This window comes from Streptomyces sp. HUAS CB01, from assembly GCF_030406905.1.
Taxonomy (GTDB): domain Bacteria; phylum Actinomycetota; class Actinomycetes; order Streptomycetales; family Streptomycetaceae; genus Streptomyces; species Streptomyces chengbuensis.
In genome coordinates, this window is sequence record NZ_CP129137.1 from 626,188 (window position 1) to 741,019 (window position 114,832).

Consider the following 114,832-nt stretch of genomic DNA (forward strand, 5'->3'; position numbering starts at 1 on the left):
ATCCTGCAGCCCGCCGCCGACAAGGCAGCGCGGGGCGCCGGGGTCGACTTCATCTCCGTACTGAGCAGGGACGGTGTCCGGTACACCGACCCCGAACCGCAGTTGATCGGCGATCGGGTGGAGGGGGACATCTCCCGGGCGGCCGCGGGCGAGGCGTTCACCGAGACCTTCGAGGGCGAGCCGCACGGAGCGGTCCGCGCCGTCGTCCCCGTGCTGGACGGCAGCCGGAGGGTGGTCGGCCTGGTGACCGCCGGCATCCAGGTCGCGAACGTCGGCGAACTGCTCGACCGCCAGATGCCGATACTGCTGGGCTCGGCCGCCGGCGCGCTCGTCCTCGCCACCGGTGGGGCGGCCCTGGTCAGCCGGCGGCTGCGGCGCCAGACCCATGGACTCGGCCCCGCCGAGATGACCCGGATGTACGAACACCACGACGCCGTCCTGCACGCGGTCCGCGAGGGCGTACTGATCGTCAGCGGGGACGGCCGGCTGCTGCTCGCCAACGACGAGGCCAGACGCCTGCTCGACCTGCCGCCCGACGCCGACCGCCGGCCCGTGAGCGAGCTGAGACTCGGCCCCGGCATCAGCCGGCTGCTGGTGTCGGGCAAGGAGGTCTCCGACGAGGTGTTCCTGTCCGGCGACCGGCTGCTGGCCGTGAACACACGGCCCACCGCACCGTACGGCGGGGTGACGGGCCTGGTCGCCAGCCTCCGCGACACCACCGAGCTGCGCGCCCTGTCGGGCCGGGCGGAGGTGGCCCGGGAGCGGCTGACACTGCTCTACGAGGCCGGGGTCCGGATCGGGACCACGCTGGACGTGCGCCGAACGGCCCGGGAGCTGGCGGAGGTGGCGGTGCCCCGGTTCGCGGACTTCGTCACGGTGGAACTGCTCGATCCCGTGCTGCGCGGCGACGAACCCACCGGCCTCGGCGCGATGCGCCGCACGGCGCTGAGCGGCATCCGCGACGACCATCCGCTGCAGCCGGTCGGCGACGCCATCCGGATCAACATCACCCCGATGAGCACCGCGCTGGCGAGCGGCCGGGCGCTGCTGGAACCCGATCTCGCCGCGTCCAGGACCTGGGGCAGCGAGGACCCGGAGGGGCGGCGGCAGGCACTCGCGTACGGCATCCGTTCGCTGATCACGGTCCCGCTGCGGGCGCGCGGCGTCGTCCTCGGCCTGGTCAACTACTGGCGCTCCGACGACGCGCCGCGGTTCGACGAGGACGACACCTCGTTCGCGGAGGAACTCGCGGCCCGCGCGGCCGTGGCCATCGACAACGCCCGTCGGTACACCCGCGAGCACGCGATGGCCGTGACGCTGCAGCGGAGTCTGCTGCCGCGCGACCTTCCGGAACAGGACGCGCTCGGCGTCGCCTGGCGGTACCTGCCCGCGCAGGCGGGCGTGGGCGGCGACTGGTTCGACGTCATTCCGCTGCCGGGGTTCCGGGTCGCCGTGGTGGTCGGGGACGTGGTCGGGCACGGGATGCACGCCGCGGCCACGATGGGGCGGCTGCGCACGGCCGTGCTGAACTTCTCGTCCCTGGACCTGCCGCCCGCCGATCTGCTGGCCCGCCTGGACGACCTCGTCCTCCGCATCGACGCGGACCAGCCCCCGGGAGCCGACAGTGAACGAGCCCAGGTGACGGGGGCGACCTGTCTGTACGCGGTCTACGACCCGGTGGGCGGGCGCTGCACCATCGCCCATGCGGGCCATCTCCCTCCGGCGGTCGTCGACCCCGAGGGCCGGGTGGTCTTTCCGGAGCTGCCCGTGTCGCCTCCGCTCGGTGTGGGGGGCCATCCGTTCGAGGAGACGGAGCTGGACCTGGCCGAGGGCAGCCGCCTCGTTCTCTTCACCGACGGACTGGTCGAGGACCGGCAGCGGGACATCGACGAAGGGCTGGCGATGCTCCGCGACGCCCTCGCACGGCCCGGGCTGACGCCCGAGGAGACCTGTGTCGCCGTGATGAGCGCCCTCCTGCCCGACCAGCCCGGCGACGACATCGCCCTCCTCGTGGGCCGCACACGGCTGCTCGACCGCTCCCGGACGGCGCAGTGGGACGTGCCCCTCGACGTCTCGGCCGTCTCCCGGATCCGGGCGGAGACGGGCCGGCAACTCGCCGACTGGGGCCTGGAGGACTCCTCCTTCGTCACCGAGCTGGTCCTGAGCGAACTGCTCACCAATGCCATCCGGTACGGCACGGAGCCGGTACGGGTGCGGCTGCTGTACGGCAGGACGCTGGTCGTCGAGGTGTCCGACGGCAGCAGCACCTCTCCGCACCTGCAACGCGCGGCCGCCACCGACGAGGGCGGCCGGGGGCTCTTCCTCGTCGCTCAGTTCTCGCAGCGCTGGGGGACGCGTTACGTCAGCCCCGGCAAGATCATCTGGGCGGAACTGGCTCTGGGCGCGGAGCTCCCGGCGGAGCCGGTGACGGTGTTCGACGAAGAACCGGCCTGGTGAGCGGCACCGCACGCCCTTCCGGGCCAACGATCCCGCTGGTACGACGCGACCCCGGCCGTCGGCGTGCAGGAGCGATCGCGACCGGGGCAAGGCAGGGGCGGCCCTGCCCGGCGTGCCCGTGTCCAGGGGGCACGGGCACGCCGGCCACGGGGCCGTGTCAGGGCTGGACCACGGGCCTGGCCTCGACGCCGGACGCGGGCTGCTGGTGCCCGCCGCTGGCGATCATCCGCACCTCGCCGCGGTCGCTGATCTCCGCCTGCACGATGCCGGTGTCGTCGGCGTAGATCGGATGCCCGCCCGGCCCTTTGCGCTCGGTGCGGTGGACGACCACCGCGTCCTCGCCGTCGGTCGCCGAGGCAACGCCTCCTGTGAATACCAGTTCGAAATCCGCATCCCGACCCATGAGGCCTCCTCTGCGACACCGCACCTCGCGTCCGGCTTAAGCACCGAATGGCAATTATGCGACTTTTATTCTATTTGCTCATGGTGAAGCCGGGGGCGCGTTCCCTGCCACGCGAGTCAGGTCGTGTGCTCAGGCCGCCTCGTCACGCGAAGCCGAAGCGGCAGTCCTCGCGCCGATCACGTACCGCCCGCGCTTCGACTCCGGGAAACGGGTCAGCATCGCGCGCAGCTCCCCGGATCCGACGTAGGCGCCGAACGGCTCGGTACCCGGTTCGAGCCGAACCCCCTCGGCGAGGGGACCTGCCACGACGGGATCGAAACCGAAATCGGTGACGAGGCGGGCCACCGTGGCGAGGTCGTCCGGGGCGTCGCCGGCGATCGCGATCGCCTTGCGTCCCGCCGATCCCGCAGGCCGACCGCCGTCCTCGAGATCGTGGTAGCCCATGTGGTTGAACGCCTTGACCACCCGGGATCCGGACAGATGCGCCTGCACGATCTCGCTCGAGGACGTGAGCGGGTCGGTGAGGTCGTCGCGGATGCCGTCGACCTCCCACCAGTAGTTCATGGCATCGATGACGAGCTTGCCCCGCAGCGCCTCGGCCGGAGTCGTGCGGTACTTGCCGAGCGGGAGCGCCAGGATGACGACGTCCGCCTCGGCCGCCGCCGCCGCGGCGACCGGGACGGCGCCGGGGGTGAGGACTTCGACGGTGAGCGCGATCCCGGCCGGGTCGCCCGATCCGGCGATGAGCACGCGATAGCCGGCCGCCAGGGCCAGACGGGCCAGCACGGTGCCGACCTTTCCCGCGCCCAGGATGCCGACCGTCCGCACGGCAGAGGGGGTGGTGGCGGTGATGTCCATGTCCGCTCCTTTCATCGACGTCAGCCCGCGAGGATGTCGCGGACCATCGGGAGCACCTTGGTGCCGTACAGCTCGACCGCGCGCAGGCGAGCGCTGATCGGCTGCGCCCCGGCGGTGTAGATGAGGTCGAAACGGCCGACACCGAGCGCCGTGATGGCGCGGGCCATCTTGCGGGCGACCGTCTCGGGTGAGCCGATGTAGAGCGAGCCGTACTCGATCTCGGCGTCGTACTCCTCCTTCCGGAGCGGCGGCCAGCCCCGCAGCGCGCCGATGCGGTCCCGGATGACCTTGTAGTGCGGCCAGTGCAGCTCCCGTGCCTCCTCGTCCGTGTCGGCGATGAAACCCGGTGAGTGCATTCCGACCGGGTGATCGGTCGTGCCGAACGTGTCGGCGGCTCGGCGGTAGAGGTCGACGTAGGGCGCGAAGCGCTCCGGTCTGCCGCCGATGACGGCGATCATGAGAGGGAACCCGTAGCGCGCGGCGCGGATGACCGACTGGGGTGAGCCGCCGACACCGACCCAGGTGCCGAGGTGCCCGGACTCGGTCTTGGGGAAGACGTCGGCGTTGTCGAGGGGAGCCCGTGTGGTGCCGCTCCAGGTGACGGGCTTCTCCTCCAGCAGCCTGGCGAAGATCTCGATCTTCTCCTCGAACAGCACGTCGTAGTCGCTCAGGTCGTATCCGAAGAGGGGGAACGACTCGGTGAAGGAGCCGCGCCCGAGGATGACCTCGGCCCGGCCGTTCGAGAGCGCGTCCACCGTGGAGAACCGCTGGAACACGCGCACCGGGTCGTCCGAGCTCAGCACGGTCACGCCGGACGACAGACGGATGCGGCTGGTGCGTGTGGCGATGCCGGCGAGCACGGTCTCCGGCGCGGAGATCGCGTACTCCGGGCGGTGGTGCTCACCGAGCGCGATCACGTCGACGCCGATCTCCTCCGCGAGGACGGCCTCGTCGAGGACCTGCCGGATGGCACGCGCGTCGGACACCGGGCTGCCTGAGTCGTCCTCCGGCACATCACCGAACGTGTCCAGTCCGAAGTCGGGATCAGACATGACCGGGCTCCTTCGTGAGCAGATGCCTCACCCGAGGGGCGACCTCGCGGCCCAGCAGCTCGATCGTGCGGGCCCGGGCTTCGCGCGGAAGGTGCATCACGTCGTACTTGAGGTCGAAACGGCCGAGGCGCAGCTCACGTACCGCCGTGGCGATCTTGCGCGCCACGGTTTCCGGGGAGCCGACGAAGAGCGCGCCCTCGCCCACTTCCGACAGATAGCGCTCGCGGGTCGGAGGGTAGAACCCGCGCTCGTCCGCCACTTCGGCGACGACCGGCTGCCAGTACCGCCACCAGGTCTCGATCGCCTCCTCGTCGGTGTCGGCGACAAGTCCCAGCGAGTGCATGGCGACGGGTTGCCTGGCGTGCCCGAGCTGTTCGAGCGTCCGGTGGTAGAGCTCGACGTGGCCCGCGAAGCGCCGGGGACGTCCACCGACGACGGCCAGCATGAGCGGCAGGCCGTAACGTGCCGCTCGGACCACGGAGTTCGGGCTGCCGCCCACACCGATCCAGGTGGGAATGCCGCCCAGCGGCATCCGGGGCCGCAGTCTCTGCTCCACGAGCGGCGGCCGGAACCGGCCCGACCAGGTCACCGTCTCCTCGCGCTGGAGGCGCATGAACAGGTCGAGCTTCTCCTCGAACAACTCCTCGTAGTCGGCCAGGTCGTGGCCGAACAGCGGGAACGACTCGGTGGCCGACGCCCGCCCCAGTACGAGTTGGGCACGGCCGTTCGAGGCGGCGTCCAGCGTGGAGAAGTCGTGGTAGAGCCGCACGGGGTCGTTGGTGCTCAGTACGGTCACCGAGGTGCCGAGCCTGATGCGTTGTGTCGCGGTGGCGATCGCGGCGAGCAGGACGGGGGTGGCGCTGTCGTTGTGTCCAGCGCGGTAGTGCTCGCCGACGCTGAACACGTCCAGCCCCGCGGCTTCGGCGAGCTCGGCCTCCTCGATCAGCAGGCGAACGGTCTCGGCATCGCTCAGCGGACGATCGCCGGCGGTGGCGACCTCCCCGAACGAGTTCAGCCCCAATTGGAGCGCTGCGGCCGTCATGGACTCCTCCTCGTGGCTCCCGGGACATGCCGTGTCGCGGGGCACCACACTTGTTGACGCGTCAATCATTGCCCTGATTTAATTGACATGTCAAGCAAAAAGGATCGGACGGGCGGCGACCCCGGCGGGGCACCCACCCGATCCGGGCGCATGCCCCGAGGGCGACACCCCTCCTTGCGAATGCTTGATCCGTCAAGTAAAATGCGCACGGTTGTCTTGCCGAGGAGATAGGTGCGGGTCATGCCCCCGGATGAGCAGTCACCTCCGCGGCCTCTCGATCCGACCGAAGAAGCCTTCGTGCGGGCGTTGGGCCAGGTCATGATGGGGCTTCCGCGCGCGGTCGACGCGGACATGGTGCGCGACGGAGGTCTGCCGCTCTCCGAGTACACCCCTCTCATGCTCTTGTCCGAGGCCCCCCTGCGCCGGATGCGGATGAGCGAGCTCGCCGACGCCTGCAACCTCACACTCGGCGGGATGACCCGCGTCGTCGCCCGACTCGAGAAGCAGGGCTTCGTCCAGCGGGTGCAGTGCGCCGAGGACCTGCGCGGCTGGAACGCCGTCCTCACCGATGACGGGCTGGCCCGTCTGCGGGAGGCGTGGCCGGCCCATCTCGCCAGTGTGCGCAGGCACATGCTGGACGACCTCGCCGACCATGACCTGGCCCGACTGGCGGACGCGCTCCGCCGCATCGCCCGGAAGCCCTGAGACCGCGGGCGCTCTCCTGCGAGACGGACAAGGGCGGCCGGAGCGTCCGTGCCCGGCGGCGCGACCCCTGCCGGCGTCGACGGGTCCGGTACACCGGGCAGCCGGGTTCCCCCGTCGACGTCCGGCAGTTGGCCTCCCGCCGGCGCCGCCGCCGGCGCCGCGGTTCACGGGGGCCGACCGCATCGGCCCGACAGGGCCTTCCGGCGTCAGCGGAGTTCGTAGGCTCGGGCCAGGACCGTTCCTAATCAGTGAGCAGGAGTGAGTCTTGGACCTATTCCTGGTCACTGCGGACATCCCGAACGGTTTTGGATGTCCTGGTTGCCCGCGTGCTCGCCGCGTCCGGCGGCACGGATCGTGTCCGTGGTCCGGGGGTGCGGGGGCGGGGTCCCTCACGCCCCAGGGCACGCCGGTCGGCCTGGACGGTCCGATGCCCGTGCACATCGCTCTGGTGTGCACGGGGCGGTGTCGTCCGTCGCCGGATCGGGTGTCCCTGGGCGCGTCGCCCGATCGCGATGCTCGCCGCATCGTGCCGGGTGGTCTTACGGGTGGGGCCGGCCATCGGCTGTTGCCAGTGCTGGGCGCCCCACTTGCTGGTGTAGGCCGGGTCCACGGCGATGATCGCGATACCGGTGGCGTCGGCCATGGAGGTCAGCCGGGCGCGGAGCTTGCCGGTCGGCATGCCGGAGATGAGCTGCCGGAATCGGCGCTTGCGCCCGTGCTTCTCTCTGGTTTTCTCGGCCTGGAAGTCGAGGTCCTCGACCGCGATGGCCTTGACGCCGCAGGTCTTGGCCCAGTTGAGCATTCGGGTGAGGGCGTGGCGGACCTGGGCGTCGCGGTGCTGGGCGGTACCGGACAGGTCGTAGAAGAACCGGCGCGGTTTCCCGGTCGGGTTGCCGTGGGTGTCCAGGCGCCAGGCGGCGAGGTGGTCGGCGTTGGTGTCGACGCCGATCACACCGTGCGCGAGGGCGGCGGCCATCGGGATGGTCCGGGAGACCGGGATCTGCCAGGACGCGGTCACATACCAGCGGCCCCGTGCCACGTCGTAGTGGATGCGGTAGGCCACCGCGCGGTTCGCCTCCACTCGGTCTGCCCACTCCGGCCCGCGGTGCGCGAAGCCGACCCGGCAGCCGAGTGCGTACCGGCCGTGCGGGGCGTTGGCCAAGTCGGCGAGCGGAGCCGGGAGGTTGATGCTGACCTCGCCGTCCGGGCTGATCCGGATCGTCTCGTTGCCGTAGCGTTTGCCGGATTCACCGTCGGCCTGCAGGAACCGGCGTGAGGCTTCCCACCGCCGGCGCCACTGGTCCTCGGTGAGCTGCGCGGTGTCGAGGTGGTGGCGGGTGCCGAGCAGACGTTTGCCGCCACGCACGACATGCACACGGCCCGCTTCCCGGTCGGCCCGAACCTTCTGGAGCCGGTCCTCCATCACATGCAGCCGTCGCGTCTTGTGGAACCACTCGTGAGCGCAGCGGTAGCCGCCCGGAGTCCGCTTGGTGCCCTTCTGGCCGACCGGCAGCGACAGCCGGTGCCGAATCGTCGTGATACCGGTTTCGAGGGACTGCACGTGCCCGGCCTGGCCGCGCCGGGCGAGCGCCCACTGGTCATGCGTGGCCTTCGTGATTGACCCGGCCCACCTGGACGACGACTCGGCCGTCAGGCCCCGCTTACGGGCCGCCCATGACCCGGCGGAGTGTTCCAGGCCGTCCGTGCAACGCGCTTTGAGGTCCTTCGAGGCGAGCGAGCCCAGGTGGGCCCCCACCAAGCGCAGAACCTTCTCGTCCTCGGGCGTGAGGTCCTTCAGCCGGGTACGTACCGCCACACCGGACGGGCCGAGGGCGACGAACGGTGCGGCGACCGGGCGCAGGTCAGCCATGTTCGGCGGCCTCCAGTGCCTTGCGGGCGCGGTTCTTCGCCGACCTGCGCCCGTACAGGCGGGCGCAGAACGAGGTCAGCACCTCCACCATGTCCCGCACCAGGTCGTCTTCGACCTCGCCGTCGTCCAGCACGAGCAGACGACGGCCCGTCGCGGACAAGGCGGCCTCGACAAGCTCGACGTTCATCCCGCCGAGCCGGTCCTTGTGCTCCACCACCACGCAGGTCACCTGCGAGTCGGCCAGCAGACGCCGGGCCTTGGAACGGCAGCCGTTCACCCCGGAAGCGATCTCCGCCTCAACACGAACGACTCGGTGACCGGCCTTCGCCGCCCACGCCGACAGCCGAGCGACCTGGCGTTCCAGATCGGTCTTCTGATCGTGCGAGCAGACGCGGGCATACAAGCCCAGACCGCCGATGGCCCCGGGCCCGGTATTCGCGTCGATGTTCACCAGGATCGTGCGTGGCCCGACCCTCCCCCAGACTCCGTCCGGGGGTACCCCCAGCCGGTACCGGCAACGTCCCCTCACGGAACCAGCGATACGCAGTCTGCGGATGCACGCCCTGCGTCTTCGCCCGTTCCGTCAGATGCACACTCTGACAACGACACCCACTCATATATGGTTGCGCTCACTTACCCGACTTCGAAGACCAGCAGGTGAAGACCCCGGAGAGCACCGAACAGGAGTCCTGCTGTGCCACCGACCGACCTCGTCCGCCTGCCCGCGGTGATCGAGCTTCGCCAGTACACCCTGCGCCCCGGTCGGCGCGACGAGCTCATCGAGCTGTTCGACCGGGAGTTCGTCGAATCCCAGGAAGAAGCGGGGATGATCGTGCTCGGACAGTTCCGGGACCTCGACGACCCGGACCGCTTCGTCTGGTTGCGCGGTTTCCGTGACATGGCGACGCGCCATCGCGGACTCACGGACTTCTACGACGGCCCCGTCTGGGCCAGGTACGGTCCCGCGGCGAACGACACGATGACCGACTCCGACGATGTGCTCCTGCTGCGCCCTGAGCCGGCCGGCAGCGGACTCGCCGTCTCCCCCGGCAGGCGTCCCCCGGTGGGAGGTCCTGCGCCGAGCCGGTTCGTCGCCGCCACCGTGTGGTCCTTCCCTCCGGGACGGCACGACGGGATCGCCCTGATCCGCGACGGGCTCCTGCCCGTGCTCCTGGAGACGGGGCCCGCGCCGCTCGCCCTCCTGACCACCGAGCACGCGCACAACACCTTCGCCAGGCTGCCGGTCCGCTCCGGCGAGAACGTCGCCGTGCTCATCACCTCGTACCCCGACGAGAGCGCGCACCGTCGACACGCGACCGGCCTGCAGGCCCATCCCCGGACACGGGCCGAGATCCTGCCGGCCATCGAACGGGAACAAACGGCGGCGCCCCGGAAGCTCCGTCTGGCGCCCACCGGCCGCTCGCTCATGTCCTGACTCCTGAGCCGGCGACCCGGGAGGATGCGCACCTGGTCGGGCAACGGCGCCCGCCCCACGCGGGAGGCGGCATTCGACAGAACATCGGTGCCGCACCCACCGTCCCGCCGGACACCGGCACACCGCCGAGCGCGAAGGTTCCCGCGCGCTCACCGACCCCTCTCCAACGGCAAGCCGGAGGGCGGTGGTTCACCCCGACGCCGGTTCCGCCGGCACCGGCTGGGACACTGCCGTCACGGACACCGGACCCGAGCAGATGTCCTCCCGGGCCGCGGTCGGATGGACCGTCGCGCTCGCGGTTCTCGGAGGGTCTACCGGCCTCGCCTGGGACGGGCCGTTCCTCGCCGTCGCCTGCGCGCTTTCGCTGGGTGGCGGCGCCGCCCTGGGCACCCTGCTGTCCCGGCGTCGGGTGATCGCCACCCTTCGGGAGGGCCAGGGGAGGGCCGCGGCGCTCGGGTACGCCGACGGACTCGCGGACATGATGGTGCTGGGCATTTCCGCCTACAGGGCCTCCGTCTTCCCCCTGTCCGGTCCCGACGCAGTGGACCCGGCCGAGCGCATGGCGCGCCGCCGGGCCGCCTACCACCTCACGGCCGCCGAAGGGCTTCCCCACCACATTCGTGAGGCCGCGGCCGCCGCTCTCGAAGCGATCGACGACGGGCGTGACCGCGACACCCGGTCCGCCATCGGGAACCTGATGAAGGCCGTTCAGGAGCAGCGCCGCTGCATGTGACCACAGCCCGGAGCGGAACGGGGAGTCCCCCGCACCCACGGCCGCGCGGGCGGGGCGGGCGGGGCGGGCCAGGAGGGAGGTTCGCAACACGGCCCAGGACCCGGCAGGTGCCCCCACCGCCGGCCACTGCTCACGACGGCGGTCCGCGCTTCAGGCGCCGGGTGTCGTGTCGCCGAGGATCTGCTCGCGAAGGATGTCGGAGTGGCCGCAGTGCTGGGCCAGTTCGCGCAGCGTGTGCAGGTAGACCCAGCGCAGCGGCAGCGGGCCGCGCCGGTTGCCGCGTACGAGGTCGTCGAGCGTCAGGGGTGCCGTCGCCCGGCGGGACGCCGCGCATGCCTGTCGGTAGGCATGCCGGACCGTGGTGATCGTGTCGCTGTCATCGAGGTCGAACGACTCGTCGGGCGAGTCGGGGATGCCGATGTCACGACGGGGGCGACAGGTGATGGCCTCGTCGAACCAGACCTTCTCGACGAACGTGGCGTGCTTGACCAGACCGAGCAGTGTGGTCTTGGACGCGACCAGCGACCGGCGCGCCTGCTCCTCGGTGAGGCCGTTCAGGCTGTCGTGGAGCACGGTCCGGTGCTCGTCGAGGAATGCCTCGAACTGATCGCGGATCGCTGCGTGGAGGACGGGGGGTTCCGCCGACGGGTGAGAGAGCATGACGGCAACGATAGGCTGCGCGGCCGCTCTCTCGAGAGTCCGTCCCCGTGGACCGCACCCGGCACGGTGTGCTCCGAGATGGCCCCTCGGAAGAGAGGGGCGGCACCGGCGCAGACCCCCTCAAGCGCCGGGCGGATGGGCGGAGTTCGGACGCGCTCCGCGGGCAGGGCGCCGGCCGTCCAGGACCCGGTACGCCGACGCCGTTCCGCTGATGGCGTCCCCGCTGCCGGATGCGGGCGAGCCCTCCCGGATGTCCTTGTCGGTGAGGACCGGGGTCTGTTCGGAGCCGGACGGCGCGAACTCCTCGGCGAGGATCTTCTGGTCACGGACCTGGAGCGGTCGTCGCCGGATTCCCCGATCGACCAGGAGCGGCCACGGAAGGAGACCGCCGCCGCAGGCGCATGGTGCGCCGTTCCGTTGTCGATGGACCGCTACGACGTGACGCTGCGCCTCGAGTGCCCCGACACCCGCGACGACGTCCGGCTGCCCTTCCCGACGCCCGTCCACGACATCGACCGGGCCACCCCGCGGTTCCGTGCCCTCCTGGCCGCGGCACGCGGCGCGTCCCGTCCGTACCGCCTGCCGAGGTGACCGAGGGACCGGGCCGCAGTCGCCCTGGCGTCGCTGCCGCTCAGCCCACTGCGCGGAGTGGACCAGGAGTCGGCCGGCGGACGGGTACGGCCGCTCGCAACCGGAAGGCCCGCGCGCCCGTGTGGGCTCGCGGGACCTTTCCGGGTTCCCGGCGGGTCAGTCGCGGACGCCCCGCTTGAAGGCGGCCTTCGCCCACATGTAGCCGAGCAGTGCCAGCCCCGTGCACCAGGCCAGCGCGATCCACGCGCTGTTGCCGATTCCGGTGCCCATCAGGAGGCCGCGGAGGGTTTCGTTGATCGGGGTGAAGGGCTGGTGGTCGGCGAACCAGCGCATCCAGGACGGCATGGTCTCGGTGGGGACGACCGCGCTGCCCAGGAAGGGGAGGAAGGTGATCGGCATGGGCATGTTGGAGGCGGACTCGACGGTCTTGGCGACCAGGCCCATGCCGGCCGAGAGCCAGGTCAGGGCGAGGGCGAGGAAGGCCATCAGACCGGCGGCGGCCAGCCACTCCAGCGCGGTGGCGTCGGGGCGGAACCCGATGAGGAGGGCGACAGCGGTGACCACGGCCGTACCGAAGGCCGTCAGGACGAGGTTGCTGAGGACATGGCCGGTGAGGAACGAGGCACGGGAGATGGCCATGGTGCGGAAGCGGTTGACGATGCCTTCCGTCTTGTCCATGCAGATGCCGAGCGCGGCGCCGATGGAGCCGGTGGCGACGGTCATCAGGATGATCCCCGGGGCGATGTAGTCGATGTAGTCGCCCTTGAGCTGGGGACCCTGGATCCCTGCCCCGAGCGCACCGCCGAAGGCGTAGTTGAAGAGGAGGAGGAAGATGACCGGCATCATGACGATGACCACGGCCACGGACGGGTAGCGGACGGCGCGCTTCATGTTCCGGCGGAACATGGTGACGGAGTCGCGGGCGGCGTAGGTGAGGGCGCTCATCGGGAGATCTCCTGCTGCTTGTCGGAGCCGGTCAGGGTCAGGAAGACGTCGTCGAGGTCCGGCGTGTGCTGGGAGAGGGCCTCGGGGGTGATGCCGGCGCTGTCGAGGATGTCCAGTACGGCGCGGAGGGTGGGGACGGTGCCGTCGGAGGGGATCTGGAGGGTGAGTTCCTCGTCGTTGCGGGCGGTGGCGGCGAAGTGGGCGGCGGCCAGGTCCAGGGCGGCCGGGTCCGCGAACCTCAGGGAGATGTGGCCGCCCGGGATCAGTCGCTTGAGTTCGTCCGCGGTGCCTTCCGCGATCAGCTTTCCGCCGTCCAGTACGGCGATGCGGTCGGCCAGTTGGTCGGCCTCCTCGAGGTACTGCGTGGTGAGGAAGATCGTCACGCCGTCGTCGGCGACCAGGGAGCGGATGATCTCCCACATCGTGCGGCGTGAGCGCGGGTCCAGACCGGTGGTGGGTTCGTCGAGGAAGATGATGCGCGGATCGCCCACCAGGGTCATGGCGAGGTCGAGCTTGCGGCGCATACCGCCGGAGTAGGTGGTGACCGGCTTCCTCGCGGCCTCGGTGAGGTCGAAGCGGGCGAGGAGTTCGGCGGCGCGGCGGCGGCCCTCGGAGCGGGGCAGATGGTGCAGGTCGGCCATGAGCATCAGGTTCTCCTCGGCGTTGAGGAGGTTGTCGACGGCGGCGAACTGGCCGGTGACGCCGATGACCTTGCGTACGGCGTCGGGCTCGCTGCCCAGGTCCCACCCGGCCAGCTCGGCGGTCCCGGCGTCGGCGGCGATCAGCGTCGAGAGGATCTCGACTGTGGTGGTCTTGCCGGCACCGTTGGGGCCGAGCAGGGCGAAGACGCTGCCGGCGGGGATGTCCAGGTCGACGCCGCGCAGAACCTGCTTGTCGCCGTAGGACTTGGTGAGGTTGGTGGCCCGGATGGAGGCGGTCGCCGCGCCGCGGTCGATTTGTGTTGTGGGCATGACAGATAGCTCCTTGGCGGAGTGGAAGGAGAGGAGTGTGCGCCTGGGAGGCGCTGAGGGGTGCGGGAGGGCTCAGGCCTGGGTGCGGCGGATGTCGATGTTTCCGTGGCGGGTGCGGGCGCGGATCTTGACGGTGTCGTCGGTGCTCTCCGGGGCTGCGGACGCGGTCAGGGTGTTGCGTACCTGACCGGAGACCGAGCTGACGTCGAGCCAGGCCGCGGTGCCCTCGCGGACCCCGATGTCGATGGCGCCGTAGGAGGTCTCCAACTGGACCACTCCGCAGGCCACTTCGCCGACGCGGAGGGTGCCGTGGGCGGTGGTGGCGGTGACCGAGTCCTCCGCGCGCCGGATGTCGATGTCGCCGTTGGCGCCGCTGACCCGCAGCTCGCCGGTGGCCGCGCCGACGGTGGTGGTGCCGTGTGAGTTCTTCAGAACGGCGCCACCGTCGACGAGACCGACGCGCAGGCTGCCGGAGCTGGTGGTGATCTCTGCCGGTCCTTCGACCCGGTCCACGGTGATGGAGCCGTGGGACGCGGTCAGCTTCAGCGGACCTGTGGTGTCGAGGCGCACGTCACCGGAGGAGGTCTTCACACGGACCTCGCCGAGCCGGCCTTCGCCGAGCAACTGCGCCCACGCGCCGGACATGTCGATGCGCGAGCCCGTGGGCAGTTCGACCGTCACGTCGACGGTTCCGGTGCGGCCGAAGAGGGTGGGCTTGGGTGTCCTGACGGTCAGTGCGCCGTTGGCGTACGTGACCTCGCTCTGGTCGGCCGCGCGCACGTCCAGGTCCTTCTTCGGGTCGCGGGGCCGGACCTCGACGGCGGTGTCGCGGCGGTCGCTCGCGGTGAAGTGGATGGAGCCGGCCTCCACGCGTGCGGTGACCGAGATCGGTTCGGGAGTGTCGAAAGAAGGCATGGTCGTCCCGTCCTCTTGAGTCGTTGGATCGTCCCCACTGGTGGGACGTGATGCGAATGAAGGGGGTGCGGGCAGGGGGCGCGGTCAGCGCACCCAGCCCGTGAAGCTCTGGCCGACGGTGTGGGTCTTCTCCGCCGTGCGCGGCCGGGTGCCGCCGTCGACCGCGGCCGAAACGGCACGCACCAGCCAGGCGTTGACCGACAGGCCCTCGCGGGTCGCGGCCTCCTCGACGCGCGCCTTGAGGTGGGCCGGCAGACGCAGGTTGACGCGGGCGGTACCGGCCTCGTCGCCGTCGGCCGGTACCGGCGCCGGCGCCGTGAACGCCTCGGCGGGCGGGGCCGGCTCCGCGGAGGCGCCGGTGTCCGCGGGCGGCGGCGTGACCACGAAGTCGGGGTCGAGACCGCGCAGCCGTACGTCGACCGAACCGGGAGCGAGCTCGCGGGTGATCTCGTCCATCGCGGCGGACAGCACGTGGAGCATGGTCAGCCGGGTCGCCGACTCCAGAGGAGCGGTGAGCCTCTCGGCCAGCTCGCGCGCGTCTTCCCCGCCGGCTTCGGCGGCCACCGCGAGTTCACGGCGGATGGTGTCGACATACGGGGTGAGGTCCATGGCGTCATCATGGCACATGTTTGGCGCTACGGGTAGTCCGAATGGCACCTCGAGGCGCCAATACGGGGCGAAGAGGGGGCAGCAAAGCCCGTCGCCATGGCGGACACCCAGGAAACATGCAGGTCAGAGCCCTTCGCCATGACCTCTGACCGCTACCGGCGAACAGTGCGCCACCGTGGCGGCACCGAGGCGCCAAGGAGTGGCGTCACATGGCGCCATGCGGCACACCCTGCGGAAAGGCGCACGCCGACAGGCGGCGCCCATGGCGTGGTCACGCGCGCCGCGCCTCGGGGCCGTCGGGACAAGGGGTGCGGCGCGCGACCCGGTGGGCGTGGCGTCCCGGCCGTGCCGGCAGGACTGTCAGCCCTGGGTGGCAGAGTTGCCGGCGTGCCGATGTGCGACTACTTCTCCGCCCCTGACGATCAGGCTGCCGCCGCGGTCCTCCGGATTCCTGGAGGACCGGGGCAGGCGGAACGCGACGTGGTCTTCCTCAAGAACATCGATCCGGTCGTCGCGATCGCCCGGCTCGAAGCCGTCATGACCGGCTGCAGCTACGAAGAGGCCGACGCGCGACCCCGGTCCGGCCAACTGCCGGCCGACCCGGAGGACGGCCCGCCGTTCGTGGTCAGCCTGACGGACACCCTGCTCGACGCCCTCGCCAGGGCGTCTAGGGACGACCTTGTGCGCTGTGCCGAGCAGTGGTCGACGACCGACGAGCTCCGGCAGATCGGGATCCGGGTCGAGGCCACGACCGGTGTCCTGACAGCCCTGGCCGGACTGGCTCAGCGTGCTCAGGCTTCCGACCAGCGGCTGTACTGCTGGTGGGCCCTGTGACTCACCGGCGTCCGGCTCGCCGGTGTCCCCGCCCGGCGGTCCGCGTCGCCGGCGGGTGCGGCGGGAGTCTCCGGTGAGGGTGAGAACCTCGGCGTGGTGGACCAGGCGTCGATCATCGCGGCCGCGACGACGTCGTAGGAGACGGCGGCCTGCCCCGCCCGGCTCGTGAGAGGCAGGCGCGATGCCCCCCCTCCACCGAGCCCTGCTCGCCGCGTGCCCCCACCGAGCCCTGCTCGCCGCGTGCCCCCACCGAGCCCGCACGGACCGTGCCGCGGCGATCGCTGCGGACGGACAACCGGGGCTGCGCCGGGTCGAGCCGGCGTGCGCCATGGTCCGTTCGCGCGCGCTCGCCGCGGCTGACGCGGTCGTGGGCACCGCTGCGTCCCCGGGAGCCTTCGTTGCGGCTCCCTCGGCGACGCACGCGATGCCCACGAGCGTGATGACGCCCCGCGGTGCCCGGCCGGCCCCGCCCCGGACGGCGCCATGTGTCAGACACGGCCTATGCGACCGCCACCATGCTGGCGAACACCACGACGTTGTTGGGGTAGTAGTGGCGGTCCGCGTCGAACTGGCCGCCACAGGTGACCAGTCGCAGACCCGCGTGGTCGAGGTTCTTGTACACCTCCAGGGTGGGGAATTCCTTCTTCGGGTACTCGGCGATGCGGTCCACCGCGAACTCGGCCGTCTTCCCGTCCTCGCGCGTCACCTTGATCCTGTCGCCGGCCTTCAGCGTCTTCAGCTTCTCGAAGACCGCGGCCTTGCCGTTCCAGGTCACGTGCCCGGCGATCACCGCCGGCCCCTGGGAGCCGGGCGTGGGGCCCGGTTCGTACCAGCCCGCGAGATCGGGGTTCTTCGGGGTCGTCATCGTCCCGTCCTTGTTCTGTCCGAGCGACTCGAGTTCGCTCTGCACGCCGAGGGACGGGATGGACACCACCCGCGGCGCGGACCGGGCGAGTGCCGCCACGGCCTGGCCGGCGCCCGCACCGGCCGCCGGTTCCTGACCGCCCGCCGGGGCCTGTTCCGCGCTCCGGCCCGAGCCGGCCGCCGGTGCCGCCGTGTCCTGGGCGCCGCAGGACGTGAGCAGCAGGACCGCCGCGAGGGCGAGCACGGACACGGTGGCACGCAGTGCCCCGGGCCCTGCGCCGCTGCCGGAGGAGCGGTTCATGCGGCACCCGCCGTCCGGGCCGGCGCGGCGGGGTCGGACGTCGTCCGCCGCCGCACGACGACCAGCGCACCCGTCGCCGCCGCCGTGGCCGCGACGGCGGTACCGGCCACCGCACCCGGAGAGAGCCCGGCGGCGCCGGGTCCGCTGCCGGTCTCGATCCCGCCGACCGGAATGGACCCGACCGCAGCACCCTTGACCACACCGCAGTTGGTCGGAGCGGTCGCCTCCTGGGGGAGCTTGGGGTCGAGTTCGCTCTTGCCGGCGCCCTCGACGTCGTACTTGCCGTTGTCGTTGCGGTCGATGCCGTGCTGCACGATGTGCAGGTCCTTGATGTGCTCGACCACGTCCTGCGAGACCGTCAGGGTCCGCTTGTACGTGATCTTGCCTTCCTTGTCGGCGACGGGCATCCGGTCGACGGCCAGGCCGCTGCCCGCGTCGGTGTCCCCTTCGGTGGTGAGGGAGATGTTGATGTCCCCGTAGTCCTTCGTGGCCTCGGTGTTGTTCAGGATCCCGTCGCCGTCGGTGTCGTCGCTCGCGTCCGGGCAGTGGAAGTCGTGCCCCTCGGTGGATCCGTGCAGATGCTGCGCCGAGGGCTGCCCCGGAACCATGCCCTCCGACTTGATCCACACCGTCAGTTCCCTGCCGCGAAGGCTCAGCATGGCCGTCCCCCGGGAACCGGAGTCGTTCAGCTGCTCCAGGTCGATCTGGAACGCCGGGTTCTCCGCCGCGAACGCCGTGGACGCGACGCAAGTGGTCAGGAGGGCAGCGGGAAGCGCGGCGAGCACCGCGATCCGGCCGGTTCGCTTGGACATCACGTTCGTTCCTGTTCCGCGGCCCCCGGAAGGGAAAGCCGCATGTCGTACGGACTCCTGGCGATGCCCGGACGGTCCCGGGCATCAACTCACCCCTGATCCACGTAGCAGTTGCCGAGGTGGAGACCACGATCCGCGGCACACGGGCACCCGACGCCGGACGCACCCTCGTTCCGGGCGGCCCCGTTGCCACCGCCGTGACCCCGGACCGGCCCGGACGCAACCGGGCGCGGACCGTTGCTCGTTGCAACTGATATGCGGTTACCTTTGAAACGTACGGAGTCCCGCGGGTGTTCAATGCCGGCAGGACGATGCGAGGCACTCGGCCTCGTCCCGGCCTCGGACCAGGGGGAGTTCGGTGTCATAGGTTGGGGACATGACGACCACCGCAGCCCAGGAAGCGTTTCTGCGGGCCTTTCACGCCGAACATCCAGCAGTGACCGCAGAGGCGTTCGGGGGCGGCCGTGGCCCGGACGGCCAATCCAGCTACGAGATCCTGTGTCAGCGGGTGGCCGGAAGCAGACGCGTACTGGACCTCGGATGCGGCGACGGCCTGCTGCTGGAGCATCTGGCGCGCAGCGAGGGCAGGCAGCTCGCGGGAGTCGACCTCTCGCCGGAGTCACTTTTCCTGGCGCGGCGCCGACCGGCACTGTCCGGGGCGCGATTGGAGGAGGGCCGAGCTCAGAGCCTTCCTTTCGCCGACGACAGCTTCGACGCCTGCGTTTCCCACATGGCGCTGATGCTGATGTCCGACGTCGACCTCGTCGCGGCGGAGATTGCCCGGGTGCTGTCCCCCGGAGGGGTGCTGGCCTGTGTGCTGGGCGGCGGGGCCGTTGGCGGGGAGGCGTACGAACGCTTCGTCGCCCTGTTGCGGTCCACCGTTGCGGACGTGCCCGCCTCCCGGCGTGTCCCCGCGCTCGGGGACAGGAGGACCCGCAGCCGCGACGGGCTCGACGCCATCCTGGGACCGGCGGGCTTCACCGCGACGGACTGGGAGACCGTCCCCATCGATCTCAGCGGTTCGGCCGATGAGGTGTGGGACGTCGTGTCCCGCGTGTACGACCTCGGTCCGCTGGACCGCACCGCCGTGGAGCGTCTGCGTGAGGACTTCCTCGCCGAGGTGACGGAGACGGCGAGTCCGGACGGGCGCGTGCCCTGCGCCTTCAAGATCCACGTGGCGACGGCTCGAGTGCGGTGAGGACGGGCCGGGCGGCCACCGTTCACGGCGAATCGAGCACCTCGTCAGTCGGCCGCACGGGCCGCACCCCCTCGGAACGCGGGACTCGCGCCCCCGCGCCCCGGCCCGCCAGGTGGGCGGCGAGCAGGCTCCCCGGCCAGCCGGCAGGCGGGGCCTTCTCCGGTGACCGCAGGGCTTGCGCCAGGACCGCGTCGGCGAGCTCGGCTTCGATGTCCAGCCGGGGATGGCGCAACGGCAGGGACGTCAGCCCATGGTCTTCGGTTCCCGCCAGGTCGGCTTCGCCGAGGTGGACCGAGCCGCCGGCGTTGCCCGTAGGCACCGGCAGCCGCCGTCCGCGACCTCATGAGCGGCCACCGGGTCGGCGCGCCGCATGGACCAGTTCCGCGTCGCCGACGTCGAGCGGGGCCAGGGCGACCGCTCTGCCCCGCCGGCACGTCTCCCGCCGGATGTCCGCGTCCTCGGTTTCGTCCCCCGCAACGCACCCGGTCGCGGCCTCTGCCACGTTCTCGATCACGAGCGGATGCTACGGGCGGTCGGGACCGACGAACCAGTCGGTTCCGTGCCGGCTACGTGTTGCGTGCGTCGGCGAGCTTGTCGAGTTCGCGCATGGCCTCGGCGTGCGCGCTCATCCTCAGGCTCGTACTACCACTCGTGAAGAGCGCCACTCCGACGACCGACACGGGTACGGAAAGGCCGAGCACGGCCAGGGCCTCGGGCCAGTCGCGTTCGTTCTGGCACCAATCACTCCTCTGTACGCCCTCGTTGGCCGTACCCCTCTCGGTCAGCAACCGTGACTCGCACTCCGCGGGATACCGGTCGTCCGGCTCCCGGTCGACCTCGTACGGCGTGAGCAGCAGCAGGGCGCACCATGCCCACTGGAGCGTCGCCACAGCCAGCAGACCGGCACCCCAGGCGCGTATGCGCCCGGCCCTGTCCCGGAAGTCGAGGTCGTACTCGCGTGATCGCATGGCGGATGAATCTAGCAACCGGTTCCCACGGTCGCGCGGGTGGTGTGACGAGGGTGATCGACGGCCCAACCGTGCAGCCGGATCGGCGGTCCTGGGCGTGCAGGGCACCCCGGGGTCTCGCCAACCGGTGGGGAGTTGGGACCACGGTCGGCCGCGCTGGGGCGGCGCGGAAGGGGTTCTTCAGGAAGCCTTCAGGTGCGCTGGGAGAGATTGGCCCTCCCGTCGGAACGCAGTCCCCGTGCCGGAATCGGGGCCCGTCAACTCGCCGGAGGAGCCTCGATGAAGGGCGATCTCACGACCGCGGCCGTCGCGGCCGCGGCGCAGGGCCGGTTCGAGGAGCGGGCCGGCACCCGTTCGTCGTCACCGAGCGGCAGCCCTTCCAGATGCAATCGCCCCGCACGCCTGGGGCGCTCGGAGCCTCCGTGCGCGCCCCCGGCAGTGCAGGGATAGTCCCAGGCCAAGAGCCCTTTCTCGACAGCCGACAGGCATTTTTCGGGCGCTCTTCGCTCCGCAACCTCGAGTTGACACCGCAAACAGCTTTTCACGGCTAGCGTGTGTCTTGACCAGTTCTTGACCTGTCGTTTGACCTGTCATTGGTCTGAGCTGGACACCCACGGCACCAAGGGGGGCGCATGAGCGCATGCAGGAAGGCCCGGACCGCAGGATCGGCCCTCGTGTTCGTCGCTTTCGCCCTGTTCGCCTTGTTCGCCTTGTTCGCCTTGTTCGCGCCGGCGTTCTCCCTGGCCGTGGCCGCCACCCCTCACCCATGGCCATCGCCCCACACGCCGTCCCACGCCCCCGAGATGTCGGAGCGTCAGCTGTCCGCCCGCGGCGACGCGGCGCGCGGTGGAGTCCCGGGCCTGCCTGCCCGGGACTCCGCGCACTCCTCCGGTGAGGACGGCATCCCGTCCGGATGGCCGGGTGATCCGTCGCGCACCCCTGGGCGTGGCCGAGTCCTCGCGGACGACACCGTGCGCCGCGGCCCGGCATCACCACTCGGTGATCCGGTGACCGCGGTCACCGCGGCGGCGGGCACGGACGGCACGGCCGCGGGCGGTGCGTCGAGATGCTCCGGACACCCGACGGCCCACACTGCTGCGGTCCTTCAGGTCTTCCGCTGCTGACAGGGGCGGAGTCCAGCGCACCCCAGTCCTGCACGTCCGACGCGCCACCCCCACGGCGCGCCAGGAGGAGTACCACCATGCAGCCCATGCAACCCCTCATCGACAACGCCCGCACGTTCGGACAGCGCCCTGAGGAGTTCGCCGAGCTTGCCCAAGGCCAGTCCCCCCAGGTCCTGTTCATCACCTGCTCCGACTCCCGGGTCGTCCCGGCCCTGATCACCGGCGCCCGCCCGGGCGACCTCTTCGAGCTGCGCACCGCGGGCAACATCGTTCCGCCGTACGGCTCGGAGCGCCCCGCCGGCGAGACGGCCACCATCGAGTACGCCGTGGAAGTCCTCGGTGTCTCCGACATCGTGGTCTGCGGCCACTCGCACTGCGGAGCCGTCGGCGCACTGGTGCGCGGCGACGACCTCGACGGCGTGCCGGCCGTGCGTGACTGGCTCGCCCACGCGGCCGGCGAACCCGACGCCGCCGACCCCGACGACCCCAGCGTGGAACGCGCGGTCACCCATCACGTCCTGTCCCAGCTGCTGCGCCTGCGCTCGTACCCGTGCGTGGAGAAGCGCCTGGCCGACGGCACCCTGACCCTGCGCGGCTGGTACTACGAGGTACACACCGGCGCCGTGCGCGAACACCGCCCGGCCACCGACGCGTTCGAAGCGCTGTGAGGCCGGCCATGAGCGCACACAACGGCCCCGGGACCCACGCCGATCCGGCGCACGCAGCACATGCGGCACATGCGAAGAAGTACCCCCATCTGAAGCAGGACTTCGCCGCCTCCCTCGTCGTCTTCCTCGTCGCCCTGCCCCTGTGCGTCGGCGTCGCCGTCGCCTCGGGGGTCCCGGCCGAACTCGGCCTGGTCACCGGCATCGTGGGCGGTGTCGTCACCGGCCTCATGCGGGGCAGCAGCCTCCAGGTGTCCGGCCCGGCGGCCGGACTCACGGTCCTCGTGCTCGAGGCGGTCAGGGAGTTCGGCCTCCCCGTGCTCGGCGTCGTCGTCCTGACCACCGGCGTACTCCAGATCCTCATGGGCGCCCTGAAGCTGGGCCGCTACTTCCGCGCGATCTCCGTGTCGGTGGTCGAGGGCATGCTCGCCGGCATCGGCCTGGTCCTGATCGCCGGGCAGATGTACTCCGTCATCGGTGCCGAGGCCCCGGACTCCGGGATCGGCAAGCTCGCGGGCCTGCCCGCTGTGCTGGTCGACGCCGCCCAGGACGGCAGGACACTGCTCTCCCTCGGCATCGGCGCGGGCACCGTCGCCGTCCTGGTGCTGTGGCGGCGGATGCCGCGGCGCATGCGCGCGGTACCCGGCCCGCTCGCCGCGGTCGGCCTGGCGACCCTGTTCGCCCTGCTGCCCGGCGTCGATGTGACCACGGTCGAGGTCAAGGGCCTCCTCGAGTCCGTCCAGCCTCCCCCGCTGGGCGCGTTCGGGGAGCTCGGCACCCTCGCCCTGCTCGGCACCGTGGTCGCGTTCACCCTGATCGCGTCCGCCGAGTCCCTGTTCAGCGCGGCGGCCGTGGACCGTCTGCACGACGGACCGCGCACCGCGTACGACAAGGAGCTGGTGGCCCAGGGCGCGGGCAACGCCGTGTGCGGCGTCCTCGGCGCCCTGCCCATGACCGCGGTGATCGTGCGCAGCGCGGCCAACGTCCAGGCGGGGGCCCGCACCAAGGCGTCCCGCGTCCTGCACGGTGTGTGGCTGCTGCTCTTCGCCGCGCTCCTGCCGGGTGTCCTCGCCCACATCCCGGTGCCTGCCCTCGCGGGTGTTCTGGTCCATGCCGGCGCGAAGCTCATCCCGGTCCGCGCACTCGGCGCGCTGTGGCGGGAGAACCGCGGTGAGGCCCTGATCCTCGTCGTCACCGCCGTGTCGATCGTCGCCGTCAGCATGTTCGAGGGGGTGCTCATCGGCCTGGCCCTGTCGGTCGTGAAGACGGCGTGGGAGACCTCCCACATCAAGCTGGAGGTCGTCGACAAGGGGGCTGGCCCCGTCCAGGCGTACCTCTCCGGCAACGCGACGTTCCTGCGCCTGCCGAAGATACTCGACGAGCTGGAGGCGCTTCCCCAGGACCGCTCCGTCGAACTCGACCTGTCCGGCCTCCACCATCTCGACCATGCCTGCCGTTCCGCCCTGGAGAACTGGAAGGAACGGCACTCCGGGTCCGGCACCCCACCGGTCAAGGTCACCGCGGGTGTGGGCGGGGAGCGTGTCACGTCCGGCGTCGTGTAGCACGTCGGTCCGGTCGGGACGGCAGTGAGTGACCGGAGCCGCGTCCTCGCTGAGAGGGCGCGGCTCCGGTACGCCCGGCCCCGGTGGGGTCACCCGGGCACCGAGGCGGTGATCCAGGTTCAGGACGCGGCCGTTCTCGCGCGCTCGGGTGCGCCGGCGTGCTCGGTGACGTCGCCGGTGGACGCCGTGTCGAAATCGGCGAGGTCGTCGCCGGTCGGGCGTCCCAGGAGCCAGGTCAGCAGCGGACCCGCCATCGCGGTCGTCACGACGGCCATGACGACCATCAGCGAGTACAGGTCCTGGCGGATGAAGCCGAGTTGGAGTCCCACGTTCAGGACGATGAGTTCGGTGAGGCCGCGGGTGTTCATCAGTGTGGCCAGCGCGGCGGACTGCCGGACGGGCATCCGGTTGATGCGGGCCGCGGCGTACGCCCCGAGGAACTTGCCGCCCACCGCCACGAGCAGGATCAGTCCCAGGTCACCGAGCCCGCCGGCGTCGAGGCCGGAGAGGTCGACCTTGAGGCCGGCGACGAGGAAGAACACGGGCAACAGCAGTGTGCCGCTCATCTGGCCGAGACGCTCGTGCACCTCACGGCGCAGCCGCTCGGTCCCGGTGCGCGGAAGGACGATGCCGAAGAGGAAGGCGCCGAAGATGTAGTGCAGACCCAGCCACTCGGACGTCGCCGCGGACAGCAGCAGGCCGGCGAGGACGCAGGCGAAGACGGTGGGGGTGAGACGGAGCGACCCTCGCCGGCCGGCCAGGCGGCGCAGTGCCGGGCGCAGGAGGAAGAGCATCCCGAGCAGGTACGGGACGGCGAGCAGGATCCGCCACTGGTCGGGTCCCGTCGTGCCGGTGAAGGCGACCACGCCGGCGAGCACGGACCAGGCGAGGACGTCGTCGATCGAGGCGCAGGCCAGCGCGACGACACCCAGCGGGGTGCGGGTCATGCCCCGGTCGGTGAGGATCCGGGCCAGGACCGGGAATGCGGTGATCGACATGGCGATGCCCATGAAGAGCATGAACGCCGTCCTGTCGCCGGTGCCGTGGTCCTGCATCAGGTAGAGGGCGAGCGCCGTACCGAGGCCGAACGGCAGGACGATGGAGACGATCGAGACGGTGGGCGCGATGGCACCGCTTCCCCGGATGAGGGCTGCGTCCCACTCGAGTCCCACGATGAACATGAACACGGCCACACCGATAGCGGCCAGGGCGCTGAGCAAGAGGCGCGTGTCCTGCGGGAACAGGGCGTCGGATATCGCGCCGTGGAAGAAGGTCGGTCCCAGTGCGATGCCGGCGAGGACTTCGCCGACCACCGCGGGCTGGCCCAGGCGTCGCGCCAGCGCCCCGAGCAGCCGCGCCAGGACCACCATGATGGCGAGGCCTATGAGGAGTGAGGTTGTTTGGTGCGCGGTCATGCGTCTCCGTCCATGGGGGTCCTGCCCATGGCCGGTGCGGCACGTGGCTGGGCAGAGCAAGAACAGGTCTCCCGCGTCCCGGCCTGCTGTCGGACGGAGCACCCGAGCGCGAATGCGCCCGTCGACGCGAGCCTCTGTCCTCGAGTTCCACGTAGCGGAGCCGCGGGACGACCGGATGCGCGGCGTTGTGTCGCGCGCCCGGTGAACCTGATGACGCATCGATTCTTGTGAACGCCCACGAGGTCCGGTAGTGCCGACGTCATCGATCGGGCGTGAAGAAAGCGGCCCTTCGGCGGGCGTGGAAATCTCACACCTGAATGAGAATCTCATGCGCCGGGCCGTCGGAATCGGAGGGCAGCGGATCCGACCGGGGCCGGCGGTCCCCCGGAGGCTCCGTCCGGTCGCCGGTTCCGCCGCGCCCGGCCCGCCCGTTCCCGCCCAGCCGTGCGGCGGCGGAGCGGCGTCGCCGATGCAGGTGATCATGGCGTGTCTGCGGCGGTCGGGCGACCGGTGCCGTGCCACGGTGTCGGCATCGGCAACGCGAGGCCCGCTTGCCCTGCGTCATCGGAGGAATCATCGTGAAGATCTTGGTCACGGCCGTGTCGGCCGCTCTGGCCGCCGTCGTCCTGGGGGGTACCACGCTCCCCGCACAAGCAGCCGACGCCCCGGCGTCGGCTGACAGGGAGGCCGTGCGGCCCTCGTACTACCCGAACGTCGACTGGATCGTGTGCGAGATCAACAAGGAGCGCCGCGCCCGGGGCCTGCCCGCTCTGCGCGTCTCCGACCGGGCCGGCGAGGCCGGACGCGCGCACGCCAGGGACATGGCGGCCATGGGCCGGCTCTCCTCCGTGGGCAGCGACGGCCGCGACCTGCGGACCCGGATGTCCGATGCGGGCCTGTTCTCGGATCTCATCTCCGAGTCCATGGCGTTCGGCTACACCCACGACGGGTACTTCGCGGACAAGGCGACCGACCCGGACCCCGCGAACCCGGTCTACAGGGTCCTGATGAACCGCAGGATCGTGGCCATCGGCATCGGGTACGACCGCCGCTACTGGGACGTCAACCTCCTCGGTGCACACCGCAAGCTGGTGACCAGAGTGCCCGCCGGGTGCAACCTCGGAACCGGCACCACGCGGGCGCTGCCACTGCCGGCCACCGGCGAGGCACCCGCACGATGGAGCGGCCCGGTCCCCGCACGCGCCGCTCGGTGACGTCCCGGCGTAAGGGCCTCCCCGGGCAGGGCGTGTCGCGAGCGTCTCTCCTGCCCCGCCCTGCGGGCGGACGGAGCCACCTTCGCAACACGCCCCAGGTGGCGGTACGCCCACCGCTGCTCCCGACGGGGACCAGGGCGCCGGGTGAGGCGAGAGGGCGGTGCACCCCACTCCTCGTGGGGTGCACCGCCCTCTCCTCGTGGGTGCGCGGCCCGGGCGTTGTTCGCGCCGTGGTCAGCAGATACGGGGCAGTTGCTCGCCGAGCGGCAGATCCACGACGCGCGTGCCCCCCAGCCCGGTGCGGGCGACCACCATCCCGGGGTGTTCCTCCACCGCCTCGCCGACGACCGCGGCCTCCCTGCCGAGGGGGTGCGCGCGCATGGCCGCCAGTACGGCGTCGGCGTGCTCCCGGGGGACGAACGCGACGAGCTTCCCCTCGTTGGCGACGTACATCGGGTCGAGGCCGAGCACGGCACAGGCGTTGGCGACGGGCGCCGGGACCGGAACGGCCCGCTCCTGGACGACGACGCCCGTGCCGGAGGCCGACGCGATCTCGTTGAGCGCGGCGGCCAGTCCCCCGCGGGTCGGGTCGCGCAGGACGTGCAGATCCGGGGTGACGGCGAGCATCGCCTCGACGAGACCGGCGAGGGCGGCGCAGTCGCTCTCGATCTCGACGCCGAACTCCAGCCCCTCCCGCACGCTCATGATGGCCACGCCGTGGACGCCGATCGGGCCGCTGACGATCACCACGTCGCCCGGCACGACGCGCTGCGGCCGCAGATCGACCCCGGGCGGGATCAGCCCGATGCCGGAGGTGTTGATGAACACGCCGTCGCCGTGGCCCGCTTCGACGACCTTGGTGTCGCCGGTCGCCACCTCCACGCCCGCCGTACGGGCCGCCCGCCCGAGGGCCTCGGCCACCCGCCGGACGACCTCGGTCTCGACGCCCTCCTCGAGGATGAACCCGCAGGACAGGAACGCGGGGCGGGCGCCGCTCATGGCGAGGTCGTTGACGGTGCCGTTGACGGCCAGGTCCCCGATGCTCCCTCCGGGGAAGAACAGAGGGCGCACCACGAAGGAGTCGGTGGAGAACGCCAGCCGTGCGCCGCCCAGTTCTACCGTCGCGGAGTCGCCCATCGCGGACAGCGCGGGACCGCCGTAGGCGGGCGCGAACACGTCGCGGACCAGTTCGGCGGACAGGGCGCCGCCACCGCCGTGGCCCATCACCACCCGGGACCGGTCGCGATGCGGCAGCGGGCACGTCCACGCGAGGACGTCCGGGGCTTCGGTGGTCTCAGACAACGGGACTGCCCTCCAGGGGACGCGACGCGGCGGCCGGCAGGTCCAGCCGCCGGTAGAGGTAGTAGGCCGCGCAGGCGCCCTCGCTGGAGACCATCGTGGCGCCGAGCGGGGTCCGCGGCGTGCAGACGGTTCCGAACGCCTCGCACTCGTGGGGCTTCAGCAGGCCCTGCAGGACCTCGCCGCTGCGGCAGGCCGCCGGTTCGCGGGTGTCGATGCCGGTGACCTCGAAGCGGTGCTCGGCGTCGTAGTCCCGGTACCGGGAGGAGAGCCGCCAGCCGCTGTCGGGGATGACGCCGATCCCTCGCCAGGCGCGGTCGGTCACCTCGAAGACGTCGGCCAGCATCGCGCGTGCCGCCGGGTTCCCCTCCGGCCGGACCGCACGCGGGTAGGCGTTGTCCACCGTGTGCTCGCCGCGCTCCAGTTGCAGGACGGTGCGTCGTACGCCTTCGAGGATGTCCAGCGGCTCGAAGCCGGTGACCACGATGGGGACCCGGTGCCGCTCGGCCAGTCCGGGGTACTCGTCGGTGCCCATCACGCTGCACACGTGTCCGGCCGCGAGGAAGCCCTGGACGCGGCAGTTCGGGGACCGCATGATCGCCTCGATCGCGGGAGGCACGCGCACATGGGACACCAGCAGGCTGAAGTTGGGGATTCCCAGCCGACGTGCCTGATACACCGTCATGGCGTTGGGCGGGGCGGTGGTCTCGAAGCCGATGCCGAAGAACACGACCTCGCGGTCGGGGTTCTGCTGGGCGACACGGAGCGCGTCGAGCGGCGAGTACACCACCCGTACGTCACCGCCCTCGCCGCGCACCTGGAACAGATCGCGGTCGGTCCCCGGCACCCGGAGCATGTCGCCGAAGGAGCAGAAGATCACCCCGGGCCGGGACGCGATCTCCAGGGCCTTGTCGATGACCTCCAGCGGTGTGACGCAGACGGGGCAGCCGGGGCCGTGGATCAGTTCGACCTCGTCCGGGAGGAGTTGGTCGATGCCGTGCCGGATGATGGTGTGGGTCTGGCCCCCGCACACCTCCATCAGCGCCCACGGCCGGGTCACGGCGGAACGGATCTCGTCGAGCAGGCGTGCGGCCAGCGCCGGGTCCTGGAACTCCTCGATGTACTTCATCGCCGGGCCTCCTCGAGGGACTCGCCGGACCCTTCGGGCCCGCCGGACTCGTCCGGGTCGCCGAACTCCTCCTGGAGCAGTCCGAGGTTCTCGAACAGCTCGAGGGTCCGCCGGGCCGACTCCTCGTCGAGTCGCTGCAGGGCGAATCCCACGTGGACGATGGCGTATTCACCGACCCGCAGATCGGGCAGGTACTCCAGGCACACCTCCTTGACCACCCCGCCGAAGTCGACGGTGGCCATACGGGTGCCGTCCCGGTCCTCGATCTCCAGCACCCTGCCGGGTACCGCCAGGCACATGGGTTTCTCCTCGCTGTCGTGCTGTGTACCGCCGCGTCATCCGGCGTCTCCTGCGGCCCGGGCGGCCACGACGAGCTGGCCGAGCGCCAGCCCTCCGTCGTTCGGCGGGATCCGGTGGTGGCGCAGTACGGTGAAGCCGTCCGCCCGAAGCCCCGCGGCGCACTCCGAGGAGAGCACCACGTTGGCGAACACTCCCCCGGACAGCGCCACGGTCTCCAGCCCGTGCCGCTCGCGTGCCATGGCGCAGACCCTGCGGACGAGCGCGGCCACCGCGGCGTGGAAGCGCCCGGCGATCACGGACGCCGGGAGGCCCGCGCGCACGTCGTCGACGACGGCCGCGAGAACGGGTGCGGGATCGGCGGTCACCGCGGCGGAGGGGCCGCCCGCTGGACGCAGCCCGAAGGCGTAGGGCTCGCCGTACGCGCCGCCGGCCCGGACCGCGGCCGCTTCGAGTTCGATCGCCGCCTGGGCCTCGTAACCCGCCGTGTGGCACACACCCGCGAGGGAGGAGACCGCGTCGAAGAGCCTGCCCATGCTGGAGGTGGGGACGCAGTTGAGGTTTCGCTCCAACTGCTGCCGCAGCAGCGGCAGTTCCTGCTCGGGGCAGGCCGCGGTGCAGGGCAGGTCGCCGCTCCAGGCGATGCCTGCCGCGCGCAGATGGGCCAGGGCCATGCGGTACGGGCGCTGCACGGCCGCGTCCCCGCCGGGCAGCGGGACGTAGCCGAGGTGGGCGTAGCGGTGGAAGCCGTCGTAGTCGGCGAGCAGGATCTCGCCGCCCCACACGGCGCCGTCGTCCCCGTAGCCGGTGCCGTCGAAGGCGACCCCGATCACGGGGCGGCCGCCGTCCAGGCCGTGTTCGGCCATGGTGGAGGCGATGTGCGCGTGGTGGTGCTGGACGTGGACGACCGGCCGGCCCTCGGCGTTGTGGTGGGCCCACCGGGCGGAGCGGTATCCGGGGTGCCGGTCCGCGGCGAGCAGCTCGGGCCGCACTCCCGTGATCTCCTCCAGCTGCTCCTCCGCGCAGGCGAAGGCGTGCTGGGTGGCGAGGTCGTCCATGTCGCCGATGTGCGCGGACAGCCAGGCCTTGCGGTCCCTGCCCAGACAGAAGGTGTTCTTGAGGTCTCCGCCCACCGCGAGGACGGGGGGCACCGGCAGGGGCAGGGTGACCGGCAGCGGGGCGTGCCCCCGGGAGCGGCGGAACGTGAGGACTTCCCCGTCGCAGACGCGCACCACCGAGTCGTCGCAGGGTACGTGGATGGGGCGGTCGTGCAGCAGCCAGGCGTCGGCCAGGTCCGCCAGCCGCGCCAGCGCCTCCCCGTCGTCGGTGACGATCGGCTCCCCCGCCACGTTGCCGCTGGTCATGACGAGGAGCCGGGGGCCGGCGTGCTCCTCGCCCGGCAGTCCGAGCAGCAAATGGTGCAGGGGTGTGTACGGAAGCATCACCCCGAGGTCCGGGCTGCCCGGTGCGACGCCCTCCACCGGGCGCGGGGCTCCGGGCGGGGCGTCCAGGGGCGTCGTGCGGCGACGCATCAGGACGATGGGGCGGACCGCGCCGGTGAGCAGTTCCCGCTCCTCGGCGCCGCAGTGGACCAGGGGCTCGATGTCCTCGATCTCCCTGGCCATCAGGGCGAAGGGTTTGTCGCCGCGGGCCTTCCGGCGCCGCAGCAGTGCCACTGCGCCCTTGTTGGTCGCGTCGCAGGCGAGGTGGTAGCCGCCGAGGCCCTTCACCGCCAGGATCGCCCCGTCGGACAGCAGTTCGCGGGCCTCGCGGACCGGGTCGGCGACGACCGGGCCGCCGAGGCTGCGGTCGTTGGGGTCGGGCGCGACCACGTGCCGGGGGCGGAGCCCGGGTGCGGCGGGAGCCACGATCATCCGCAGCCGCGGTCCGCAGGAAGGGCAGGCGACGGGCTGGGCGTGGAAGCGCCGGTCGCCAGGGTCGGCGTACTCCCGGGCGCAGTCGGGGCACATCGGGAAGTCGGCCATCGTCGTGTGTTCACGGTCGTAGGGCAGGCCCGTGACGATGGTGAAGCGCGGACCGCAGTGCGTACAGGTGATGAAGGGGTGCCGATGGCGGCGGTCGGCCGGATCGGCCAGCTCGCGCAGGCAGTCGGCGCACGTGGCGGTGTCGGGCGAGACCAGGGTGCGGACGGGGCCGTTGTGGTCCGACGCGACGATGAGGAACCCGCTGTCTCCGGTGGCGGGGACCTCCTGGTCGTGGACGGACTCGACGAGCGCGAGGGGCGGGGCCTCCTCGGCGATCCGGGCGCAGAAGCGGGCCACGGCGAGCGGTGCGCCCTCGACCTCGGCGACGACACCGTCGCCGGTGTTGGTCACATGGCCCGTCAGGTCCAGTCCCGTGGCGAGGTTGTGGAGGAACGGGCGGAAGCCGACTCCCTGCACCACACCCCGCACGGTGACCCGCCGCCGTTGGACGGACGCGGGGGCGACGCGCCCGGGCCGGGAGGCGGCCGGGCCCGGCGCGGAGGTGGTCATGCCCGGGCCTGTGCCATCACCGGCATGTGGACCGCGGTTCCTTCGGCCGCGGCCAGTGCCCGGTCGAGCAGCGCTCCCGTGCCGGCGCCGGTGCGGGCGGAGGTGAGGACCACGTCCACGCCCGGGTTGACCTGCTCGACGTTGGCGCGGAAGGCGGCCTCGTCGAAGCCGACGGCCTCCGCGATGTCGGTCTTGGTGACGATCACGAGGTGGGCGAGGCCGAAGGCCGTGGGGTACTTCAGCGGCTTGTCCTCGCCCTCGGTGACGGAGGCCAGCACCACCCTGAGCGCCTCGCCGAGGTCGTACGAGGCGGGGCAGACGAGGTTGCCGACGTTCTCGACGAAGACCAGCCGGGTGTCCTCGGCCAGCCAGCCGTGGAGGTGTCCGGCGAGCATGTCGGCCTCGAGGTGACAGAGCCCGTCGGTGAGCACCTGCTTGACGGGCAGTCCGGAACGGGCGAGGCGTACGGCGTCGTTCTCCGTGGCGAGGTCGGCCGTCAGGGCCGCGGCCGTGACGCCCCGTTCCCGTGCCAGCAGCAGTTCGGCCTCGAGCAGGGCGGTCTTGCCGCTGCCGGGGCTGGAGAGCACGTTGACGACGGTCGTGCCGCGCGCGGCCAGTTCCTTGCGCAGGACCTCGGCTGTCGCGTCGTTCTTGGCCAGGACCGCCTGCTGCAGGTCGACAACACGGCACATGGGTCAGCCCTCCTCGGAGATCGGTTCGCGGACCCGTGGGTCCGCGGGGTCGTCGTGCCACTCCACGGCGGCGATGCGCAGCTCGCGGCCGGAGACGAGTTCCGCGGTGGCCCGGTCGCACACCGGGCAGATCAGCCGCGGCGGCATGCCCACCGCCCACTCGTCGTCGCACGACGCGCAGCGGGCGCGGCCGGGGACGGTCTCGGTGACGAGTTCGGCGCCCTCCACGACGGTGCCGGCGCAGGCCAGTCCGAAGGAGAAGGCGAGCGCGTCGGGGACCACTCCGGCCAGCTCGCCGATCCGCAGGCGCACGGTGCGCACCGCGGTGGCGCCGTGCGACCGCGCCGCCTCCTCGACCTGGTCGACGACGGCGAGCGCGATGGACATCTCGTGCATCGGTCTCCGTCCTGCGCGGCGGTGGCCCGTTGCGCCCGGGGGCGGGCGTGGCCGTGCCCATTACAGGGGCGCCCGCCGGGCCGCTCCGACCGGCGCGCCGACGGTGCCCGGTCGCGTCCGCCGTTCGGTGCAGTGGTCGCGGGGGCGGGCTGCCGTCACCTCTCACGGCTCCGGCTGCGCCGCGCCGTGGGCGGGGCTCGCGCGGGTCGCAACACGCGGCCGGATGCAGGGGTGCGGCGCCGGGCGGGTCGCGCCGTGGGCGGGTCACGGACTCGTACCCAGGACGCCGGCGGGGCGGGCCCAGCAGGTCACGGCGCAGGCCGGGATGCCGGGGGTCGCGCCGCACGACGCGGCTCCCCTGGGGTCGCTGGGTCACGGCACGCACCCCGGATCGCGGCGCGCGGGGACGGACCCGAGCGCGTCACGGCGCACGGCCGCGATGCCGGGAACGCCTGCGTGCGTGGCACGTACCCGGCGTCACGTCGTGCGGGTCACCTCGTGCGGTCACATCCTGCGGATGCGCAGATAGCGCCGGATGTCCGGGAGGAATCCCCTGACGAGCGCGACGAACGCGGTGGCGGCGGCCGCGCCGCCGATGACCTTCTTGTTCATGGGTGTGCTCCTCATGTGAGGCCGGTTCCTGCCGGGGCTGACTGGTGCACCAGGTCCGTGATCATGCGAACCGCTCCGGGTACGGCGGCGGCGACCCGCGGGCTGAGTCCGATGCCCTCCTCGACGGAGGCGGGCTCGCAGCCGACGACGAGGACGCGGCGGGGCGCTGCCGCGCCGGTACCGGCACAGAGCGTGTCCATCAGGGCCAGGACGGCGTCGGGGGACATCCGGTGGCCGTCGAGGGCGACGGCGTCCGCGGGCGCGCCGGTGCCGCGGCCGGGCTCCGGCTCGATGAGGTAGAGCGTGCCGGGTTCGCCGCCGCGGGCCGTCGCGTCGACCAGGACGAGGGTGTCGTAGCCGTCCAGCAGCCGGTAGGCGAGGTGGACGCCGCGGATGCCGATGTCCGCGACCTCGACGTGGTCCGGCAGCGGCAGGCCGGTCAGCGCGCGCACGGTCTCGACGCCGAAGCCGTCGTCGCCGAGGAAGATGTTGCCGACGCCGGCGACGAGGGTGCGGGTGCGGTCCTGTGCGGGGCCGTTCACACGGTCTCCAGGGGTTCGACCTCGTCGGGCTGGAAGTAGAGGAAGCGTCCCTGTTCACGGCGGATGTCCGCGCCGGGGTCGCCCTCGACGGTCACCGCGATGTGCACACCCCCGTCGACGTCGTGCAGCACGGCCTCGACCAGGGCGGTGCGTCCGTGCAGGAACAGGTCCTGCGCGTCGCTGTGGCGCAGCCCGGGCCGCAGCACGACGCGGCTTCCCGAGCCGACGGGGACGCCGTCCACCGTGACCCGGTCGTTCTCCGGGTCGACGCTCGTGTCGCCGCCCGGGTCCCACCAGGGGGTGTCCGGGCGGGCGGTGCCGTGGCCGGGTGGGTCCTCGTGCGGCGCGGGTGCGGTGACCTCCCGCAGGCTGCGCACCGCGCCGTGCAGTCGCTCCAGCACCTCCGCGGGCATGGTGTCGGCCAGTTCGATGACCGCGGCGGCCCGCTCGTCGGTGCCCCTGGCCTCGCGCTTCTCCTCGTCGGTGAGGGCCGCGGTGCGCAGGGCGAGGATCTCGTCGATCTCGGTGGCGTCGTACAGGGCGCCGGGGCTCTCCGGTGCGATGGCCGGATGGTCCTCGAGGATGATCGGCGACGACAGCACCAGGTCGGTGACGCCGGGTTCGCCGGCGAGCACGGGCCAGGTGTGGAGGTTCCGGCAGGCGGCGACGGCGCCCTTGGCCCACTCCGGCGGGTCGGTCATGGACAGGAACGAGCCGCGGTCGAGACAGAGCAGCAGATGGCTGGCGACGAGCGAGTACGGCAGGGCCGCGTCGCGGTCCCCGCCGGGCTCCGGCACCCAGTCGCCGGTGTTCTCCACGACGGCCGTGAGCCGCATCGTCCGGTAGGGGCCGTCGAGTTCGGCGGCGGACAGCCGTACGGCGCCGCTGACCTCCTCCCGGCGGCGCAGGAGCCGGCCGACGGTGCGGCCCTCGCCGTCCAGGACCGGTTCGGTCTCCTCACGGGCCGGGCGGGTGAAGGGGAAGGAGACGCCCTCGCCCGCCAGGTCGGCGACGGGCACGGTCAGTTCGACGCGTTCCTCCACGCCCTCGTCCCAGGGGACCAGGACCCGGTCCTCCAGGTGGAGTTCGCGGACCGTCTCGAACCCGCCGTCCTCGGCCGCCCGCTGGACGGTGCGCCGCTGGGCGTGCAGGAACCGGAGCTCGACCGCGAGGTCCGCGCCGGGCCGGGGCTCCATCAGGCATTCGGTGTGCTGGAACTCGTGCTCCTCGCAGCGTGCGCTCCACGCGGGCGGCACGAGCACCCCGAACTGCCAGCGCAGCCGGTTCTTGGCCGCCGAGGCGCGGTACGGGTACAGGACGTAGCCCTCGAACAGGACCGCGTCGGCGACGTGGCGCGCGGTGGCGAGCCGGGCCTCGGTCTCGGGGGTGAAGACGGCCGTGGTCATGGGGCCGTCCTGTCGCCGGACGCGTCGAGGAGGGCCTCGACGGTGGACTCCCAGGAGGGCAGGGCCCGCCGCGAGCGGAAGGCGAGGAGGGCGTCCATGGTCTCCCTGGGCAGCCGGATCCAGCCGCAGCCCGGGAAGTGCTGGTCGACCATCTCCTGCCAGACCTTCACCGGCATCCGGAACGCGGCTTCCCGGTCCCAGGGCACCGGTTCGACGTGGAATCCGCCCGCTCCGGTGAAGGCGGTGCCGGAGAAGAGCATCAGCAGCGGCACCTCGCCCTCGGACAGGGCGCGGGCGTAGCGGGTCGCGGCGACGTCCATGTCGTACGTGCACGGCACGGGCAGTTCGGTCTCGGTCTCGCCGGTGAAGCCGGGCACCATGTGGGAGACCTGGGCGAACTGCACCGGGTGCATCGAGCTGCCCCAGCGCGAGCGTTCGCCGAACAGGTCCTTCAGGCCGTCGGCCTCGGGGTCGGCGTAGCCGCGCCGGGCCGGTTCGATGCGCAACTGGCAGCGCAGGGCGAGGGCGTGGACGCGGGTCCCGGGTGTCGCGGTGATGCGCAGCCGGAAGACGAGCGTCGGGCCCGCCGCGTACGGATCGGCCCGCACGTCCGTGCAGTGGAAGGTGAATTCGGTCATGCCCTGCTCCCCCGGAGCGGTGTGGCCTGCTGTCGTACGCGGTCGAAGAAGGCGTCGAGTTCGGCGCGGGCCTGGGGGCCTCCGTCGAAGCCGTGCCAGGTGAGACGCATCCGGCCGACGAGTTCGTAGGCGGTGTCGACCGGGACGAGATGGCACTCGGTGCTGCCGCCGGAGCGGCGCAGCAGCAGTGCCTCCACGTCGGGTTCGAGCATCCCGGCCAGTTCGGTCGCGGCGAGCACCGTCTCCCAGGACGACGGTTCCGGCTCGCTCTCGGTGGCGCCGGCCGGGCTCGGGTAGAGCGCGACGGGCCGCGCGAGCGCGGAGTTGTGGAAGAAGAAGGCGACGCTCACGGGGATCCGCAGCAGTTCCCAGGTGGTGTCGTCGACGCGGTGCCCGGGGTCGGTGAGGTGGCGCGAGGGCACGGCCCGGAAGCGTCCCTGTGACGAGCCGGGCCGGTCGAGGAGCTGGGTGCACGGACCGCAGGCGCAGGCCAGGGCCCTCTTCTCGATGTCCACCAGATGCCGGTGACGTGCGTCGGGGAGCGCCGCGCCGCACAGTTCGCAGCGCTCCTCGCGGGGCGGCCGGGGCGCCGTGAAACGGCGCAGTCCGCGCGGGCCCGGGGCGGGCCGCTTCCGCCCCGGACCCGTCGGGACCGCGCTCACGTCGCCGTGGCCGGCGTCCGGCCCGCTGCGGAAGCGTCGCCGGGCGGGCCGGCGCCGATCTGCAGCAGGGCGGGTTCACGGGTGACGGGGTGGAGTTCCACGGCGGTCACCTCCGGCGCGAAGCACGCGAGTGCCTCGACGGCCGCCTGCCGCGCGACCTCCTGGGTGCTGGGGCAGCCGCATCCGGTGGAGCCGGTGAGGCGGAGCCGCAGGACGCCGGTGGCCTCCTCGAAGCCGGCCGATTCGAGGGAGTGCCGGACTCCGCGCAGTGCGCGGGCGATCCGGGTGGGCACGTCCTCGGGGTGCAGGTCGTGCAGGACCAGCAGGCTGCTGACGAGTTCGTCGCCGAGCAGGGGAGCGAGCGGCGCCGGGGGCTGTCCCCCGGCGGGTACGGCCTCGGCGGGGCGGGCCAGCAGTTCGACGGTCCTGGCCAGCCCGGCGCCGTAGAAGTCCATGAGGACGCGGACGAGTTCCTCGGCGGCGGCGCACGCCTGCTCGTCGCCGCCGGCGGCCAGCCGGTCGAGGATCTCCTCGACCCGCCGGCCCGCCTGCTCCGCGCTGACCGTGCCGGTGACCGGGCTCATCCGCCGAGACCGCTCAGTCCGGTGGGCACGTGCATCGACTTCACGGTCCGGCCGTCGCCGACGTACATGTGGACGCCGCACGGCAGGCACGGGTCGAAGCTGCGGACGGCCCGCATGATGTCGATGCCCTTGAAGTTCTCCGGGGAGTTCTCCTCGAAGATGGGCGTGTTCTGCACCGCGTCCTCGTACGGGCCGGGGGTGCCGTAGGTGTCGCGGGTGCTCGCGTTCCACGGGGTCGGCGGGTACGGGTGGTAGTTGGCGATCTTGCCGTCCCTGATGACCATGTGGTGGGAGAGGACGCCCCGGACGGCCTCGGTGAAGCCGACGCCGATGGACTCGTCGGGCACGTCGAACTTCTCCCAGGTCTGGCTGCGTCCGGCGCGGACCTCCTCGAGGCCCTTCTCGGCGAAGTGCAGCGCGACGGCGGCGGAGTAGGCCTGGAAGTACGTGCGGGCGCGGTTGCGCTCCAGCGCGTTGCTCCACTGCGGGATCTTCCACTCGAAGGTGGTCTCCGGCTTCGTGAGCGAGCGCGGCAGGTTGATGACGACGCTGTGCCCGGTGGCCTTGACGTAGCCGATGTCGACGAGGCCGGAGAGCGCGGTGGACCACAGCCGGGCGATGGGGCCGCCGCCGGTGTCGAGGGGCAGGTACTCCTTGCCGTCGAACCAGCGCGGGGACATGACCCAGCTGTACTTGTCGTCGAAGTTCCGCTTCTGCGGCGCGGGGATGGTGTGCTGGTTCCACGGGTGGCGCGGGTCGACCGGGTTGCCGAGCGGGTCGCGGGTGACGAACTGCTCCTGGCCCTCCCAGTCCTCGTAGTACGAGCTGCCGAGCAGGATCCGGATGCCGAGGTTGATCTGGGTGAGGTCGTTGGTGACCAGCTTGCCGTCCACGACGACGCCCGGGGTGACGAACATCCTCCGTCCCCAGTCGGTCATGTTGGCGTAGGTGAAGTCGCAGTACTCGGGGTCGTTCAGGGCGCCCCAGCAGCCGAGCAGCACCCGCCGGCGGCCGACCTCCTCGTAGCCGGGCAGGGCCTCGTAGAAGAAGTCGAACAGGTCGTCGTGGAGCGGGACGACGCGCTTCATGAACTCGACGTACCGCATGAGGCGGGACATGTAGTCCGTGAAGAGCTGTACGGAGGCGACCGTGCCGACGCCACCCGGGTAGAGCGTGGAGGGGTGCACATGGCGGCCCTCCATCAGGCAGAACATCTCCCGGGTGTAGCGGCTGACCTGGAGGGCCTCGCGGTAGAACTCGCCCTCCAGCGGGTTCAGCGAGCGCATGATGTCCGCGATGGTGCGGTAGCCGTGCTCCGCGGCGTGCGGGGCCTCGGTGCGCTCGGCGAGCTCCAGGACACCGGGATTCGTCTCGCGGACCATCTTCTCGCAGTAGTCGACCCCGACCAGGTTCTCCTGGAAGATGTTGTGGTCGAACATGTACTCGGCGGACTCGCCGAGGTTGATGATCCATTCACCGAGGTGCGGCGGCTTCACCCCGTACGCCATGTTCTGCGCGTAGACCGAGCACGTCGCGTGGTTGTCACCGCAGATGCCGCAGATGCGGCTGGTGATGAAGTGCGCGTCGCGCGGGTCCTTGCCCCGCATGAAGACGCTGTAGCCGCGGAAGACCGACGAGGTGCTGTAGCACTCGGCGACCCGCTTCTGCTTGAAGTCGATCTTGGTGTGGATGCCGAGACTGCCCACGATCCGGGTGATCGGATCCCAGGACATCTCCACCAGGCCGTCGCCGGCCGCTTGTGTCTTCGGTGCCATCGTGTGTGCGGTGCCCTTCTTCACGTCTTCACGTCGTCGAGCAGGAGGGGGTGTCGCCGTCCCGGAGGGTGGGTCACATGGGCCACGGGGGCCGGTAACCGGTGGTGATCTTGTCGCCCGTGTGCCGCCACTTGGGCTCCTTGTCCACCGTCCTGGCCGTGATGCTGCGGAGCCTGCGGATCACGGCGCCGTAGGCGCCGCTGGCCGTGCTGGAGAGCTTGCCGCCGGGCGGCTCGTCCATGAACGGCATGAACTTGTCGGGGAAGCCCGGCATGGTGCAGGCGATGCAGATGCCGCCCACGTTGGGGCAGCCGCCGATGCCGTTCATCCACCCGCGCTTGGGCACGTTGCACTTGACGACGGGGCCCCAGCAGCCGATCTTCACGAGGCACTCGGGCGAGTCGTACGTCTCGGCGAACTGGCCCTGCTCGTAGTAGCCCGCCCGGTCGCACCCCTCGTGCACGGTCTGCCCGAACAGCCAGGTGGGGCGGAGCTTGTCGTCGAGCGGGATCATCGGCGCGGAGCCGGCAGCCTGGTAGAGCAGGTACGTCAGCGTCTCCGCGAAGTTGTCCGGCTGGATCGGGCAGCCGGGGACGCACACGATGGGGATGCCCGCCGTGGACTTCCAGTCCCAGCCGAGGTAGTCGGGCACGCCCATGGCACCGGTGGGGTTGCCGGCCATGGCGTGGATGCCGCCGTACGTGGCGCAGGTGCCGATCGCCACCACGGCGAGGGCGCGGGGAGCCAGCCGGTCGATCCACTCGCTGGTCGTGATGGGCTGGCCGGTCTCGGGGTCGTCGCCGAAGCCGCACCAGTACCCCTCCTGCTTGATCGACTCATTGGGCACGGAACCCTCGATGACGAGCACGAACGGGTCGATCTCCCCGCGCTCCCCCTTGAAGAACCACTCGATGAAGGTGTCGGCGCCGCCCACCGGACCGCACTCGAAGTCGATCAGCGGCCAGTGGACCTGGATCTTCGGCAGACCCGGCAGGGCACCGAGGGCGATCTCCTCGATGCTCGGCTGCATGGCGGCGGTCAGCGCGACCGAGTCGCCGTCGCAGCTCAGGCCGGCGTTGATCCAGAGGATATGGATCGGCTTGTCCTCGGCCGCGGCCGCGCCGGACGAGGCCGCGGCGTCGACCGTGGTCGGCGTTCCTGCATCCATGAGGCGTCTCCTGGGGATACGTGACAAAAGACCCGTACCGGGCCTTCGTCCCTTGCTAACAGGCGGCCGTTCCGGCTGCCACCGCGGCGTCCTCCGGCCGGGTGCCCGCCGGTGACTCCTTCCGGACGAAGGCCCGCCGCAGCCGGTGGTAGGGCGCGGCCGGGTCCGAGAAGGTCCGCAGCATCCGGGCCAGCTCGTCCTCGCGGTACGCGGCCAGGGGACGTGCCGCCTCGTCGCGCTCCCGCGCGGCCTTCTTGGCGGCGATCCGGGACTGGGTCGAGGGATTCGGGGCGAGCCGTGCCGCCATCCGGGTGACCTCGCCGGCGAACTCCTCGGGGCCGCACTCGACGACCCTGTCGACCAGGCCGTGGCGGAGCGCGGCGGTCGCGGTCACCGGCAGGGCCTGCGAGGTGAGGCGTTCGGCCATGGGGCCGCCCACGCGGCGGGGCAGGGAGTAGGTCCAGTACTCCGAGCCGTACAGGCCCATGAGCCGGTAGTGGGGGTTGAGGACGGAACCCGCGCGGCACCAGACCTCGTCGGCGGCCAGCGCGAGCATGACCCCGCCCGCGGCCGCGTTGCCGCCGACGGCGGCCACCACGAGCCGGTCCGTGGTGGTCAGCACGGCCTCCACGAGATCGTCCATGGCGTTGATGTTGGCCCAGGACTCGGCCGCGGGGTCGGCGGCGGCCTCGATGACGTTGAGGTGGATGCCGTTGGAGAAGAAGTCCCGGGCCGCCCCGATGACCAGCACCGAGGTGGGCCGGGAGCAGGCCACCCGGTAGGCGTCGAGCAGCCGCTCGCAGTGTCCGGTGCTCATCGCGCCGCCGGGGAAGGAGAACGACAGCACCCCGACCGGCCCCTCCTCCCGGTAGCGGATGTCGCTCCAGGTACGGCGGTGTTCGCCGAGACCGAGGGGTGCGGGGAGGTCGGGGAGCAGCGGCAGCCGGTCCCCCAGCGCCAGGGTGGCGGGCAGTTTGACGCCGGGCCGTCCCCCGGCGTCACGGCGGCGGCGCAGTTCGGGGATCCACACGGCGCCGTCCACGGTCGCCCGGCACAGCGCGCCGGCCCGGGTGGCCAGCAGCTCACCGGGACGGCCGCGCAGCTGGTCCTCCGGGTGGCCGCCGTGGAGGAACCACTCGCCGTCCAGCAGTTCGTCGAGCACTCCCGGCTGCGAGTCGGCGGCCCGCAGCTTGCGCAGCACGGTCTCGGTGGAGTCGTCCGCCCAGGAGATGCGCCGGAGTTCCTGGCGGACGTACGGCCGGACGCCCATCCGGCCGCTCCCGGCGCTCTGCGGCCGGGGTTCGTAGGTGCCGGAGGCGAAGCGGTCGACGGCGAGCAGCACGGCGGTGACGGCGGCGTCGGAGACCTCGCCCCGGTACAGATCGCTCTTGGCGAGCGGCGGAAGGGCGACGTTCGCCGTGGCCCAGACGTCTCCGGCGTCCATCTCCCCGTCGGCCTGCAGGACGGTGACGCCCCAGACCCCGGCGTCCTCCTGGACCGCGTAGTCCAGGGACGACGGCCCTCGGTCGCCGACCGGGCCGGGGTGCACGACGAGACAGGTGTGCCGGGTCCAGACGTCCGCCGGGATGACGGTCTTCAGCATGGGGGCGAGCACGAGGCGGGGCTCGTGCCGGCGGACGGCCTCGCGCACGGCGTCTCCGTCCGGGGTGCGCTCGACGGCGACGCTGTGGCCCCGGTCCCGCAGCTCCGCGTGGACGCGCTGGGTGAGGCTGTTGTAGGCGCTGGCGATGAGCAGGATGTGCATGACGGCCTTCCACCGGATCCGGCGGCTGGCTCGTGTCGGCACGGTGGCGCCGGCTGCCCGGAGGGCCTGGCGGGACTCCGCGGACACGGTCCAGGGCCGGCGGGGAGTCCGGCCGACTGCGATGCTCCGGTACGGCGCGCGGCCGCTGGCGGCACGGAGCCGCCGGGGTCACTCGAAAGCGACCACCGGCGGGACCGATCGGCGGCGCTCAGAACGTGGTGTACCGCTCCGGCATGGGAAGTTCCACGCCGTCCAGCTCCAGGGTGCAGCCGGGCTTCATCCGGACCAGGTGCGGCTGGTGGACCCGGACGACGAAGGCGCGGGCCGGGTCGTCGGGGAGCAGGCCGTTCAGCACCGTCGTGCCCGTGCCGTGCTCCCGCCGGTACGCGATCACCTTGCCGTCGACCAGCAGCTCGATGCCCCCGGTCCGGCCCGGTCCGACGTTGACGGTGATCGAGTGGTCGCCCCGGTCGAGGTGGAAGTGGTGGTTACGCGACATGGCACACCTCCACGGTGAACGGCCAGTCCAGCCTATGTCCGCGGCCCGGTGGGTGCGCGGGGGCGCGTGCCTCCCGGAGGCAGGCGAGCGGTCCCCGAGGCACCCTTGTCGCTTTGTCGATCCCCGCGGACAGTACCAGGATGGCGATCGTCGTCCTGCTGGGCACCCTGGACACCAAAGGTCTCGAGTACGCGTGGCTGCGGGAGCGGCTGCTGCGGCACGGCGTCGAGGTGGTGGTCGTCGACGCGGGGATCGCGGGCGACCCGCGGTTGCGCGCGGACGTGCCGCGGTCCGAGGTGGCCCGGTCGGCGGGCGCGGACCTGGACCGGCTGCGGGCCGATGGCGACCGCGGCGCCGCCGTCACGACGATGGCCCGGGGCGCGGCCGCCGCCCTCCTGCGCCTGTACGAGGCCGGGCGGCTGCACGGGGTGCTGGCCCTCGGAGGCAGCGGCGGGACGTCCATCGCGACCCGCGCGATGCGCGGACTGCCCCTCGGTGTGCCGAAGCTGATGGTGTCCTCGATGGCGTCGGGCGATGTGGCCGCGTACGTCGGCTCCGCGGACATCACGATGATGCACAGCGTCGTCGACATCGCGGGGGTCAACTCGGTCTCGGCCCCGGTCCTGGCCAACGCCGTGGACGCCGTCGCCGGAATGGCGAAGGGGTTCGAGGCGGGCCCCCGGGCGCTGCGGCCGGACCTGCCGGGGACGGCCGGCAGGCCGCTGGTGGCGGCGAGCATGGCCGGCGTCACCACGCCGGGGGTCGACGCGGCACGCGAGCGGCTGACCGAACTGGGCTACGAGGTCCTCGTGTTCCACGCCAGCGGAACGGGCGGCCGCACGCTGGAGGCCCTGGCCGGGCAGGGGCTGTTCGCGGGGGTGCTGGACCTGACGCTCAGTGAGCTGGCGGACGAACTGGTCGGCGGCACCCTGACCGCCGGCCCCGACCGGCTGCGTGCCGCGGGCCTCCGGGGCACGCCGCAGGTGGTGGGGCTCGGAGCACTCGACATGGTGAAGTTCGGACCTCCGCACACCGTCCCGGAGCGGCTGCGGAACCGTGACGTGCGCGTGCACAACCCGTCCGTCACCGTGGTCCGCACGACCGCGGCCGAGTGCGCCGAGCTCGGCCGGAGCATCGCGGAGAAGCTGCGCGGAGCCTCGGGTCCGGTCGAGGTGTGCGTGCCCCTGCGCGGGCTGTCGACGCTGGGGGCGCCGGACGGGCCGTACCACGACCCTGACGCCGACGCGGCGCTGTTCGCGGCACTGCGGGAGGGGCTGCGGGGCAGTCCGGTGGAGACGGTCGACCTCCCCACGCACATCAACGACCCGTCGTTCGGGCGGACCGCCGCCGAGCGGCTGCACGGGCTGATCATCCGCGCGGGACGAACACCGGCTCAGGACGGCACACGACCGGCGGGCGGCACAGGGCGGGCGCAGGCCGCACGACCGGCGGACCGCACACGACCGGCGAACGGCACACGACCGGCGAACGGCACACGACCGGCGGGCGGCACACGACCGGCGGACCGCCGGGAACCACCCGGTACCGTACGTGTGTCTTTCGTGGGGACGACGGCGCGCGCGACGCCGGCCGAGCACTCCGGCCGCGCCCGCCGAGGGGGTGGGATGAACGCATGGACGGTCCCGGGATACACCGAGACCAGAGAACTCGGCGCGGGCGGCAGCGGACGGGTCGTGCTCGCGGTGCACGACGCCACCGGTACACCGGTGGCCGTCAAGTACCTCGCTGAGCGGCTGCGCCGGGACACCGCCTTCGTCCGCGCCTTCCGCTCGGAGGCGCGGCTGCTGAGCGAGCTCGACACCCCGCACGTGGTCCGTCTGTACGAGTACGTCGAGTGCCCCGAGGGCGCGGCCATCGTGATGGAGCTGGTCGACGGGATACCGCTGCGCGCCCTGCTGTCCAGGGAGGGCGCCACGGGCGCCGCGCCCGCCCTCGTGGTGCTCAAGGGCTCCCTGCTGGGGCTCGCGGCCGCCCACCGGGCGGGGGTGGTGCACCGCGACTACAAGCCCGAGAACGTGCTGGTGGCGCCGGACGGTTCGTCCAAACTCGTCGACTTCGGCATCGCGGCGGGCCGGGGGACGACGCCCGGGGTCGCGGGCACGCCCTCGTACATGGCGCCGGAGCAGTGGAGCGGCGGGCCGGCCTCGCCGGCCGGCGACGTGTACGCGGCGACGGCGACGTTCTTCGAATGCGTCACGGGCCGCAAGCCGTACACCGGCGAGAACTTCGCGGAGCTCGCCCTCCGGCACACGAGCGCGCCCGTACCGGTCGAGGAGGTGCCCGAGGAGCTGCGTCCGCTGATCCTGCGCGGGATGGCGAAGTCCCCGGAGGAACGGCCGGAGACCGCGGAGGCGTTCGTCGAGGAGCTGGAGGCGATCGCGTGCGCGGCCCTCGGGCCCGACTGGGAGGAGCGCGGCCGGGGTGAACTCGCCGCGCTGGCCGCGCTGTTGCCGCTGCTGCTCCCTTCGGCCGGTGCCCAGGCCGTCTCGGTCGCGGCGCGGGCGTCGACATCGCTGGGGCGCGGCCACCGGCTCGGCGGGCTGTGGCCGGACCGGCAGGGACTGTTCGCCGCGTCCCTCGCTCTCGTCCTGGGGCTGCTGCTGGTGATCGCGGCCCGGGCCGCCGGTGACGATCCGGGAAGTCCGGCGGCGCGGGCGGTCGCCACCACGAGCGCCGTACCTGCCGCGACGGGCGGAAGCTCCGGCCCCGCCTCCGCCGCGCCGACACCGTCGCCCTCGGCGGCCTCCGCGTCCCCCGGCCCCTCGCCGTCCTCCTCGGAGGCGTCGCCGACGGCGACCGTCAGCCCGTCCGGCCCTGCCTCCTCGCCCACCGGTCCCGGCCCCTCGACCGCCTCGCCGGTCACCGTCCCGGAAACGCCTCCGGTCACGTCCGAACCACCGGCGACCCCGAAGCCGCCGGAGGTCTCGGTGACGTCCGTGTCGATCGGTTCGCTGCGGCAGACGGGGACGACGACGGCCACCGCCACCGTCGAGGTCGTCACCGACGGCACCGGTCCGGTGAGCATCGCCCTGGACTGGGCGACGGCCGCGGCCAAGGGAGGTCCCGGCACCCCGGACGGCACCGACACCCTCGAGCGCAGCGGCGCGACGCGGTACACGCTCACCGTCGAGCACGTCTTCCAGAACGCCCGGGCCTGCTACTGGCGGCTCACCGCGGGCACCTCCCCCGCCGCCGCGAACGGGGGCTCGCAGCAGGAGATCCTGACGAGGAGGTGCACGATCGGATGAACGATCCGCGCCTCCCCTTCCGCGCCCCTCTCCCGTCGCCGGACGACGGTGCCCCTCCCCCGCCGCCGGACGACGGCGACTACAGCGCCACCGCGCTCGCCAGTCACTGGTCGGAGCTGCCCGACACGCCGCCGGACGCGGTCGAGGGGACGGTGCTGCGCTTCGGCCCGGGAGTCACCGCGGCAGCCCGGGAGAGGTACGAACAGGACCGCACGACCGCCGTGTGGCACACGGGCACGACGCCCGGAGCCGCACCCGCGGCCGCCGGCACCGGCCGGTCACGTGCGGCCGGGCTGCGCCGCTACGGCCTGGCGGCGCTGATCCTGCTCGCCGCCCTCCTTCTCCTCGGCTGGCAGCGGTACGGCCCCGGCCCCACCGTCCGGGGCGTCGCGGTGGACACCGACTCCGCCGGTCCCGGCTGCGACGGCACCGCCGTCGTCACGGCCGTGGTGCGCACCGACGGCCGGCCGGGCACCCTGACGTACCGCTGGGTGCGCAGCGACGGCACCGCGTCCGAGGTGCTGACGGAGCGGCTCGCCCGCGGCCAGGACCGGGCCAGGCTGCGTCTTCTGTGGACGTTCCACGGCGAGGGCGTCCACCGCGCGCGTGCCGAGCTCCGGCTCGGTTCGCCCTCGGAACACAACGCGTCCACGGAATTCACCTACACCTGCCCATGACGGGGTTTCTCCACTTTTGCGCCTCCCCGACCAAACGTTGCCGGACGTGTATGGCCCGATGGGCACAAGCGGTGCTAGAAAGGACAGCGTGATCAGGCGCTTCGACCGATTGCGGGGCGTGTCGGTTCGGCCACTGATCGGCAAACGCCCCAGGAGCGTCGCCGGGCAGGTATTCATCCTCCAGGTGGCGGTCGTGGTCCTGCTCGTTCTCGGCACGATCCTCGCCCTCGTCCTGCAGACGCGGCACGACACGGATCGTGAGGCCCGCAACCGGTCGGTCGCGGTCGCGGAATCGTTTGCGCACTCGCCCGGCCTGCTCGCCGCCCTGGACGCACCCGATCCGTCCCGCATCCTGCAGCCGATCACCGAGGAGGCGCGCAAACGCGCCGGTGTCGACTTCATCGTCGTCATGGACACCAACGGGATCCGTTACACCCATCCCCAGCCGGAGCGGATCGGGAACCGCTTCGTCGGCACGATCGAGCCGTCCCTGCGGGGCGAGGTCCTGCTGGAGAGCGTGAACGGCCCCCTGGGCAAGGAGGTCCAGGCGGTCGTCCCGGTCACCGGCCCCGACGGCAACGTCAAGGCGCTGGTCTCGGCCGGTCTGACCGTCCGCAACGTGACGGGCGCGGTGAACCGGCAGCTGCCCGTCATCCTCGGCACGGGCGCGGCGGGCCTCGCGCTGGCCACCGCGGGCACGGCGCTGGCCACCAGGCGACTGAAACGCCAGACCCACGGACTCGGCCCGGCCGAGATGACCCGTATGTACGAGCATCACGACGCCGTCCTCCACGCGGTACGGGAAGGCGTCGTCATCGTCGGCGGAAACGGCACCCTTCTGCTCGCCAACGACGAGGCCCGCCGGCTGCTGGGGCTGGGTCCCGACTCCGAGGGCCGGCCCGTGCGCGATCTGGCGGGTCTCGAACCGTCGACGGCCGCCCTGCTGGCCTCGGGCACGACCGCCACCGACGAGGTGCTGACGGCCGGGGACCGGCTGCTGGTGGTCAACCAGCGCTCCACCGACGGCCCCGGCGGTCCGCTCGGCACCGTCGCCACCATCCGCGACTCCACCGAGTTGCAGGCGCTGACCGGCCGGGCCGAGGTGGCCCGCAAGCGCCTCCAGCTGCTGTACGACGCCGGGGTGGGGATCGGCACGACCCTGGACGTCGCCCGGACGGCCGAGGAGCTGGCCGAGGTCGCCGTCCCCTCCTTCGCCGACTACGTCACCGTCGACCTCGCGGACCCCGTGCTCAACGGGGAGGAGCCGAACGGCTCCGCGGGCGAAATGCGCCGTACCGCCGTCAGCGGCATCCGCGACGACCACCCGCTCTACGAGCGCGGCAGGCTGATCGCGTTCCTGCCCTCCACACCGCAGGCCCGCGGTATGGGCACCGGGCGGGCCGAGGTCGTCCCGGACCTGTCCCGGGCGCTGGGCTGGCGCGCTCAGGACCCCGAGCGGACGAAGGCCATCGTCGAGTACGGCATCCACTCGCTCATCACCGTGCCGCTGCAGGCCCGCGGCGTCGTCCTGGGAGTCGCCAACTTCTGGCGCTCGGAGAAGCCCGGCCCCTTCGAGGAGGACGACCTGTCCCTCGCCGAGGAGCTGGTCGCCCGGGCCGCGGTGTCCGTGGACAACGCGCGCCGGTACACGCGTGAGCACGCCCTGGCCGTGACGCTCCAGCGCAGCCTCCTGCCGAGGGCGCTGCCGGAGCACAGCGCCGTCGAGGTGGCGCACCGCTATCTGCCCGCCCAGTCCGGGGTGGGCGGCGACTGGTTCGACGTGATCCCGCTGCCGGGCAGCCGGGTGGCCCTGGTGGTGGGCGACGTGGTGGGCCACGGGCTGCACGCGGCGGCGACGATGGGACGCCTGCGGACCGCGGTGCACAACTTCTCCACGCTCGATCTGCCGCCCGACGAGCTGCTGGGCCATCTCGACGATCTCGTCGGCCGCATCGACCAGGACGAGATGGGCCCCGGCGGCAGTCCCGACGGCCCGGCGATGACCGGCGCCACCTGCCTCTACGCCATCTACGACCCGGTCTCGCGGCACTGCACCATGGCCCGGGCCGGGCATCCGCCGCCGGCGCTGGTCCGCCCTGACGGCAGTGTCGAGTTCCCCGAACTCCCGGCGGGGCCGCCGCTCGGGCTCGGCGGGATGCCGTTCGAGAGCGAGGTGCTCGAGATCCCCGAGGGCACCCGGCTCGTCTTCTACACGGACGGGCTCATCGAGGACCGCACCCGCGACATCGACGTCGGAATCGAGCTGCTGCGCCGTGCCCTCGCGCACACGGACGGCACTCCGGAGCAGACCTGCCAGGGCGTGCTGGACGCGCTGCTGCCGACCCGCCCGAAGGACGACGTGGCACTGCTCATCGCCCGTACCCGCGCCCTCGGCCCGGACCGGGTGGCCGAGTGGGACGTGCCGTCGGACCCCAGCGCGGTCGCCGGGATGCGTGCCGCCGCCGTGGGGAAGCTGGCGGAGTGGGGGCTGGAGGGGATGGCGTTCGGCACCGAGCTGATCCTCAGCGAGCTGCTCACCAACGCGATCCGGTACGGCACGCAGCCGATCCGGGTGCGGCTTCTGTACGACCAGGGCCTGACCTGCGAGGTCGCCGACGGCAGCAGCACCTCACCGCACCTGCGCTATGCCGCGACGACGGACGAGGGCGGCCGCGGGCTGTTCCTGGTGGCCCAGCTGTCCGAGCGCTGGGGCACGCGGTACACCTCCGACGGCAAGATCATCTGGGCCGAGCAGCCGTTGCCGGGGGACACCCCCGACACGGAGGCGGACGGGGAAGCCCTGCTGCGGCTGTTCGACTCCGAGCTGCTCTGAGGCGCCGCGGCTCGCCCGCCCCCGGCGACGTACCCGGATTTCCGGGGGGGACTCCGGGTCGCGCTCGGCGCGCCGGCCGACCCCCCGGGTCGCCGTCCCCGCCCGGTCAGCCCGCGGTCGGGGCGTGCCCGGAGCGCGCCGGGGCGGCGGAAGCGACGGCGTGACAGGCGCCCGGGCCCGTCGCCCGGTACAGGACGCGCCCTCCGCCGACGCGGACGGCCGCCTCCGTGCGGTCGTCGGCACCGGTGATCCCCGCCGCGGCGGCGACCGCCCCCGGGCCGTCGCACACCACCCGCAGCCCCGGCCACGCCGACAGCGGAAACGCCTCGCGCAGACAACGGCTCAGCTCCCCCACGACCAGGCGCGTCAGGGGGACGAGCTCGTCCGGTTGCCCGGTGACCACGACGAGGGTGATCCCCGTGCCGGGCGGAGCGGCCCGTACCGCCTCCTCGACGGCCGACAGCCGGTGTGTGCCGAGGAAGGCCACCACGCCGTCCGCCGCGAGGGACGCGGGTTCGCCCCGTACGAGATCGGCCGCCCCGGGCGGCTCCCACGGCTCGTCGGCCCGGCGTGCCGGCCGTACCCCGGTGGGCGGGGCCCACCAGTCGCTCAGCTCCAGCCCGGCCAGTCGCTCGCATGCGCTCACGACGTCGTACGGCTCCATGAAGCCCGGAGCGGCGGCGGCCGTGCGGCTCGCGCCGTGCAGGGTGGCGAGGACGGTCTTGGCGACCCGCACCGAGCGGCGCGGCGGCGCGCCCGGGCTCGGGGTGGGCGGGTTCAGCGCCTCCAGCGCCAGGGCGACCAGCAGGGCGTCCAGGTCGAGGAGCTGGCGGTAGGGCCTGCGCAGCGCCTCGTCGGCCGTGACCTCCGGTATGAGGTCGGCCGACAGACGGGCCTCCCCCGGCCGGGGTGCGGTGGCGTCCCCGGCCACCGTGCCGGCCCGTTCTCCCTGGTCCGCCGCGGCCGACGACGGTCGGGTGACCCACGTCCGGGCGAGGGCGCCGAGGGCCTCGGCCGCGGTGCGGCCCTGCCCGGGTGCCGGGCCGGTCCACCCGGGTGCGCGTTCGGCCAGCTCGGCGAGGACCGCGAAGTAGAGGGCGCGCTTGCCGGGGAAGTTGGAGTAGACGGCGCCGCGGGTGAGGCCGGCGCGCTCGGCGATGGCGTCGATCCTGGCGGCACGGAAACCGCGCTCGGCGAACTCGTCCCTGGCCGCGGCCAGCACGCCGGCACGGGTGCGCTCCTGCGTCTGAGCCCTGGTGAGCCGAGCCATCGTTCTCCTCGTCGCGCGTGCCCGTCGCCGTTCCGGGCCCGAATGACAGTAACATCTGGATGACGAGACCATCCGGAGGGGGCTGGGCACGTTCATGGCACGCATCGGTGAGGACGGCCATCCGCTGAAGTGTTCCTTCTGCGGGAAGAGCCAGAAGCAGGTGAGGCGGCTCATCGCCGGGCCCGCCGGGGTGCACATCTGCGACGAGTGCGTCGAGTTGTGCAACGAGCTGATCGAGGAGGAGCTCGCCGACCTCACCGCCACGCCGCTGACGGAGCTGCCCAAGCCGGCCGAGATCCACCGGTTCCTCGACGACTACGTCATCGGCCAGGAGTCGGCCAAACGCTCCCTGGCGGTGGCCGTCTACAACCACTACAAGCGGGTCCGCGGCACCCAGGAGGAGGACGAGCCGGTCGAGGTGGCCAAGTCCAACATCCTGCTGCTCGGCCCCACCGGCTGCGGCAAGACGTATCTGGCGCAGACCCTCGCCCGGCTGCTGAACGTCCCGTTCGCCATCGCCGACGCCACCGCCCTGACCGAGGCCGGGTACGTAGGCGAGGACGTGGAGAACATCCTGCTCAAGCTGCTCCAGGCGGCCGACTACGACGTGCAGCGCGCCGAGACCGGCATCATCTACATCGACGAGATCGACAAGATCGCGCGCAAGGGCGAGAACCTGTCGATCACCCGCGACGTCTCGGGGGAAGGGGTGCAGCAGGCCCTGCTGAAGATCCTGGAGGGCACGACCGCGTCCGTGCCACCGCAGGGCGGCCGCAAGCATCCGCACCAGGAGTACATCCAGATCGACACGGCGAACGTGCTGTTCATCGTGGCCGGGGCGTTCGCAGGGCTGGAGACGATCATCGACGACCGGACGGGCAGACGTGGCCTCGGCTTCGCCGCCCGGATGGGCCCCGGGGACGACGCGGGCGACGACGGGGACGTGTTCGCCCGCGTCATGCCCGCCGATCTGATCAGGTTCGGGCTGATCCCCGAGTTCATCGGCCGGCTCCCCGTGATCGCACGGGTGTCGAGCCTGGACGGGGCGGCGCTGCTGCGCACCCTCACCGAGCCCCGGAACGCCCTGGTCAAGCAGTACCAGCGGCTGTTCGAGATGGACGACGTGGAGCTGGAGTTCAGCGAGGCCGCGCTCGAGGCCGTCGTGGAGAAGTCCATGCTGCGCGGCACCGGGGCGCGGGGGCTGCGCGGGATCATGGAGCATGTCCTGCGGCCCGTCATGTACGAGATCCCGAGCCGCGACGACGTGGCCAAGGTGATCATCGGCGAGCGTACGGTCCGCGAGGACGCAGCGCCGCTGCTGGTGACGCGGCAGCCGCCGCCGGAGGAGCCGGGGCCGCAGCCGGCCTGGGAGGCGCGGTAGGGCCGCCCCGTACCGGGGCGCCCGTACCGCACGGGGCATCCCGCGTTCGGCCGGACGGCGCCGTGCCGGACGGCACGGGGACGGCAGGACGGAACGTCGACGGCGGAGACGGCCGGCTCCGGCGGGGCGCCCTGCCCGACGACAGTGCCTGCGGCGACAAGGGCCCGGGGCCGCTCCGGAGGCGTGGAGTGCCCGGAAGGGCGCCTCGACCCCGACGTCTCCGCTCTACTGCGCCCCCGGCAACGCCGGGATGGCGCTCAGGCCACCGCGCTGAGGGTGTCCACCAGCCGGCGGCGCGCGGCCCGGGCCGCCGGCAGCGCCGCGAGCGCGACCGCTCCCAGCACGGCGGCGGCCGCGAGCAGCAGCAGATGGAGCGGGGACGGGGCCTGCGCGATACCGGCGCCGATCCCGCTGGAACGGCCCTCGGCGTCGATCAGCCAGTGGGCGAGGGGCACCCCGAGACCCGCTCCCGCCACCGCGGCGGCCAGCGCGGTGCACCCGACCGCGGTGACGGTGACGGCGGTGATCTGCCGGGGCGACAGCCCGATCGCCTTCAGGGCGAGCAGATCACGCTCGCCGTCCCGTACGCTCCCGCCGATCGCCGTCGACAGTTCCGTGAGCCCGATCAGGGCGAGCACGGCGATGAGTCCGGCCACGACCCCCCGCATCGTGGAGAGCCGGTCGGCGGGGCTGGTGACCTCGTGGATGTCGAGCCGCCCCTGTGCGGCCTCGGTGAGCTCGGCGCGGACGCCGGCCGGATCGGCTCCCGGCCGCAACTGGAGCTGGTAGAGCGTCGCGCGCAGGGCCGGGTCGTTCTCGCGGAGGGTGTCGAGCGAGGTGGAGATCGTCCGGCCGCCGTTCTCCGGTTCGATGCTGCGGCCCACGATGTGGAGGATCTGCGGGTGTCCCCCGACGGTCATCCGCACCCAGTCGCCGACCTCCGCGCCCAGCAGGTCGAGCAGACCCTGCCCGGCCACCGCCTCGTCGGGGCCGTCGGCGGACCGGCCCTCGGCCACCGTGAACGGGTACGGCCGCTCGCGGGTGCCGAGTCCGCGCAGCGCGATGGTGCCGGTCTGGCCGGGCACCAGCGCCGCGACCTCGACCCCGGGATGGGCCGCCACGACCTGCGGGTGGCCGTCGAGCAGCGCCGCGGCCTCCCGGTCGGCGAGGCCGCTGTCCGCGCGCGCGGTGAGCGCCGAGGGCAGTCCCAGTTCCGCCGGCCTGCTGTCGAAGCGCGCGATGGTCGTCCACGCGCTCAGCGCCACGGTGATCAGCAGCAGTGGCAGGGCCAGCCGGACGATCGTGGCGGGGGTCTGCGGGCCGCGGGCGAAGGCACGGTGCCAGCCGAGGACGAGAGCCGGGGGCAGCCCGAGCCCGAGGGCCCTGCGGGCCGGCCCCGACAGCCGGCCGCCCGGCGCCCTCCCGGCCGGGAGCACCGGAACCGGAGGCACACGGCCGGCGCGCCAGGCCGCGAGGCAGGTGGTGGCGCCGATGAACAGCACCGCGGCGACGGGTACGGCGAGCAGGGCGGCCGTGTGCCCGGGCAGCCCCTGCCAGACGCCGACCGCCTCGCCGAGCCGGCCGGGTACGGCGCTGCCCAGGGTCTCGATGAGCACGGTGGCGACGAGGGCGCCGAGGACGGCGAAGGCCAGGTGCTGGACCAGGAAGACCCGCACCACCTGCCCGGGGGTGAAGCCGATGGCCTTGAGCACGGAGATGTCCCGGAGGTGGCCGCGGACCCGTGTGCTGATCGCCCCGAAGACGGCGAGGGCGGCGGCGAGCAGCGCGCCGAGCCCGAAGAGGCCGAGGACCTGGCCGAGCAGCCGGGTGTCCCCCTGGGCCTCCGACCGGGCCTGCTGCCAGCTGGAGACGTCGGTGACCGCCCCGGCGCCGAGCACGGTGACGGCGCGCTGGACGGCGTAGTCGGTGTCGCCGGGGTCGGTGAGCAGCAGACCGACGACATGGCCGGGTCTGTCTCCCGTGTCGCGCACGCGGTCGGGCAGGGCCCAGACGGTGCCGGAGCGTTCGCCGGGCCGGTAGCGCGGTTCGGCGCTGTCCGCGACACCGACGACGGTCAGGGTCCGGCCGGTGGCGGGGACGGTGAGGCTGTCGCCCGGGCCGGCGACCAGGGCGCGGGCCAGGCTGCTCTCCAGGACGACGCCGTCGGGGGTCGCGGGGCTGAGCCAGCGGCCGGAGGTGAGGAGGGGCCGCCCGGTGGCGGGCGGCTCGGCCCCGGCACCGCGGAGTTCTACGGAGGCCCGGGCGCCGCGTGAGGCCACGGTCGCCGCCGAGGTGCGGAACGGGCCGGACACGGCCTCGACCCCGTCGAGGTCCGCGAGCCGGCCGGCGTCGGCGGACGGCCCGGTGTGGATCCAGACATGGGCGCCGTGGGACTGGGCGAAGACCCGCTGCCAGGGGTTGGTGGCGTAGCCGAAGAGCGCGGCCGCCAGCAGCAGCGCCGCGACGATGCCCGCGGTGGCGGAGACGATGAACAGCGCCTCGCCCCGGTGGGTGCGCAGGTCGGCGTGCGCCCAGCGCAGGGTGGCCCGCACGGTCAGTCCTTCAGTTCCAGGACGCCGGAGAGCCCGGTGCCCCGGGCGGGGGTGCCGCCCAGCTCGGCGTCGTCGGCTATGCGGCCGTCGAAGAAGCTGATGACCCGGTCGGCGGCGCTGGCGAGCCGCGCGTCATGGGTGACGAGGAGGATGGTCTGGCCGCGCTGGTGGAAGCGGGACAGCAGACGCATGACCTCGCGGGTGCCCTTGCTGTCGAGGCTGCCGGCCGGCTCGTCGGCCAGCAGCAGCCGGGGGTGGTTGACCAGCGCGCGGGCCAGTGCGACCCGCTGCTGCTCACCGCCGGACAGCTCGCCCGGCATGCTGCGGGCCTTGCCCTCCAGCCCCAGTTCGGCGAGCAGCTTCTCGCGCTCGGCCCGTGCCTGCCGGGGGCCGGTGCCGGCCAGCAGCGCGGGCAGTTCGACGTTGTCGGCGACCGTGAGGTTGGACACGAGGTTGAAGAACTGGAAGACGATGCCGATCCGGCGCCGCCGCTCGGTCGCCCACCGGGCCTCGCTGTAGGCGTCGGTGCACTCGCCGTCGAGCCAGATGCTTCCGCCGTCGGGCCGCTGCAGCCCGCCGAGCAGGTGCAGAAGGGTCGACTTGCCGGCCCCGGAGGGGCCGCTGACGGCGACGAACTCCCCGCGGCGCACGGACAGGTCCACCCCGCGCACGGCATGGGCCGGGGCACCCTCGCCGTGGTGGGTCTTCACGAGCCCCTCGGCGCGCAGGAGCGGGACCCGGTCGGTGACGTCCGGGTCGGCGGCGTGGCTCATTCCAGCCCCTCCAGCTCCTCCTGGCAGCGCTCCAGCCAGTCGAGGTCGGCCTGCAGGTGCAGCATGGCTCCCTCGATCAGGAGATGGGCGATGCGGTTGTCCCGGTCCTCGGTCGCGGACAGCTTCGACAGGTTGCGCATGGTGTTGAGGTACTCGCGTCGCTGTTTGTTGATGAGGGCGATCTGGTCGGCGATTCCGGTCCTCGGGGCGAGAGCGAGTTTCATGAAGAACTCGTCCCGGACCCGCGGCTCGTCCGCGGTCTCCTCGAACCAGGCGCGCAGCGCCTCCGTCCCGGCGTCGGTGAGCCGGTAGATCTTCTTGTTGGGCCGGCTGGACTGGGCGACCTCCTCGCCCTCGATCAGCCCCGACTTCTCCAGGCGCCCGAGCGTCACGTAGATCTGGCCGACGTTCGGCTGAGGGTACGCGGAGCCCAGCAGTTGCTCAAGGTCCTGCTTGAGCTCGTAGCCGTGGGCGGGCCCCCGGGAGAGAAGTGCCAGGAGCGGCAGACGCACGCGCGCTCCCCTCCTCCCTGTTGGTCCGCCGGCCGGCCGAGGGCGGTCCGTTACGGTGTCCGGTGTGGTCCGGATCGCTCTCGTCATCCGATACGGGCTCTAGTATCGCCCATGCCTAACGGGTATACATGCCCTGGACGCGGTCGACGAAGCCCACGCCGGTGCACCAGGAGGAACCTATGCGGTGGATACGTGCCGCCGGTAGGGGGCTCCTGATCGCGGCGGTGGTGCTCGCGGGACACGTCTCGGCGGGCACCGGTGGGGGCCCGGACGCCGCCGTGGCCGCCCGGGGCGACGGACGCGGCCCCATGACCCTGGCCACCGCCGGGGACCTCACCGGCTATCTCGGCCCCCTGCTCGAGGGCTGGAACCGGAGCCGCCCGGACGAGAAGGTCACCCTGGTCGAGCTGCCGGACTCCGCGGACGAGACCCGGGCCCAGCTGACCACGGGGCTGCGCTCGGGCGACGGCCGCTACGACATCCTCAACATGGACGTGGCGTGGACCTCGGAGTTCGCCGCGGCGGGCTGGATAGCCCCGCTGGAGGCCGGCCGCTTCCCGCTCGACAGCTTCCTGCCGCCGGTGCTCGACACGGCGACGTACGAAGGAAAGCTGTACGCCGTCCCGTACGTCACGAACGCCGGGATGCTCTACTACCGCAAGGACGTCCTCGACCGCGAGGGCGAGACCCCGCCGCGCACCTGGGCGGAGCTGGAGCGCCAGGCACGGACGCTCGCCCCACGGCACGGCCTCGGCGGCTACGCCGGGCAGTTCCTGCCGTACGAGGGCCTCACGGTGAACGCGACGGAGGCGGTGTACTCGGCCGGCGGCACGATCCTCGGCGACGACGGCCGGGTCACCGTGGACTCCCCGGCGGCGCGCTCCGGTCTCGGGTTCCTCGCCCGCGGGGTGCGCGACGGCTGGATCCCCCGGGAGTCGCTGACCTTCAAGGAGGAGGAGTCCCGCCAGGCCTTCCAGGACGGCCGGCTGCTCTTCCTGCGCAACTGGCCCTACGCGTACCCCGGGGCCTCCGGGAAGGACTCACGGGTGGCGGGGAAGTTCGGCGCCGTGCCGCTGCCCGGCCCCGACGGGCCGGGGACCAGCGTGCTGGGCGGGTCGAACCTCGCGGTCAGTGCCCGCGCCCGGCACCCGGAGTCGGCGAGCGACCTCATCGCCTACCTCACCAGCGCCCCCGTGCAGCGCAAGGTGCTCACGGAGGGCGCGCTGCCACCCGTGCGGGCTGAGCTCTACCAGGACCCCGGGCTGATCCGGCGGTTCCCCTATCTGCCCACTCTGCGGGCCAGCGTCCTGTCCGCGGCCCCGCGGCCCAAGAGCGCACGGTACGAGCAGGTCAGCCTGGCCGTGCAGGCCGTCGTGCACGACGCGATGGCGCAGCACCAGAACCCCGGCGAGGCAGTGCGCCGGCTCTCCCGGGAGCTCTCGGCGGTCGCCCGCCGGGGCTGAGCGCCCCGCCACCCTCCCCGCATGACCATCCCGCTTACCTACCTGTTAGGTAACAGGATCACATCGTCCTGAGCTCGAGCCGTGGGGACATTTCCGGGCATACAACCCAACTCCCTTGGCATTCCTGCACAACCGTTGACACCTTCTCGTCACCCCTACTTAACATGCATGCATAACCGCTGACCTCATGGTCGCGGGCACCCCTTCACGCAGAAACAGGTCAACGGGTGACGCTCACAGCCACGGCCGGCCACGGCCTCTCGCACCGCCCCTCGCGCCGCTGGTGGCGCGACGCGGTGATCTACCAGGTGTACGTCCGCAGCTTCCTGGACAGCACGGGAGACGGCATCGGCGATCTCGCCGGGGTCCGCACCGGACTGCCGTACCTCAAGAAGCTCGGCGTCGACGGAATATGGCTGAGCCCCTTCTACCCGTCGCCGCAGCACGACCACGGCTACGACGTCGCCGACTACTGCGACGTGGACCCGGTCTACGGCGACCTGGCGGAGTTCGAGCTGCTGGTCGCCGCCGCGCAGCGGCTCGACATGAAGGTGCTGCTGGACATCGTCCCCAACCACTGCTCCAGCGAGCACACGTGGTTCCGCGAGGCCCTCGCCGCCGGCCCGGGCAGTGCGGCCCGCGCCCGGTTCCACTTCGCGGAGGGCCGCGGACCCGGCGGCGACGTGCCGCCCAACAACTGGCACGCGATGTTCGGCGGTCCCGCCTGGAGCCGGGTGACCGAGGCGGACGGCAGCCCCGGCCAGTGGTACCTGCACATGTTCACGCCCGAGCAGCCCGATCTGAACTGGCGCAACCCCGAGACCGGCGCCCACTTCGAGCAGGTCCTGCGCTTCTGGCTGGACCGGGGCGTCGACGGCTTCCGCATCGACGTCGCCGCCGGCCTCTTCAAGCACCCGGAGCTGCCCGACTCCCCCGACCCGGAGGCGGACGCCCGCACCCGCGACTCCGTGAACCCCCTCGCCTGGAACCAGCCCGAGGTGCACGACGTCTGGCGCCACTGGCGGTCGGTGTGCGAGGAGTACACGGTCCGCGACGGCCGCGACCGCCTGCTGGTGGGCGAGGTCTCCGTACCCACCGCACGTGAGCACGCCCGCTACGTACGGCCGGACGAGCTGCACCAGGCGTTCTTCTTCGACCTGCTGAGCGCACCCTGGGACGCGGCCGCCTTCCGCAAGGTCGTCTCCGAGGCGATGCAGGACATCGCGGGCACCGGCTCCACCGTCACCTGGGTGCTGAACAACCACGACCAGGTCCGCACCGTGACCCGGTACGGGGAGTCCGGCACCGAGGGCAGCGGGCTCGGCTCGGCCCGTGCCCGGGCGGCCGCGCTGCTGATGCTGGCGCTGCCCGGCGCCGCATACATCTACCAGGGCGAGGAGCTGGGGCTGCCGGAGGTCGTGGACCTTCCCGACGAGGTGCTCACCGACCCGATCTTCCGCCGTACCGGCAGCCGGGCGCGGATCCGCGACGGATGCCGCGTGCCGCTGCCGTGGTCCGGCCACGCCTCGCCGTTCGGCTTCACCTCGGGTGCCGAGGGCGCCAAGCCGTGGCTGCCGCAGCCCGGCTGGTTCGCGGAGCACGCCACCGACCGCGCGCTCGCCGACACCCGCTCGTTCTGGCACCTCTACCGCGACGGGCTCCAGCTGCGCCGCGGCCTGCCGCAGCTCGGCGAGGGCGGCCTGCGCTGGCTCGACTCCCCGCCCGACGTGCTCGCCTTCGTCCGGGGCGACGGGCTGGTGTGCGCCGTCAACTTCGGCACGGCTCCCGTGCCCGCCCCCGTCTCCGGCGCGCCCCTGCTGTCCAGCGGCCCCTGCCCGACCGGTGCGCTGCCGGGATCCACCGCCGCCTGGTGGATCAGCGACGGCACCACCCCGTGAACCGCTCCCGTCCCGAGAACAGCACCCCCGAGAACCGCGTCCCCCGACGCCCCGTCCGTTTCCCCGACCGGTAAGGAAGTTCTGCCATGAACCCACGACGCACGATGCTCGCCGGATGCACCGCCCTGGCCCTCGCCCTCGGCGCGACCGCCTGCGGCGGCGGCCCCGTCACGCCGGCCGGCGGCGGCGACAAGTCCCTCGACGGCCAGACCATCACGGTCGCCGGAGTCTGGTCCGGTGCCGAGCAGAAGAACTTCCAGAAGGTGCTGGACGCCTTCGGCGAGAAGACCGGCGCCAAGACGCAGTTCGTCTCCACCGGCGACAACGTCTCCACCGTCGTCGGCAGCAAGATCGAGGGCGGCAACGCCCCCGACGTCGTGATGGTCCCGCAGGTCGGTGTGCTCCAGCAGTTCGCGAAGAGCGGCTGGCTCACCCCGCTGTCGAAGACCACCGAGAAGTCCGTCGACGGCAACTTCGCGCCCGTGTGGAAGAACTACGGCAGCGTGGACGGCTCGCTGTACGGCCTGTACTTCAAGGCCGCCCACAAGTCGACCGTCTGGTACAGCCCGGACGCGCTGGAGCAGGCGGGCGTGAAGCCGCCGGCCACCTACGCGGACATGCTGAAGGCGGGGCAGGCCGTCTCCGACTCGGGACTGCCCGCCTTCGCCGTCGCCGGTGAGGACGGCTGGACGCTCACGGACTGGTTCGAGAACATCTACCTCTCCCAGGCCGGTCCCGAGAAGTACGACCAGCTCGCCGCCCACAAGCTCAAGTGGACCGACCCGAGCGTGGTGAACGCGCTGACCACCCTCGGCAAGCTGTTCTCCGACAAGGAACTGATCGCCGGCGGCCAGAAGGGCGCGCTGTCCACCGACTTCCCCGGCTCGGTCGAGAAGGTCTTCGGCCCCGAGCCCGAGGCCGGCATGGTCTACGAGGGCGACTTCGTCGCCGGTGTCGCCAAGGACCAGTTCGGCAAGAAGATCGGCGAGGACGCCTCCTTCTTCCCCTTCCCCGCGGTCGACGGCGGCAAGGCTCCGGTCGTCAGCGGCGGCGACGCCGCGGTCGTGCTGAAGGACGGCAAGAACCAGAAGGCCGCGATGGCGTTCCTGGAGTACCTGGCGACCCCGGAGGCGGCGGCGGTCTGGGCCGAGGCGGGCGGCTTCCTCTCCCCCAACAAGAAGCTCGACCTCGCCTCGTACGGCGACGACACGACCCGCGAGACGGCCAAGTCGCTGATCGACGCCGGTGATTCCGTCCGCTTCGACATGTCCGACCAGGCACCCGCGGCCTTCGGTGGCACCAAGGGCACGGGCGAGTGGAAGCTGCTGCAGGACTTCCTGCGCGACCCGTCCGACCCGAAGGCCACCGCGGCCCGTCTCGAGGACGCCGCGGCCAAGGCGTACAAGGGCTGACGTCCGATGACCGCAGTCACCACACCAGCCGCCCCGTCCGCGGGGCGGCCCGGGCCCGAGAGGGCCGCGGCTCCGCGGCACCGCGCCCGGCGGCGCCGGCGGATCGTCGCCCTGGCCTTCGTGCTGCCGGCGCTGCTGCTGCTCGGCGCGCTCGTCGTCTATCCGGTGCTGTTCTCGGTGGGGCGCAGCTTCTTCGACGCCTCCGGCACCCGGTTCGTCGGCGCCGGCAACTACACCGAGATGTTCCGCGACCCGGCCACGCTCAAGGCCGTCCGCAACAGCGCCATCTGGGTCGTCGTCGCCCCGACCCTGCTCACCGGACTGGGGCTGATCCTGGCCGTCCTGGTGGAGAAGGTCCGCTGGGCCACCGCGTTCAAGCTGCTGCTGTTCATGCCGATGGCCGTCTCCTTCCTGGCCGCCGGCATCATCTTCCGCCTCGCCTACGAGGAGGACCCGGACAAGGGCGTGCTCAACGCGGCCGTCGTCGGAGTGCACGACGCCGTCAAGGGCTCGTCGTCGTACCCGACCGCACGCGCCAGGGACGGCCAGGGCCTGGCCAAGGGCCCCGACGGGTCCTACACCACGACCGGCCCGGCGTCCCCCGGGGACGTGCTCACGCTCGGACTCGTCGGGGTGAAGCCCGCCGAGCTCCCGAAGGAGGCACGCCCCGCCCACCCGGCGGCGGAGAGGAAGGCGGACGCCGGGGAACTGTCCGGCGTGGTCTACCTCGACTTCACCCCCGGCGGAGGCGGTGAGCAGGGCGAGGTCGACCGGACCGAGAGCGGGCTGCCGCAGATGAGCGTCGAGGCGGTCCGGGACGGCAGGACCGTCGCCTCCGCCACCACGGCGGCCGACGGCTCCTTCGCCTTCCGGGACCTGGAGGCCGGCTCCTACACCGTGCGGCTGCCCGCGAAGAACTTCGCACCGCCGTACGAGGGGATCTCCTGGCTCGGGCCCGCGCTGGTCACGCCGGCCATCATCGGGGCGTACCTGTGGATCTGGACGGGTTTCGCGATGGTCCTCATCGGCGCCGGCCTGTCCTCGCTGCCGCGTGACGCGCTGGAGGCGGCGCGGATGGACGGGGCCAACGAGTGGCAGGTGTTCCGCAGGATCACCGTGCCGCTGCTGGCGCCGATCCTCACCGTGGTCTTCGTGACGCTGGTGATCAATGTGATGAAGGTCTTCGACCTCGTCTACATCATCGCGCCCGGGCCGGTGCAGGAGGACGCCACGGTACTGGCGACCCAGATGTGGCTGGTGTCCTTCGGCGGCGGCAACGACCAGGGGCTCGGCAGCGCGCTCGGCGTCCTGCTCCTGCTGCTGGTGATCCCCGCCATGGTCTTCAACGTCCGCCGCTTCCGCAGGAGTCAGTCATGAGCGCCACCGTCACCGACCCCGCCGCCGTGAAGGAGCCGCCCGCCCCGGACAGGGCGGCGCGGGTGAGGTCCGGGGGCGGTCCGGGCCGCTGGCTCGGCAACGGCGTGGTCCAGGCGCTCCTGGTGGTGATCGGTCTGGTCTGGATCACCCCGCTCGCCGGTCTGCTGCTGTCGTCGCTGCGCTCTCCGCAGGACAACGCGAGCAGCGGCTGGTGGACCACGCTGACCAGCCCCGGGCAGCTGTCCCTCGACAACTACACGGAGCTGCTGGGCAACGCCGGGATCACCCAGGCGTTCTGGAACACCGTGCTGATCTCGGTGCCGGCGACCGCCCTGGTGATCGTTCTGGCGGCGCTCGCCGGGTACGCCTTCGCGTGGCTGGAGTTCCCGGGCCGGGACTGGATCTTCCTGCTCGTGGTGGCGCTCCTGGTGGTGCCGGTCCAGGTGGGTCTGCTGCCGGTCGCCAAACTCTTCGGCCAGCTGGGGCTGTTCGGCACGATTCCCGGTGTGGTGCTGTTCCACGTGGCCTACGGGCTGCCCTTCGCCGTCTTCCTGCTGCGGAACTACTTCGCGGACATACCCCGCGAGATGCTCGAGGCGGCACGGATGGACGGCGGCAGCGAGTGGCGCATCTTCACCCGGCTGGTGCTGCCGGTGGGACGTCCGGCGATCGCGAGTCTGGCCATCTTCCAGTTCCTGTGGGTCTGGAACGACATGCTCGTGGCGCTGCTCTTCGCGGACAGCTCGTCCCAGCCGCTCACGGTGGAACTCCAGTCGCAGGTGCGGCAGTTCGGCAGCAACATCGACGTGCTGGCACCGGGCGCCTTCCTGTCGCTGATCGTGCCGGTGGTCGTGTTCTTCGCCTTCCAGCGGCACTTCGTCCAGGGTGTGATGGCCGGCTCGGTCAAATGAGCCGCGGTCCGGGCGAGCAGTCCGGGCGCGGCCGGTCCTCGTACGCATGACGTGCGGAGGCCGGCCGCGCCCGTGCGTGCCGTCCGCGGCGGGAACGGGGCCGTGACGGACGCGCGCCCGCCGCCCCCCGGGAAGCGGGCGAGGGGGAACCGGTCGCCCCGCTCGGGCTCCGGGGACGAATGCCCTCCGCCGCCGCACCCGAGCCCGCTCCCCTGGGCCGAACGCGTGGACACCGGGACGCCGGGGACCCGCCGCTCGCACACGTGACCGCCCGGGGGGTCACGCCCCGACACACTCGTGCGGAGTAGGTACCGCGGTCAGGCACCCCTTTCCGCGTTCCACTGGAGGCATGCCACACCCCCAGCTGACGGTCGTCGTCCCGTGTTTCGACGAGAGCGAGGTGATCGACGCCTTCCACGCGGCGCTGGTCGCCGCTCTGCAGCCGACCGGGGAGCGCTTCGAGATCTGCTACGTGGACGACGGCAGCGACGACGGGACCGCCGAGCGGCTGCGGGCGCTCGCGGCGGCGTCCGCGTACGTGCGCTACACGTCCTTCAGCCGCAACTTCGGCAAGGAGGCCGCCCTCCTCGCCGGGATGCGGATGGCCCGGGGCGAGGCCGTGGTGCTGATGGACGCCGATCTGCAGCATCCCCCCGAGCTGGTCCCCCGCATGCTGGAGCTGTACCGGCACGGCTACGACCAGGTCGTCGCCCGGCGCGACCGCTCGGGCGAGGGCGCACTGCGGTCGGCGCTGAGCCGGGCGTACTACCGGCTGGTGCGGCACTTCATGGACGTGGAGATCGCGGACGGGGAGGGCGACTTCCGGCTGCTCTCGCGCCGCGCCGTCGAGGCCGTGCTGTCGCTTCCGGAAAGCAACCGTTTCTCCAAGGGGCTCTTCTCCTGGATCGGCTTCCCGACGGCCGGTTTCACCTATCGCAACGTCGAACGGGCCGCGGGCCGCTCCAAGTGGGGCGGCAGACGGCTGCTCGACTACGGGATCGACGGGCTGCTGTCCTTCAACACCCGCCCGTTGCGCCTGGCGATCCACACCGGCCTCTGGCTCTTCCTGTCCGCCCTGGGTTACGCCGTGTGGATCGTCGTGAACGCGGTGGTCGACGGCGTCGAGACACCGGGGTACGCGACCCTCATCACCGCCATCGTGGGCCTCAGCGGCGTCCAGCTCGCGACGCTCGGCGTCATCGGTGAGTACGTCGGCCGGATCTACCACGAGGCGAAACGACGGCCGCACTACGTCGTGGCCGAGACGGACGCCCCCGCGCACCCTCACCCGGAAGGCGTCCCCACGGCGGTCGCCTCCCGCTCCCGGCCCCGCCGGTGAACACCGCCGGCCTGCGGCAGTTCGCCGTCTTCGCCGTGATCGGAGTGGTCAACACCGGGGTGTACTACGGCGTGTACGCCCTGCTGCTGCTGTGGCTGCCGTACCTGGCCGCGCACGCCCTGGCGTACGGGGTGGGCGTCACGGGCTCGTTCCTGCTCAACTCGTACATCACCCTCCGCACCCGCCCGACGTGGCGCGGCTTCGTGCGCTACCCGCTGTCGGGAGCGGCCGGTCTCGTGGGCAGTGGTGTGCTGCTCCATCTGGCCGTGAGCCGGCTGGGCATGGGCGAGCACCTCGCCGCGATCGCCGCCGGGGTGCTCGTCACCCCGTTGTCGTTCCTGGTCGCGCGGTGGGCGATCACGTCCGGTGCCCGGCGTACGGTCACGGAAGCCGCGTCGAGCGAGTGATCCGCTCCAGCCGGTAGTACTCGGCGACGCACCGGGCGGGCCACGCGATACGGCCCCCGGCGCGGAACGGTTCGAGCATCCCCGCGACCGGGGTCGGGGTGTACGGAGCGACCTCGGCACCGCGCGCGGCCGCGGCCCGCAGCGACGCGTCCTGACGGTCCCACTGCCCGGCCCGCACCAGCATGTCCTGGCCGAGGTGGTGCAGCGGCACGGCCAGTCCCACGGCCGCCGCGGCGTACAGCACCGCCGCCGCGGCGGCGGCCGCCACGGGCCACGGCCGGGCGCCCCGCCGGCGCAGCGACCGGCCCAGGAGGGCGCCGAGGCCCGCGAGCACCAGCACGTACAGCAGCAGGTAGTCGTTCCAGGTCCGGGCCGCTGTCGCGACGCGCGGGCCGAAGACCGGGTAGGTGACGACGGTGCACAGGTAGCCGGAGACCAGGACGGCGAGCACCCCGGCGCAGGCGAGCGGCAGCGGCCGGCAGGGACGCAGCACGGCCGGGCCGTCGCCGGTGCGGGCGGGACGGACGAGCAGGCCGAGCAGGAATCCCGCGGCGAGGACTCCCCCGTACTCCCAGGTCGTCAGGACGGTCTCCGCGATCCGGGCGAAGCCGCGGGCCGAGGCGAGCAGGGAGTCCGGCGCGAGGATCGAGGTGGTTCCGGCGCCGAAGCGTTCGCGCCTGCGGAGGGAGCCGGGCGACGTCATCAGTACGGCCGTGCCGACGGCGACGCCGGCCGCGCCGGTCAGCGCCCAGGTCCGCAGGAAGGGCCAGGCCCGGTCGGTGACGAGCCGGCGTCCGAGCAGCAGGAGACCCCCGAGGACCACGAGCGCCACGACCGAGGTCTCCTCGGAGAGGGTGCCCGTGAAGACCCCGGCGGCCGCCACCACGGCCAGGGCCGCGACACGGCTCCGCCGCCCCCCGGCCGCCAGCGCCGGGAGGGCCGCGGCGCAGGCCAGCACCGGGGCCACGGTGTGCGAGACGGACCCCGCAGGCCAGTAGAGGGTCTTGTAGGTGTTGGGGGTGGCCAGGAGGAAGACCGCGGTGACCATCGCGGCGACGAGCAGCGCGAGCCCGCGCGGTGCCGACTGGCGGGCCCGGCGCAGTACGAGGACCACGAGGGCCCACAGCACGGCCACGACGACGAGCGTGCTGACGGCCGCGTACCACTGGTGGCCCGCCACGGGGAACTGGGCGTAGAGGCCCACGAGGAGGCCGTTGCCGACGCGGCCGTTGTCGGTGACGTAGAACTTGCCGATCATTCCGCCGATGCCCTGGTCGCGAACCACGGGCAGGAAGCACCACTCGTCGGCACTGGGCCGGACGTGACGGCCCAGCCAGGCGGCGGCGGCCAGCAGCGCGAGCGGCAGCGCGGCGAGGAGCATGGCCCCCGCGGCGACGGGCGAGGGGAGGCGCCACCGGCCGCCCCTCCCCCGGCCCGGCTGCCCGGAGGAGTCATCCGGCTCCCGCGGAACGGTCATATGAGATGCACCGACGGCCATGTCCCTGACTTGTTGCACGGGCGCCGGTCCGTCCAACCGCACCGCGGTCATCCGGCGCAGCAAGAAGCCCCGATCGGATCCGGCACGGCGCCACGGTCGCGTGTCGCCTTGCCCCGGGCGGCCGTCGCGGTTCCGAGGGGCGGGCCTCGTCGGTTCCCTCGGCCACCGGAGGCCGGGGAGGCGCCCGTCGGCGCGATCCCGGCAGCCACACCGGCGCCCGGCGGTTCGAGGGACGGCCACACCGGCGCCCGGCGGTCCCGGCCCGCGCCCGCCGGGCAGGCGCCGGTCCGGCGGACGGCGTGTCAGGGCCGCTCGGGGGGCTCCGGCTTGCGTCCCACGTGCTCGCCCGGCGTCGCCAGCTCCTCGACCGCGTCCGCGGCCACCACCGCTCCGGTGGACTTCCTGCCGCGCCGCAGCCGGCCCTCCAGCCGGGCCGCGAACGAGGTGAGCGCGAAGTTCAGCACTATGAAGATCACGGCGACGACGGTGAAGCTGGCGATGGTGTTCGCGCCGTAGTTGGCGCTCATCGGCCGCACCGACGCCAGGAGCTCGGAGAAGCCGAGCATCGCACCGCCCAGGGCGGTGTCCTTGACGATGACCACCATCTGGCTGACGATCGCCGGGAGCATCGCCGTCACCGACTGCGGCAGCAGCACGTACCGCATCGTCTGGCCCTTGCGCATGCCGATCGCCCGGGCGGCGTCCGACTGCCCCTGCGGCAGTGCCAGGATCCCGGCCCGGACGACCTCGGCCAGCACGGACGAGTTGTAGAGCACCAGGCCGGTCACCACGGCGTACAGCGGCCGGTTGTCGGGGCTGATGTCGGAGAACACGGCGTAGGCCGCGTTGGCGAACAGCATCAGGATCAGCACGGGGATGGCGCGGAAGAACTCCACCACCGTGCCCGCGGCGCCGCGTACCCAGCCGTGCTCCGACAGCCGGGCGATGCCGAGGACCGCACCGAGCGGCAGCGCGATGACCAGCGAGAGGGCCGCGGCGATGAGGGTGTTCTCGAGCCCCGGCAGGAGGTAGGTCGTCCACACCCGGGAGTCGGTGAAGAACGGAGCCCACTTGGACCAGTCCAGCTGGCCCTTGGCGGCGAGGCCCGTGAGGACCCACCAGGCCAGGGCCGCGAGGACGACCAGGAAGCCCAGCGAGTACACGAGGTTGCGCCGCCTGGCCCGGGGTCCGGGCACGTCGTACAGGACCGCGCTCATCGCTTCACCGCCACCTTCTTGCTCACCCAGCCGAGGAAGAGGCCGGTGGGGAGGGTGAGGACGATGAAGCCGGCGGCGAAGACGGCCGAGATGAGGATGAGCTGCGCCTCGTTCTCGATCATCTCCCGCATCAGCAGTGCGGCCTCGGGGACGCCGATGGCGGCGGCCACCGTGGTGTTCTTCGTCAGTGCGATCAGCACGTTCGCGAGCGGGCCCACCACCGAGCGGAAGGCCTGGGGAAGGACGACGAGCGTGAGCACCTGGACGAAGCCCAGCCCCAGGGCGCGGGCCGCCTCCACCTGGCCCACGGGCACGGTGTTGATGCCGGACCGCAGTGCCTCGCAGACGAACGCGGACGTGTAGGCGGTCAGCCCGAGCACGGCGAGCCGGAAGTTGATCACGTCGAAGGTGTCGGCGCCGAGGCTCACGCCGAGGGTCTGGAACAGTCCGAGCGAGGTGAAGACGATGATCACCGTGAGCGGGATGTTCCGGACCACGTTGACGTACCCGGTGCCGAATCCGCGCATCACGGGCACCGGGCTCACGCGCATGGCGGCCAGCACGGTGCCCCAGACCAGCGACCCGATCGCGGACCAGACCGTGAGCTGGATGGTCGTCCAGAACGCCCCCAGCACGTCGTAACCCTGAAGGAAGTCGAACACGATGGCGCCCCTGTGACGTCGTCTCGGTGGTCTCGGTGGCCGGCCCGGCGGCCCCGGTGACCGGCCGCGGCGGCCTCAGCCGGTGAAGACGCCGATCCTCGGCGGGGGTTCGCTCCGGTAGCCGGCCGGCCCGAAGTTGGCCTCCACGGCCTTCTTCCAGGAGCCGTCCTGGACCATCTTCTGCAGCGCGGCGTTGATCTTGTTCTTGAGTTCGGTGTCGCCCTTCTTCACACCGATCCCGTAGAACTCGTCGCTCAGCTTGAAGCCGCCCAGCCGGAACTTGCCCTTGAACTGGTCCTGCGCGGCGTATCCGGCGAGGATCGCGTCGTCGGTCGTCAGTGCGTCGATCGTCCTGTTCTCCAGGCCGGTCAGGCATTCGGAGTAGCCGCCGTACTCCTGCAGCTGCGCCTGCGGCGCGATCTTCGTCTTGACGTTCTGCGCCGAGGTGGAGCCGGTGACCGAGCAGAGCTTCTTGTTGTTCAGGTCGGACGGCTCGGCGATGGACCTGTCGTCGGCGCGGACGAGCACGTCCTGGTGGGCGAGGAAGTACGGCCCGGCGAAGTCGACCTTCTTGCGGCGCTCGTCGTTGATGGAGTACGAGGCCGCGATGAAGTCGACGTCGCCGCGCTGGAGCAGCGTCTCGCGGTCGGCGCTCTTGGCCTCCTTGAACACGATGTCTTCGGGGGCGTAGCCGAGCTGCCGGGCCACGTAGCGGGCCACGTCGACGTCGAACCCCTCGTACTTGCCGTCCGGCGTCTTCAGGCCGACGCCGGGCTGGTCGAACTTGATTCCGACGGTGATCTTCTTCCCGTCGTCCGAACCGCCGCCGCCTTCCGACCCGCAAGCCGTGGCGGCGAGTGCGAGTGCGAGCACCGCGGCGGCCGCGGCGGAGACCTTGCGAGGCTTCATGGTGATCATCCCTGGGGATCGCTGGGAGGTGCGTGGTCCCGGTGCGGCGCACGGGTGCGGCACTGCGACGGGGCCTCAGTGGTGGAGGATCTTCGAGAGGAAGTCCTTGGCACGGTCGGTGCGGGGGTTGGTGAAGAACTCGTCGGGTGTGGTCTCCTCCACGATCCTGCCGTCGGCCATGAACACCACGCGGTTGGCGGCCGAACGGGCGAATCCCATCTCGTGCGTGACGACCACCATGGTCATCCCGTCCCTGGCGAGCTGCCGCATGACCTCCAGCACCTCGTTGATCATTTCCGGGTCGAGGGCCGAGGTGGGCTCGTCGAACAGCATGATCTTCGGGTCCATGGCGAGCGCCCTGGCGATCGCCACCCGCTGCTGCTGGCCGCCGGAGAGCTGGGCGGGGTACTTGTCGGCCTGGGTCCCCACCCCCACCCGCTCGAGGAGGGTGCGCGCCCGGTCCTCGGCGGCCTTCCTGTCCTTCCCCCGGACCTTGATCTGGCCGAGGGTCACGTTCTGCAGCACGGTCTTGTGCGCGAAGAGGTTGAAGGACTGGAACACCATGCCGACGTCGGCGCGCAGCCGGGCCAGTTCACGGCCTTCGGCGGGCAGCGGCCTGCCGTCGATGGCGATCTCGCCGGAGTCGATGGTCTCCAGGCGGTTGATGGCGCGGCAGAGCGTGGACTTGCCGCCGCCGGAAGGGCCGATCACGACGACCACCTCACCGCGGTCGACGGTCAGGTCGATGTCCCGGAGGACGTGCAGCGGGCCGAAGTGCTTGTCGACGTGGCGCAGCTCGACCAGCGCACGGCTGTTCATGCCCGGGGTGAAGGGTTCGTCGCTCACGGCCGCTCCGCTCGTCGGCTTCATCGTCCGTCCACTCCGGCCGGGCCGCACTCCGGGGAACGGCGTGCCGGCGCGCGCCGGTCCGCCGCTTCCCGGGCACGGGTGAACGGTGCCCCGACGCGGAACAGGCCATTGCCGTGATCCCGCTGGGTGACGTCGCGCACACGGTGAGCGACCGGATGCGGAGCGTCCGGGCACCGGCAATGTCCGGCGCATATGCGCCCAGGCGGACGCGGGGCGCGAACCGCCGGGAGTTCCCCGCGCCCACGGCGGTTTCGCGCCGGGCGGCGCCGCCCGGCGCGGAGCGGGGCAGACGCGGGCGGCGGCGCTCTTCTAGCCTCCCGGCCCATGCGCATCACACACCTGAGACGCCTCGCTCCGTCAGCCGCTCTCGCCACGGCCCTCGTCGGCCTCGGCACGGTCCAGCCCGCCGCGGCCGACACCCCGGACCTGGCCTTCACCGTCGACCAGCCGGTGACCACCCCCGGCTCGACCGTGTCGCTGACGATGACCCTGACCAACAACCAGTCGACGGACATCTGGTTCGTGTACCAGTCGGTCCAGCCGACCTGGACGACGACCCAGCGCAAGGACCTCAAGTACAGCTTCGTCTCGTGCACCGCCCAGGGCGCCGCGTGCTCCGGCACCGGTTCGACCGCACTCGGCGTCAACTACGAGATCCCGCTGGCCCCCGGGACCTCCCGGACCGTCACGCTGACCTACCAGGTCGCGGCCGACTCGGGCTGCAACGGCACCATCGGCTTCTACTCGTACCTGTACTACGAGTACGAGAACGGGCAGCGCACGAAGGACGGCGTCCACAACACCCCGGAGACCCGGGTGGCCTGCGCGCCCGCGGAGCCCGCCGCCTCCTGACGCCCCTGCACCCCGGCGCCCCGCCGGACCTCCCCGGAACACCGCAGTGGCCGCCGGACGCACTCGCGCCGGCGGCCGCCGCCGTCCGTGCGGCACGCCCATGCGCGACGGCACCCGCACGGTACGGACAGGCCCCTGGCCGAAAACGCTCATCCCCCACGGCCGGCGTCTTGCCCGTCCCCCCGGCGCCTGCAAGCGTTTACCCTCCGTGCCCGCCCGGCTCCCTGGCGTACGGGCCGGCCCCGCCCAGCGCCGACTTGCGTACGACACCTGCGCTTTTCCGTCAATTTTCACCGTAGGCGCACAGAACCCACACGCAGCCTCCACTATGTCTCGGGACAGGGCACAACGGCACGGCGTTCCGGGGGGAGCCGCCGCGCCGTTGTGCCGGGGGGTCAGGGGGAGGGACACCACCGCATGAAGCGGATCCGCGTCCGGCGGACCATACGGACGACCGCGCTCGGTGCAGGAGCGCTCATCATCTCGCTGGGCGGCCTGCCGGCGTCACCGGTGCAGGCGGCGGCCGCCGAACCGGCCCCGAGGATCGACCTGCGGGTGCTGGTGGTCTCCGACGGGGGCCCGGCGACGGCCGCGATCGCCGCGGAACTCGACAGCGCGGGCACCCCGTACACCGTGGTCGACCTCGCGGAGACGGGCCGCCCCGTCATCGACGCGGCCTTCCTCGCGGACGAGGTCGACGGCCGGCCGCGGGCCAGGTTCCAGGCCGTCGTGCTGCCCAACGACCAACCGTTCCCCGCCGGTTCGCAGGAGATGGCGGCCCTGGCGGCGTACGAGCGGGCCTACGCGATCCCGCAGGTGGACGCGTACACCTACGCCCAGCCGCAGGCCGGGCTGGAGTACCCGGTCAACGGCGGGTACGCCGGGCCCGTGGACGGGATCACCGCACAGGTGACGCCCGCCGGGAAGGCCGGTCCGTTCGGCTATCTCGACGGCGCCTTCGACTTCGAGGACAACGACCCCTCGGTCGACGAGAGCTGGGGCTTCCTCTCCCGGCCGCGGGCCGGCGCCGACTTCACCACCTACGTCGACGCTCCCGTCCCCGGGGGAACCTCCCGCGGCTCGCTCGTCGGGGAGTACCGGCACGACGGCCGCCGCGAACTGGTGGTCACCTTCGTGGCCAACCGGCACCAGCAGCAGTTCAGGCTGCTCGCCCGGGGGATCGTCGACTGGATGACCCAGGGCACGCGCCTGGGCACCTCGCGCAACTGGTTCTCGGTCCACGTCGACGACGTCTTCGCCGCCGACGACCGCTGGGACACCGAGCTCGACTGCACACCGGGGGACGTCGACTGCCCGCCGGGGCAGGGCACACCGGACCCGATCCGGATGACGCCTGACGACGTCGGACGGGCGGTCGAGTGGTCGCGGTCCCGCAACTTCACGCTCGACCTCGCCTTCAACGGCGGCGGCAGCGTCGAGCACCGCGAGGAGCACGGCGGGACCGACCCCCTGGCGGACCGGCTGACCCGGGACCGCGGCGCGTTCCGCTGGATCAACCACACGTACGACCACCCGTACCTGGGCTGCGAACAGGACGTGAGCGTCGTCCCCTGGAAGTGCTCCACCGACCCGGACGGCAGCGTCCGCTACATCGGCCGGGACGAGATATCCCGGCAGATCGCCGACAACCGCCGATGGGCGGAGCGGGCCGGGCTTCCGCTGGAGAACGGCGAGTTGGTCACCGGGGAGCACTCCGGGCTCGCACTCCTGCCGCAGCAGCCCGAGGACAATCCGCACCTCGCCCCGGCCCTCGCGGACAACGGCGTCACCTGGCTCGCCTCGGACAACTCCCGTGACCCGGTGCAGCGGCGGATCGGTCCCGCGCTCACCGTCTCCCGCCACCCGATGAACGTGTTCTACAACGTGGGCCGGGCCGCGGAGCAGGTCGACGAGTACAACTGGATCTACACCAGCAGGGCCCAGGGCGGCAGCGGCATCTGCGAGGACTCGGCCACGACCACCTGTCTCGACGCGCCGCTCGACCCCGCCACGGGCTACACGGACCACATCGTGCCGCTGGAGGCACGGATCGCCATGGGCCACGTCCTGGCCAACGACCCGCGCCCGCACTTCATCCACCAGTCGAACCTGGCCGAGGACCGCATCGCCTACCCGGTCCTGGACCGCGTCCTCGACCAGTACGCGGCGCTCCACGCGGACAACACCCCGCTGGTGAGCCCCAGGATGCAGGACGTCGGCGCGGAACTGCGCGAACGGGCCGCCTGGGACCGAGCGGTGAAGTCCGGTCAGGCCACCGCGTACCGGATCGGCGACACCGTCACCGTCACGGCCCCGGCCGGCACGGCCGTCCGCGCCACCATGCCGCCGGGGACCACCCGGGTGCTCCCCGACGGGCCGGCCGCCTTCGGCGAGCCGTACGCGGGCACCGTCTCCGGCAGCCTGCCGCCCGGCCCCGGCCAGGACGGCGTGACCCTCTCGCTGCCGTCGGCCCCCGCGGCGGGAAGCCCGGCCGCCGGTCCCGCACGGACCACGGTCCCGGCTCCCGACGGCCCCGTGCCCCCGGGTGTCGCACGCCCCGTGGTCCCCGGTGCCGAGCGCTGACCCGACCCCACCGGCCGCACCAGCTCACCGCGAGGAAGCGGGTTCCGGACACCGCACGCCGTGCACGACGGCGCGCGCCGTTCCCGCCGGGGACGCCCCGGAACCCGCCAGCCCCGCCCTCCTGCCGTGGAGCCCATCCATGCACGTATCGCCTCGTGCGCCGCGTCGAGACGCGGCACGCGTCACCCTGCTCACCGAAGGCACCTACCCGCACAGTCACGGCGGGGTGAGTGTCTGGTGCGACCAGCTCGTCGGCGGCATGCCCGACATCGACTTCGACATCATCGCGGTGACCGGCACCGGACGGGAGTCCGTGGTGTGGGAACTGCCCCCGCACGTGGCCGAGCCGGTCACCGTGCCCATGTGGGGCCCCGCACCCCCGGGTTCCCCGCCGCGCGGGCGGCGTGAACGCCGGCTGATGGCCGCGTACGAACGGTTCCTCACGGCACTGGTGGACCCGGCCGCCGAGGACGGGTTCGCCCCGGCCCTGTACGAACTGGCGCACGCCGCCCGGGACGGGGTGCTCGGGCCGGCCCTGCGCGGGGACAAGGCCCTGCGCGTCCTGACCGCCGTGTGGAACCGCCCCGGTCTGACCGTGCGGGAGGCGCGGCCCAGCCTCCACGACGCCGTCACCGCGACGGCGCTCCTGGAGCACGCCCTGCGGCCGCTCGCGGCCCGGCCGCCGGAGCGCGGAGTCGCGCACGCGGTGAGCGGCGGGGTGGCGGTGCTGCCGGGGCTCGCCGCCCTCGAACTCCACGGGGTGCCCCTGCTGCTGACCGAGCACGGGGTCTACCTGCGCGAACGCTATCTCGGTTACCGGACGGCCCCGTACCGCTGGCCGGTCAAGGCGGTGCTGCTGGGCTTCTTCCGGCTGCTGGCCGAGGAGACCTACCGCCGCGCGGCCCTCGTCACACCGGGCAACCGCTACAACCGGCTGTGGGAGGAGCAGGGCGGCGCCGATCCCCGGCTCATCCGCACCGTCTACAACGGCGTGGACCCGTCCGCGTTCCCCCCGGCCGGCCCCGAACCGGAGGGACCCACGCTGAGCTGGGCGGGGCGCGTCGACCCCATCAAGGACCTGGAGACCCTGATCCGGGCGTTCGCGGAGGTCCGCGGAGCCCTCCCCGACGCGACCCTGCGGCTGTTCGGCGGCACCCCGCGCGGCGGGGAGGCGTACCGGGAGCGGTGCGAGGCGCTCGCGGCGTCGCTCGGCCACGGCGACGCCGTCACCTTCGAGGGCCGGGTCGACGACATCAGGGACGCGTACGCCGCGGGCAACGTCGTGATGCTGTCCAGCATCAGCGAGGGGTTCCCCTTCACCCTGATCGAGGCCATGTCGTGCGGCAGGGCCACCGTGTCCACCGACGTCGGCGGCGTCCGGGAGGCGGTCGGCGACGCCGGGCTGGTCGTCCCGCCCCGTGACCCCGGGGCCATGGCCGCGGCGGCGCTGCGGCTGCTGGCCGATCCGCCGCGCCGGGCGGCGATGGGCGAGGCTGCGCGGCTGCGGGTGATCGAGCAGTTCACGCTCCGTCAGACCATCGACACCTTCCGGGCCATCTACCTGGAGCTGTCCGTCAGCGGGGTACGGCTCGCCGATCCCTGGGGCACGCCCCTCAGCGACGAGGCGCCCCTGGGGAGCGTGGCCGGATGAGCGGGCCGATGGCTCTCGAACCCGACGGCGGACAGGGCGACACGCTGGCGTTGCGGCTCGCCGCCGCCGATGCCACGCTCTCGCTGCGCCTGCCCCGGCGCAGACGGGTGCCGGACGACCCGGTCGACCTCCTGGCCGCCGAGCTCGCCGACCGGATCGGGCCCGCGGTGCACGCGTACGAGGTGGCGGCCCTGCTGGAGTCCGAGGGCCTGACGGGCGAGCAGATCCAGGAACGCTACGGGCGCCCCGATCTGTTCTCGCTCGCCGCCGATCTGTACGGGCGGGTGCCGCGCAGCTTCCCCGAGCCCCCGCACGGGCCGGATCCCTGGGCACCCGACCATGTCCGGTGCGCTCTGCGCGGGGCGTTGTTCGCCCTGCCGGGGCTGGCGTACGTGCTCACCGGCGGGCTGTGGCACACGCCCCGGGGGGTGTACGCCCTGGTCGCCGCCGGCCTGCTGTCGTGGGCGTGGGGCCAGGCGCTCAGCCATCGCGCGTATCTGCGGCTGGCGGCCGGGGCGCGCGAGGCGGGCCGGACGCTGCTCGTGGGCGCTCCCGCGGGAGCGCTGTTCGCCACGGCGGCCGCGCTCGTCGTCGCGGGGCCGGGGCCCGCGGCTCTGTTCGGCGCCGGGCAGTCGCTGTACCTCGCGTCGGCGGGGGTGCTCCTGGTGCGCGGCAGGGAACGACTGCTGCTCGTCACGCTCGTGCCGTTGGCCGCCGGTGCGGCGGCGCTGCCGTGGTGGGACCCGGGTCCACTGCCCCGGATCGTGCTGGCGGCGTCGACGGTGGCGCTTGCGGTCGCCGTCGCGGGCCGGGAGATCGGGGGGATGCTCCGTGCGGCGCCGGCACCCGGCGGCACCCGGCCGCCGGTGCGGGCCTCGCTGCCGTACGGGCTGTTCGGGCTGGCCGCGGGCGCGCTGGTGATGTCGGTGGGGCAGCGTCAGCCCTGGGCCGTGGTCGTGCTGACCGTCAGCATGGGGCCCGCCGAATGGCTGCTCTACCGCTACCGGGGGCTGTCGGTTGCGGCCCTGCGGGCGTCGGCGGACGAGGCCGGGTTCCGGCTGCGGTCCGCCCGGACGCTGGCGCTGTGTCTGGGGGGCTATCTGCTGCCGCTGTTCCCCGCGGCCCTGCTCACGGGCGCCGAACCGGCGCCCCTGCTCGCCCTCGCCGCGCTGCTGTGGACCGCGCTGCTGCTCCAGGCGTTCGGCCTCGCCTGGCTCCCGGCCGGGGTCACGCTCACCGCGGCGGCCGGGGTGGCCGCCGCCGCGACGCTGCCCGGTGGTCCACCGGGCACCGCTCCGCTGCTGATCTGCTGCGGCGTCGCCGCAGGGGTGCTCGTCACCGCCATCCTGTGGTGTCTGGGCCGGCCCACCGCGCACTCCTGACCCGCCGTCCGCACCCGTCGCGGCAACCGCCCCGCGGCACGCGGGGTTCCGGCCCGTCGTCCGGACCGCCCGTCCACCGTTCGCACACCACCGCTCCCCGCGGTGAACCGTCCCGAAAGGAACGACAGTTGACATCCGCACCGCTCGCCGCCGTCACCGGAGCCGAGGGCTTCATCGGCTCCCATCTGACCGAGGCCCTCGTCGCGTCGGGACACCGGGTCCGCGCGATGGTCCAGTACAACTCCTTCTCCTCGTACGGCTGGCTGGAGACCCTGCCGAAGGACGTCCTCGACCGGGTCGAGATCGTGCTCGGCGACGTCCGCGACCCCGGTTCCGTACGCGGACTCGCCGAAGGAGCCGACGCCGTCTACCACTTGGCGGCACTGATCGCGATCCCCTACTCCTACCGCGCCCCGCACAGCTACGTGGACACCAACGTCACGGGCACGCTCAACGTGCTGGAGGCGGTGCGGGCCCTCGGGACCCCGCGGCTGGTCCACACCTCCACCAGCGAGACGTACGGTTCCGCACGGACCGTGCCGATCACCGAGGACCATCCCGTCAACACCCAGTCGCCGTACGCGGCCTCCAAGGCCGGCGGGGACCGGCTGGCCGACAGCTACCACGCGAGCTTCGGCACGCCCGTGGTCACCCTGCGGCCCTTCAACACCTTCGGCCCCCGGCAGTCGATGCGGGCGGTCATCCCGACCGTCATCGGGCAGGTCGCCGCCGGGGAGCGCACGATCACCCTGGGCGACCTCCGGCCCACGCGCGACTTCACGTACGTCACGGACACGGCCGCGGCGTTCCTGGCCGTCGGCACGGCACCGGCCGAGGCCGTCGTGGGGCGGACCCTCAACGCCGGTACCGGCGGCGAGATCTCCGTCGGGGACCTGGTGCGGCTCATCGGCAAGGTGATGGACACCGACCTCGACGTCCGGGAGGACGAGCAGCGCATCCGGCCCGCGAAATCCGAGGTGATGCGGCTGGTCGCGGACGCGACCCGGCTGCGGGAGGCGACCGGCTGGGCTCCGGCCCTCGACCTGGAGCAGGGACTGGCACGGACGGTGGAGTTCTTCAGGGACCCCGCCAATCTCGCCCGCTACAAGACCGACATCTACAACATCTGACCCGGCGGACCACCCACCGCCGTACTCACAGGGGGCTACCGTGCACGCAGTGATTCTCGCCGGAGGCAAGGGCATCCGGCTGCGCCCGTACACCACCGCGCTGCCCAAGCCGCTCGTCCCGATCGGCGACCGGCACGCGATCCTGGAGATCGTGCTGCGTCAGCTGGCGGCCTGCGGCTTCACGAGCTGCACCATCGCCGTCGGCCATCTCGGCCACATCATCCGCGCCTATGTCGGCAGCGGTTCACGATGGGGCCTGAGCATCGACTACGCGACCGAGGAGAACCCGCTGGGCACCATGGGCCCGCTGCTGACGATGCGGGACCGGCTGCCCGAGTCGTTCCTGGTCATGAACGGGGACATCCTCACCGACCTCGACTTCGCCGACGTACTGGGCCGGCACCGCGCGAGCGGGTCGGCGCTGACGATCGCCACCTACGCCCGTAAGGTGCACATCGACTTCGGGGTGCTGACCACGGACGCCGGGAAGGTGGTCGGCTTCGCCGAGAAGCCGTCCATGGACTACCGCGTCTCGATGGGCGTGTACGGGCTGTCCCGCGACACGCTCGACGGATACACCGCCGGGCTGCCGCTCGGCTTCGACGAACTCGTGCTCGATCTGCTGAGGACCGGGAAACCGCCGCATGCCTACGAGTTCGACGGCTACTGGCTCGACATCGGCCGGCCGGACGACTACGACCGGGCCAACGCCGAGTTCACCACCCACCAGTCACTGCTGCTCAAGGGAGCCTGAACACCCCATGCGCATCCTCGTCCTGGGCCACACCGGGTACCTGGGCCGCCATGTCGCCGAACAGCTCAGCGCGCTGGGGGGCGTGCGGCTGTTCGGCGGCGGCCGGTCCCCGGACGCCGACCTCCGCGTGGACCTCGCCACGGCGGACACGGGGCGGCTGGCCGAGAACCTCGCGGACCTCTCCCCCGACGCCGTGGTCAACTGCGCGGGGTCGCTCGGCGCCGATCCGGTGACCGATGCCGAGGTCAACGTGCGCGGTCCCGCCGTGCTCTGCGCGGCACTGCGCAAGGCCGCGCCGACGGCCCGGCTGGTGCACCTCGGTTCGGCGGCCGAGTACGGGGCGGGCGAGCCCGGTGTGCCGGTCGCGGAGGACGGACCGACGCGGCCGGTGGCCTCGTACGGCGCCACCAAACTGGCCGGCACGGTGGCCGTCGCCTCGTCGGGCCTGGACGCGGTCGTGCTGCGCGTGGGCAACCCGGTCGGTCCGGGCGCCGCGCCGATGAGCCTGCCGGGCGGCACCGCCCTGCGGCTGCGCCGGGCGGGCGGGGACCGTGACGCGGTCGTGCGCTTCGGCGACCTGTCCGCCCATCGCGACTTCGTCGACGTACGGGACCTGGCACGGGCCGTCGTGCTGGCCGCTACCGCCTCCGGGCCGCTGCCGCGCATCCTCAACATCGGCGGCGGCAGGGCCGTTCCCATCCGGGAGCTGGTGCAGGGGCTGGTGGCCGTGGCCGGGTTCCGCGGCCGTGTCGACGAGGCCGGCATCGGGTCGGCGCGCTCCGCGGGCGTGGCCTGGCAGTGCTCGGACATCACGGCGGCGCGGGAGGCCCTCGGCTGGGAGCCGCGGTTCACCCTCACGGGCTCCCTCACCGCGCTGTGGGCGTCGCTCGGCGCCCCCGGGGAAGCGGACCCGGTGGCATGACACTGCTGGTCCCCCTCTACGTGCACCCCGTGGAGGACCCGGAGGCCTGGCGGTTGGTCACGGCCGCCGGGGACCTGGTCTACGGGGTGGTGCTGAACCCGGCCGACGGCCCGGGTGCGGCGCCCGATCCCGCGTTCGTCTCCGCCGCCCGCGACCTGCGGTCGGCGGGCACGCGCGTCCTCGGCTACGTCGACCTGGACTACGGGATGCGGCCGGACTCGGCGGTGACGGCCGATCTGGACCGCCATCGTGCGTGGTACGACGCCGACGGCTGCTTCTTCGACCAGGTGCCGGCCGACCGCTCGGCCCTGCCCGGCTGCCGCCGGCTCGTCCGCGCCGCGCGGCAGCGGGGCGCCGGTACGGTCGTCCTCAACCACGGGGTGCACCCGGCGCCGGGGTACGCGCGGATCGCCGAACTGCTGGTGACGTTCGAGGGCCCCTGGCCGGTCTACCTCTCCTCGTTCACCCGGCCTCGGTGGACGGCCCGCCATCCGGCCGAGCGGTTCTGCCATCTGGTCTACGAGGTGCCGACGGCGCTGGCGGGCGTCGCGGCCCGGGCGGCCGGGGAGCGCGGAGCCGCGGTGTCGTGCGCGGTCACGGACTCCCTGCCCAATCCCTGGGGCGCGCCGCCGCCCGCGCTGTACGGGGGGACCCGGTGAGCCGCCGGCGCGTCCCGCGGCTGTGTCTGCTGTTCGCCGTGCTGCTGGTGGCGGGCTGCTCCGGCGGTTCCCCGCCGGGTCCGGACGGGGCGCGCTGGCAGCCTCGGCCCGGCACGGCGTGGCAGTGGCAGCTCGACGGCCGGGCCGACCCCTCGGCGGCGGACGTGCCCGTGTACGACATCGACGGCTTCGAGAACAGCGCGGACGACGTCGCGCGGCTGCACCGGGACGGGCGCAGGGTCATCTGCTACATCAACGCCGGCGCCTGGGAGCGTTTCCGTCCCGACCAGGCGGACTTCCCGGCGTCCGTACGCGGCCGGCCGAACGGCTGGGACGGTGAGCGGTGGCTCGACATCCGCCGGCTGGACGTGCTGCGCCCCCTCATGGAGCGGCGCTTCGACATGTGCCGGGAGAAGGGCTTCGACGCGGTCGAACCGGATCTGCTGGACGCGTATCTCAACGACACCGGCTTCCCTCTGACCGCCGCCGACCAGCTCGCCTACAACCGCATGATCGCCCGTGTCGCCCACGACCGCGGCCTGTCCGTCGGGCTGAAGAACGATCTGCCGCAGGTTGCTGCCCTGGTGGGGGACTTCGACTTCGCGGTCAACGAGGAGTGCGCCCAGTACGGCGAGTGCGGGAAGCTCGCCCCGTTCATCGCGGCCGGGAAGGCCGTCTTCCATGTGGAGTACGCACTGGCCAACGGCGACTTCTGCGGCGAGTCGCGGCGCCTGGGACTGTCCTCCATGCGCAAGCGGCTGGAGCTCGACGCGTGGCGCCGGCCGTGCTGAGCGGGGCGGCCGGGTGGCGTCCGGAGTGCGGCCGGGCCGGGCGGCCCGGCAATGCGGGCGGCCGAAGGAGGCCGAAGCCGGCCGAGGGGCGGTCAGACCGAGGGGCGCAGGAAGCGCTTCAGCTTCGCCAGGGGCCAGGTGTTGATGACGTCGTCCTTGGTGAGCCAGCCGCGCTGCGCGGTCGCCACCCCGTAGCGCATGTACGGCAGATGTGTGGTGGAGTGCGCGTCCGAGTCGACGGCGAAGCGCACGCCGTGGCGCCTGGCGCGCAGGATGTCCTCGTCGCCGAGGTCGAGGCGCTCGGGATGGGCGTTGATCTCGAGGGCCGTGCCGGTGCGGGCGCATGCGGCGAAGACGGCGTCGAAGTCGGCGTCGATCGGAGGCCGTTTGCCGATCTTGCGGGTGGTGGGGTGCCCGATGACGGAGACGTAGGGGTTCTCGCAGGCGCGGACGAGGCGGCGGGTGAGTGCCTCCCGGCTCTGGTGGAAGTGGGAGTGGATCGAGGCCACGCAGATGTCGAAGCCCGCGAGGAAGTCGTCCGGCCAGTCCACGTCGCCGTCCGGGCCGATGTTGAGCTCGGTGCCGTGCAGCAGTCTCATGCCCTTGTGGCTGCGGTCGAGTTCGCGGACCCGTTCCCGCTGGGCGAGCATCTTCTCCTTCGTCATGCGCTGCATGGCGAGGTCCGGGGCGTGGTCGGTCACCGCGTAGTAGGCGTATCCGCGCGCCGCCGCCGCGGCGACCATCTCCTCGAGCGGGGCCAGGCCGTCGGTGAGATCGGTGTGGGTGTGGAGATCACCGCGGATGTCGTCCTCGGCGACCGGCTCGGGGAGTTCGCCGCGGAGGGCGGCCGCGATCTCGCCCCGGTCCTCGCGCAGGGTCGGGGGGATCCAGGGCAGCCCGAGGCGTTCGTAGATCTCCTCCTCGGTGGAGGAGACGATCCGCTCGCCGCTCTCGACGTCGAAGAGGCCGTACTCGGACAGCTTGAGCCCCTGGCGCACCGCGATCTCGCGGGTGCGGATGTTGTGGGCCTTGGCGCCGGTGAAGTACTGCAGTCCCGCGCCCCAGGACTCGGGCGGCAGCACGCGCAGATCGACCTGGAGCCCCTTGGTCGTGCGGACGGAGGTCTTCTTGGCACCGTGGGCCATGACCTCGGCGGTGTACGGGAGTGCCGCGAGCGCGTCCATGAAGGGGGCCGAGGTGTCCGCGGCGACGAGGATGTCGATGTCGCCGATGGTCTCCCGCATCCGTCGCAGCGATCCGGCCCAGGTGCACTTCTCGCAGCCCTCGATGCCCGACAGTTCGGCCACGATCTGCTCGGCCGCGTCCATGGCGGCGTTGAGGAGGATCCGGGTGCCGGCCTTCTGCATGAGGGCGATGCCGTGGAGGATGTTCGCCTCGGTCTTCTCCCCGAAGCCCTTGAGGTCGCGCAGCCGCTCCCCGTGGATCGCGTCGAGGAGCTGGTCGACGGAGGAGATGCCCAGTTCCTCGTGGAGGACCAGTGCCTTCTTCGGCCCGAGCATGGGGATGGCGATGAGCTCCCGCACGCCGGCGGGGATGGACTGCCGCCGTTCCTCCACGGCGGTGATCTGCCCGGACGCCAGATACTCCACGATCTTGTCGGCGATGGACCTGCCGACGTGGGGGATCTCGCGCAGCCCCTTGGGGTCGAGGGTGGCCACGTCGGCGGGGTAGCCGCCGATCGCGCGGGCGGCCTTCTCGTACGAGCGGGCCCTGAAGGCGTCGCCGCCGGTGATGGCGATGAGGTCGGCGTACTCCTGGAGGATCGCCTCGATCTCTTCGTTCGCCCTGGCCATGGCTCCAGCGTCACACGCCGGAAGGACGGGCGCCGCGCGGAACCCGGCCTCACGGGCGCCGCGCGGAACCCGGCCTCACGGGCGCCGCGCGGAACCCGGCCTCACGGGCGCCGCGCGGAACCCGGCCTCACGGGCGCCGCGCGGAACCCGGCCTCACGGGCGCCGCGCGGAACCCGGCCTCACGGGCGCCGCGCGGGACCCGGCCTCACGGGCGCACGGGTCAGGGTGTGCCCGGAGTGCCACCGCCGGCCGCCGGCTCCCGGGCCGCCGGCTCCGGGGCGGTCCCGTCGGCGTCCTGGGCCAGGAACTCGACGACGGCGAGCGCGAGGAGCAGGGCGAGGGCGAGCCCGACGACGACCCAGGCGGTGGGGTACGACCAGAGGACGTACACCAGTACGACGGCGGCGACCAGCACCCAGGTGATCCACGTCCGGTAGCGGCGCACCCAGGGGCCGACGGGCCCGGTGCGCAGGCCCGCGCGGTTCGCCGTGGCGCGCGTGGCCGCGATGCCGGACGTCCACAGCTGCCGTACGAGACCGGCGTACCGGCCCGGCCCGGTGAGCCAGGCGGCGAGGGCGACGACGACGCCGAGCATCACGATGTTGCGGATCGTGGTGCGCAGGAAGCGGACGAGGGCGTCGAAGACGGACGTCGCGGCGGGCTGGGACACCCCCTTGGGCAGGGAGTCCAGATAGATCAGCCGGAAGACCGTCAGCCCGGCGCCGAGCAGCGCGGTCGCGACCGCGACCCCGAGTGCGGCCGCCACCAGGGCCCTTCTGCGGTGGGCGGAGAGCAGCACGCCCGCGGCGATCAGCACGACGGCCACGACCGGCAGCCAGGTGCCCGCGAGCTGCAGCAGCCGGAACCCGGTCTTGACGCGGCCCACGTCCTCGGACTGGAGGACGGTGAAGTCGGTGTGGATCTCGGGGATCTTCTCGGCGACGGTGAGCCCCTCGTCCACCAGTCGCTGCTTGACCTGTTCGATGACGGGCGCGAGGTCGATCTTGACCGCGTTGTCGGTGAGCTCGATGGCGCCGCCGCCGCTGCCGGTGAGGGCCTTGTCGACGGCGGCGTGGATCCTGCGGTTCGCGTCGGTCCAGATCCGCTGGAAGGCGTCGGAGGCGACGATGTCCTGGGTGCGGGCCTGGACGAAGCTGCGGACGGCGTTCTCCAGGGCCCCGCCGAGGCGGCCGATCAGGGCGTCCAGCCGGGGCCGGTCGGCCGGGGCGACATCCTCCAGCAGCGCGGGGAGGTCGATGTGCTCCATCACCACGTTCGTGACCCGGGTCGCGACGGCGGCCTGCACATCGGGGTCGGAGGCGAGCGGAGCGACGGTGGCGACATAGCGGTCGGTGTCCCCGACCTCGCTCTTGGCCCAGGTGGCGACCGCGCTGAGCGGGGCGAGCACACAGCCGATCACGATCAGCACCGCGGCGAGGGCGGAGCGCATACGGTGCCGAGGCGGCCTCGGCGGGAGCTGTTCCCGGGCCTCCAGGGCGGCGATCCGCGCCTGCAATCGCTCCAGGTCGCGTCCCTCGGAGCCGTTGGTTCCGTCCGGCATGCGCACTCCTCCGCTGTCGGGCAGGCTGACAACAGCAGAACCCGGGGGCGTGGGGTGCGCGAGCCGGGAAGGCCGCTCGGGTGAGGTCCGGGCGGGACGGTCCGCGGGGGGTACGGCCGTGGCGGGTCGGGCCCGGGGCGCGGTCAGGAGCGGGTTCCCCGGAGGCGCTCGGGAGCCGGCCCCGGGGGTGCACTGCTCAGGAGCCGGCCCGGAGGTGCGCCGTTCAGGAGCCGGTTCCGGCGGGGCGCAGGGCCCCGGTGAACTCGTCGGCGGTGACGATGGCGTGGGCGTAGGTGGGCGCGTTGATCTCGAACGTCGCCGTCATCTCCTCGGGTCCGAAGGCGGCGACGGCGTCGCGGACGAGGGTGACGTGGTAGCCGAGTTCCTGGGCGAAGCGCGCGGTGGTGTCGATGCAGGTGTTGGCGCGCATGCCGATGAGCACGACCTTCGCGATGCGGTGCTGCTTCAGCAGGAGGTCGAGGTCGGTGTGGGCGAATCCGCTCGCGGACCAGTGCTCCTGCACCTTCAGTTCGCCGTCGAGGGGCTGGAAGTCGGGGTGGAACTCGCCGCCCCAGGAGCCCGCCTCGAAGATCCGGGCGCTGCGCGTCGCGGCCTGGGAGGGGGACGGGAAGGCCCAGCCGTCGTAGTCGCCGGGAGCGGTCCTCCGGTGCGGGACGAACATCGTCCGGATCCCGTGGGCACGGCCGGCGGCGAGCACCTGCCGCATGTGGTCCAGCAGGCCGACCTGCTCCGCGACGGCCTTCGCCCGGGGCCACAGCTTCCCGCCCTCGGACAGAAAGTCGTTGTAAGGGTCAACGACAAGGAGTGCGGTGCTGCCGCCGGCGTAGCCGTCGTCCATGGTGAACTCCCCTGTGCGGTCCCCGGTTCCGACCGTAGGCCGGAACCGGGAGGGGTGCACCAGGAAGCCCTTCGCCGGTGCCGCGGAGCTGCGCCGACTTGCCCCCGGCACGTCGAAGGCCATCGTGGAACTGTGGACGGAGACGACAAGCGGCGGGACTCGGCCATTCTCGATGCCCTGTTCACGCAGGCACCGCACGGCCTGTTCCTGTGCGACAGCGAGCTGCGGGTCGTCCGGTTCAACAGCGCCGCGCCCGGGGTGCGCGGCATTCCTCCCGAGGAGGTTCTGGGCAAGACCATCGCCGAACTCACCGAGGGCTTCACGGGCGACCCGGTCGCCACCCTGGCGGAGGACGCGTTGCGCACGGGTGCGGTGGTCCGCGACCGCCTGATCAGGGGCAGGCCCCTGTCCAATGCCGACCGGGAGATGACCGTCTCGCTGTCGATCTTCCGGCTGGAGGGGACCGACGGGGAGATACTCGGCCTGGCCGCCATCGTGGACGACGTCACCGAACGCGAGGCCGCCCTCGGCCGGCTGGACCTGCTCCACGAGGCCCGGCAGTCCATCGGCACCAGCCTCGACGCGTACCGCACGGCGGAGGAGCTCGTGGACGTCCTCGTCCCCCGGCTCGCCGACGCGGCTGCGGTGGACCTGCTCGACGACGCGCTGCGCGGACGCCCGCTGCGGCCCGGCCCCGTACCCGCGGACACTCCGCTGCGCCGGGCCGCGTTCCGGTCCGTCCTCGGTCGTGACGAGGGACCCCGCAAGGGCGAACTCAACACCTTCGGCGCCCACACCCCGTACTCCCAGGTCCTGAACGACCTCACTCCGCGGCTCATCACCGGCGTCGACGCGAACGACGCCTGGCTGGGCGCGGACCCCGAACGCGGCGACCCCATCGTGTCCGCGGGTGTCCACTCCCTCGAGGTGGTACCGCTGTTGCTGCGGGAGACGGTGCTGGGGGTGGCCGCCCTCTACCGCTTCCAGCGGCCCGAGCTGTTCGACGACGCGGATCTCGCCCTGTCGACGGAACTGGTCACCAAGGCCGCCCTGCACCTCAACAACGCCTGCAGTTTCGCCCGCGAGCGCACCGTCGCGACGGCGCTGCAGCAGGGGCTGATGCCGGGCCGGCCGCCCGAGCTGACCGCGGTGGACACGGCTTACGCCTATCTTCCCGAGGGCGCGGGAGGGGACTGGTACGACGTCATTCCGCTGTCCGGCGCAAGGGTGGCCCTGGTGGTCGGCGATGTCGCCGGGCACGGCATCGAGGCCGCCGCCACCATGGGCCAGTTGCGGACGGCCCTGCGCACGCTCGCGCTGCAGGACCTGGAGCCCGGTGAGCTGCTCGACCGGCTCGACGAGACGGCCGCCTTCCTCGCCCGGACGCGGTCGCCCGTGGGCCACGGCGACGAGGCGTCCCCGGACCACCTCGCCACCTGTGTGTGCGTCGTCTACGACCCGGTGTCCCGGCTGTGCACCGCAGCCCGGGCCGGGCATCCGCTGCCCATGGTGCTGGGACCCGACGGGTCCGCGACGGAGTTCGACGTACCGGACGGTCCCCCGCTGGGGACGGCGGGCGGCGGCTACGCGTCCGCCACCGTCACCCTCCCGGAGTCGACCCTGCTGGCGCTCTACACGAACGGCCTGGTGAGCATCCCCGGCCGGGACGCGGGGAGCTCCCGAGCCCGGCTCCACCAGATCCTGGCCCAGCCGGAGGAGTCCCTCGACCGGCTCTGCGACTCCGCGGTGTACGAGCTCCTGCCGCGCCGCCCCCGGGACGACGCGGTGCTGCTGCTCGCCCGTACCCGCGCCCTGCCTGCGGACCGGGTCACCAGCTGGACCCTCCCCCGGGACGACTCGGTCGTGGCCACGGCCCGCCGGCTGATCGAGCACCAGCTCCAGGCGTGGGAGATGCCGGACGCGGTCTTCACCACCGAACTGATCGTCAGCGAGCTGGTGACCAACGCGATCCGCTACGGGCAGGGCCCGATCGAGCTGCGGGTCATCCTCGACCGCACCCTGATCTGCGAGGTCTCGGACGCCAGCAGCACCTCGCCGCACATGCGCCATGCCACCGCAACGGACGAAGGAGGCCGTGGACTGTACATCGTCATGCAGCTCAGCGACCGATGGGGCACCAGGACCACGGGTGACGGCAAGACCATCTGGTCGGAACAGGCGGTCCGGGGCGGCGCGGCCCGGTAGGGTCCACGCACACCAGAGCGCCGGGGGCGTGCGCCGCCCTCCGTCCTGACTCGCCCGGAGGGTCCCGGACGCGACAGCATGGAGGAGGACGGCCCTCGGCGGCTGCCCGCGCGAGGAGGCGGAACAGACGGTGACCAGGCAGCGCTTTGCGTTCTGCGGGGCTGAGATGGCCGCTGTCTACGTCCTCGCCGGCGGGGGCCGCGAACTCCATCTGGCCGAGCTGACCGGCGATCGCAGGATGCTGTACGGCCTGCCGGCGATCATCGCTGTGGAGGGCCACTCCCCCGCCGCCGAGGCCTTCCGCGCCGGCGGCCCGCTCTGGCTGAACCCGAAGGAACTCGCGGCGTACGTCGAGCTCGACCCCCACCACTTCCCCGGCCGCCGCGGGGAGGGGGCGGAGACCACGGCCCGGATCTCGCTCGGCGCGCTGCCGCTCGGGCGCGGCGCCAACGAGCTGGGCTGTCTGATCGTGGCGGGCGACGTCACCGACGGTTTCAGCCCCGACCGCCGGGCGCTGCTGGAGCTCTACGCCGACCAGGTCGCGGCCGGTCTGGAGTCGGCCGCCGCCCGCGTACCGGGCCGTGCCCCGCCGCAGACGCACCTGGCCCAGGCCGCCCTGGTACCGCTGCAGGGCGGAGCGTTCATCCTGGAGCTGAGCACCGGGCGGATGGAGGCGCACGCGTACGTCCTGGAGCTCCTCGGCATTCCCCCGGAGGAGTTCGACGGGCGGGTGGAGACCCTGCTGGCCTGCGCGGTTCCGGACGACATCCCGGCACTGATGGAGATCGTCGAACCGGGGCGGATGTCCGCGGCCACCGAGCAACTGGCGTTCCGGATCCGCCGCCCCGGCGGGGAGCTGCGCTGGCTGGGGCTGCGCTGCCGGGTCGAGGTGGACGCCGACGGCACACCGGAGCGGGTGCTGGGCGTGGTGGCCGACGCCGCCTACCTGCGGCCCAGCGCCGACGAGGTCTCGGTGGTGCAGCGGCTGTCGGCCAAGCTGGCGGGGGCGAGCACGATCCGGGAGGTCAGCCGGCTGGTGGTGGCCTCGCTCCGCGGTCCGCTGGAGGCGAGCCGGGTCGCCGTGGCCGAGCGGGAGGGCGACCGGCTGGTGGTCACCATCCTGGATCCGCCGGAGCCCGATGCCTGGCCCGCGGTCTGGCGCTCCGAATGGCGCTCCGAGTGGCCGGACCTGTCGATCCACGACATGCCCACGCTCGAGGGCGCGCTGCGCGAGGGGCATGTGAGCCTCTGGCCGGCCGGCGCGCACCTCGAACCGGCGCTGGCGGAGATCGGGCCCGGCGGCCTCGCCGTGCTGCCGCTCCGGGCGGACGGGCGGATGGTGGGGGTGTGTCTGGTGGGGTGGGACGAGGAGCACCGGTTCGACCCGGAGGAGCGGTCGCTGCTGACCGCCGCCGCGGCCCTGGTGGGTCAGGCCCTGATGCGGGCGCACGCCCTGGACGCCGGGCACGAGCTCGCCACGATGCTCCAGCGGAGCCTGCTGCCGAGGAAGCTTCCCGAGCTGCCCGGTGGTGAGGCCGTCGCCCGCTATCTCCCGGCCACGGCGGGGCTGGAGGTCGGCGGCGACTGGTACGACGTGATCCCGCTCGGTGACGGCCATGTGGCGCTGGTCATCGGGGACGTGCAGGGGCACAGCGCGGGAGCCGCGACGATCATGGGCCAGATGCGCACGGCCGTCAGGGCGTACGCGGTGGAGGGACACCCACCGGACGTGGTGGTCGCCCGCGCGAACCGGCTGCTCGTCGGCATGGAGACGGATCTGTTCGCCACCTGCCTCTACGTGGACCTCGACATGGAGGAGGGCATCGCCCGGCTGGTACGGGCGGGCCACCTGCATCCGGTGATCCGCCACCCCGACGGCAGCGCCGAGGAGCTGCTGGTCGAGGGCGGGCCGCCGCTGGGCGTCCTCGCCGACGAGGAGTACCCGATGACGGAGGCGGGGCTGGTGCCCGGCACGATCCTGATGCTGCTGACGGACGGCCTGGTCGAGTCGGCGGCCCTCACGCTGGAGGAGGGCATGCGCCGGGTGTGCGACACCCTCGCCGCGGCCGACCCCGCCGACGCCGGCCGGATGGCCGACGAACTGGTCGTGGGGGTGAACCGGCGCGACGACGACGTGGCCTTGCTGCTCCTGCGTTACGACGGCACCCAGGTGCGGCCGATGCGGACCCACTGGACGGTGTGGCGGCTGCCCAACGCCGTGATGCACGCCCGGCGTTTCACCGCACGGACCCTGCGCTCGTGGGGTGCGGAGGAGGAGTTGGACGGCGCTCTGCTCGTCGTGTCCGAACTGGTCACCAATGCCGTCGCGCACACGCAGGGCGAGGTGCGGCTCGACCTCACGCTGTCCGCCGACCGCTTGCGGATCGCGGTGAACGACGCCTCCCCCCGCAGCCCCGTCAAGCCGGCCGACCAGGGCTGGGAGGCGACGGGAGGCCGCGGGCTGCTGATCGTCGAGGCCACGACGGCGTCGTGGGGCGCGGTGCCGCTCAGCGGCGGCAAGCAGGTGTGGGCGGAGATCCCCCTGGCGCCGCGCGAGCGGCTGGCCCGGGCACGCTGAGCCCGGTCTCCGGGGCCCGGGCACGGCGGACCGACGGCGACAGGACGGCCCGCGGCGGCGCCGCGGGGGGACGGGTCGACGCCCGCGCTACGGGGACGGGTCGACGCCCGCGGCGTCGGTCGTGCCCCACTGCTCCCGGATCCGCTCGGCCTGCCGGGTCAGCGCGTCCAGCAGCTCCCGGGTGCTGCGCGCGGCGGTGGTGCGCAGCACGGCCACGCTGATCTCCCGCGCGAGGGGCGGTCCGGTCAGCTTGCGCACGGCCACGTCGGGGCGCGGGGTGCCGAGGGCGAGCCGCGGCACGAGCGCGACTCCCGCGCCCGCGGCGACGAAGCCCTGGACGACCGCGTAGTCGTCGGTCCGCAGACCGTGCACCGGCTCGAACGAGTGCTGGGCGCAGGCCCACGACAGCACGCGGTCGCAGGGGTCGCGCGGGTCGGCCGAGCCGATCCAGTCGTCGTCCCTCAGTTCCTCCAGCGGCACATGGGTCAGTCCGGCGCACCGGTGGTCCTCGGGCATGACCAGGAGCAGCGGATCGGTGAGCAGGGGATGCAGCTCGAAGTCGTCGTCCAGGTCGAGCCGGTCGCCCGGCTGGGAGAAGACGAGAGCGGCGTGCAGTTCCCTCGCCACGAGCCCCCTCAGCAGGGCCGGCAGCTCGCCCTCGACGAGCGACACCTGCACTCCCTCGCCGCGCACGGCCTTCACGGCCGGCGGCAGCAGCAGCGCGCCCGCCGTCGGGAAGGTGCCGATGTGCAGGGTGTGCGCCCCCCGCTCGGACAGGTCCCGTACCTCCCGCTCTGCCAGCCGCAGCCGTTCGAGTACGGCCTCCGCGTGGGGAAGCAGCGCGGCCCCCAGCTCGGTGAGCGCGGCGCCGCGCGGGCCGCGCTGCACCAGGCGGGCGCCGAAGTGCGCCTCCAGCACGCCGAGATGGTGGGTGACGGTGGGCTGCGTGTAGTGCAGCGACCGGGCCGCGGCGGCGAGGGAGCCCTCCTGCGCGATGGCCTTCAGCACGGTCAGCTGGCGGAGCTCGAGCATATAGACATTCTATGGAGGGTTCGAGGTAACTCATGCATTCCTCGATATCCCCCCGCGTGCGACGCTCACCGGCGTGAACAGCACAACCACCGCAGCCCCCGTCGAGCCGGCACCCGGCCGGAGGCCCGCCCCCGGCAGCACCCCGTACGCGGACGCCCTCCGCGCCCAGGCCGGCCGCGACTGGGTGCGGCTGAACGTCCCCGGACACGCCGCCGACCCCGACAGCTTCCCCCCGCTCGCCTCCCTCATCGGCCCGGCCGCGCTGCGCATGGACTTCCCGCCGCTGCTGGACGGCATCGACCTCGGGGTGTCCTCCCCGCTCGAGGAGGCGCTGGCGCTGGCCGCCGAGGCGTGGGGGGCCCGCCGCACCTGGTTCCTCACCAACGGCGCCTCGCAGGGCAACCAGATCGCGTCGCTGGTCGCCCCCGCCCTCGGACGGGTGCTGGTCGTGCAGCGCAGCGTGCACTCGAGCGTCATCGACGGCCTCGTCCTCTCGGGGCTGGACTGCGCCTTCGTGCAGCCGTCGGTCGACGCGGAGCAGGGCATCGCCCACGGTGTCACCGCGGCGGACCTGGCACGGGCGCTCGCGGAGCACCCGGACGCGGCGGCCGCCTACGTCGTGTCCCCCAGCTACTTCGGCGCGGTCGCCGACGTGCGCGCCCTGGCGGAGGTCTCCCATGCCGCGGGCGTGCCGCTGATCGTGGACGAGGCGTGGGGCTCGCACTTCGGCTTCCACCCGGCGCTCCCCGGCAGCGCCCTGTCGCAGGGCGCGGACCTGGTCACGTCCAGCACCCACAAGCTGGCCGGCAGCCTCACCCAGTCCGCGATGCTGCACCTGGGGCACGGCCCCTTCGCGGACCGGCTGGAACCACTGGTCGACCGGGCGTTCCGGCTGGTCCAGTCGACGAGCGCGAGCGCCCTGCTCATGGCGTCCCTCGACGTGGCGCGGGCGTCGCTGGTGGCAGGCCGCGACGCCGTCGGGGCGTCGGTGGAGGCGGCGGACGCGGTCCGCCGGACGATCCGCGGGCTGGGCCGGTACGGGATCGTCAGCGACTCCTTCGGGCGGTTCCCCGACATCGTGGCGGCCGATCCGCTGCGCATCGCCGTCGACACCCGCAGCGGGGGCATAGCCGGTCACGAGGCCCGCCGGCTGCTCCACCGCGATCACGAGATCATGGTCGAGGTGGCCACGGACTCCGCGATCGTCGCGGTCGTCGGCGCGGGCGCCGCACCCGACACGGACCGCTTCGTCGAGGCCCTGCACCGTCTGCCCGCGTCCCCGGCCGATTCCGCCCCGGACGAGCGGTCCCGTCCGCGCCTGCCGTCCCCGGGCCCCGCGCGGCTCACCGCCCGTGAGGCGTTCCTGAGCCGATCGCGCACCGTACCGGCCGCGGACGCCGTGGGCATGATCTCCGCCGACACCCTCGCCGCGTACCCGCCCGGCATCCCCAACGTGCTGCCGGGTGAGGTCGTCACCACCGAGGTGGTCGACTTCCTGCAGCGCACGGCCGCCGCTCCCAGCGGTCATGTGCGCGGCGCGCTCGATCCCGCCGTCTCCGTGCTCCGTGTCGTCGACGCGGGCGGCGCCCCGCCCGGCACGGCGGTCACCAGGGCAGCGGCTGTTCGGTCCAGATGACCTTGCCGCTGCCCGTGTAGCGCGTGCCCCAGCGCTCGGCGAACTGGGAGACGAGGAACAGTCCGCGGCCGCCCTCGTCGGTGGTCGTGGCCCGGCGCAGATGCGGGGCGGTGCTGCTGCCGTCGGAGACCTCGCAGATCAGGGAGCGGTCGCGGATCAGCCGCACCGCGATCGGCTCGCCCGCGTGCCGGATGGCGTTGGTGACCAGCTCGCTGAGGATCAGCTCGGTGGTGAACGCCTCCTCCGCCAGCCCCCACTCGTCCATGGTCCGGGCGGCCTCCGCGCGGATCCGGGCCACCTCGGACGGGTCGGCGGGCACGTCCCAGCTGACGGCGCGGTTGCCGTCCAGCACCCGGGTACGGGCGACGACCAGGGCCACGTCGTCACGGGGGCGCTCCGGCAGCAGGGCCTCCAGCACCGCACGGCAGGTCTCCTCGGGCGGCCCGCCGGCGTGGGCGAGCGTGCCGCGGAGCAGCTCCAGTCCCTCGTCGATGTCACGGTGCCGGTCCTCGACCAGGCCGTCCGTGTAGAGCACCAGGCTGCTGCCCTCGGAGAGGTGCAGTTCGCTGGACTCGAAGGGGAGCCCGCCCAGCCCCAGGGGCGGTCCCGCCGGCACCCCGGGGAACTCGACCTCGCCGTCGGGATGGACGATGACCGGCTCCAGATGTCCGGCGCGGGCCACGGTGCACACCCGTGACGTGGGGTCGTAGATCGCGTACAGACAGGTGGCGCCGGTCAGCGCCGTGACCGCCCCGTCGGTGTCCTCGTCCTGGTCGATGCGCGAGACCAGCTCGTCCATGTGCCACAACAGTTCGTCGGGCGGGAGGTCGAGGCTCGCGAAGTTGTGGACGGCGGTGCGCAGCCGGCCCATGGTCGCCGCGGCGTGGAGACCGTGGCCGACGACGTCCCCGACGACGAGGGCGACCCGGGCGCCGGGGAGCGGGATCACGTCGAACCAGTCCCCGCCGACCCCGCCGAGGCCGGCCTGGGCGGGCAGGTAGTGGTAGGCCACGTCGAGGGCGGTCTGCTCGGGCAGGCCCCGCGGCAGCAGGCTGCGCTGCAGCGCGACCGCCATCGAGTGCTCGCGGGTGTACCGGCGGGCGTTGTCGATGTTCACGGCGGCGCGGGCGACCAGTTCCTCCGCCAGCGACACGTCGTCGTCGTCGAAGGGTTCCGGCTTCTGGGAGCGCCAGAACGTGGCGACGCCCATCGTCACACCGCGGGCCCGCAGCGGGGCGGCGATCATGGAGTGGATGCCGTAGCCGACCAGCCTGCGGGCGCGGGCGGGTTCCTGTTCCTGCCAGCCGGAGAACGCGGCGAGGTCGGCCTCCAGGACGGTCTTCCCCCTGGCGTACGCGACCGCCTGGGGGGTGGTGCTGACGAAGTGGATCAGCCGGCCCGACGGGTAGAGCGGGGTGTCGTGCCGGACGCCCGTGAAGGCGATGCGGCGCATGTCGGTGCCGGTGTCCACGGGCTCCTCCCCGCTGAGCACGGGATCGGGGAGGTCGACGGTGACGAAGTCGGCGAACCGGGGCACGGCGAAGTCGGCGAGTTCCTGCGAGGTCCGGACCACGTCGAGGGTGGTGCCGATCCGCATCCCGGCGTCGTAGACGAGTCGGAGACGGCCCTGCGCGGTGTCGGCGCGGCCGCTGAGGGCCCGGAGCTCGGTGGTGTCCCGCAGGGTGGCGACGGTGCCGCAGGGCCCCGAGCCGTCCGCCGGGGGGCCCATCGCGCGCTGGTTCACGGCGACCAGCTGGTGCCCGATGACGTGCACCTCGTCGCTGGCGGGCCGGCCGGACGCCAGCAGCCGGGCGATCCCGGGATCCATCCCGATGTCGCGGACGGGCCGGCCCTGGGCGTCCGGGGGCAGCGCGAGGAGCCGTCGTGCCTCGTCGTTCACGAGCACCAGCCGGCGGTCCTCGTCGACGATCAGCACGCCCTCCCGCACGGCGTGCAGGACGGCGTCGTGGTGCTCGTACATCCGGGTCATCTCGGCGGGCCCCAGGCCATGGGTCTGGTGGCGCAGGCGCCGGCTGATCAGCGCGGCCCCGGAGGTCGCGACGATCAGGGCGAACGCGGCCGCGCCGAGCAGGACGGGAAGCTGGTCCTGGGCCGCCCCGCCGGCCCGCTCGACCGTGATGCCGGCGGCCACGAGGCCGATCACCTCGCCGTTCGCGTCGGTCACGGGCGCGACGCTGCGGATCGAGGGTCCGAGGGTGCCGGTGACGGTCTCGGTCACGGTGCCGCCGGCCGCCGCCGGCGCGATGGTACCGATGTACTTCTTCCCGATCTCGTCCGGATTGGGGTGCGTGTACCGGGTGCCGTCCGGGGCCATCACCACGAGGAAGTCCACGCCGGAGCTCTTCCTGGCGGCTTCGGCCTTGCGCTGCAGCACCGCGCTCGGGTCGGGGCCGCGCAGGGCTTCCCTGGTTCCCGGTGCGGTCGCGTACGTCTGGGCGACGGCGACCGACCGGTTGCGCGCCTCCCGCTCGCCGTCCGACCGGGCCTGCACGAGCACTGCGGCGACGGCGGCGGCGACGAGCAGCAAAGCCACCGTCACCTGCAGGACGAACACCTGACTGGCGACGGTGCGCGCGCTCATCACCGAGCGGAGGCGGCCGAAAAGTCCGGCCATGTTCCTATCTAACACCGGGCGGCTACGGCGGGCGACCGCGTCGGCCACCGAGAGGGACCGACGCGGGACGCACGGTGCCGGCGGTGCCGGGGGACGGGCGTGCGGGGACGCATGGGGTGCCGCGGCGGAGGTGGGGGGCGCCCACTGCCAGACCCGGACGTAGTCGACGCACACCGTGGAGTCGGAGTCGAGCGGCGCGTTCGCGAGGCCGCCGTCCGCGAGCCGCAGGCACTCGTGGGACGGGATGGGGAACTCCCTGACCTGGCTGATGAGCTTCGGGTCGGTGATGGTGCGCACCACGGTGCCGTCTCGGTGTCGACGCGACCGTCCGCGTACTGGGCGGCGGCGAGCCGGGCGAGGTCGATGGCGAGGCTTCCGCCGCTGGCGGGGATGAGCGGACGTTCCCGGGCCGGTACCACCAGCGGATCCCGTCCGCGCGGGACGCCTCGGTGCGGTCCTGGTCGCGGACGGTCCACCTGGGCGGTGTCCAGCGCGGAGCCGGTGAACTCGTCGCTGAACACCAGGGCCTGGGCCGCCGGTGCTCCGGCGCCGAGCGGCTGGACACCCCGGCGGGGGCGGCGGGGTCGACCGGGGACGCCGGTTCGGCGGGGGCGGGCGCGGCCGCCGTGACGGCGCGGGCGGCGAGCGCGGACCGCGACGCGGGGTGGCCGCCCCACGGCGGCCACCCCCGTCACCCTCCCGCCAGGCCCACCGGCCCCGGCGCGCGCCGGTCCACGCCGGTCCCCTCTCGGGTCCCCGGTCCCGTCGGAGGTCGCCGGCCCTCGGTCCCGTCACGGACCGCCGCTCCCCTTTCAGGCCCTGGTCAGCCGCAGCGTCACGAGCTCGAACGGACGCAGGGCGAGGGACACCGTGTCGCCGGTGCGCTCCACCGTCCGCCCCTCGGCCGACGGGCGCTCGAGCAGGTCCGTCGCCACCGCTCCGGCCAGCGGGAAGCCTGCCGTCAGCGTCGCGCGGGCACGTCCGCCCCGGGACTCGTGGAACCGGACGACGACATCGCCGCTGCCGTCGTCCGCGAGCTTGACCGCGGTGACCACCACCGCGTCGTCGTCCACCACGACCAGCGGGGCGACGGCGGCGTCCGCGCCCGTCACCCTCCGCTCCGGCAGGTTCACGCGGTACCCCTCGCGCACCGCGTCGCCGATCGTCGCGCCCGGTGCGAGCGCGTGCCGGAAGCGGTGGACGCCCTGGTCGGTCTCCGGATCGGGGAAGCGCGGGGCGCGCAGCAGGGACGCCCTGAACGTGGTCGTCGTCCCGGAGTCGGCGGCACGGACGGTACGGGTCACGTCGTGGCCGTACGTCGAGTCGTTCACCAGCGCCACGCCCCAGTCCGGTTCGCCGATGTGGACGAAGCGGTGGTTGCAGGCCTCGAACTTCGCCGCCTCCCAGCTGGTGTTGGTGTGCGTCGCCCGGTGGAAGTGACCGAACTGGGTCTCGGACGCGTAGCGCTCGGCGTGCACGTCGAGCGGGAAGGCCAGCTTGAGGAACTTCTCCGTCTCGTGCCAGTCGACCTCGGTGTCGATGTCGAGCCGCTTGGCGCCGGGTGCGAGCGACAGCACCTGGGTCACCCTGGACGCGCCGAAGGAGCGCACGACCCGTACGGCGGCCGCTCCGGGCCCCGCGGCTGTCTCCGGCCCCACGAGGTCGGCCGGCTCCACACGGTCGGCCGCCACCAGATCCGTCACGGTGTTCCGGTAGAACTCGTCGACGTCCCACGCGTCCCACATGTTCGGGAAGTCCGGGTGCAGTTGCAGCAGGTTCGCGGCGCGTCCGGGCGCGACCGACTCGCGCTCGGCGCCGATGTCGTAGGCGGAGACCACCAGGCCCCGCTCGTCGATCTCCACCCGCAGCAGCCCGTTGTCGAGGACGTACCCGCCGCCCTCACGCGGCTCCCGGTGCGCCGCGCCGCCGCCCGTCGGCCGCGCGGCGCCGCCCGCCGCGACCCCGTGCCGGGCGTGCGGGGCCGAGTTGAAGACCAGTTCGGCGGTGCCCTCGCCGGCGAGGGCGCGCTGGGCGGCTGCGACGAGGGCGTTCAGTTCGTCGGCGACCGCCGCGTACGTCCTCTCGGCCTCGCGGTGCACCCAGGCGATCGAGGACCCCGGCAGGATGTCGTGGAACTGGTGCAGCAGCACCGTCTTCCAGATCCGGTCGAGCTGCTCGTAGGGGTACGGGAACCCGGTCCGCACCGCTGCCGTCGCGGCCCACAGTTCGGCCTCGCGCAGCAGGTGCTCGGAGCGCCGGTTGCCCTGTTTGGTCCTCGCCTGGCTGGTCAGCGTGGCCCGGTGCAGTTCGAGGTACAGCTCGCCCACCCACACCGGCGGATTCGCGTACTCGGCCTCGGCCTTGGTGAAGAACTCCTCGGGAGACTCCCAGACGACGGTCGCGGCGCCTTCGAGGTCCCGCATCCGGGCGGCCTTGGCGACCATCTCCCGGGTGGTCCCGCCGCCGCCGTCGCCCCAGCCGGTGGGCGCGAGCGAGTGCCGGGCGACGCCCTTGTCCTTGAAGTTCCTCGCCGCGTGGGCGATCTCGCTGCCCTTCATGGAGCAGTTGTAGGTGTCCACCGGAGGGAAGTGCGTGAAGATCCGCGTCCCGTCGATGCCCTCCCACTGGAAGGTGTGGTGCGGGAACTTGTTCGTCTGCGACCACGAGATCTTCTGGGTGAGCAGCCACTTGGAGCCTGCCGCCTTGATGATCTGCGGCAGCCCCGCGGCGAACCCGAAGGTGTCGGGGAGCCAGGCCTCGTCGTTCTCGATGCCGAACTCGTCCAGGAAGAACCGCTTGCCGTGCACGAACTGACGGGCCATCGCCTCCGATCCGGGCATGTTGGTGTCGGACTCCACCCACATGCCGCCCGCCGGCACGAACCGGCCGCCGGCGACGGCCTTCTTCACCGTGGCCCACACCTCCGGGCGGTGCTCCTTGACCCAGGCCCACTGCTGCGCCTGGGACATCGCGAAGACGAAGTCGGGCTCGTCCTCCAGCAGCGCCGTCATGTTGGACGTGGTCCGGGCGACCTTGCGCACGGTCTCCCGCAGCGGCCACAGCCAGGCGGAGTCGATGTGGGCGTGGCCGACGGCGCTGATGCGGTGCGCGGATGGCTGGGCCGGGGTGGCCAGCACCTGCTCCAGGCGGGCCCGGGCGGCGCCCGCCGTGCCGGGGACGTCCTGCAGGTCGACCGCGTCCAGGGCCCGGTCCACCGCGCGCAGGATCTCCCAGCGCCGGGCGGAGTCGGCCGGGAGCTCCTGCATCAGCTCGCCCAGCACCTCGAGGTCCATCACCAACTGCCAGACGGTCTCCTCGAAGACGGCCAGGTCCATCCGCCTCAGCAGGTACTGCGGTTCCGTGCCCGCGGTGTCCTTGTCGCCCAGCGCGGTGGGGAGGAACGGGTGGTAGTCCAGGATCACCGGATTGGACGCCGCCTCGATGTGGAGCCGTACCTGCTCGCCGCCCTCGACGGGCGCCCCGATCCGGACCCACTGGTTGCGCGGGTTCAGTCCCTTCACGGGGGTGCCGTCGGGCCGGTGGACGAGGCCTTCGCACTGGAAGCCGGGCATGTTCTCGTCGAAGCCGAGGTCGAGGATCGCCTCGACCGTCCGTCCCGCCCACTCGGCCGGGACGGTTCCGGTCACCCGGAACCAGCTCGTCCCCCACGGTGCACCCCACCTCGCACCGACCTCGATCGGGGACGGTTCCGCGGCCAGCCCTTCGGCTACCGGTACGGGCTCACCGGGAGCGTTCCAGACGGCCACGTCCAGCGGTACGGACGCGGAGTACACGGCGGGTCGGATGCGCTCGTCGAGGACGCGCTTCAGTCGGGCCTCGACCAGGCTGCGGTCGTCATGCATGAGGGTCTGCTCCGTAGGGGGTTCGGGATACGGGGGCGGGTGTCACCAGGGATGGACGACGGAGGCGGACGAGGAGGTCGTGTAGAGCTCACCGACGGCACGGACCTCGATGCGGACGGCCCGTTCGCCCGGCTCCGGGTGCAGCCCGGAGACATGGAACGCGGTCTGGCAGGTGCCGCCGAGGAAGCGCCGGCCGCCGCCGGGGAGCACGCGGTGCAGCTCGTAGTGGCGCACGGAACCGGGAGCCGGGGTCCAGCGCAGCCTCAGCCCGGTGCCCTCGCCGTCGGTGGCGCTGCCGGTGACCCTGAGCCGCGTGGGGGCCGCGGGCCGAACGGTCGCGCGCCGTACCGCGAGTCCGCCGAGCCGGTAGGCCACGGCACCGTCGCCGGTCAGCCGGACGCCGAGGCCGCGGAGGGAGCCGGAGAAGCCGTTCAGCCGCAGGGTCGCGGTCGACCAGCCGCTGCCCCCGCGCAGGGTTCCGGCGGGTACGTAGCGGTACGGGACCGGGTCGCCCGGACGCTCCGGCTCCCGTGTGGCGACGGCGAGTTCGACGGTCACGGGGCCGGCGTCGGCCCGGTGGGCGAGTTCGACGACGGTGCCGGGGCCGAGCGGCAGCCGGGTCGCGTGGAGCTCCACCGTCACGGGTGCGTCGAGCGTGCCGGCGACCAGGACGCTGCTGCCGCCGCGCCAGGCGTCGGCGAAGTCGAAGGAGACGGTGGGGCGGCGGCCCTCGGTGCGGACGACCCAGCGGCGGCCCGGCAGCAGGTCCTGCAGCCCCAGGTGGTTCCACTCGGCGTCGGAGGTGACCGTGCCGTTCTCGTACCAGCGCAGTCCGTGGCCGGTGTTGAAGGTCGTGGCGAAGGGCAGCGCGGTGACGGTGGAACGGTCGGCGACGGCGGTCGCCGGGGCGCGCCAGCCGCTGCCGCCGTCCGGGACGGACGGGTCCAGCGAGGGGCCCGTCCAGAAGCGGTCGTCGGCCGCGTGGAACTGGCCCGGCGTACGGTCCGCGGGTAGATGGTTGCGCGTCCACTCGGGCCGGTAGAAGCCGTAGGAGACGACGTGGTCCCGGTCGCGCGGGATGATCGCGTCCCAGTCGACGACCTTGTTCCAGCCGCTCGCCTCCACGTCGACACCCGCCCACAACTCGTGCCGGTCGCGCCCTATTCGCCCGGCGCGGATGCCGGAGGACGCGAGGCAGGCCGGTGTCCAGCGGAAGTCGACGAACATCGAGTCGGCGGTCCGGAAGAAGTCCTCGTTGAGCTCGTTGAGGGCGCCCTGCCAGCCCACGGTGCCGTTGACGGTCATCGCGTCGTACCAGGTGATGCGCAGCCCCGCGGACTCGCCCCGGGCCCGGAGGTCCCGCACGAAGGCGAGCATCTCGGCGCCGAGGGCCGCGTCGCCGCCCTCCGTCTCCGCGTTGACGAACCAGCCGTCGAAGCCGTGGGCGGTGGCGACCTCGACCAGCTTGGCGGCGAGCGGGAAGCGGCCGAACGCGTCGCGCTGCACCAGGTCGCGCGTCCACCGGAGGTCGCCGCCCCAGTGCACGGGCGGCAGGAAGACCGTGCCGAGGACGGGGACGCCGTTGCGGTGGGCGGCGTCCACGACCGGGGCGTTCGGGGCGAGGATCAGCCCCTCCCCCGCCGAGCCGCCCCAGAAGACGAGCTCGTCGAGGTACGCCCAGTGCGTCAGGGCGTAGTAGTCGGCGGTGGGCGCGCCCTGCGAGGGGTTGCCCGAGGTGTGGTCGAAGGAGACGAGCGACTGGATGCGGGCCTGCCCGGTGCGTGCCGTGCGACTGGGCGGTACGGGGGTGAAACGCCGGGCGAGCGGTACGGCCGCGGTGTTGAAGGGCAGGTCCGGGTCGTCCTCGGCCCGCCAGGTGCTGAGGCTGCGCCAGGTGATGCCCTCGCCGGGGGACCCGGCGGGCAGCGAGTCGGGGAACCAGTACGAGGCGTACGGCCGGAGGTCCGGGGTCCGTCCGGCGGGTGTGCCGCGGCCGGGAGCCGTGGCGGCGCCGGACGGTGCGGCGGCGGACGATGCGGCGGCGGACGGCGGCGCCGGGGCGAGGAGGGCGGCCGCCGCTCCGGCCGCTCCGGCGAGGACGACGCTGCGACGGTTGGGGACGAGACGGGTGGGGACGACGGGCTGGGGCATGGCGGGCTCCGTGTCTGTGGAGGACGAAGGACGGTGCGGCCGGAGAGCGCGCTCTCCTCGGCGGGTCAGGGGACCCGGCCGGGCAGGGAGGAGGATCGGTCCCGGACCCGTGCGGCACCGGGTGACCGGTCGCCGGGGACGGCTGGGCACGGCAACGGCACCGGCCGCCGCCCCGGGGGCGACGAGGACGGGGACGGCGCGAGCGGGCTCCGGCGGGCGGGGGTCTCCGGGGTCGTCATCGGACCTCGTCCGGGGTGACGACCTCGGTGATGCCCCTGGAGGTCAGATGGCCGGCGTCGTCCGCCCGGCTCGCGAGCACCGCGGCGGGCCTGGCCCCGTCGGCGGTGAGCCGGGCGAAGGCCTCGAAGACCGCGCCGCCCGGCGCGCAGACCGAACGGCGCGGGGCCGTGTCGTCGTCGCCGGCGTCGACGACGAGCGCCGTGGTCCGGGGGACGGGCCGGTGCGGGCGCTCGTGCTGCTCGCGGACGATGCGGGCGATGGTCCGCCCCGCCGGCTTGACCGTCCGGTCGCTGGTCATCAGGCCCAGGCTGTACTCGAGTTCGGGGAAGTCGGCCAGGGAGCGCGACACGTCGTGCGAGCACCACCAGGTGACGCCCCACAGGTCCTCGCAGTCGAGGGCGTTGAGGACCGTCGCCTCGGTGAAGGTGTCCGCGTGCTCGGCGGGGACGAGCGGTGCGGGGGCACCGACCTCCTGCAGCCACACCGGGCGGTGCGGCTCGTCGGCCCATGCCTTGGACAGCTCGACGAGGTAGGCGGCGTGGTGCTCGGTCGCCGTGCCCGTGCGGCCGTGCCGCTGGGCCGTGCCGTTGAAGACCCAGGAGTGCACGGCGGTGACGGCGCCCAGCCGGGCCGAGTGCGCGGGCGTGAACGGCTGGTCGTCCTGGTACCAGGCGGCGTCGTACTCGGCGTGCAGGTGCAGCTTGCCCGGCGCGCCTTTCTCGCAGGCGGCCAGCAGCAGGCTCAGCCAGCGCTCGGCCTGCGCCGGGGTGATGCGGTCGGGGTCCGGGTGCGGTCCGGCGGAGAACTGGTTGACCTCGTTGCCGATGGTCATGCCGATGAAGTTGGGCCGGTCGGCGAGGGCTTCGGCGAGCGTGCGCAGGTACTCGGCCTGGCCTGTCACGACGTCCGGGTCGGTGAAGATGCTGCGGCGGTGCCAGGTCTGCGTCCAGGACGGCAGGAAGTCGAAGCTCGACAGGTGTCCCTGCAGTCCGTCGACGTTGACGTCCAGACCGCGTTCGGCGGCCGCGTCGGCGAGCAGGACGAGCTGCTCCACGGCCCGCGGGCGGATCAGGGTGCGGTTGGGCTGGAAGACCGGCCAGAGCGGGAAGACCCGGATGTGGTCGAGACCCAGTGCCGCGACGGAGTCCAGGTCGGCCCGTACGGCGTCGGGGTCGAAGTCGAGCCAGTGGTGGAACCACCCCTGGCTCGGGGTGTAGTTGGCGCCGAAGCGCACGCGTGAGGTCATGTGCGTCAGAGGTTCCCTCGGAGGATACGGGGACGGACGGCCCTGCGGACCTGCTTTCGTGACGATGCGTCAGCCCTTGACGGCGCCCTCGCCCACGCCCCGGAAGAAGTAGCGTTGGAGGCAGGCGAACAGGACGATCAGCGGCAGCACGGCGATGATCGTGCCCGCCGCGACGAGGCGCTCGTCGTTCGCGAAGGTGCCGTGCAGATAGTTCAGCCCGATGGTCAGGGTGAAGTTCTGCGGATCGCTGAGCACGATCAGCGGCCACAGGAAGTCGTCCCAGGCGCCCATGAAGGCGAAGATGGCGACGACCGCCAGGGTGCCCTTCACCGCGGGCAACGCGATCCGCACGAACCTCTGCCAGACGTTGGCGCCGTCGACGAACGCGGCCTCCTCCACCTCGTACGGCAGGTTGAGGAAGGCGTTGCGCATCAGCAGCACGTTCAGTGCCGAGACGGACAACGGCAGCACCACGCCTACGAGCGTGTTGTTGAGCCCGAGCTCCCGCATGGTCGTGAACTGGGCGATGACGATGCCCTCCACGGGGACGAGCATCGCGAGCACGAAGGCGACCGTGGCGGCCCTGCGGCCCCGGTAGCGCAGCCGGGCGAGGGCGTAGCCGGCGAGAGCCGCGCCCGCGCAGTTGGTGACGACGTTGGCCACCGCGACGGTGAGCGAGTTGAGCGCGTAGTCCCACACCGGGATGGTCTCGGCGACACGGCTGTAGTTGGCGAACGTGGGCTGCTCGGGAAGGAAGCTCGGCGGGGAGCTGAAGATGTCCTCGTGCGGCCCCTTGAGCGAGGTGGACAGCTGCCACAGGAACGGTCCGACGGTCAGCGCGAGGACGGCCAGCAGCAGCACGTACCGCAGCGCGATCTCCCAGACGGGCATCCTGCGGCCGCCGTCCCCTGCGCTCCGCCGGCTCCCCCGCGTGCCGCGGGCCTTCAGCGGTTCCACCTGTTCCTCCCGCCGGTTCATGCCTCCTCCTTGCGGTCGGCGCGCAGCACCAGCAGCATCAGCGCGACCGTCACGACGAAGACGACCACCGAGATCGCCGAGGCGTAGCCGACCCGGCCGCTCAGTCCGGTGCCGGTGCGCTGGACGAGCATGACGAGGGTGGTGTCCTCGCCCGCGGGGCCCCCGTCCGGGCCCGCCATCAGATAGACCTCGGAGAAGACCTTGAACGCCGCGACCGAGGAGAGCGCACCCACCAGCACCATGGTGGAGCGGACGGCGGGCAGGGTGACGGTGAGGAAGCGGCGTACGGCGCCCGCGCCGTCCACGGACGCCGCCTCGTGGAGCTCGCGCGGGACGTTCGCCAGCGCGGCCAGATAAATGATCATGTAGTAGCCGAGGCCCTTCCAGACCGTGACCGTCATGGCGCTCAGCAGGAGCAGCCACTGGTCGCTGAGAAAGCCGACCCGGCCGACCCCGACCGCCTCCAGCACCGCGTTCACCAGCCCGCGCTCGTCCAGCAGCCACACCCAGATCAGCCCGACCACCACGATGGAGGCGACGACGGGGGTGTAGAAGGCGGAGCGGAAGAAGGTGATGCCCGGGACCTGCTTCTGCACGAGCAGCGCCAGCATCAGCGGCAGGACCACCAGCGCGGGCACGACTCCGAGCACGTACAGCGTGCTGTTGCGCAGCCCGGTCCAGAACATCTCGTCGCCGAGCATCTCCCGGTAGTTGTCCGGCCCCACGAACCGGCCGGGGATCAGCGTCCTGCGGTCCGTGAAGGAGTTGGCCACCGTGGAGAGGAACGGGTAGAGGCTGAAGGCGCCGGCGACCAGCAGCCCGGGGGCCGCGAACAGCCAGGGGCTGGTGGGCAGATGCCGTCTGATCCGATTGCGTCCGTCCCGTGGCCGGCCGCCGGGAGAGGGGCTCTTCGGGGCGCGCCCCTCCGCCGTGCTGCCGGAGGGCGCCGCCGGGGAAGTGGTGGGGGTCGTCATGGCCGTGTCCGGTTCCCGCTCGTCCGGTCTCAGCTCTGCTTCAGCAGCCGGTCGCATGCCTTGACAGCGTTGTCAAGTGCTTCCTTCGGGCTCTCCTTGCCCTGGAGCGCCCTCGCGACGGCGTTGCGCAGCTCGGTCTTCATCTGGTCGCTCATCAGCACCGGGGTGTAGTTGACCGCGGTCTTCAGGGACTTGGCGGCGGCGATCCGCACCCGCGTCCCGTCGGTACCGTCCTCCTCGGTGAAGTACGGGTCGTCGAGGGAGCCCGCAGTGCTCGGGAAGATGGCGACCTGCTTCGCGAACTCCATCTGGTGCCGGGCGTCGGTGACGAAGTGGGCGAAGGCGACGGCGGCGGGGGTCCGCTCGGTCCGGGCGTTCACCATCACGCCCATCACGTACATGTTGTCCTTGCCGGTGCTGCTGATCTGCTCGGTGATGCCGATGTTCTGGTACAGCGTCGGGGCGTCCTTCTTGAACTTCTCCAGGTCCAGCGCGGAGCCCGGGTTCATCGCCACGGCCTGGGTGAGGAACTTCTTGCCGGCCGACTCGGGCGTGGCGGTGAGCGCCTGCGGGTCGAGCGCCTTCGCGTCGTACAGCTCCTTGTACTTGGTGAGGAGTTCGACGCCCTTGGCGTCGTTGAAGGTGAAGGCCGTACCCTCGTCGTTCATCAACTGCACGCCGTAGCGGCCGAAGTCCTCGATGGTGGGGATGTTGGCCAGCGTGGCGATCTTCCCGTCGCTCTTCTCGGCTATCCGCAGCGACTGCGCGAAGAGTTCGTCGTACGTCGTGGGGGGCTTCTCCGCGTCGAGCCCGGCCTCCTCGAAGAGGCGCTTGTTGTAGAACAATGGGCCGGTGTTGAGGTACCAGGGGAAGGCGTACGTGCCCTCCATCCCCGGGATGCCGTGGCCGGCCCAGGCGCCCGGCAGGTACTCCTTCCTGTACTCCGCGGCCGCCTTGTCGAGGTCGAGCGCCAGACCGGCCTTGGCGAGCGGGGCGAGAAGGTCCGGGGAGACGTTCACGACGTCGGGGAGGGTGCCGCCGGCGGCGTCGGCACTGAGCTTGTCGGCGTAGCCCTCCGCGGGCTGGTCGATCCACTTCACCTCGGTGCCGGGGTACTTCTTCTCGAACTCGGCGATGAGGCCGGTGAAGTAGGGCTTGAAGTTGGCCTGCAGGTTCCAGGTCTGGAACGTGATGCTGCCTTCTACCTTGCCGGAGGCGTCCGCCGCGCCTCCGGCGCCGGACCCTCCTCCGCAGGCGCTCAGCGGCAGGACGACGGCGAGGGCGGCGGCAGCGGCGACTGCTCTGCGGGCGGTACGGCGGGGGATACGCACGGTGGATCGGCTCCTTTGCTCGGCCCGGCGTGGTGGCGGCGTCCGGCGCACGAGGTGCCGCGGACGCTGGGAGCAGACCCTGCATCGCGTTCCGGGGAAAAGTCAATGGATTGACCCGAGGAAATCCAATTTCTCTGACATCAGTGCAGGTCAGAAGCATGTGCGCCAAGTCTTGCGTGATCTGCTAATGCGCTTTAGAGTGCAACTGCTCAAGCGCATTAGTGCACTGAGGTGACCGAGGCCGGGAAAGGGGCACGGGTGGGAGCGAATCCCCCGTCCAAGGACGCGTCGCAGCGCAGGCGGGCCCCGGCACGCCGGCCGACGATGAAGGACATCGCCCGCCGGGCGGGCGTCTCGGAGAGCGCCGTGTCCTTCGCGCTCAACGACCGGCCCGGGGTCTCGGAGGCCACCCGCGACCGGGTGCGCCGGGTCGCCGAACAGCTCGGCTGGCGGCCGAGCACGGCCGCCCGCGCCCTGTCCGGGGAGGGCGCGGCGACGGTGGGCCTGGTGGTCGCACGACCCGCGGGGACGCTCGGTGTCGACTCGTTCTTCCTCCAGCTGATCTCCGGTGTCCAGGAGGTGCTGTCGGAGCGCCATCTCGGTCTGCTCTTCCAGGTGGTGGAGGACGTGGACGCCGAGTGCGCGGTGTACCGCCGCTGGTGGGCCGAGCACCGGGTGGACGGCGTGCTCGTCGTCGACCCGCGCACCGACGACCCCCGGCCGGCCCTGCTCGACGAACTCGGCCTGCCGGGCGTGGTGATCGGCGGTGCCCCCGAGGAGGGCGGCCCGGGACTGTCCACCGTGTGGGCGGACGACGCCGGGGCGATGGCGTCCGTCGTCGGTCGGCTCCATGCGCTCGGGCACCGGCGGATCGTGCACATCGCCGGCCTGCCCGGCCTCGCGCACACCGAGCGGCGTATCCGCTCACTGCGGGCGGAGGCCGCGCGGCTGGGGCTGACCGAGGTCCGCTCCGTCACCACCGACTACTCGGACGCGGAGGGCGCGGCGGTCACCCGCGGCGTGCTCTCGGGCGACGCCCCGCCGACCGCCCTGGTCTACGACAACGACGTGATGGCCGTGGCCGGGGTGGCCGCGGCCACGGGTCTCGGCTGCGCGGTGCCCGAGGACGTCTCGATCGTCGCCTGGGAGGACTCGGCCCTGTGCCGCCTGGTCGATCCCTGGCTCGCGGCCCTCTCGCGGGACACGGTCTCCTTCGGCCGAAGCGCGGCGGGCGAACTCACCGCGCTCCTCGACGGCGGGACCGCGCGTACCGTCCGCGTCCCGGTTCCCCGGCTGATCGAGCGGGCGAGCATCGGGCCGGTCCGGACGGCGGCGGCCGGCGGGCCGTGACGGGACGCCGCCGGCCGGGAGGCGTCAGGAATCGGACGCCGCCGCGCCGCGGGGCCGGCGGTGCCACCAGTGGCGGCGGCGCGGGTGAACGGCGCGGCCGAGCCGGCGGCCGATGAGGAGATAACCCAGCACGGCGCCCGTGGTGTTCAGGATGACGTCGTCGATGTCGAAGGCGCGGCCCGTGACCAGAGCGCCCTGGACCAGTTCCACGAGCACCATGACCAGGGCCGTCGCCAGCAGCACCCGTACCAGTCCGCGGGCCTTCGGCACCAGGACCGGGAGCAGCACGCCGAACGGCACGCCCAGCAGCACGTTGCCGCCGAGCTGTTTGACGGTGTCGCGGAACGCCGGCTGGGACAGGTAGTCGCGGATGGACGCACCCGGCTGGACGTTGCTGTGGGTCAGCGGTTCGGAGGCCGCCGACGGCTCCAGGGTGAGCCGGGCGAGGACCACGCTGAACGCGACGGTCGCCGCGAACGCCGCCACCACGGCGAGCGCCCGCAGGAAAGGTGCCATCGGTTCCGCTCCCGGTGCCGGCCGTGCGCCGGACTCCTTCACCGCCGTGTCGTTGCCGCCGCTGCGCCTCATGGTCGCCTCTCCCCAGCCGTGTGGGCCCGTCAGTGCCCGCACCGGCTACCCGGGGTACGGGGGCTTCATTCCCCTCGGCCGGCCGCCCCGTCGCCCGTTTGCCGCAGGCCCTGCCGGGCGGGCGGTGGAAGGTGCGCCGGACGCAGCCCGGACGCCTGGGGTGACACCCGGCTCGTGCCCCCGGCCTGGGCTCGTCCGCTGCCCCGGCCCGCTCGCCCCGCCCGTGGACAATGGGCGCATGAGGCTGTTGCTGACATCGGACACCCATGTACCCAAACGGGCCCGGGAACTGCCCGGTGAGCTGCTCGAACGCATCGAGCGCGCCGATGTCGTCCTCCATGCGGGCGACTGGGTGGACACCGCGACGCTGGACCTGCTGGAGGCCCGGTCGCGCCGGCTCGTCGCGGTGTACGGCAACAACGACGGCGCCGCGCTGCGGGACCGGCTGCCGGAGGTGGCGCACGCGGAACTGGGCGGGCTGCGCTTCGGCGTCGTGCACGAGACGGGCCCCGCGCAGGGCCGCGAACGGCGGTGCGCGGAGCGGTTCCCCGAGCTGGACGTCCTGGTGTTCGGCCACAGCCACGTCCCCTGGGACACCACCGCCGAGGGCGGGCTGCGGCTGCTGAACCCCGGTTCGCCCACGGACCGGCGCCGGCAGCCGTACTGCACGTACATGACCGCCGTGGCGGCGCACGGGCAGCTGACCGAGGTCGCGCTGCACCGGCTGCCGCCACGGCGGCCGTGAGGGTGTCCGTGCCGGGTCAGGCGCGGTGGAGCAGGGCCTTCATGGCGTCGAGCAGGACCGTCTCCGGGTCGCGGACCGCACCGGGCGCGCGCCAGGCCACGAACCCGTCGGGGCGCACCACCACGGCGCCCTCGTCCGTCGTGCCGTGCAGCTCCGCCCAGTCCCCCGACTCGGGGACGAACTCCGCGTGCGGCTCCGTGCCGATCCGGTAGGCGTCCAGGGTGATGGACAGCTTCTCGGCGACCCGTGCGGCCGCCGTGTGCCACGGTGTGCCGCCGGAGCCCGTGAGCAGGACGAAGTTGCGCTCGTACAGGTCCAGCGTGGACGTCCTCCGCTCGCTGTCGTGCGGGTGCAGCCACATGTGCGGGGCGCGGGTGCCGGGGTCCCCGGAGAGATCCATCCGATCGGGTACGACGGCCATGTCCGGATCCGCGCCGACGACGGCGCCGCGCGGGTAGCGGTAGCCCATGGCGACCGTGAGCATGCCGCGCTGTCGTCCGCCGACCATTTCGGGGCCCGGGGTGTAGCCCGGATGGCTGTGCTCCGCCGACCGTGCCGACGCGCGCTCGCTGGTGGCCTCCGCGACCGGCCGGCGCTCGGCCTCGTAGCTGCCCAGCAGGCCGGGCCCCGCGGACCCGTTCAGCACGAGGGAGAGCTTCCAGGCCAGGTTGTGGGCGTCCTGGATGCCGGTGTTGGAGCCGAACGCGCCCGTGGGCGACATCTCGTGCGCGGAGTCGCCCGCGAGGAAGACCCGGCCCTGGCCGTACCGCTCCGCGACGCGTTCGGCCGCGTGCCAGGGGGCCTTTCCGGTGATCTCCACGTCGATGTCCGGGGCGCCGACGGCGCGGCGGATGTGGGCGGCGCAGCGCTCGTCGGTGAAGTCCTCCAGCGTCTCGCCCGTGTCGGGCTGCCAGGGGGCGTGGAACACCCAGTTCTCGCTGTTGTCCACCGGCAGCAGGGCGCCGTCCGCTTCCTCGGCGGTGAGGTAGCAGACGATGAAGCGCCGGTCGCCGACGACGTCGGCGAGTCCGCGCGAGCGGAAGGTGATGCTGACGTTGTGGAACAGGTCCCCGTGCCCCGTCTGGCCGATGCCGAGTTGCCGGCGGATGGGGCTGCGGGGCCCGTCGGCGGCGATCAGGTAGTCGGCGCGCACGGTCCTGCGCCGCCCCGACTCGCGCTCCTGCACGACGGCGGTGACGCCGTCCCCGTCCTGTTCGAACGAGACCATCTCGGTGGAGTAGCGCAGGTCGCCGCCGAGCTTGCGGGCGCAGTCCAGCAGCACCGGCTCCAGGTCGTTCTGGCTGCACACGCACCACCCGGACGGGCTGAGCCGGGCGATGCCGTTCCCGGGGTCGATCTCCTTGAGCAGCCACTCGCCGGCGTCGCCGTGGAGCGACGGGGTCTGGAAGATGCCGTGGTTGTCGGCGAGGAGCGACGCGGCCTCGTGGATCAGCGGTTCGGCCCCCGCCACCCGGAACAGCTCCATGGTGCGGACGTTGTTGCCCCGCCCGCGCGGATGCCTCGACGTGCCCGCGTGTCTCTCCACCAGCATGTGCCCGACGCCGAGCCTGCCGAGGAACAGCGAGGAGGACAGCCCCACCAGGGAGCCGCCCACGATGAGTACCGGTACGCGCTCGTCGATGTGTTCTTCCATCAGTAGCTCCAGCTCCAGCCGCCGGTAGGGGGAATGTGGTTTCCATGCCCTGGCGGGAGGGGCTCGATCGCCCGGTTCACCCACCTGGTTCACACATCTCGCGCCACCCGTGGTACCGGCACAGGATCGAAGCCTGAAACCCCCGAGCCGGCTTCGTGCACCGCACGCGGCGGCCCCACCGTCTCGAAGGAGATGCGTGCATCATGACAACGCTTTCCGAACGTATATCCCAGTCGGCCTTTGACGGCTCCAGGCTGCGTGTCGTACTGCTGCTGGACCTTCATGACGGCGCTCAGCAGAACTTCCTGAAGGCGTACGAGCACATGCGCAACCAGGTCGCCTCGGTGCCGGGCCACATCAGCGACCAGCTGTGCCAGTCGATCGAGAATCCCTCGCAGTGGCTGATCACCAGCGAGTGGGAGAGCGCCCCGCCCTTCCTCGCGTGGGTGAACAGCGAGGAGCACGTCGAGACCGTGCGGCCGCTCCACAACTGCGTCCGGGACACCCGGTCCCTGCGCTTCAGCGTGCTGCGCGAGACGGGCAAGCTGCACACCTCCTCGGCCGCCGACGCGACGCAGGGCGGGCTGCAGCCGTTCCCCCGGGTGGGTGACAACGTGGTGCGCCACGCCCTCACCTTCACCGTGAAGCCGGGCAGCGAGGCGGTCGTGGCGGACATCCTCGCGGGTTACCAGTCGCCGCAGTCGAAGGTCGACGAGCACACCCGGCTGCGCCGGACCTCGCTGTTCATGCACGGCAACCGTGTCGTGCGGGCCGTCGAGGTGGAGGGCGACCTGATGGCGGCGCTGCGCCACGTGGCCCGGCAGCCCGAGGTGCGGGCCGTCGAGGAGGCCATCAACCCCTATCTGGAGCAGGACCGGGACCTCAACGACCCGGACTCCGCACGGGTCTTCTTCACCCGGGCCGCGCTCCCCGCGGTGCACCACCTGGCGTCCGCGGGCACCGACGACGAGGCCGTCAAGCGGCACGCGCTGTACTACCCGGCCAAGCCCGGCTGCGGCATGGCGCTGGCGCGGCTGCTCGCCGGACAGGACGAGGCGGCGGCGAGCGACCCTGCGACCCCGATCGACAGCAGCACGATCTTCCAGCGGGACGACATCGTCGTACGCCTGGTCGACGTGCGCGGTTCCGGTGACGCGGCGCCGCTGCAGGTGATCGGGGCCCACGGTCCTCGCAAGGCGGCCATGCTGTCCCGCCTGCTGGACAGCGAGGCGCTGGGCATCGACGCCCCGGCCACGGAGGAGGACATGTCCAAGCTCCTGTCGTCCGCGGACATGCGGCCGATCACCGACCGCCACGCCCCCTGACCCGTGCGACCGGCCGCCCAGGCACCCGCACACCCCGAACCGCCGGCGCCCCATCGCGCGGCCACGTGGAGGAACCCGTCATGACCACACCCCATCGCATCGTCGACCTGAGCGAGACCCAGCACAACACCAAACGCGGCGGCGATCTGCGCGCCATGCTCACCCCCACCGCGGTGGGCGCCACGAGCGGCTTCATGGGCCTGGCGACCGTCGAGCCCGGTGACCGCATCGGCGAGCACTACCACCCGTACTCCGAGGAGTTCGTGTACGTGGTGTGCGGCGAGATGGAAGTCGACCTCGACGACGAGACGCTGCCGATCCGGCCCGACCAGGGACTGTTCATCCCGCCCTACGTGCGCCACCGGTTCCGCAACGTCGGCAGCACGCAGGCCCGTATGGTCTTCCACCTCGGGCCGCTGGCCCCGCGGCCGGAGCTGGGCCACGTCGACACCGAGGAGACGCCGGGGGCGGAGGCCGCGGCGGCCCACCGGCCGCCGGAACGCACCGGGACGGCTTCATGACCCGGCGCGTCGCGGTCACCGGTGTCGGCATAGTCGCGCCGGGGGGTGTCGGGATACCGGCGTTCTGGGACCTCCTGGCCAACGGCCGTACGGCGACGCGCGGCATCACCCTCTTCGACCCGACCGGTTTCCGGTCGCGGATCGCCGCCGAGTGCGACTTCGACCCCGAGGAGCACGGGCTGGGTCCGGAGGAGGTGCAGCGGGCGGACCGGTACGTCCAGTTCGCGATGGTCGCCGCCCGGGAGGCGCTCCGGGACGCCGGTCTCGACCCGGAGAAGGAGGACCCCTGGCGGATCGGGGTGTCGCTCGGCACCGCCGTGGGCGGCACCACTCGTCTGGAGCACGACTACGTCAAGGTCAGCAGTTCGGGCCGGCGCTGGGACGTGGATCCGAGCGAGGCGGAGCCGCATCTGCACCGGGCGTTCTCGCCCAGCGCACTCGCCTCCGAGGTCGCCGAGCAGACGGGTGCCCACGGCCCGGTCCAGACGGTGTCCACGGGCTGCACCTCCGGTCTGGACGCGATCGGGTACGCCTTCCACGCGATAGAGGAGGGCAGGGTCGACGTCTGCATAGCCGGCGCGTCGGACTCGCCCATCTCCCCCATCACCGTGGCGTGCTTCGACGCGATCAAGGCCACGTCACCCAACAACGACGATCCGGCCCATGCCTCACGCCCCTTCGACGCGCGCCGTGACGGGTTCGTCATGGGCGAGGGCGGAGCCGTGCTCGTCCTGGAGGAACTCGAACACGCGCGTGCCCGCGGTGCCACGGTGTACTGCGAGATCGGCGGCTACGCCACGTTCGGCAACGCGTACCACATGACGGGTCTGACCCGTGAGGGACTGGAGATGGCGCGGGCCATCGACAGCGCCCTGGACCACGCGCGGCTCGACGGGTCGGACATCGACTACGTCAACGCGCACGGTTCCGGTACGCAGCAGAACGACCGGCACGAGACGGCCGCCGTGAAGCAGTCGCTCGGTTCCCACGCGTACAAGGTCCCGATGAGTTCCATCAAGTCCATGGTGGGTCACTCGCTCGGGGCGATCGGGGCGATCGAGGTCGTCGCCTGTGTGCTGGCACTCGCCCACCAGGTGGTGCCGCCGACGGCGAACTACGAGACCCCCGACCCCGAGTGCGACCTCGACTATGTGCCACGCACGGCGCGCGCCCTCAAGCTGCGCAACGTGCTCTCGGTCGGCAGCGGATTCGGCGGATTCCAGTCCGCCGTGGTCCTGACCCGGCCAGGAGGGAGGACACCATGAGTCCTCGGCAGGACCGGCGACCGGTCGTCACCGGAATCGGTGTCGTCGCCCCCAACGGGGTCGGTACCGATGCCTTCTGGAAGTCCACACGGGAGGGCATCAGCGTCCTCGACCACATCACGCGGGAAGGCTGCGACCACATGCCGGTCCGGGTCGCGGGAGAGGTCCGCGGCTTCGACCCCGAATCCCTGGTCGAGGAGCGCTACCTCGTCCAGACCGACCGGTTCACGCACTTCGCGATGGCCGCCGCCGACATGGCGCTGGCCGACGCGCGGATAACGTCGGGCGACTACAGCGACTCGCCGTTCGCCGTGGGTGTGGTCACGGCGGCCGGTTCCGGTGGCGGCGAGTTCGGCCAGCGGGAGCTGCAGCGGCTGTGGGGACAGGGCTCGCGCTATGTGGGCCCGTACCAGTCCATCGCCTGGTTCTACGCGGCGAGCACCGGTCAGATCTCCATCCGCGGCGGGTTCAAGGGCCCCTGCGGTGTGGTGGCCAGCGACGAGGCGGGCGGTCTCGACGCCCTCGCGCACGCGGCCCGGGCCATCGGCCGGGGCACGGACGCGGTCGTCATCGGGGCGGCGGAGGCGCCGCTCGCGCCGTACTCGCTGGTCTGCCAGCTCGGGTACCGGGAACTCAGCACGAGCGAGGACCCGGAACGCGCCTACCGGCCCTTCACCGCGAGCGCGAACGGTTTCGTGCCCGCGGAGGGCGGGGCCATGCTCGTCGTCGAGGAGGAGTCGGCCGCCCGCCGCCGAGGCGCCGCGGTCCGCGCCGTGGTGGCCGGTCACGCGGCGACGTTCACCGGGGCCTCCCGGTGGGAGGAGTCGCGCGAGGGGCTGGCCCAGGCGATCCGGGGAGCCCTGGCGGAGGCCCGGTGCGCGCCCGAGGAGATCGACGTCGTCTTCGCGGACGCGCTCGGCATCCCGGACGCGGACCGCGCCGAGGCCCTGGCGCTCGCCGACGCGCTGGGGACGCACGGCCGGCGGGTGCCGGTCACGGCGCCCAAGTCCGGTACGGGCCGGGCGTACTGCGGAGCGCCCGTGCTGGACACGGCCGCCGCCGTGCTCGCTCTGCAGGACGGCGTCGTCCCGCCCACGCCCAATGTCTTCGACGTGTGCCACGAGCTCGAGGTGGTCACCGGCAGGCCCCGCCCTGCCGAGCTGCGCACGGCCCTCGTGCTCAGCCGGGGACTCATGGGCTCGAACGCGGCGCTCGTGCTGCGGCACGGCGCCCCCACCCGGTGAACAACCGTGAGAAGGAGGACCTCATGACCATGCAGATCTCCAAGCTGACCATCGAAGAGCTGGCCGCTCTGATGAAGAAGGGCGCCGGCATCACCGTCGACCCCGCAGAGATGGGCGGCCGCCCCGAGGCGCGGTTCGACGAGTACGGACTCGACTCCCTCGGTCTCCTCGGCATCGTCGGGGAGCTCGAGAACCGCTACGGCCGCACGCTCCCCCAGGACGCGGACCGCTGCAAGACCCCGCGCGAATTCCTCGACCTCGTCAACAACTCCCTCATGGCAGGAGCCTGAAGTGTCCGGGCACACCGAGAACAAGATCGTCATCGACGCTCCCATGGACCTCGTCTGGGACGTCACCAACGACATCGAGAACTGGCCCCAGCTGTTCAGCGAATACGCCTCCGTCGAGATCCTGGAGCGCGAGGGCGACCGGACGAAGTTCCGGCTGACCATGCACCCGGACGAGAACGGCACGGTGTGGAGCTGGGTGTCGGAGCGCGTCGTCGACCCCGGGGCGAGGACCGTCCGCGCCCGCCGGGTGGAGACGGGCCCCTTCCAGCACATGGACATCCACTGGAAGTACACCCAGGCGCCCGACGGGGTCCTCATGCACTGGACCCAGGACTTCGCGATGAAGCCGGACGCCCCGGTCGACGACGACTGGATGACCGACAACATCAACAAGAACTCGAAGGTCCAGATGGCCCTGATCAAGGAGAAGATCGAGCAGCGCGCCCGGGAACGCGGCACGCCGGTCTCGGTCCACTCCGACTGACCGCCCACCGAAGGGATCCCCCTCGATGCACCACGCCCTCATCGTCGCCCGTATGGCACCGGACTCGGCCCACGACATCGCCAGGGTGTTCGAGGCCTCCGACCGGGGCGAACTGCCCGACCTGGTCGGCGTGACCCGGCGCAGCCT

General features: G+C 72.6%; 96 protein-coding genes and 1 pseudogene (2 of these 97 running past the window's edge). 42 read left to right on the forward strand and 55 right to left on the reverse strand.

Annotated elements, in window-relative coordinates:
• On the forward strand, positions 1-2,457 hold the 3' portion of the coding sequence (locus QRN89_RS02860) for a SpoIIE family protein phosphatase (protein WP_290353548.1). 279 nt of this gene lie to the left of the window's left edge; 2,457 of the gene's 2,736 nt are visible here — the last part of the coding sequence; its start codon lies off the left edge, out of view; its stop codon occupies positions 2,455-2,457.
• 157 nt (positions 2,458-2,614) lie between these two features.
• Here the strand turns inward: QRN89_RS02860 and QRN89_RS02865 are convergent, their stop codons facing one another.
• The 4 genes from QRN89_RS02865 to QRN89_RS02880 form a co-directional block, all read right to left on the reverse strand.
• Complete coding sequence (locus tag QRN89_RS02865) at positions 2,615-2,860, reverse strand: DUF6296 family protein (protein WP_290347754.1); 246 nt, start codon at positions 2,858-2,860, stop codon at positions 2,615-2,617.
• 129 nt (positions 2,861-2,989) lie between these two features.
• The gene (locus tag QRN89_RS02870; RefSeq protein WP_290347755.1) at positions 2,990-3,718 is read right to left on the reverse strand and encodes an NADPH-dependent F420 reductase; all 729 of its coding nucleotides are present in this window, start codon (positions 3,716-3,718) and stop codon (positions 2,990-2,992) included.
• Positions 3,719-3,738: 20 nt separating this feature from the next.
• Positions 3,739-4,770: an LLM class flavin-dependent oxidoreductase gene (locus QRN89_RS02875; RefSeq protein WP_290347756.1), complete on the reverse strand. Its 1,032-nt coding sequence runs from the start codon at positions 4,768-4,770 to the stop codon at positions 3,739-3,741.
• Positions 4,763-5,812, reverse strand: coding sequence for an LLM class flavin-dependent oxidoreductase (locus QRN89_RS02880; protein WP_290347757.1), 1,050 nt, complete (start codon positions 5,810-5,812; stop codon positions 4,763-4,765). Before QRN89_RS02880 ends, QRN89_RS02875 begins: the two co-directional genes overlap by 8 nt.
• A 297-nt stretch (positions 5,813-6,109) precedes the next feature.
• Between QRN89_RS02880 and QRN89_RS02885 the strand changes: the two genes are divergently transcribed.
• Positions 6,110-6,517, forward strand: coding sequence for a MarR family winged helix-turn-helix transcriptional regulator (locus QRN89_RS02885; protein WP_290347758.1), 408 nt, complete (start codon positions 6,110-6,112; stop codon positions 6,515-6,517).
• Between the two features lie 271 nt (positions 6,518-6,788).
• Here QRN89_RS02885 and QRN89_RS02890 read toward each other — a convergent pair whose 3' ends face one another.
• Entirely contained in the window at positions 6,789-8,387 is a 1,599-nt protein-coding gene (locus QRN89_RS02890; protein WP_290347759.1) for a transposase, read from the reverse strand.
• Positions 8,380-8,980 (reverse strand): annotated as a pseudogene (locus QRN89_RS02895) (IS607 family transposase). Before QRN89_RS02895 ends, QRN89_RS02890 begins: the two are co-directional and overlap by 8 nt.
• Before the next feature lie 101 nt (positions 8,981-9,081).
• On the opposite strand from QRN89_RS02895, the gene QRN89_RS02900 reads away from it, so the two are divergent.
• Complete coding sequence (locus QRN89_RS02900; protein ID WP_290347760.1) at positions 9,082-9,822, forward strand: NIPSNAP family protein; 741 nt, start codon at positions 9,082-9,084, stop codon at positions 9,820-9,822.
• 184 nt (positions 9,823-10,006) lie between these two features.
• Complete coding sequence (locus QRN89_RS02905; protein ID WP_290347761.1) at positions 10,007-10,555, forward strand: hypothetical protein; 549 nt, start codon at positions 10,007-10,009, stop codon at positions 10,553-10,555.
• A gap of 150 nt (positions 10,556-10,705) precedes the next feature.
• Here QRN89_RS02905 and QRN89_RS02910 read toward each other — a convergent pair whose 3' ends face one another.
• On the reverse strand, positions 10,706-11,215 hold the full coding sequence (locus QRN89_RS02910; RefSeq protein ID WP_290347762.1) for a DinB family protein: 510 nt from the start codon (positions 11,213-11,215) through the stop codon (positions 10,706-10,708).
• 423 nt (positions 11,216-11,638) lie between these two features.
• Between QRN89_RS02910 and QRN89_RS02915 the strand changes: the two genes are divergently transcribed.
• Positions 11,639-11,806 (forward strand): hypothetical protein, encoded by a 168-nt coding sequence (locus QRN89_RS02915; RefSeq protein WP_435833235.1) that lies wholly within the window; start codon positions 11,639-11,641, stop codon positions 11,804-11,806.
• Between the two features lie 156 nt (positions 11,807-11,962).
• Here the strand turns inward: QRN89_RS02915 and QRN89_RS02920 are convergent, their stop codons facing one another.
• From QRN89_RS02920 to QRN89_RS02935, 4 genes are all read right to left on the reverse strand, one after another.
• On the reverse strand, positions 11,963-12,751 hold the full coding sequence (locus QRN89_RS02920; protein WP_290347763.1) for an ABC transporter permease: 789 nt from the start codon (positions 12,749-12,751) through the stop codon (positions 11,963-11,965).
• Positions 12,748-13,722 carry an ATP-binding cassette domain-containing protein gene (locus QRN89_RS02925; protein ID WP_290347764.1) on the reverse strand — a complete coding sequence of 325 codons (975 nt, stop codon included), beginning with the start codon at positions 13,720-13,722 and terminating at the stop codon, positions 12,748-12,750. The genes QRN89_RS02920 and QRN89_RS02925 overlap by 4 nt, the downstream gene beginning before the upstream one ends.
• Before the next feature lie 72 nt (positions 13,723-13,794).
• Positions 13,795-14,637 (reverse strand): DUF4097 family beta strand repeat-containing protein, encoded by an 843-nt coding sequence (locus QRN89_RS02930; protein ID WP_290347765.1) that lies wholly within the window; start codon positions 14,635-14,637, stop codon positions 13,795-13,797.
• Between the two features lie 84 nt (positions 14,638-14,721).
• Complete coding sequence (locus tag QRN89_RS02935) at positions 14,722-15,246, reverse strand: toxin-antitoxin system HicB family antitoxin (RefSeq protein WP_290347766.1); 525 nt, start codon at positions 15,244-15,246, stop codon at positions 14,722-14,724.
• 393 nt (positions 15,247-15,639) lie between these two features.
• Between QRN89_RS02935 and QRN89_RS02940 the strand changes: the two genes are divergently transcribed.
• On the forward strand, positions 15,640-16,080 hold the full coding sequence (locus QRN89_RS02940; RefSeq protein ID WP_290353549.1) for a hypothetical protein: 441 nt from the start codon (positions 15,640-15,642) through the stop codon (positions 16,078-16,080).
• Positions 16,081-16,579: 499 nt separating this feature from the next.
• On the opposite strand, the gene QRN89_RS02945 is transcribed toward QRN89_RS02940, so the two are convergent.
• Positions 16,580-17,245, reverse strand: a complete 666-nt coding sequence (locus tag QRN89_RS02945; RefSeq protein ID WP_290347767.1) for a class F sortase — start codon at positions 17,243-17,245, stop codon at positions 16,580-16,582.
• Positions 17,242-18,060, reverse strand: a complete 819-nt coding sequence (locus QRN89_RS02950; RefSeq protein ID WP_290347768.1) for a hypothetical protein — start codon at positions 18,058-18,060, stop codon at positions 17,242-17,244. The genes QRN89_RS02945 and QRN89_RS02950 overlap by 4 nt, the downstream gene beginning before the upstream one ends.
• 373 nt (positions 18,061-18,433) lie before the next feature.
• Between QRN89_RS02950 and QRN89_RS02955 the strand changes: the two genes are divergently transcribed.
• Positions 18,434-19,255 carry a class I SAM-dependent methyltransferase gene (locus QRN89_RS02955; protein WP_290347769.1) on the forward strand — a complete coding sequence of 274 codons (822 nt, stop codon included), beginning with the start codon at positions 18,434-18,436 and terminating at the stop codon, positions 19,253-19,255.
• A 22-nt stretch (positions 19,256-19,277) separates the two neighbouring features.
• Here QRN89_RS02955 and QRN89_RS02960 read toward each other — a convergent pair whose 3' ends face one another.
• Genes QRN89_RS02960 through QRN89_RS02970 form a run of 3 tightly spaced genes read right to left on the reverse strand, consistent with a single transcriptional unit; the run spans position 19,278 to position 20,223 of the window.
• A complete protein-coding gene (locus QRN89_RS02960; RefSeq protein ID WP_290347770.1) occupies positions 19,278-19,574 on the reverse strand; it encodes a hypothetical protein in 297 nt (98 codons plus the stop codon).
• Positions 19,575-19,595: 21 nt separating this feature from the next.
• Positions 19,596-19,769, reverse strand: a complete 174-nt coding sequence (locus QRN89_RS02965) for a hypothetical protein (RefSeq protein ID WP_290347771.1) — start codon at positions 19,767-19,769, stop codon at positions 19,596-19,598.
• A gap of 52 nt (positions 19,770-19,821) precedes the next feature.
• Positions 19,822-20,223: a hypothetical protein gene (locus QRN89_RS02970; protein ID WP_290347772.1), complete on the reverse strand. Its 402-nt coding sequence runs from the start codon at positions 20,221-20,223 to the stop codon at positions 19,822-19,824.
• A 1,210-nt stretch (positions 20,224-21,433) separates the two neighbouring features.
• On the opposite strand from QRN89_RS02970, the gene QRN89_RS02975 reads away from it, so the two are divergent.
• Complete coding sequence (locus QRN89_RS02975; protein WP_290353551.1) at positions 21,434-22,015, forward strand: carbonic anhydrase; 582 nt, start codon at positions 21,434-21,436, stop codon at positions 22,013-22,015.
• Positions 22,016-22,023: 8 nt separating this feature from the next.
• The gene (locus QRN89_RS02980) at positions 22,024-23,574 is read left to right on the forward strand and encodes a SulP family inorganic anion transporter (protein ID WP_290347773.1); all 1,551 of its coding nucleotides are present in this window, start codon (positions 22,024-22,026) and stop codon (positions 23,572-23,574) included.
• A 119-nt stretch (positions 23,575-23,693) separates the two neighbouring features.
• On the opposite strand, the gene QRN89_RS02985 is transcribed toward QRN89_RS02980, so the two are convergent.
• Positions 23,694-24,989, reverse strand: a complete 1,296-nt coding sequence (locus QRN89_RS02985; protein WP_290347774.1) for a cation:proton antiporter — start codon at positions 24,987-24,989, stop codon at positions 23,694-23,696.
• Positions 24,990-25,567: 578 nt separating this feature from the next.
• Here QRN89_RS02985 and QRN89_RS02990 point away from each other — a divergent pair.
• Positions 25,568-26,203, forward strand: coding sequence for a CAP domain-containing protein (locus tag QRN89_RS02990; RefSeq protein ID WP_290347775.1), 636 nt, complete (start codon positions 25,568-25,570; stop codon positions 26,201-26,203).
• 234 nt (positions 26,204-26,437) lie between these two features.
• Here the strand turns inward: QRN89_RS02990 and hypE are convergent, their stop codons facing one another.
• The 16 genes from hypE to QRN89_RS03065 form a co-directional block, all read right to left on the reverse strand.
• A complete protein-coding gene (gene hypE / locus QRN89_RS02995; protein WP_290347776.1) occupies positions 26,438-27,505 on the reverse strand; it encodes a hydrogenase expression/formation protein HypE in 1,068 nt (355 codons plus the stop codon).
• Positions 27,498-28,631, reverse strand: coding sequence for a hydrogenase formation protein HypD (gene hypD, locus QRN89_RS03000; protein WP_290347777.1), 1,134 nt, complete (start codon positions 28,629-28,631; stop codon positions 27,498-27,500). Before hypD ends, hypE begins: the two co-directional genes overlap by 8 nt.
• Positions 28,628-28,930: a HypC/HybG/HupF family hydrogenase formation chaperone gene (locus tag QRN89_RS03005; protein WP_290347778.1), complete on the reverse strand. Its 303-nt coding sequence runs from the start codon at positions 28,928-28,930 to the stop codon at positions 28,628-28,630. Before QRN89_RS03005 ends, hypD begins: the two co-directional genes overlap by 4 nt.
• Positions 28,931-28,966: 36 nt before the next feature.
• Positions 28,967-31,423, reverse strand: coding sequence for a carbamoyltransferase HypF (gene hypF, locus QRN89_RS03010; protein WP_290347779.1), 2,457 nt, complete (start codon positions 31,421-31,423; stop codon positions 28,967-28,969).
• Positions 31,420-32,115: a hydrogenase nickel incorporation protein HypB gene (hypB, locus tag QRN89_RS03015; protein ID WP_290347780.1), complete on the reverse strand. Its 696-nt coding sequence runs from the start codon at positions 32,113-32,115 to the stop codon at positions 31,420-31,422. The genes hypF and hypB overlap by 4 nt, the downstream gene beginning before the upstream one ends.
• Before the next feature lie 3 nt (positions 32,116-32,118).
• The gene (gene hypA / locus QRN89_RS03020; protein WP_290347781.1) at positions 32,119-32,511 is read right to left on the reverse strand and encodes a hydrogenase maturation nickel metallochaperone HypA; all 393 of its coding nucleotides are present in this window, start codon (positions 32,509-32,511) and stop codon (positions 32,119-32,121) included.
• A gap of 504 nt (positions 32,512-33,015) precedes the next feature.
• Positions 33,016-33,123: a DUF6893 family small protein gene (locus tag QRN89_RS35770; RefSeq protein WP_384067317.1), complete on the reverse strand. Its 108-nt coding sequence runs from the start codon at positions 33,121-33,123 to the stop codon at positions 33,016-33,018.
• Between the two features lie 11 nt (positions 33,124-33,134).
• Entirely contained in the window at positions 33,135-33,665 is a 531-nt protein-coding gene (locus QRN89_RS03025; protein ID WP_290347782.1) for a hydrogenase maturation protease, read from the reverse strand.
• Complete coding sequence (locus QRN89_RS03030; RefSeq protein ID WP_290347783.1) at positions 33,662-35,071, reverse strand: hypothetical protein; 1,410 nt, start codon at positions 35,069-35,071, stop codon at positions 33,662-33,664. The genes QRN89_RS03025 and QRN89_RS03030 overlap by 4 nt, the downstream gene beginning before the upstream one ends.
• Complete coding sequence (locus tag QRN89_RS03035; protein ID WP_290347784.1) at positions 35,068-35,709, reverse strand: DUF6084 family protein; 642 nt, start codon at positions 35,707-35,709, stop codon at positions 35,068-35,070. Before QRN89_RS03035 ends, QRN89_RS03030 begins: the two co-directional genes overlap by 4 nt.
• The gene (locus QRN89_RS03040; protein WP_290347785.1) at positions 35,706-36,371 is read right to left on the reverse strand and encodes a DUF5947 family protein; all 666 of its coding nucleotides are present in this window, start codon (positions 36,369-36,371) and stop codon (positions 35,706-35,708) included. The genes QRN89_RS03035 and QRN89_RS03040 overlap by 4 nt, the downstream gene beginning before the upstream one ends.
• Positions 36,368-36,955 carry a NifU-related iron-sulfur-binding protein gene (locus QRN89_RS03045; protein ID WP_290347786.1) on the reverse strand — a complete coding sequence of 196 codons (588 nt, stop codon included), beginning with the start codon at positions 36,953-36,955 and terminating at the stop codon, positions 36,368-36,370. The genes QRN89_RS03040 and QRN89_RS03045 overlap by 4 nt, the downstream gene beginning before the upstream one ends.
• Entirely contained in the window at positions 36,952-38,730 is a 1,779-nt protein-coding gene (locus QRN89_RS03050) for a nickel-dependent hydrogenase large subunit (RefSeq protein ID WP_290347787.1), read from the reverse strand. The genes QRN89_RS03045 and QRN89_RS03050 overlap by 4 nt, the downstream gene beginning before the upstream one ends.
• A gap of 73 nt (positions 38,731-38,803) precedes the next feature.
• Complete coding sequence (locus tag QRN89_RS03055) at positions 38,804-39,898, reverse strand: NADH-quinone oxidoreductase subunit B family protein (protein WP_290347788.1); 1,095 nt, start codon at positions 39,896-39,898, stop codon at positions 38,804-38,806.
• Between the two features lie 55 nt (positions 39,899-39,953).
• The gene (locus QRN89_RS03060) at positions 39,954-41,663 is read right to left on the reverse strand and encodes a hydrogenase maturation protein (protein ID WP_290347789.1); all 1,710 of its coding nucleotides are present in this window, start codon (positions 41,661-41,663) and stop codon (positions 39,954-39,956) included.
• 208 nt (positions 41,664-41,871) lie between these two features.
• Complete coding sequence (locus QRN89_RS03065; RefSeq protein WP_290347790.1) at positions 41,872-42,162, reverse strand: hypothetical protein; 291 nt, start codon at positions 42,160-42,162, stop codon at positions 41,872-41,874.
• 140 nt (positions 42,163-42,302) lie between these two features.
• Here QRN89_RS03065 and QRN89_RS35540 point away from each other — a divergent pair, with 140 nt between their 5' ends.
• The 3 genes from QRN89_RS35540 (at position 42,303) to QRN89_RS03085 (ending at position 48,941) form a co-directional block, all read left to right on the forward strand.
• Positions 42,303-45,431 (forward strand): Tm-1-like ATP-binding domain-containing protein, encoded by a 3,129-nt coding sequence (locus tag QRN89_RS35540; protein WP_356948602.1) that lies wholly within the window; start codon positions 42,303-42,305, stop codon positions 45,429-45,431.
• On the forward strand, positions 45,428-46,108 hold the full coding sequence (locus QRN89_RS03080; RefSeq protein WP_290347791.1) for a hypothetical protein: 681 nt from the start codon (positions 45,428-45,430) through the stop codon (positions 46,106-46,108). The genes QRN89_RS35540 and QRN89_RS03080 overlap by 4 nt, the downstream gene beginning before the upstream one ends.
• 118 nt (positions 46,109-46,226) lie before the next feature.
• Entirely contained in the window at positions 46,227-48,941 is a 2,715-nt protein-coding gene (locus QRN89_RS03085) for a SpoIIE family protein phosphatase (RefSeq protein ID WP_290353553.1), read from the forward strand.
• A 106-nt stretch (positions 48,942-49,047) separates the two neighbouring features.
• Here the strand turns inward: QRN89_RS03085 and QRN89_RS03090 are convergent, their stop codons facing one another.
• The gene (locus QRN89_RS03090; protein ID WP_290347792.1) at positions 49,048-50,211 is read right to left on the reverse strand and encodes a TetR family transcriptional regulator; all 1,164 of its coding nucleotides are present in this window, start codon (positions 50,209-50,211) and stop codon (positions 49,048-49,050) included.
• A 94-nt stretch (positions 50,212-50,305) separates the two neighbouring features.
• On the opposite strand from QRN89_RS03090, the gene clpX reads away from it, so the two are divergent.
• Positions 50,306-51,592 (forward strand): ATP-dependent Clp protease ATP-binding subunit ClpX, encoded by a 1,287-nt coding sequence (clpX, locus tag QRN89_RS03095; protein ID WP_290347793.1) that lies wholly within the window; start codon positions 50,306-50,308, stop codon positions 51,590-51,592.
• Positions 51,593-51,849: 257 nt separating this feature from the next.
• Here clpX and QRN89_RS03100 read toward each other — a convergent pair whose 3' ends face one another.
• The 3 genes from QRN89_RS03100 to QRN89_RS03110 are packed head-to-tail and all read right to left on the reverse strand — an operon-like array spanning position 51,850 to position 55,429.
• Complete coding sequence (locus tag QRN89_RS03100; protein ID WP_290347794.1) at positions 51,850-54,144, reverse strand: ABC transporter permease; 2,295 nt, start codon at positions 54,142-54,144, stop codon at positions 51,850-51,852.
• Positions 54,145-54,146: 2 nt separating this feature from the next.
• Entirely contained in the window at positions 54,147-54,917 is a 771-nt protein-coding gene (locus tag QRN89_RS03105) for an ABC transporter ATP-binding protein (protein ID WP_290347795.1), read from the reverse strand.
• Complete coding sequence (locus tag QRN89_RS03110; protein ID WP_290347796.1) at positions 54,914-55,429, reverse strand: PadR family transcriptional regulator; 516 nt, start codon at positions 55,427-55,429, stop codon at positions 54,914-54,916. The genes QRN89_RS03105 and QRN89_RS03110 overlap by 4 nt, the downstream gene beginning before the upstream one ends.
• Positions 55,430-55,608: 179 nt before the next feature.
• On the opposite strand from QRN89_RS03110, the gene QRN89_RS03115 reads away from it, so the two are divergent.
• From QRN89_RS03115 to QRN89_RS03145, 7 genes are all read left to right on the forward strand, one after another.
• Positions 55,609-56,892 (forward strand): ABC transporter substrate-binding protein, encoded by a 1,284-nt coding sequence (locus tag QRN89_RS03115; RefSeq protein WP_290347797.1) that lies wholly within the window; start codon positions 55,609-55,611, stop codon positions 56,890-56,892.
• Between the two features lie 227 nt (positions 56,893-57,119).
• The gene (locus QRN89_RS03120) at positions 57,120-58,790 is read left to right on the forward strand and encodes a glycoside hydrolase family 13 protein (protein ID WP_290347798.1); all 1,671 of its coding nucleotides are present in this window, start codon (positions 57,120-57,122) and stop codon (positions 58,788-58,790) included.
• An 86-nt stretch (positions 58,791-58,876) separates the two neighbouring features.
• A complete protein-coding gene (locus QRN89_RS03125; protein ID WP_290347799.1) occupies positions 58,877-60,202 on the forward strand; it encodes an ABC transporter substrate-binding protein in 1,326 nt (441 codons plus the stop codon).
• 6 nt (positions 60,203-60,208) lie between these two features.
• Complete coding sequence (locus QRN89_RS03130; RefSeq protein WP_290347800.1) at positions 60,209-61,579, forward strand: ABC transporter permease subunit; 1,371 nt, start codon at positions 60,209-60,211, stop codon at positions 61,577-61,579.
• On the forward strand, positions 61,576-62,490 hold the full coding sequence (locus QRN89_RS03135) for a carbohydrate ABC transporter permease (RefSeq protein ID WP_290347801.1): 915 nt from the start codon (positions 61,576-61,578) through the stop codon (positions 62,488-62,490). Before QRN89_RS03130 ends, QRN89_RS03135 begins: the two co-directional genes overlap by 4 nt.
• A gap of 349 nt (positions 62,491-62,839) precedes the next feature.
• Entirely contained in the window at positions 62,840-63,829 is a 990-nt protein-coding gene (locus QRN89_RS03140) for a glycosyltransferase family 2 protein (RefSeq protein WP_290347802.1), read from the forward strand.
• Positions 63,826-64,236, forward strand: coding sequence for a GtrA family protein (locus QRN89_RS03145; RefSeq protein ID WP_290347803.1), 411 nt, complete (start codon positions 63,826-63,828; stop codon positions 64,234-64,236). The genes QRN89_RS03140 and QRN89_RS03145 overlap by 4 nt, the downstream gene beginning before the upstream one ends.
• Here QRN89_RS03145 and QRN89_RS03150 read toward each other — a convergent pair.
• The 5 genes from QRN89_RS03150 to QRN89_RS03170 all read right to left on the reverse strand — a co-directional run bounded on the left by QRN89_RS03150 (position 64,211) and on the right by QRN89_RS03170 (position 69,341).
• A complete protein-coding gene (locus QRN89_RS03150; RefSeq protein ID WP_435833236.1) occupies positions 64,211-65,734 on the reverse strand; it encodes a DUF6056 family protein in 1,524 nt (507 codons plus the stop codon). The genes QRN89_RS03145 and QRN89_RS03150 overlap by 26 nt on opposite strands.
• A 302-nt stretch (positions 65,735-66,036) precedes the next feature.
• Entirely contained in the window at positions 66,037-66,951 is a 915-nt protein-coding gene (locus tag QRN89_RS03155; protein WP_290347805.1) for an amino acid ABC transporter permease, read from the reverse strand.
• Positions 66,948-67,613, reverse strand: a complete 666-nt coding sequence (locus QRN89_RS03160; protein ID WP_290347806.1) for an amino acid ABC transporter permease — start codon at positions 67,611-67,613, stop codon at positions 66,948-66,950. Before QRN89_RS03160 ends, QRN89_RS03155 begins: the two co-directional genes overlap by 4 nt.
• Before the next feature lie 75 nt (positions 67,614-67,688).
• Positions 67,689-68,522: a glutamate ABC transporter substrate-binding protein gene (locus QRN89_RS03165; RefSeq protein WP_290347807.1), complete on the reverse strand. Its 834-nt coding sequence runs from the start codon at positions 68,520-68,522 to the stop codon at positions 67,689-67,691.
• 75 nt (positions 68,523-68,597) lie between these two features.
• On the reverse strand, positions 68,598-69,341 hold the full coding sequence (locus QRN89_RS03170; RefSeq protein ID WP_356948689.1) for an amino acid ABC transporter ATP-binding protein: 744 nt from the start codon (positions 69,339-69,341) through the stop codon (positions 68,598-68,600).
• Between the two features lie 375 nt (positions 69,342-69,716).
• On the opposite strand from QRN89_RS03170, the gene QRN89_RS03175 reads away from it, so the two are divergent.
• The 9 genes from QRN89_RS03175 (at position 69,717) to QRN89_RS03215 (ending at position 80,116) form a co-directional block, all read left to right on the forward strand.
• Positions 69,717-70,244 (forward strand): hypothetical protein, encoded by a 528-nt coding sequence (locus QRN89_RS03175; protein WP_290347808.1) that lies wholly within the window; start codon positions 69,717-69,719, stop codon positions 70,242-70,244.
• A 417-nt stretch (positions 70,245-70,661) separates the two neighbouring features.
• Entirely contained in the window at positions 70,662-72,827 is a 2,166-nt protein-coding gene (locus tag QRN89_RS03180; protein WP_290347809.1) for a hypothetical protein, read from the forward strand.
• A 139-nt stretch (positions 72,828-72,966) separates the two neighbouring features.
• Positions 72,967-74,478: a GT4 family glycosyltransferase PelF gene (gene pelF / locus QRN89_RS03185; protein ID WP_290347810.1), complete on the forward strand. Its 1,512-nt coding sequence runs from the start codon at positions 72,967-72,969 to the stop codon at positions 74,476-74,478.
• 8 nt (positions 74,479-74,486) lie between these two features.
• Positions 74,487-75,860, forward strand: coding sequence for a hypothetical protein (locus QRN89_RS03190; protein WP_290347811.1), 1,374 nt, complete (start codon positions 74,487-74,489; stop codon positions 75,858-75,860).
• A 128-nt stretch (positions 75,861-75,988) separates the two neighbouring features.
• Complete coding sequence (locus QRN89_RS03195; RefSeq protein WP_290347812.1) at positions 75,989-76,990, forward strand: GDP-mannose 4,6-dehydratase; 1,002 nt, start codon at positions 75,989-75,991, stop codon at positions 76,988-76,990.
• A gap of 40 nt (positions 76,991-77,030) precedes the next feature.
• Entirely contained in the window at positions 77,031-77,744 is a 714-nt protein-coding gene (locus QRN89_RS03200; protein ID WP_290347813.1) for a nucleotidyltransferase family protein, read from the forward strand.
• Positions 77,745-77,751: 7 nt separating this feature from the next.
• Positions 77,752-78,666 (forward strand): NAD-dependent epimerase/dehydratase family protein, encoded by a 915-nt coding sequence (locus tag QRN89_RS03205; RefSeq protein WP_290347814.1) that lies wholly within the window; start codon positions 77,752-77,754, stop codon positions 78,664-78,666.
• On the forward strand, positions 78,663-79,325 hold the full coding sequence (locus tag QRN89_RS03210; RefSeq protein WP_290347815.1) for a spherulation-specific family 4 protein: 663 nt from the start codon (positions 78,663-78,665) through the stop codon (positions 79,323-79,325). Before QRN89_RS03205 ends, QRN89_RS03210 begins: the two co-directional genes overlap by 4 nt.
• Positions 79,322-80,116: an endo alpha-1,4 polygalactosaminidase gene (locus QRN89_RS03215; RefSeq protein WP_290347816.1), complete on the forward strand. Its 795-nt coding sequence runs from the start codon at positions 79,322-79,324 to the stop codon at positions 80,114-80,116. Before QRN89_RS03210 ends, QRN89_RS03215 begins: the two co-directional genes overlap by 4 nt.
• A 92-nt stretch (positions 80,117-80,208) precedes the next feature.
• Here the strand turns inward: QRN89_RS03215 and polX are convergent, their stop codons facing one another.
• The 3 genes from polX to QRN89_RS03230 all read right to left on the reverse strand — a co-directional run bounded on the left by polX (position 80,209) and on the right by QRN89_RS03230 (position 84,473).
• Positions 80,209-81,930 (reverse strand): DNA polymerase/3'-5' exonuclease PolX, encoded by a 1,722-nt coding sequence (gene polX / locus QRN89_RS03220; protein WP_290347817.1) that lies wholly within the window; start codon positions 81,928-81,930, stop codon positions 80,209-80,211.
• A 220-nt stretch (positions 81,931-82,150) separates the two neighbouring features.
• Positions 82,151-83,491, reverse strand: a complete 1,341-nt coding sequence (locus QRN89_RS03225; RefSeq protein WP_290347818.1) for a hypothetical protein — start codon at positions 83,489-83,491, stop codon at positions 82,151-82,153.
• 223 nt (positions 83,492-83,714) lie between these two features.
• Entirely contained in the window at positions 83,715-84,473 is a 759-nt protein-coding gene (locus QRN89_RS03230; protein ID WP_356948603.1) for a cysteine hydrolase family protein, read from the reverse strand.
• 9 nt (positions 84,474-84,482) lie between these two features.
• On the opposite strand from QRN89_RS03230, the gene QRN89_RS03235 reads away from it, so the two are divergent.
• Together QRN89_RS03235 and QRN89_RS03240 are read left to right on the forward strand one after the other, a co-directional pair.
• On the forward strand, positions 84,483-86,555 hold the full coding sequence (locus tag QRN89_RS03235; protein ID WP_290347819.1) for an ATP-binding SpoIIE family protein phosphatase: 2,073 nt from the start codon (positions 84,483-84,485) through the stop codon (positions 86,553-86,555).
• A gap of 130 nt (positions 86,556-86,685) precedes the next feature.
• On the forward strand, positions 86,686-89,133 hold the full coding sequence (locus tag QRN89_RS03240; protein WP_290347820.1) for a SpoIIE family protein phosphatase: 2,448 nt from the start codon (positions 86,686-86,688) through the stop codon (positions 89,131-89,133).
• Positions 89,134-89,220: 87 nt separating this feature from the next.
• Here QRN89_RS03240 and QRN89_RS03245 read toward each other — a convergent pair whose 3' ends face one another.
• The gene (locus tag QRN89_RS03245; protein ID WP_290347821.1) at positions 89,221-90,165 is read right to left on the reverse strand and encodes a LysR family transcriptional regulator; all 945 of its coding nucleotides are present in this window, start codon (positions 90,163-90,165) and stop codon (positions 89,221-89,223) included.
• 73 nt (positions 90,166-90,238) lie between these two features.
• Between QRN89_RS03245 and QRN89_RS03250 the strand changes: the two genes are divergently transcribed.
• On the forward strand, positions 90,239-91,801 hold the full coding sequence (locus QRN89_RS03250) for an aminotransferase class I/II-fold pyridoxal phosphate-dependent enzyme (protein ID WP_290347822.1): 1,563 nt from the start codon (positions 90,239-90,241) through the stop codon (positions 91,799-91,801).
• Here QRN89_RS03250 and QRN89_RS03255 read toward each other — a convergent pair.
• From QRN89_RS03255 to QRN89_RS03285, 7 genes are all read right to left on the reverse strand, one after another.
• A complete protein-coding gene (locus QRN89_RS03255; RefSeq protein ID WP_290347823.1) occupies positions 91,770-94,436 on the reverse strand; it encodes a SpoIIE family protein phosphatase in 2,667 nt (888 codons plus the stop codon). The two genes, QRN89_RS03250 and QRN89_RS03255, sit on opposite strands and share 32 nt — an antisense overlap.
• Before the next feature lie 812 nt (positions 94,437-95,248).
• Positions 95,249-98,299: an alpha-mannosidase gene (locus tag QRN89_RS03260; protein WP_290347824.1), complete on the reverse strand. Its 3,051-nt coding sequence runs from the start codon at positions 98,297-98,299 to the stop codon at positions 95,249-95,251.
• Positions 98,300-98,341: 42 nt separating this feature from the next.
• Positions 98,342-100,450 (reverse strand): endo-beta-N-acetylglucosaminidase, encoded by a 2,109-nt coding sequence (locus tag QRN89_RS03265; protein WP_290347825.1) that lies wholly within the window; start codon positions 100,448-100,450, stop codon positions 98,342-98,344.
• 235 nt (positions 100,451-100,685) lie between these two features.
• Entirely contained in the window at positions 100,686-101,936 is a 1,251-nt protein-coding gene (locus QRN89_RS03270; protein WP_290347826.1) for a glycoside hydrolase 5 family protein, read from the reverse strand.
• A 69-nt stretch (positions 101,937-102,005) separates the two neighbouring features.
• On the reverse strand, positions 102,006-102,827 hold the full coding sequence (locus QRN89_RS03275; protein WP_290353556.1) for a carbohydrate ABC transporter permease: 822 nt from the start codon (positions 102,825-102,827) through the stop codon (positions 102,006-102,008).
• Between the two features lie 83 nt (positions 102,828-102,910).
• Entirely contained in the window at positions 102,911-103,888 is a 978-nt protein-coding gene (locus QRN89_RS03280) for a carbohydrate ABC transporter permease (protein WP_290347827.1), read from the reverse strand.
• Between the two features lie 29 nt (positions 103,889-103,917).
• Entirely contained in the window at positions 103,918-105,219 is a 1,302-nt protein-coding gene (locus QRN89_RS03285; protein WP_290347828.1) for an ABC transporter substrate-binding protein, read from the reverse strand.
• 324 nt (positions 105,220-105,543) lie between these two features.
• On the opposite strand from QRN89_RS03285, the gene QRN89_RS03290 reads away from it, so the two are divergent.
• Positions 105,544-106,569, forward strand: a complete 1,026-nt coding sequence (locus QRN89_RS03290) for a LacI family DNA-binding transcriptional regulator (protein WP_290353557.1) — start codon at positions 105,544-105,546, stop codon at positions 106,567-106,569.
• Between the two features lie 24 nt (positions 106,570-106,593).
• On the opposite strand, the gene QRN89_RS03295 is transcribed toward QRN89_RS03290, so the two are convergent.
• Positions 106,594-107,157, reverse strand: coding sequence for a VanZ family protein (locus QRN89_RS03295; protein ID WP_361270561.1), 564 nt, complete (start codon positions 107,155-107,157; stop codon positions 106,594-106,596).
• Positions 107,158-107,395: 238 nt separating this feature from the next.
• Here QRN89_RS03295 and QRN89_RS03300 point away from each other — a divergent pair, with 238 nt between their 5' ends.
• Positions 107,396-107,902 (forward strand): metallophosphoesterase family protein, encoded by a 507-nt coding sequence (locus QRN89_RS03300; protein WP_290347830.1) that lies wholly within the window; start codon positions 107,396-107,398, stop codon positions 107,900-107,902.
• Positions 107,903-107,918: 16 nt separating this feature from the next.
• On the opposite strand, the gene QRN89_RS03305 is transcribed toward QRN89_RS03300, so the two are convergent.
• A complete protein-coding gene (locus tag QRN89_RS03305) occupies positions 107,919-109,556 on the reverse strand; it encodes an FAD-dependent oxidoreductase (RefSeq protein WP_290347831.1) in 1,638 nt (545 codons plus the stop codon).
• A gap of 203 nt (positions 109,557-109,759) precedes the next feature.
• Here QRN89_RS03305 and QRN89_RS03310 point away from each other — a divergent pair, with 203 nt between their 5' ends.
• The 7 genes from QRN89_RS03310 to QRN89_RS03340 form a co-directional block, all read left to right on the forward strand.
• Positions 109,760-110,881: a SchA/CurD-like domain-containing protein gene (locus tag QRN89_RS03310; protein ID WP_290347832.1), complete on the forward strand. Its 1,122-nt coding sequence runs from the start codon at positions 109,760-109,762 to the stop codon at positions 110,879-110,881.
• Positions 110,882-110,961: 80 nt separating this feature from the next.
• A complete protein-coding gene (locus QRN89_RS03315) occupies positions 110,962-111,402 on the forward strand; it encodes a cupin domain-containing protein (RefSeq protein ID WP_290347833.1) in 441 nt (146 codons plus the stop codon).
• Positions 111,399-112,667, forward strand: coding sequence for a beta-ketoacyl-[acyl-carrier-protein] synthase family protein (locus tag QRN89_RS03320; RefSeq protein ID WP_290347834.1), 1,269 nt, complete (start codon positions 111,399-111,401; stop codon positions 112,665-112,667). Before QRN89_RS03315 ends, QRN89_RS03320 begins: the two co-directional genes overlap by 4 nt.
• Positions 112,664-113,911: a beta-ketoacyl synthase N-terminal-like domain-containing protein gene (locus tag QRN89_RS03325; RefSeq protein ID WP_290347835.1), complete on the forward strand. Its 1,248-nt coding sequence runs from the start codon at positions 112,664-112,666 to the stop codon at positions 113,909-113,911. The genes QRN89_RS03320 and QRN89_RS03325 overlap by 4 nt, the downstream gene beginning before the upstream one ends.
• 23 nt (positions 113,912-113,934) lie before the next feature.
• Positions 113,935-114,201, forward strand: a complete 267-nt coding sequence (locus tag QRN89_RS03330; RefSeq protein ID WP_290347836.1) for an acyl carrier protein — start codon at positions 113,935-113,937, stop codon at positions 114,199-114,201.
• 1 nt (position 114,202) lies between these two features.
• Positions 114,203-114,685, forward strand: coding sequence for an SRPBCC family protein (locus tag QRN89_RS03335; protein ID WP_290347837.1), 483 nt, complete (start codon positions 114,203-114,205; stop codon positions 114,683-114,685).
• 25 nt (positions 114,686-114,710) lie between these two features.
• A protein-coding gene (locus QRN89_RS03340) for a TcmI family type II polyketide cyclase (RefSeq protein WP_290347838.1) crosses the window boundary here: on the forward strand, positions 114,711-114,832 show its start. The gene runs 211 nt beyond the window's last position; only the first 122 of its 333 coding nucleotides appear in the window; the start codon lies at positions 114,711-114,713; its stop codon lies beyond the right edge, outside the window.

Bases quoted from the DNA above. Each gene is read 5' to 3' on its own strand.
- QRN89_RS02865 (WP_290347754.1), bottom strand. From the start codon at position 2,860: ATGGGTCGGGATGCGGATTTCGAACTGGTATTCACAGGAGGCGTTGCC.
- QRN89_RS02870 (WP_290347755.1), bottom strand. From the start codon at position 3,718: ATGGACATCACCGCCACCACCCCCTCTGCCGTGCGGACGGTCGGCATC.
- QRN89_RS02875 (WP_290347756.1), bottom strand. From the start codon at position 4,770: ATGTCTGATCCCGACTTCGGACTGGACACGTTCGGTGATGTGCCGGAG.
- QRN89_RS02880 (WP_290347757.1), bottom strand. From the start codon at position 5,812: ATGACGGCCGCAGCGCTCCAATTGGGGCTGAACTCGTTCGGGGAGGTC.
- QRN89_RS02890 (WP_290347759.1), bottom strand. From the start codon at position 8,387: ATGGCTGACCTGCGCCCGGTCGCCGCACCGTTCGTCGCCCTCGGCCCG.
- QRN89_RS02910 (WP_290347762.1), bottom strand. From the start codon at position 11,215: ATGCTCTCTCACCCGTCGGCGGAACCCCCCGTCCTCCACGCAGCGATC.
- QRN89_RS02915 (WP_435833235.1), top strand. From the start codon at position 11,639: ATGGACCGCTACGACGTGACGCTGCGCCTCGAGTGCCCCGACACCCGC.
- QRN89_RS02920 (WP_290347763.1), bottom strand. From the start codon at position 12,751: ATGAGCGCCCTCACCTACGCCGCCCGCGACTCCGTCACCATGTTCCGC.
- QRN89_RS02925 (WP_290347764.1), bottom strand. From the start codon at position 13,722: ATGCCCACAACACAAATCGACCGCGGCGCGGCGACCGCCTCCATCCGG.
- QRN89_RS02930 (WP_290347765.1), bottom strand. From the start codon at position 14,637: ATGCCTTCTTTCGACACTCCCGAACCGATCTCGGTCACCGCACGCGTG.
- QRN89_RS02935 (WP_290347766.1), bottom strand. From the start codon at position 15,246: ATGGACCTCACCCCGTATGTCGACACCATCCGCCGTGAACTCGCGGTG.
- QRN89_RS02940 (WP_290353549.1), top strand. From the start codon at position 15,640: ATGTGCGACTACTTCTCCGCCCCTGACGATCAGGCTGCCGCCGCGGTC.
- QRN89_RS02945 (WP_290347767.1), bottom strand. From the start codon at position 17,245: ATGAACCGCTCCTCCGGCAGCGGCGCAGGGCCCGGGGCACTGCGTGCC.
- QRN89_RS02955 (WP_290347769.1), top strand. From the start codon at position 18,434: ATGACGACCACCGCAGCCCAGGAAGCGTTTCTGCGGGCCTTTCACGCC.
- QRN89_RS02970 (WP_290347772.1), bottom strand. From the start codon at position 20,223: ATGCGATCACGCGAGTACGACCTCGACTTCCGGGACAGGGCCGGGCGC.
- QRN89_RS02975 (WP_290353551.1), top strand. From the start codon at position 21,434: ATGCAACCCCTCATCGACAACGCCCGCACGTTCGGACAGCGCCCTGAG.
- QRN89_RS02980 (WP_290347773.1), top strand. From the start codon at position 22,024: ATGAGCGCACACAACGGCCCCGGGACCCACGCCGATCCGGCGCACGCA.
- QRN89_RS02985 (WP_290347774.1), bottom strand. From the start codon at position 24,989: ATGACCGCGCACCAAACAACCTCACTCCTCATAGGCCTCGCCATCATG.
- hypD (WP_290347777.1), bottom strand. From the start codon at position 28,631: ATGAAGTACATCGAGGAGTTCCAGGACCCGGCGCTGGCCGCACGCCTG.
- QRN89_RS03005 (WP_290347778.1), bottom strand. From the start codon at position 28,930: ATGTGCCTGGCGGTACCCGGCAGGGTGCTGGAGATCGAGGACCGGGAC.
- hypF (WP_290347779.1), bottom strand. From the start codon at position 31,423: ATGACCACCTCCGCGCCGGGCCCGGCCGCCTCCCGGCCCGGGCGCGTC.
- hypB (WP_290347780.1), bottom strand. From the start codon at position 32,115: ATGTGCCGTGTTGTCGACCTGCAGCAGGCGGTCCTGGCCAAGAACGAC.
- hypA (WP_290347781.1), bottom strand. From the start codon at position 32,511: ATGCACGAGATGTCCATCGCGCTCGCCGTCGTCGACCAGGTCGAGGAG.
- QRN89_RS35770 (WP_384067317.1), bottom strand. From the start codon at position 33,123: ATGAACAAGAAGGTCATCGGCGGCGCGGCCGCCGCCACCGCGTTCGTC.
- QRN89_RS03030 (WP_290347783.1), bottom strand. From the start codon at position 35,071: ATGACCACGGCCGTCTTCACCCCCGAGACCGAGGCCCGGCTCGCCACC.
- QRN89_RS03035 (WP_290347784.1), bottom strand. From the start codon at position 35,709: ATGACCGAATTCACCTTCCACTGCACGGACGTGCGGGCCGATCCGTAC.
- QRN89_RS03045 (WP_290347786.1), bottom strand. From the start codon at position 36,955: ATGAGCCCGGTCACCGGCACGGTCAGCGCGGAGCAGGCGGGCCGGCGG.
- QRN89_RS03050 (WP_290347787.1), bottom strand. From the start codon at position 38,730: ATGGCACCGAAGACACAAGCGGCCGGCGACGGCCTGGTGGAGATGTCC.
- QRN89_RS03055 (WP_290347788.1), bottom strand. From the start codon at position 39,898: ATGGATGCAGGAACGCCGACCACGGTCGACGCCGCGGCCTCGTCCGGC.
- QRN89_RS03060 (WP_290347789.1), bottom strand. From the start codon at position 41,663: ATGCACATCCTGCTCATCGCCAGCGCCTACAACAGCCTCACCCAGCGC.
- QRN89_RS03065 (WP_290347790.1), bottom strand. From the start codon at position 42,162: ATGTCGCGTAACCACCACTTCCACCTCGACCGGGGCGACCACTCGATC.
- QRN89_RS35540 (WP_356948602.1), top strand. From the start codon at position 42,303: ATGGCGATCGTCGTCCTGCTGGGCACCCTGGACACCAAAGGTCTCGAG.
- QRN89_RS03080 (WP_290347791.1), top strand. From the start codon at position 45,428: ATGAACGATCCGCGCCTCCCCTTCCGCGCCCCTCTCCCGTCGCCGGAC.
- QRN89_RS03090 (WP_290347792.1), bottom strand. From the start codon at position 50,211: ATGGCTCGGCTCACCAGGGCTCAGACGCAGGAGCGCACCCGTGCCGGC.
- clpX (WP_290347793.1), top strand. From the start codon at position 50,306: ATGGCACGCATCGGTGAGGACGGCCATCCGCTGAAGTGTTCCTTCTGC.
- QRN89_RS03105 (WP_290347795.1), bottom strand. From the start codon at position 54,917: ATGAGCCACGCCGCCGACCCGGACGTCACCGACCGGGTCCCGCTCCTG.
- QRN89_RS03115 (WP_290347797.1), top strand. From the start codon at position 55,609: ATGCGGTGGATACGTGCCGCCGGTAGGGGGCTCCTGATCGCGGCGGTG.
- QRN89_RS03125 (WP_290347799.1), top strand. From the start codon at position 58,877: ATGAACCCACGACGCACGATGCTCGCCGGATGCACCGCCCTGGCCCTC.
- QRN89_RS03130 (WP_290347800.1), top strand. From the start codon at position 60,209: ATGACCGCAGTCACCACACCAGCCGCCCCGTCCGCGGGGCGGCCCGGG.
- QRN89_RS03135 (WP_290347801.1), top strand. From the start codon at position 61,576: ATGAGCGCCACCGTCACCGACCCCGCCGCCGTGAAGGAGCCGCCCGCC.
- QRN89_RS03140 (WP_290347802.1), top strand. From the start codon at position 62,840: ATGCCACACCCCCAGCTGACGGTCGTCGTCCCGTGTTTCGACGAGAGC.
- QRN89_RS03150 (WP_435833236.1), bottom strand. From the start codon at position 65,734: ATGGCCGTCGGTGCATCTCATATGACCGTTCCGCGGGAGCCGGATGAC.
- QRN89_RS03155 (WP_290347805.1), bottom strand. From the start codon at position 66,951: ATGAGCGCGGTCCTGTACGACGTGCCCGGACCCCGGGCCAGGCGGCGC.
- QRN89_RS03165 (WP_290347807.1), bottom strand. From the start codon at position 68,522: ATGAAGCCTCGCAAGGTCTCCGCCGCGGCCGCCGCGGTGCTCGCACTC.
- QRN89_RS03170 (WP_356948689.1), bottom strand. From the start codon at position 69,341: ATGAACAGCCGTGCGCTGGTCGAGCTGCGCCACGTCGACAAGCACTTC.
- QRN89_RS03175 (WP_290347808.1), top strand. From the start codon at position 69,717: ATGCGCATCACACACCTGAGACGCCTCGCTCCGTCAGCCGCTCTCGCC.
- QRN89_RS03180 (WP_290347809.1), top strand. From the start codon at position 70,662: ATGAAGCGGATCCGCGTCCGGCGGACCATACGGACGACCGCGCTCGGT.
- pelF (WP_290347810.1), top strand. From the start codon at position 72,967: ATGCACGTATCGCCTCGTGCGCCGCGTCGAGACGCGGCACGCGTCACC.
- QRN89_RS03190 (WP_290347811.1), top strand. From the start codon at position 74,487: ATGGCTCTCGAACCCGACGGCGGACAGGGCGACACGCTGGCGTTGCGG.
- QRN89_RS03205 (WP_290347814.1), top strand. From the start codon at position 77,752: ATGCGCATCCTCGTCCTGGGCCACACCGGGTACCTGGGCCGCCATGTC.
- QRN89_RS03210 (WP_290347815.1), top strand. From the start codon at position 78,663: ATGACACTGCTGGTCCCCCTCTACGTGCACCCCGTGGAGGACCCGGAG.
- polX (WP_290347817.1), bottom strand. From the start codon at position 81,930: ATGGCCAGGGCGAACGAAGAGATCGAGGCGATCCTCCAGGAGTACGCC.
- QRN89_RS03225 (WP_290347818.1), bottom strand. From the start codon at position 83,491: ATGCCGGACGGAACCAACGGCTCCGAGGGACGCGACCTGGAGCGATTG.
- QRN89_RS03230 (WP_356948603.1), bottom strand. From the start codon at position 84,473: ATGGCCTTCGACGTGCCGGGGGCAAGTCGGCGCAGCTCCGCGGCACCG.
- QRN89_RS03245 (WP_290347821.1), bottom strand. From the start codon at position 90,165: ATGCTCGAGCTCCGCCAGCTGACCGTGCTGAAGGCCATCGCGCAGGAG.
- QRN89_RS03255 (WP_290347823.1), bottom strand. From the start codon at position 94,436: ATGGCCGGACTTTTCGGCCGCCTCCGCTCGGTGATGAGCGCGCGCACC.
- QRN89_RS03260 (WP_290347824.1), bottom strand. From the start codon at position 98,299: ATGCATGACGACCGCAGCCTGGTCGAGGCCCGACTGAAGCGCGTCCTC.
- QRN89_RS03265 (WP_290347825.1), bottom strand. From the start codon at position 100,450: ATGCCCCAGCCCGTCGTCCCCACCCGTCTCGTCCCCAACCGTCGCAGC.
- QRN89_RS03270 (WP_290347826.1), bottom strand. From the start codon at position 101,936: ATGACCTCACGCGTGCGCTTCGGCGCCAACTACACCCCGAGCCAGGGG.
- QRN89_RS03275 (WP_290353556.1), bottom strand. From the start codon at position 102,827: ATGCCCGTCTGGGAGATCGCGCTGCGGTACGTGCTGCTGCTGGCCGTC.
- QRN89_RS03280 (WP_290347827.1), bottom strand. From the start codon at position 103,888: ATGACGACCCCCACCACTTCCCCGGCGGCGCCCTCCGGCAGCACGGCG.
- QRN89_RS03290 (WP_290353557.1), top strand. From the start codon at position 105,544: ATGAAGGACATCGCCCGCCGGGCGGGCGTCTCGGAGAGCGCCGTGTCC.
- QRN89_RS03295 (WP_361270561.1), bottom strand. From the start codon at position 107,157: ATGAGGCGCAGCGGCGGCAACGACACGGCGGTGAAGGAGTCCGGCGCA.
- QRN89_RS03300 (WP_290347830.1), top strand. From the start codon at position 107,396: ATGAGGCTGTTGCTGACATCGGACACCCATGTACCCAAACGGGCCCGG.
- QRN89_RS03305 (WP_290347831.1), bottom strand. From the start codon at position 109,556: ATGGAAGAACACATCGACGAGCGCGTACCGGTACTCATCGTGGGCGGC.
- QRN89_RS03310 (WP_290347832.1), top strand. From the start codon at position 109,760: ATGACAACGCTTTCCGAACGTATATCCCAGTCGGCCTTTGACGGCTCC.
- QRN89_RS03315 (WP_290347833.1), top strand. From the start codon at position 110,962: ATGACCACACCCCATCGCATCGTCGACCTGAGCGAGACCCAGCACAAC.
- QRN89_RS03320 (WP_290347834.1), top strand. From the start codon at position 111,399: ATGACCCGGCGCGTCGCGGTCACCGGTGTCGGCATAGTCGCGCCGGGG.
- QRN89_RS03325 (WP_290347835.1), top strand. From the start codon at position 112,664: ATGAGTCCTCGGCAGGACCGGCGACCGGTCGTCACCGGAATCGGTGTC.
- QRN89_RS03330 (WP_290347836.1), top strand. From the start codon at position 113,935: ATGACCATGCAGATCTCCAAGCTGACCATCGAAGAGCTGGCCGCTCTG.